The organism is Enhygromyxa salina (genome assembly GCF_000737335.2).
In the GTDB taxonomy this organism is placed as follows: domain Bacteria; phylum Myxococcota_A; class Polyangia; order Nannocystales; family Nannocystaceae; genus Plesiocystis; species Plesiocystis salina_C.
Genome location: NZ_JMCC02000003.1, coordinates 1 through 115343, shown reverse-complemented (window position 1 = coordinate 115343; position 115343 = coordinate 1). Strand labels below are relative to the sequence as shown.

Sequence of the window (115343 nt, the reverse complement as noted above, 5' to 3'; positions counted from 1 at the left end):
GCGCAGATGCTGTGCGTGGCGCTGGAGCTGCTCGAGCGCTCGGGTTCGGGGACCACCTCGGCCGAAGCGCTGCAAAAGCAGCTGTTCGCGCTTGGGACCAGCGTGAGCTTCGCCTGCGGCGCGGAATACAGCAACATTGATATTGAGGGGTTCGACAAGAACCTCGAGCAGAGCGTGCAGCTGGTCGAGGCCTGGATCCGCGATCCCAAATTTGACGATGACACCTTGGCGGGCCTGCGCCGCAACCTGATCAGCGAGCGGGAAGACGAGCTCGACGACTCGGACAACCTGGCCCAGATGCTGTCCGCCTACGCGAGCTACGGTGACCGCAGCGCGTATCTGCGCCAGCCAAGCAACGCCGCGATCAACAAGGTCACGGCCAAGCAGCTGCGCAAGCAGCTGACCAGCTTCCCCGACTACACCCACTCCACGCTCTACTACGGCCCGCGCACGCCAGCCGAGGCCGCGAAGGTCGTGGGCCTGGGCCGCAAGCACAAGCCAGCCGGGCCCCGCGAGCAACGAAGGTTTCGCGACGGCGCGCAGGGCACCACGATCTACTTCTTGCACAAGGACGTGGCCAAGTCCGCGGTCTCGCTGGCGATCCCCCAGGGGCTGTTGCCGCACGACCAGATCCCCGTCTCGGAGTACTTTGCTAACTATATTGGCGGCGGCATGAGCTCGTTGATCTTTCAAGAGATCCGCGAAGCGCGGGGGCTGGCCTATTATGCGTATGCCTACGTCGCGCGCGGCGTCACACCGGAAGACGAGTGCGCGCTGGTGGGCGGGATGGGCACCCAGGCCGACAAGACCGTCGACGCGCTGACACTATATTTGCAGCTGCTGCGCGAGCGCCCGATCGACGCCAACCGACTGGGCCAGACCCGCGAGTCGCTCGATGCCGAGTACCGGGCGAGCCGCATTGATCCGCGCTGGATCGTGCTGTGGGTCGACAGCTGGGATCGCGAGGGCGAGAAGCAGGATCCGCGGCCGTGGGAGTGGGAGCAGATCCAGACCCTGGGGGTCGAGCAGGTCCAGACCTACGCGAGCGGGTACGCGGATCGGCCGACGATCATTAGTATTGTCGGTGATCGGAGTCGGGTGGATCTGCAGGCGCTCGCCAAGCTTGGCACCGTGATCGAGGTCGAGCCCAAACAACTCACTAGCTATTTTTGACCCCCACAGCGGGCTTGGCACTTTGCCATGCTCCCGCCGCTGCGCGGCGTCGGTCGCTGGCGCTCCCTCGATGGGCTGGTGGCCCCCTAACAGGGGGCTATATTTGCCGCCACAGGGGGGGCTGCGAGTCTCGACACGAGCCGCCATGCTTGCTATCCACGGCCATGGTCGAGCTTGGCGCCATCGAGTTGGAGCGCGTGCTAGTCGACGCGCTCGCGTTGTCACCTGATGCGGTGTTGATCGATCGCCCGGACTGGGTGCAGCTCACGACGCCCTCGGTGCCGCACCCCAACCGCAACGGTGTGTTCCTTGCTCGGTTGGAAAAAGACACCGCTGATGCTCGGATCGCCGAGGTCAAGCGCGCGTACCTCGAGCACGGGGCCGGGATGCGGTGGATTGTTGGTCCAGGCAGCACCCCGGACGATCTGTCGGAGCGACTCGAGCGGGCGGGGATCAAGCGGTTGGCGTACGCGCTGGGCTTGAGCATGCGGGTGCCCGCGCGACCGCCCAAGCTGCCCGAGGGGCTGAAGCTGCGTGAGGTCGGGGCCGGGGATGTCGAAGACTACGCCGAAGTCAACGCGCGAGCGTGGGAGCGCGGGCCGGCGTTTCGCCGCGAGTCGGAAGCCTTCATCGTCAGAGCGCTCGCCCGTGACGACGACGACTTGCGCTCGTGGCTGGTCTACTGGCACGACGCGCTGATCGGCACCGCGACCCTGCGCATGCTGCGAGGTCAGGGGCAGGATCTGGGCTACCTGCAGGGCGCCGCGATCCTGCGCGAGCACAGGCGGCAGGGCATCTATCAGGGCTTGCTCGACCATCGGCTGGGCGTGTTGCGAGCCGAAGGGATCGATCACGTGGTGGTCTGGGCCGACGAGTCGACCTCGGCCGGGGTGTGCCAGCGCGCGGGCTTCGTGCCCAAGTGCAGGGCCGCGTTCCACGAGCTGCCGGAGCCACCGCCCCCGTCTACTGCGGATTCGGAATGAACCCGCGGATCGCGATCAAGCGGTTGCCGCCGCCAAAGGTCGTGAACAAGAAGTCGCCGCTGTAGGGATCCAAGAACGCTCCCTCGGCGCCGGTCAGGCCGGTCACGAAGTCGCGGCGGCTGGCGTTGATCGGGTCACCGTTGTCGTCGACATCGTAGGCCGCGAGCTTGCCGGAGGAGTACTCGGACACGAGCAAGTACCACTGCCCGCCGGACCACGAGACCATCTCGAGCTGACCTTCACCCGCGAACCCGGGGGCACGAACAAGCGCGCGCGAAGTGACATCTGCCCACTATATCCGCGACCTCGTCTGGGCGGAGCGACTCCCAGTTCACTGCGGCCATGTGCGCATCCGTGGGCGATCAGCAACCACGCTTGCCCGCCAGGGACGGGCTCCCGTCCACCTGAGCCAATCTGGGGACCAGCTTTGCCCCATCGGCCGCGGTCTGAAACAATCGCCTCAGTGAGCCGGACGAGCAAGACGAACGAGGCCGATCCCACCACCTTGCGCGTGGGTCTGCTCGGTGGCTGGGGCGGTCTGGATCCTTGGGAGGCGCAAGACCTGTCGGGCGTGATCGTCCGCAACCAGTGCTTCGAGACGCTCTACACCCGGACCGATGGAAAGATCGTCCCCGACAGTCGCTACCTCGCCCACGAGCTGCGGCTCGAGACCATCGCGCTCACGGGCATGCCCCGCTACTCGCTGCGGCTGGTCGACGATCTGTCGTTCAGCGACGGCACGGCGGTGCAGCCCGAGGACGTCGCGGCCTCGCTGCAGCACGTCGCGCCGCTGCGCGCGGTGTCCAAGGTCAACGCGGCTGGCGGGCGCCGCGTTCAGTTCAACTGTCTCGAGCGCGACGTCGTGCTCGAGCCCCACCTCGCGCAGATCTGGAGCGTGATCGGCAAGCGCGGGGCCAAGCACTGGATCGGCACGGGCCCGTACGCGATCGTCGAAGAGAACATCGCGTCCGCAGGCAAGGTCCTGACCCTCGAGCGCAATCCGCATTGGTTGGCTGGGTCGCGCGCGCGGCCGTCGATCGAGCGCATCGAGTTTTGGGCCTACCCCCTCGATGAGGACAACAAGCCCGGCAAGCTGCGCGAGGCGCTAGAGAGCGGCGAGATCGACTTCACGATGATGCTCCCGCGCGAGGTCGCCAAGGGTCTGCAGGGGGTCCGCAAGGTCTACCAACCCGGCCAGAGCACCGCGTTCTTGGCGTTTGGCTGTCGGCGGCCGTGGCTGCGCGACCCCGCGGTTCGGCGGGCGCTCTCGGCCGCGATCGATCCATGGGCGATCGCGCGGACCAGCCACGACAACCCCGCTGCCTTCGCCGCGCGTGGCTTGCTGCCGCCCGCGCTCGCGCCCAGTCGGCGCAGCCTGCCCAGCTACGGTGAAGAGATCGCCGCGAAGGCGCTCGCCGAGATCGCCGACAAGCCAACTTCGCTGCGCATGCTCGTGGTCTGGGGACCGCGGCCTTACCTGCCCGATCCAATGGGGGTCGCCAACGTCATCGCCGAGCAATTTGGGGTGCTGGGGATCGGGGTGATCATTCAGCAGGCAGACTCACCCGAGCGCTTCTTCGACGCCGTGCGGCGCGGTGAGCATGACCTGATCTTGTCCGGGTACATCGCCGAGACGCCCGAGCCCGTAGAGTTCCTGAGCGCGCTGTTGTCGTCAAAGCGGATCCCACGGGCGGGCACGCCCATGGCCAGCACGACGAATCTGGGTGGCTACGCAGATCCCGAGATGGACCGGCGGCTCGCGGCGGCGCAGCGCGAGCCCGCGGAGCTCGGGGCCGTGATCGAGCTGTTTGAAGAGCAGTGGCCGTTGGTGCCCTTGATGTATGGGGCGAGCGTGGCGGTGCACAGCTGGCGGGTGCGGGACTTCGAGATGGACCCTCGCGGGATCCCCAGCTTCGCGGACCTGCGCTTGGATTGAGCTCAGCCCTGACCCGCGCTGGGTGCCACGGCTTTCACATGCACATGGCGCCAGGCACCTGCTCGAACACTCCGTTGCACGCCGCGCCCAGGTCTGGCCAGGCCATGTCCTGATCGTCGACATACACCTCGTTGAACGGGTCGAACGCAAACGGACACGGGTCGCAGGCGTCGCCGAGCCCGTCGAAGTCGTGATCCAGCGGCGGCAGCCGGCAGGCGTGGGACCACAGCTCGAGCGGATTCCCGCCGACGTCCGCAAGGGTCAACGCGGACGCTTGCTGCTTGCCCGCGTCGGCCAGCGCCTGCTCGCAGCCGCCCGGTAGCTCGACGACACCCGGGGCGACGAGCACGGGAGCTGGCAGCTGCCGACACAGCCCGCCTTGCTCGTCTTGTGGGCTGCACGTGCGGGTCACGGGCAGACCCGAGGGATCATGCAGCTGACCATCGCCGGGGTAGGTGGTCACGCAGCAGCTACCCTCGACCACGACGTCGTAGAAGCGAATCGGTCGGGCGCCTTTGCGCGTGTTGCAGTCGGCGTGGCTCTCGCACGCGGCGCCGATGAAGTCGCGGTCCTCGTCGTCGATCGCCATGCCAATTTCGGACACCTGCATGGGGTTGCTCGTGTACGCACACGTATCGCAGACATCCCCGACGAGATCCCCATCGGCGTCCGGGTGGTTGCAGACGCCCGCGTCGCCGCACGTCGAGCTTGGCGGGCAGTCGACATCGTCGTTGCATGGGTGTTGGACCACCGGGATTCGCGGACACCCGTCGATTGCGTTGCTCAAGCCATCTTGATCGAAGTCGTCGTTGGGCCCAAAGCCGACCGGGCCGGCGGCGCCGTCGAGCATGATCGGCAGGTTGGTGTTGGGGTCGATGCACGCGTCGCCGATCGCGTCTTGGTTGACGTCGGTCTGGCACAGATCGGGGTCCTCGTTGACCTCGGCCCCGTGCGGCGCGGGGTTGTTTGGGCCGTAGTCGCCACAATTGGGGATTGCCACACAATTGTCGCACACGTCGCCGATCCCATCTCGATCAAAGTCGCCGTTCCACGGGACATTGCGGACCCACAGCCTGGCGTCGCTGATGCTGCCGTCGATCGAATAGTCGGCGATCGGGCGTGGGCAGCGATCGCAGGCGTTGCCGATCCCGTCCTTGTCGCTGTCGCTGGTGTTCATGTTCGAGGCGATCAGCGGGCAGAGATCCGCGACATCGCCGAAGCCGTCTTGGTCTTGGTCGAGCTGATCGGGGTTGAAGTGGAGCGTCGCGTTGTCGCAGCCGATCCCGATCGCGTCGCAGTCCTTGTCGACCGAGGGCGTCTCGAACGGCCCCACGCAGTTGTCAAAGGGGTCGCCATCGCCATCGCCATCGCCGTCGCCGTCGCCGTCGCCGTCGCCGTCGCCGTCGCCATCGCCGTCGCCGTCGCCGTCGCCGTCGACCATGCTGTCGGGTGGATCTCCGATCTGCTTGTCGCCGATCGGGCAGCCGGCCAAGGTCACGAGTGTGAGGAGGGTGGTGGGGATGCGGACGGATCGTTGCATGGGCTCACAACCATCAGTTACCGCTTGGCACCGAACCTGTCCCGAGTTCGTCCCGCGCACATAGGATCGGATAGTCTGGGGGCATGCGCGCCTCTTCACCTAGCCTGTGTGCTCTGTTGCTGACCCTCGCGTGCGCCAAGCCGGGCGCTGACGACGGGCGTGATCCAACCGGCGGCGTCACCACCCAGGGCGAGTCGGGGTCGAGCGGAGATGGCGACGGCGACGGCAGCGGCGATGGAGATGGCGACGGCGACGGCGACGGCGATGGAGACGGCGATCCAACCGGTGACGGCGACGGCGACGGCGATGACGGCCCCAAGTTCGACCTTGGCACCCCCGACGATCTCCCGCCCGTCGAGCTCGTCCCGGTCATGGACCTGCCCAACCTCGAGTCAATCACCTTCTACGAGCGCACCGGCGGCATGGCCCCGACCCCGTTCACGTTCACGGTCAACGGCCCCGAGCTGACCGTGCGACTCGACGATCCGCTCCTGAACAACAACCACGACATCCCGGGCGCCAGCGGCGAGTTCTACGACGTCTACTACTCTGACGAGGACGGCGGCTTTCAGCTCGACGGCAGCTACCTGACGATCTCGGGCACGTTCACGCAGGCCCTCCCGGCCGGCGGTGGGCTCAACCTCGCCGAGATCAGCCTGAACTTCTCGGATCAGACCGTCGAGTACGGCAACTACGTGGCCAGCTTCGTCGCGCTGGGTGACAACGCCGTCCCAGAGAACGTCGAGCGCGCGATCGATGGCGACCTGCAAACGCACACGACCATGGGCAACACGGTCGGGCAGATGGACCGCCTGCGCGTCACCCTCGGGTTCGACAGCACCTCCGGCCCCCCCGGGTAGGGATGTTCGAGGCCGCCTAGTTGGAGTAGCTTGCCGGCCATGCCGGCCACAGACGCGCTGCTGCGGGCGATCAACGAGCCCGAGACGATCCGGGTGGTCGCGGCGATCACCACCCACGCGATCCGCGAAGCTTGCGATCGACAACAGGCGCGGGGCATCGCGGCGGTGGTGCTGGGTCGCGCGCTCACGGCCGGGGCGTTGTTGGCGACACTGGGCAAGGGCGAGCGCGAGCGCGTGCGGATCCAGCTGCAAGGCGGCGGCCCCGTGGGTCAGGTGGTCGTTGACGCCCACGGTGACGGGCGGGTGCGCGCGTGCGTGGCGACGGCGCTCAGCCCGACGCACTTGGCGAACCGCTTGCTCGACGTCGATCCGCGACCGAGCACGACCGGGGCGGTCGGCGCCCGCGGCCACGTGACGGTGACCCGCGACCTCGGGCTGGCCCAGCCCTACCAAGGCAGCGTGGGGCTTCGCAGCGGCGAGATTGACGAGGACCTCGAGCACTACCTCGCGCACAGCGAGCAGCTGCCCTCTGCGCTGCGCACCGCGGTGATCCTGGATCAGGACGGCCAGGTGCTGCGCGCCGCCGGGGTGCTCGCGCAGGGGTTTCCGGGCAGCGATCCCGCCACGGTCACGCAGGTTGGCGAGCGGCTTGGGGGTCTGCGTGGCTTGTTGCTCGCCCACGCGCGCGAGCTCGACGAGCTGGTCGGGTTTGCGCTGGGCGGGACGGAGTTTCGTCGGATGCTCGAGCACCCGATCACCTTTCACTGCCCTTGCGGACCCGAGCGGGCCCTCGAAGTCCTGACCACGCTGGGCCCCGGGGATCTCGAGGCGCTCGCGGACGAGCAGCCCCAGACCGAGGTTCGCTGTAATTTCTGCGGACAGGTCACGTTGGTCGCGGCCACCCAAGTTCGCGATCTCGCCAAGCAGCTGCGCAGCGTGCAGTCATGACCAGTCCAAAACGTTTCCGCGTCGTCCCGCTCGAGCAGGGCATGAGCCTGCGCAACATGCTGGCGCGACGGGTGCGGGGCCTGGATCGTGACCGCGCGGCGGAGCTGATCCGGGCCGGCGGCGTGTACGTCAACCGGCTGCGCGTACGCCTGCCGCAGGTGCTGGTCGCGGCTGGGGAGCGCGTCGTGCTCTACACCGAGGCCCTCGACGCGCAGCCGCTCCCGCCGGAAGACTTGGTGTTCGTCCACCGCGAGCAAGACTTCGTGGTCATCGACAAGCCCGCTGGGGTGCCGGTCTCGCCCGTGCGCGAGACCGCGGTTGGGTGCCTGAGTGAGGCCCTGATCCACCGGCTCGAGGCCGAAGGGATCACGCGCCCCTACGTGGGCGTGGTCCACCGGCTCGATCGCGGGGCCTCGGGGCTGGTCGTGTTCACGATCCGCAGCATCGCCAACAAGTCGTTGCACAAGCAGTTCCGCGACCATCGGATGCGCCGCGGCTACCGGTTGCGGGTCCGGCCGCGGCCGGGGTGCGAACCGGCGGGCGAGCTGAGCTGCGACGCGCCGCTGATCAAGCTGAGCGAAGGGGGCGTGGTGATCGGCAAGCCCGGCGATGGGCGGGCCAAGGCTGCGCTCACCCACTTTCGTCTCGTTGGCGCCGCCTCGGGCTCGGCGAGCGATCCCGAGCTATTGCTGGATGCAGAGCTCGAGACCGGTCGGACCCACCAGATCCGCGCCCACGCGGCCCACTTGGGCTTCCCGATCGTGGGGGACCATCGTTATGGGGGTGATGGGGCCGGTGATCGGGACATTGCGCCAGCGCAGCTCGATCGCCTGTGCCTCCACGCCCAGCGCCTCGACTTCGAGCACCCGGTCTCTGGCGCGGCGCTGGCCTTCGAGGCCAAGCTCCCCGCGTGGGGCAAGCTGCCCTGAGCTCGACCACCGACCCAGCCAGTTTGCTCTTGGATTTGTGGGCTCGTGTGCGCTGAGGTTGTGCGCCGACTCGCGTGCACATGCGACTGCGGTCATGGCAAGCCCTGCATGACCTGGTTACTCTGCCGGCCGTGTTCAGCCTGCCACGTTTCCCTCGTACGGCCGTGCTCGCCTCGACCTTCGCTCTGGCTGGGTCGATCGGGTGCAAGCAAGAGACCGCCGACATCCCGGCCAACGAGTATCCGCAACGGATGGCCGCGGGCTACTGCAACGCAGTGTTCAGCTGTCAGTGCCCGGAGTATCCGTACGCGAATGCCAACGAGTGCTTCGTGGACTTGATCACCGCGTACGACGAGGTCAATGACGAGGCCTACCTCGCCGGCCTCAGCTATGACGGTTCGTGTCCAGCGGCGGAGCTCGAGGGGATCGACTCGCTGGCCTGTCGCGCCTCGCAGCCGCCGCTTCCGGCTGGGGTGTGCGTCGCGCCTTGCTTTCCGTGGCACGGCAACCTGACGGCTGGGTTTCCCTGTGACATCGCCGCGTCTTCGGCCGAGCTGGGGCTCGCGTTCTCCAATTGCGCGCAGGGCTTGGTCTGCAGCGCCAACGTGTGCGTGAACCCTTGCCAGTCCAGCGGCCCGCTGCCCGGGATCGGTCAGCCGTGTCCCGACAACGTGTGCGCGACCGGGGCCATGTGCGACGAGACCATGACCTGCGTGGCCGCGGTTCCGCTGCCGGGCCCAGGTCAGGCCTGCGCGAACGGTGTCTGCGATCCCCGAAACTCCGTGTGCGTGGCCGCTGCCAACACCTGCGCTGCGCTGCCGGGTGTCGGGCAGCTGTGCGTGGAGGGCCAGTGCAACGCCGACGCCTACTGCAGCGGCGACAACGTCTGCCTGGGTCTCCCGGCGCTCGCGTGTTCGCTGCTTGGCGCCCCGGTCGTCCCCCCGGGTGACGGCGACGGCGACCCAACCACCGACACGGGCGACGGAGACGGCGACGGCGACGGCGACGGCGACACCGGCGGGGCGACCTGTGCCACCGTGGAGCTGCCCAACACGCTCCCCGTCTCCTACGGCGGCGACACCACCACCGAGACCGACGAGTACGTGGGCGGGTGCGTCGGCGGCGACAGCCCCGGCGCGCCCGAGGCCAAGCTCTCGTTCACCGCGCCGGTCAGCGGCACCTACAGCATCACCACCGAAGGCTCCAACTTCGAGGCCGTCGTCTACGTGCGCTCGGACTGCGACGGCACGGATCTCGCCTGCGACTACGACTACACTCAGGTCCAACTCGACGCTGGGCAAGAGGTGACGATCTTCGTCGACGGCTACGAGACCGGCGGGCTCTACTTCCTGCAGATCGACCAGCTGTAGGCCATGGCGTAGCATCTTGCGATGCCCAGCCGCGTCAGGGTGTTCATCGCAACGTCGCTCGACGGCTTCATCGCCGGCCCCAACGACGACCTGTCGTGGCTGCCGCAGCCGAGCGGCGATCCCCCGCCCGACTACGGCTACAACGCGTTCATCGCCGAGGTCGGGGCGCTGCTCATGGGTCGCAACACCTATGACGTGGTGGCAGGGTTCGAGGGGGCGTGGCCGTATGGCGAGCTGCCGGTGTTGGTTGCAACGGGGCGCCCGCTGACCGGCGCGCCTGCGTCTGTCAAAGCCGTCGCCGGCGACATCCATTCGCTCGTTGATCAGGCGCGCGCAGCTGCGGGCGAGGCCGACGTGTATCTCGACGGTGGGAACTTGATCCGCCAGGCCCTCGACGCGGAGCTCGTCGATGAGCTGATCATCACGGTGGTGCCGGTGATCCTGGGCGGGGGGGCTTCTTTGTTTGCGGGGGTGGGGCAGCGGCGACGGCTCGCGCTGGAATCTGTCGAGCGACTCGAGCCGCACGAGTGCGAATTGGTGCAGCTGCGCTATCGGGCCCGCTGATGTCCCGGACGCTTTGCCTATTTCGAAGCGGGTGCGTTGTTGCACCGCAAACGCAGTCGCCACAATCAAAAAAATGATCCCATAATTTCACGATTTCATCACCCAGCTCAGACAACGCGATTCGCCACTCGCCGGGTATGTTGCCAGCGCATGACAACGACGCCCCACGACGCACTGTTCAAGGCCGCGTTCGAGCACCCCGAGCATGCGGCCGAATTGCTGCGCAGCCTCCTGCCCGCCTCGATCTGCGCTGCCGTCGATCTGTCCACGCTCACGCACGAGCCGGGCACGTTCATTGACCCAAACCTGTCCCACCAACACAGCGATCTACTGTTCCGCGCTCAGCTGACCAACAGCGCCACGAGCATCTACTTCTACTTCCTGCTCGAGCATCAGAGCACCCTCGACCGCTTCGCCGCCCGTGTGTTGTTCGCCGACTCACTCGAGGCCGTGTTCGCCGACTGAACCGACTGAACCGACTGAACCGACTGAACCGACTGATCCGACTGACCCGACTGATCATGGGCTGCTAAGGCTGCCCGTAGCTCCAGAGCTGCACCACCCCAGACGGATCGAGCGTGGCGATCTCATCTCGACCATCGCCGTCGCTGTCACCCGCCGCAAAGCGCAGGATCGGCGGCGCGGGCAAGGTGCTGCGGCACCACGAGAAGCCCTGGTCAGCCCACACATAGTCGAGCTCGCCCCCGCTCTGCGCGAGCACGGCGTACGGCCGGTTGCCGTAGGTTGTAGGCTGCACCGCCGAGTAGCTCCCGTAGAGCCCAACCGCCCGCGGCGAGCCCACCATGCTCGAGTACATGTTGACGACCGACAGCGTGACGTCAGCCCGGGTCACGACAATGTCCGGCAGCGGATCCCCGTCGACGTCGCCAAGCCCAAGGGCGCAGGTGCCCGGCGGCCCAAGTGCCTCGAACGCGGACAGCTCCCCCGCTTGGTAGCTGATCAGCGGCGCGCAGCCCTGCAGCGCGATGATGTCGGCCAGGCTGTCATCGTCGAAGTCCGCGGTGCCAAGGGCCTCGACGACGCCAAACTCCAGCGCTTCGATCTGCGGCATCAGCTGCGCGACGTCTGACAGCACCACGGCCTCTTGGGCCTGGTTGCGCGCCAGCAGCTCGTGGACGCCACCGCCGGGCCAGTCGATGCCGTGGCCAAGATCGAGCCGCATCAACGGACCGGGGACGCTGTCGAGCAAGGCCCCAAAGCCGTCGTTGTAGAACACCCGGGCGTTTTGCTTGGTGCTCGAGGTTGCGATCACATCGGGCCGGCCGTCCTCGTCGAGGTCGGCGGCGGCGATCCCGTTGACGGCCAGCCCCACGTAGGCGGTCGTCACTGCATGCACAGCTTCGACATGCACGGCCACGATCGCGTCGCTGCGCAGCAGCACGAGCTCCTTCACGTCGTCACCGTCGAGGTCGACGAAGCTCAGCGCCACGACACCCTCGGCCGCCTCGGGCGGGAGCGGGATCGACTGAAACGCGGGCCCTTGGCACTGCGCAGGCAAGTCCACGCCCACGCACAGGCCCTGCTCGTCACAGAACTCGTTGAACTCGCAGTCCATCGAGTACTGACACTGCGAGAGCGGCGAGCAGTAGTTCTCTATGCACTGCGCACCGGGTCCGCAGTCCTCGTCCGTGTAGCACTCGGGGGTCCAGTAGTCGTCGTCGCCGTAGTCGCTGTCCCACGGACCATCGGGGCCGTCGGGGTCGGGGTCGTCGCTGTAGTCGTCGTTCCAATCGCCGTAGTCGTCGTAGTCGCCGTGGTCGCCGTAGTCATCGCTCCAGTCGACGCTGTCTGCGGTTGGGGTCCCGTCGCTGGTCTCGGGGGCGCCATCGTCAACGGGGGTGATCGCATCGTCCCCGCAGGCCCCGAGCGCGAGCGCGGCCCCGAGCGCCGAGCCAGCGCGCACGATGTTCCACTGGCTGGGAGACCACGGACGGCGGCGCGACTTCGGTAGAAACGAAGGCATGTCAGATAGTGCCGCAGGGCTGGTGGTTCGATCGCATTTATCTGCGATCACGCAACAGGGCCACCCGCGCCGACAGATCACCGTTCTGGGCGCGCGCGGGTTGTCAGGGGTCGCGCGGCAGCGCCAGCACGATCCGCGCACCGCCGGCCTCGCCCGGGTCCTCGACCCACGCCCGCCCGCGATGCCGCGTAGCGACGTCGCGGACGATCGCCAACCCAAGCCCGCCCCCCGGCCCGGCCCGGCCAAGCCGGTGAAACGGCTCGAACACGGCCTCCCGGGCCTCGATCGGGATACCGGGTCCGCGATCGACGACCGCGAATTCCCAGCGCCCGTCCACGCCCCGCAGCTCGACGAAGATCTCCGACGCCGCGGGCGAGAACTTGATCGCGTTGTGCAGCAAGTTGTCCAACGCCTGGCGCACGGCCGAAGCCGAGAACTCCGCGGTCGCCTCGGTGGGGTGCTGAACTCGGACGATGCAGCCGCGCTCCTCGGCCAGCGCCCGCGCAGCGTCGACAGCCTCGATCAACACCGAGACCAGATCCCCGCGGCTGCGCTCGACCGGGCTCGAGCGCAGGGCGGCCAGGTCCAGCAGGCTGCTCGATAGCTGGGTCAGCCGGGCGACCTCGATCAAGGTGTGATCGAGCGTCTCACGCAGCTGCGTGGCCGGACGTTCGCGTCGCAGCGCGATCTCGATGCCCGCGCGCATGGCCGCGAGCGGGGTCCGCAGCTCGTGGGCCGCGTCGGCGATCAGCCGGTCCTGGCTCGAGCGGGCGGCCGCGAGCCGCTCGGTGGTCTCGGCGATCGCCCGACGCAGCTCGGCGATCTCGTCGGTCCCAGGATCCGGCGGCGGCGCGGCGTCGAGGTTGCCGGTCCGCAGCCGTCGCATGTGGCCGGTCAGGTTGCCAACCCGCTCGCTCAGCCGGCGCGCGTGGATCACTTGGATCGCGAGCAAGACCACGCCAACCAGCACGAACACCAGCGCGGCGATCCGCCAGTACTCGGCCATCTCGCGATCGTGTCGCTCGAGCGAGGCCGCCAGCCACAGCGCGTGAGGTCGGCCGTGGGGGTCGTCGACGCGAACCCACAGCTGCCGCTCGTGCCCGGCCGCACCGACCACGGTCTCGAGCACGGGCGTCGTGCTGAGCGCGGCCGGATCCATGCGCTTGGGGTTTGGCGCGTCGGCAGGGTAGTTGGCGATCGGCGCCCCATCAGGCCCGTACAGGGCCCCACGCGCGGCAAATTCGCGGATCTGATTGTCGAGCGGCGACTCGCTGATGTGCAGGTGCGGCGCGGTGGCGCGGTCGAACAAGCTCACCGATTCGACCCCGGCCTGGGCGAGCAGGGCCCGGTCGTGCTCGGCCAGCAACACCCGATTGAACACCAACCCCGAGATCACGATCGCGGCCGCGAGCAGCACCAGCGGGACCACGGCACCAAACAACAGCAGGCGAGAGCGAAGCTGCATCGCAGGTCAGTCCGGCCCGGCCAGCAGGCGAAAGCCGACCCCGCGCACGGCCTTGATCTTGACGGCGTCGCCGGCCACCCGGCCCAGCTTGCCGCGCAGGTAGCCAACGTAGACGTCGAGCACGTTGGGGTCGCCGTCGAAATTCGAGCCCCACACCGCGCTGAGCAAGTGCCGGCGCGCGAGCACCTCGCCGACGTGACTGAACAGCTCGCACGCCAGCGCGTACTCGCGCGGGGTCAGGCCCAGCTCGCCCTCGGGCCCAACCAGCACGCGCCGACGTCCATCGACGCTGGCCGGTCCGGCGCGGAACAGCTCGAGCTGGCCGGATCCACGGCGATGCAGGGCCTCGAGCCGGGCCAGCAATTCAGCGAACGCGAACGGCTTGACCAAGTAGTCGTCGGCCCCGGCCTTGAGCCCGGTGACCCGCTCGCCGACGCTGCCGCGCGCGGTCAACATTAGAACGGGCGTGCGCAGCCCGGCGTCGCGCCAGCGCCGGAGCACGCTGACGCCGTCGAGATCCGGCAGCATCCAGTCGAGGATGATCGCGTCGTAGTCGATGTCCCGGGCCTGGGTGAACGCCTGCTCGCCGGCCGTGCACAGATCAACCTGGTGGCCCTCTTCGCGCAGGCCCTGGGTCAGGACCTTGGCCAGGTGGTCTTCGTCTTCGACGAGCAGCAGCTGCATCAGCTTGGATCCCCGGGCGCCTGAGCGCTCACCGGGACATTGTCGCCCTTGTCGCCCCGCCGCGCGAGCCGTGGCCGCGCGAGCCGTGGCCGCGCGAGCCATGGGTAGAGGGCAGGCAGCAGCACCAGCGTCAAGAAGGTGGAGGTCACCAGCCCGCCAACCACCACAGTCGCGAGCGGACGCTGGACCTCGGCGCCGACACCGGTTGCGAGCGCCATCGGCACGAAGCCGAGCGCCGCGACCAGGGCGGTCATCAGCACCGGTCGCATGCGCTCGCGGGCGGACTCGCGGGCGGCGACCCGGGAGCTGTCGCCCGCGGCCTCGCGCGCGACCACGCTCGACATCAAGACCACGCCGTTGAGCACCGCGATGCCCGACAGCGCGATGAACCCGATCGCCGCGGAGATCGAGATCGGCATGGTTCGGGCCCACAGCGCCAGCGCCCCGCCCACGCAGGCGAAGGGCACGTTGAGGAAGATGATCGCGGCTGGCCCAAATCGGCGGAACACCATGATCAGCAGGGCAAACATCAACACGAGCACGATCGGCACGACCACCAACAGCCGGTCCCGCGCCGCCTCCAGCTGCTCGTACTGTCCGCCCCAGACCAGGCGCATCCCCTCGATGCGGCCCAGCTCGGCGTCGACCTTGGCCTGCGCGGCCACAACGACGTCGCCCAGCTCCGCGCCGCGGACGTTGAACCCCACGATGATCCGCCGCTGACCCGCCTGACGGTTGACCATCGCAGGCGTCTCGAGGTGCTGGATCTCCGCCACGCGCGAGAGCGGCACGACCTCGCCGGAGGGGGTCGCAATTGCGATGTCACCCAGGCTGAACGCGTCGCCCTCGTGGTCGAGGCGCAGGCGGATCGGCACCCGCACTGGGCCGTCCCAGGTCTCGCCAACCTCGATCCCCATCCGCAGCGCCGCGATGATGTCGAGGACCTGGGCGGGGCGCATGTCGAGCCGCGAGGTCTCGAGCAAATTTGGACGAACCTCGATCAGCGACACGTCGGGCGGCGCCAAGATCCGAACATCTTCCGCGCCGGGGATCGTGGCCAGCAGCGACTCGATCTGCTCGGCGGTGGTCCGCAGCAGGGCCTGATCTTCGCCGTAGACGCTCAGCGCCACGTCGGTGACCGAGCCACCTAGCAGCTCGTTGAAGCGCATCTGGATCGGCTGGGTGTAGCTGGGGTTGGCGCCCGGTGCCTGTTGATCCAGCGCTTGGTCGAGCTCGGCGATCAGCTGCTCGCGGGTCAGGCCGGGGCGCCACTGATCGCGCGGGACCAGCTCGACGAACACGTCGGCCTGCTCGAGACCCATGATGTCGGTCGCAACCTCGGGGCTGCCGATCCGGCTGGTCACGGCCACGACCTCGGGGACGGTCATCGCCGCGGCCTCGACCCGGGCGGCCTCGGCGATCGCGGTCTCGAGCGAGATGTCGGGCGCCCTCGTGGTCTGGATGACCAGGTCGCCCTCGTCGAGCTGTGGGATGAAGCTGGTCCCGCTGCGCATGAACGCGAACACGCCGGAGCCCAGCAGCGCGACGCTGATCACCGCGATGATCGCCGGCCGCGCGATCGCGGCGTCGAGCACCGGCTGGTAGACCCAGGTTGCGAACCGGACCAGCGCTGGATCTCGCTTGGGCAAGCTCGACGGCCCCAGGTAGCTCGCGGCCGCTGGCGTGAAGGTCAGCGCCAGCACCAGCGACGTCAGCAGCGCGAACACGACCGTCATCGCCATCGGTCGGAACATCGCCCCGTCCACGCCCTGCAGGGTCAGGATCGGCACATACACCAGCACGATGATCAGCACGGACAGCGTCATCGGTCGGGCGATCGCCTGCATCGACCCAACCACCTGCGCGCGGCGATCCCTGGCGCTCGCGGCGTTGTTGCCCTGCGCGAGCACGCGCTGCTCGTGGAACACCCGCTCGACCATCACGACCGCGCCGTCGACCAACAGACCAAAGTCGATCGCCCCAAGGCTCATCAGGTTGCCGGGGACGTCGAAGGACACCATGCCAACGACCGCGCCCAGCATCGACAGCGGGATCACGGCCGCGACCAGCAGCCCGGCGCGGACGCTGCCAAGCATCAAGAGCAGCACGATGACCACAAGGGCAGCCCCCTCGAGCAAGTTGGTGGCCACGGTCCGCAGCGTCGCCTCGACCAACACGCTGCGGTCGTAGACCATGTCGATCGTCACGTCCGCGGGCAGCCCAGCTTCGAGCGAGGGCATGAGCTCGTGCAGCCGGGTGGTCAGCTGCAAGGCGTTGGCCTCGCGCTGCATCTGGATCATCACGTAGACGGTCTCGCCGCGGCCGTCGGCGGTGGCGGCTCCAATTCGCGGTCGCGCACTTTCCACGACCTTGGCGAGCTCGGCGATGCGCAGGGTCTGACCGTGGTCTTCGCCGCTTTGCTCGCGGGTCTCGAGCTCGCCGTGGCGCTGCGACTCGATCGCTACGGCGCCCAGCTCGGACGCCCGCGTGGGCCAGAACACGCCGCGCAGCAGCGCCTGACCGGGCCCCGCCGGGAGCGTGGAGCCAGCCACCGCGCCGGTGCTCTCGCGGAGGGTCGACGCGAGTTGTTCGAGGCTCACGCCGGCCTGCGCGAGCGCGACGGGATCGGCGACGACGTCCAAGGTTCGACGCGCGCCGCCCCAGATGTTGACCTCGACCACGCCTGGGGTCGCGCGCAAGGGTGGGGCGAGCTGAAGGACGATCAGCTCGTAGAGCTCGGCGGGCGTGCGCTCGCTCGAGTGGATCGACAGCTGCACGACCTCGCCGAGGCCGCCCGAGTAGGGGCCAAGCTCGGGCTGCGCGACGCCGAGCGGTAGATCTTCGACGGCCGCGATCCGCTCGGCGACCTGCTGGCGGGCCAGCCAGGGATCGACGCCGTCCTCGAACACGGCGGTCACCGACGAGATGCCGTAGCGAGACAGCGAGCGCTGCTCGATCAGCCCGGGGAGCCCGCCAACCGCGACCTCGACCGGGCGCGTGACCGTTCGCTCGATCTCGCTGGGGGTCAGGCCTGGGGCGCCGGTCAGGATCACGACTTGGTTGCCGGTCACGTCCGGGAGCGCGTCGAGCTCGAGCTCGCGCGCCGAGATCAGGCCGACCACCGCGAACGCGAACACCAGCGCGAGCACCAGCGCCCGCCGCCGAACCGACCAGGCGACGATCGCCGCGAGCACGCCGTGCGTGGGTTGGGCGTGTGGATCACTCAATGCGAGTGCCCTCCGCCGCCGAGCGAGTCGGGATCACGACCGATCATCAAGACGGTGTTCGCGTCTGCGGCGATCTCATCACCGACGGCCAGCGCCTCGCTGTGGATCAACGCCGAGCTGCCGACGCTGCGCAGCACCTTCACCTCGATCATGTCTGGGGGGCCGTCGCCTTGCGGCCGCCGCCCGACCCACGCGCGGCCTTCGTGCAGGCGCAGGGCGGCGCGTGGGACCTCGAGCAGCGAGGCGTCGCCGCTGCGGACTTGCACCCGGCCGCGCACGCCGTCCGGCAGATCGATCGCCGTGGCGGTCTCATACCAAGCCAACACGCGGCCAAGCCCGGGCTCGACCGCGGTCGCGACGGGCGTGGGCGCCAGCAAGATCCGGCTGCCGTCGAGGCCCTCGAACTCGAGCGTCGCGCCGGCGAACTCCGGGCTGGTGTCGGGGTGTCCTGCACCGAACGCGACCTCAATCCGCGCGGGTCCGCGGCCCAGGATCCGCGCGAGCTTCTCGCCCGGCTCGACCACCTCGCCGGGGATCGCGTCGAGCTGCGCCACCACACCTGCGACCGGAGCGGCGAGGATCACCGTGCCACGCAAGAGCACCGCGCCGCGCTCGCTCGCGTCGACGCCGACCGCGGCCAAGGTTGCGAGCGCGAGTCGTCGCTCGGCCGAGAGCCGCCCTAGCCCCGAGTCCACGTCGAACACCTCGGTGGCGCCGACGAGTCCGGCCGCGCGCAGCTCCTCGAGGCGCTCGCGTCGGGCCTTGTGTGAGCCGATCTGTTTGCTGGTGCCCGCGAGCACGGCCGCGGCCTCGAGCACGGCGGGGATCCGTAGCTCGACGATCGGGTCGCCGGCTTCGACCCGATCACCCGTGCGGACCGAGGCGGCGACGACGGTGCCTTGCAGCGGGGCGTCGAGGTGGGCGTGGCTCTCGGGTGAGGCGACGATCCGCGCGGGGAGCTCGAGCAAGCTGGCGTCGCTGGCCTGCTCGACGCGGACCCACGTGGTGGCCTGGGCGTGCTCACCGTGCTCACCAAGTTCGCCGTGCTCGTCGTGCTTTTCATGCGATTCGGCCGGCGCGTTGCAAGCGACCAACCACGCACACGCGAGCACCACCGCCGCGACACGAACCGAGCGCGTCATCGCGACCCCCCATCGCTGCCCTGCTCGGCGACGAACGCCTCGTAGTACAGCCACACCTCCACGCGCGCCCACACCCACTCGGCCTGCGCGGCCACGTACTCGCGGCTGATCGCGCTGTGCTCCGCGCGGGCGCGCAACAGCTCGGCCTGTGTGCCTTCGCCCATCGCCAGCGCTTGCTCGTGGCTGGCGACCAGCGCCGCGTGGGCGGGCAGCGAGTGCTCACCCAGGATCTCGAGCTGGCCTTGGGTGTGGTGAAGCTCATGCATCGCCGTGGTCAGCGTGGCCTGCAGCTCCAGCGCGATGGCTTCGCCCTCTGCCTCGGCCCGCCGCGCCGCCGCCGTTGCCTGGCCATTCGCCCGCGCCCCCGCGCCAACGCTGACGTTGGCCCCGAGCACGCCGAACAAGACGACGTCGGAGGTGGCCTCGCGCTGGACGGAGAACCCCGCGTTCAATGTCGTCGCGTTCGCGGCCTTGGCCTCGGCGGCCCGCGCTCGCTCACTGCGGGCGAGCAGCCGCTGCTTGGCAACGGCCGGCAGCGAGTCGAGCTCGGCGAAGCGTCGGCGCAGCTCGTCCTCGCTGGGCAGCGCGATGTTGGGATAGTCGCCGCGGGTCTCGAGCGGTCGGCTCGCGTCGCTGCCGGTCTCGCGGGCGAGCACCAAGCCCAGATCGTGGACGACGCCCTGCAGATCGTTGACGCGCGCCTCGGTCTGCGCCTCGAGCACCTGGCTGTGGGCAACGTCGGCGCGCGTGACCACGTTGGCCTCGCGGGCGCGGACCATGGTTGCGACCAGCTCCTGCATCGACGCGAGCTCGGACATGGCCAGCTCGAGCTCGAGCTGGGCCGCGTGCAGCTGGATCCACGCGTGCGCGGCCGCGAGCCGCTGCTCGAGCGCCTGCGCCCGGGCCTCGACCTCGAGCACTTCGGTCTCGCTCTTGGCCGCCTCGATCCGCTTGCGGCCATACCCGTCCAGGCTCCAGGCTTGGGTCGCGGTGATCTGGATCTCGAACCCGGTGACCTCGCTCGGGTGCACGCGGGCACCCGGCATGACCTGCAGCTGCGGCCCGGTCGTCACCCGGGGGATCGACTGATCGAGCTCGCGCTTGTGCTGGGCGGCCTCGTCGAGCCCACGCACCCGCGGCGTGTCAGCCGTCGCGCCCACGCTCTCGTCGAAGGTCAGCGCGGGCCCCGTCACCTCGTCGACGCCGTGGTGGTGCTCGTCGGCGGCGGGCGCGGCAGCGGGCGGGGTCAGGAGCAGGGCGAGCACCAACGTCGAGGCGTGCACGGCCCGACTCATGGCACACGCGGGCGGCTGGTGTCTTAGAGCAGGCTGAGAAGATCCTCAGAAATCGTTCGGAGCCGCGTGGGAGCCGCTAGAGAGGCGAACCGGTAAATCGCGCGTGCCAGGCCGGGCACCGGGTTGCGCTAGCTTGGTTGTGCCGACGTGTGGGACGCTTCGGCATGCTCCGGGATACTCGAGTGTTGTTGGTGTTCTCGATGGTGTGGGCGCTTGGCTGCACCGACAGCGCGACGACCGAGGCTGGTGACGGCGACGCCAGCGAGACCAGCGTGGGCGACGGCGATGGCGATCCGGGCGACGGCGACGGCGATCCGGGCGACGGCGACGGCGACGGCGACCCCGGCGATGGCGATGGCGACGGGGACGGCGACGGCGACGGCGACGGCGACGGCGATCCCAGCTGCGGCACCCCGTCGACCTTCGAGGACGGCAAGCGCCCGATCACGCAGATCCACGTCTCCACGATCGGCGCCGACGGCCAAGCTTGCGGCGGGCTCAACAACCCCTGCGCGACGATCGAGTACGCGGCCGGGCTCACGAGTCCGGGCGCCGCGATCGTCGTGCACGCGGGCACCTACGCGGGCGGCGGCTACATCACGAACCTCAGCGGCACCGAGGCCGCGCCGATCTGGATCGGCGGCGCCGAGGGCGAAGCCCGCCCGGTGATCGACGGCGGCAACCAAGCATTTCAGCTCAGCTCAGCCCGCTACGTGATCATCCATGATCTCGAGATCGCCAACGCCACCCAAAACGGCATCAACGTCGATGACGGGGGCAATGTCGATGATCCCGACGCCGCCCGCTTCATCGTGTTCCGCGATCTGTCGTTCCACGACGTTGGCGCTGGCGGCAATCAAGACTGCCTGAAGCTCTCGGGCCTCGACGACTACTGGGTGCTCAACAGCGAGTTTGCCCGCTGCGGCGGCGGTGGCTCGGGCAGCGCGATCGATCACGTTGGCTGTCACCGCGGGCTGATCTACGCCAACACCTTCACGGACCTCAGCGCGGGCGGCAACGCCGTGCAGAACAAGGGCGGCGCCGCGGACATCGAGATCCGCGCCAACACCTTCGATGACGCGGGCCAGCGGGCGATCAACATGGGCGGCTCGACCGGCTTCGAGTTCTTTCGCCCGCCACTGTCCATGGATCAACCCAACGCCGAAGCCCGCGACATTCGGGTGATCGCCAATGTGTTTCGCGGCAGCGTCACGCCCTTCGCGTTTGTTGGTTGTGTTGACTGCCTCGCCGCCAACAACGTGATTCATAGCCCGACCAAGTGGGTGTTTCGGATCCTGCAAGAGACCACGTCCACGCCGGACTACGAGTTCTTGCCGGCCAGCAACGGGCGGTTCATCAACAATATCGTGTACTTTGACGGGCAAGTCGGCGTGACCGTCAACGTTGGTGGCAACACCGATCCGGGCTCGTTCTCGATCGCAACAAACATGTGGTACCGCTACGATGACCCCGCGCAGTCCGACCCACCCGGCGGGCTGCCGGTCGCGGAGCAGGGCGGGATCATTGGACAAGATCCCATGTTCGTTGATCCAAACGCGGATCTTCACCTCGCTCCCGGGAGCCCCGCGATCGCGGCCGGGACCGATCTCGTGGAGCTCGGCGGGGATTTGGAAGATCGCTGCTTCGCCAACCCGCCCAGCCTTGGCGCCCTCGAGGTCGCTCTTTGATCCTTCTAGCGTCAGCGATCGGGCATTGGCTCGCTGAGCAGGGCGGCGTGGAGCCGCATGCGCTCGGCCTGCGCCGGGCTGAAGACCGGGTTGGCGACGAGCGCGGGGTTGGGGGCCATGAGCGTGTCCGCGTCCGTGTCCTCGAGGCGATGATACAGACCCAGGTAGTGTCCCAGCTCGTGGGCGAGGACGCGGGCCTGCGACTCGACGGGCACGGAGATGGGGCCGAGCGAGGCCGCGGTGCACGCTCGACCGCGAAGGAAGATCCCGGCGCCTGGGGCCGCCTGGGCAGGGATCCGCGGGACCAAGCCATCGAGCAGGGTGTGGGTTCCGAGCTCGGGGTGCACGTGCTCGAGACAGCCGGCGAACACCACGTCGACCACGCCGTCCTCGGGCTCGACGTGGGGCTCGAGCGCGCTCGGGTCACCCTCGAACCAGGGGATCGAGTCGGGCAGCGTGTCGTCGGTGGAAGAGCCGTCGAGCACGACCCGAATACCCGTCGGGGCGAGCAAGGCAGCGGCCTCGGCCAGCAGCGCCTCGGACTCGGCATCCGAGGCGCGCGGCGAGAAGCGGCCGTGATGGAAGCGCAGCGGCACCACGAGCTCGCGCGGTAGCGTGGGCAGCTCCCGAACCCACAGTCGTACGCTGCTCGCGGGGGTGTCGGCGCTCGGGCGCGCGCGGGTGAGGGTCTCGCAGTCGATCTTGCCGAGCCGCAGCCGAGCTGGGCCTGCGCGGGGCTCGGGGGGAAGGTGGACCAGCAGCCCGGCCCCCGCGATCACGGAGAAGCGTTCTTCGCACGCGGCACACGAGGGGCCGCTCTCGAGCGCGCTCACCCAGGTGCTCGTGTCGTCCTCGAGCCTCGCGACTTGGGCACACCCGTCGACCTCGGCGAACAGGGCGAAGCCCTGCGCAGCGTCGGCGAGCTCCACCGCGGCGGTGAGCAGCTCGTCGTCTTGTGGGGCGTAGGCGAGCTCCCCGATGTAGGTCCAGGCCGACGCGTCGGTGAGCGCCTCCCCGTCGCTCGTGACGTCGCACCCGGTCAATGCGAGGCTGAGCGCGACGGCGCCCAGCACCCGCATCACTGCGCTCGCCCGCCCCTTCATCACCGGAGCTCCGAGGCGGGCACGTAGCGGCCAATCAGCTGGCGCAGCGCGCTCGATGGCTCGGCGTGGAAGCGCTCGATGAGGATCGCCGAGCCTTCGGCCGTGGGGTCCGCGGCCAGCCACGCGATGAGCTCACCCCGGACCGCCACGGACGGCGCCGCATCGAGCCGCTCGGATGCCCAACCCAGGTCGTCGGGACGCGGTGGGCCGATCTCGCGCAGCGTCCTCATGACCGACTTCGCCGCCCCCGGCTCGACCTCGGTCTCGAGCGCAGCCTGAAGGTGCGGGCGGGCGTCGTCGCCGAGGTGGCGCATCGCCTCGGCGGCCGTGCCCCGGACGCTGGGGTCCTCGTCGTGGAGGCTCAGGGCGAGCTGCGGCATGAATTCGGGGTCGCCGGTGTTGCCCATGGCGGACAGCGCAGCGAGCCTCTCGTCCTGGGTCTGCGCGTCTTCAAAGACGGCGCCGATGCTCTCGCGTGCGAAGCGTTGGGCCGACGCATCGCCGCTCGCCCCGACCACGCCGAGGGCGAGCAGACCCGCCGTGGCGGCGGTGGGCTCCTGGTCCTCGTAGTACATGTCCAGGAGGCGCTGACCGACGTCGAGCGTGGGCGCGGCGCCAGACAGCGCGACGGCAGCCCGGATCCGGTCGTTCGGCAGGGGCGCATCGACGAGGGATGTGAGGTGCGCGCGGGCGTGATCGGTCGCGGCGAGCTCGAGGACCCAGAAGATCGACGAGCGGGCGACCTCGCCGAGCGCGTCGCCCTCGAGGCGCGCCACGAGGTCGTCGGCGAGGCTCGGGTGGGCCGCGATGAGTCCGGCCAGCGAGCGCGCCTGGCTCATGGTGAAGGGGTCGAGGACGGCTGCCAGCTCCGCGTAGAGGGCCCACGCCTCGCCCAGGTCGGTCGGGGCGTGGGGCAGGGCGGCGGCCCCCTCGTCATGGACGACGAAGGGGTCGGCCACCGCGAGCACGGTGGCGGGAGCAGGCGCGCGGTACTTCGAGTCGTCGCGGACGAGCTGCGAGCGCTGGTCGAGGTCCGCGCGGGTCTCACTGCCCACGCGAATCTGAACCCGCTCGCGCACCTCGGAGCGAAGGATGCCGCGGGCGTCGAAGCTCGCGCGGGCCGTGGCGTGGGGGACGAGGATCGTCATGCCGAAGGCCGCGAGGCCGTTGTCGTCGTAGTACAGGACCTTGCGCCGGGTGACGGCATCGCCCGCGCGCGTGTACTTGGCGCGGTAGCGTCCAAGGGTGTCGGTCTGATCGACCTCCCAGGCCAAGTCGGACTGCAGCACGTGCTCGTGGGTTCGCAGCGCGCCAGCCACGAGGCGCTGGGCAGCGTCCGACCAGTCGAGGGGAAACCGGAACTCGACGATTCGACACGAGGGCGCGACGTCGATCTCGAAGGTCTCGCCGAGGGCCTGGTGAACGCGGTCCTCGGGCTGGGCCAGGTTCTGGCGCAGCTCGACTCCGGACAGCGCCAGCTGCAAGGAGGCCCCTCGTTCGCTGGCCGAGACCACGCGCGCGCTGACGACGGCCGAGAACGCGTCGCGCTCGGGGGCAAGCGCGCCGTCTTGGCCCCGCGCCGACACCGACGAGCTCAGGTCGTAGGCCACGCTCGAGCCTGGCTCGAACACGCAGCCAAGGGGGCGGCCCCCCGCCTGAGAAGCGGGGGGCCAAGTGGAGGGAGCGGGAGCCGTCGGCGCCTGCAGGAAGTACGCTGCTGCCGCGCACATGAGGATGGAGGAGCCCAGGGCTCCGGCGATGAGGGGCTTCATAGCGAGAGGACCTCGGCGGCGAGGGTGCTGCGACGGAGCAAGCTCTTCTCGATCGGCTTGACGTTGAACTTCACGATCGAGACGGACTTCGAGCGCTTGAAGGGGCCGAGCTTGAGCTTGCCCACGAGCTTCAGGTCGCCGTCGAGGGGCTGAAAGACGAGGTCGAGATCCGTGCTGGCGAAGGCGACGAACTGAGACAGATCGTTGCGTCCCAAGCTCAGCTTGCCCGTCAGCGGCAGGTCGACCTGGGCGATGACGAGGTCGAGCTGCACGCCCGCGCGTGCGATGCCGATGTCGATGCCACCAAAGGCGCTGGCGGTGAGGTTCATCGTCGGACCCACGCTCGCCTCGAGCGTGACGCACTCCGAGAGGCTCGCCTCGCCAGTGTCGAAGGCGTTGCCGCTGAAGAACTGGCTTCGCACGGCCTGAAGCATGGACCGCAGAAGCTTCTTGATGATGGGGTTCGATTGCTCCGCGATCTTCGACTGGAGGTCGGCGATGACCTGCTCTTGCTCTGCGCGAAGCTCGGTGGCTCCCGCGGTGGCGAGGGGCAGGTGGGGACGGCAGTCCGACTCTCCCTGAAAGAAGTTCGCGCTGCCCTCGGCGAGGATGCCGACCGCCCCGCCCGCGCCGAGGTCGAAGCTGAGCGGGACCGGGCCGAACATGAACTTGGCCTTGACGAGGGTCGTGCTCTTGCTGAAGACCACGTCTTCGCTGACGGTCAGGCCCGTCGCTTGGTCGGTGTAGCGAAACACGTCGTCGTTGAACAGCCTCAGCCCCACGTCGACGGAGCGCTCCCCGCTCAGGGGGGCGTCGAGCGTCGCGTTGGCGCGGACGATATCCAGCGTGAAGCTCTTCCCGATCTTGCCCTTGACGGTCAAGTTGGCCTCGGTGTTGCTGAACACGCCGTCGAGGCCGACCTGGTTGCTGGTTGCGAAGCGAGACTCGAGCTTGATGCGGCTGTTGCCGTGGCTGGATTTCTCCACCCGGTTGAAGCCGAAGGTGCTCACGCCGCTCTCGACGTCGCTCGGCGGCACGAGCAAGACCTCGAGGGTCCGGCACTTGGCCTCGTCCGCGACCCCACGAAACTGGCCAAAGTCCGTGGTGAAGCAGCTGCGGACCACGAAGGCCTCCTCACCCAGCCACTGGTCCGGATCGAGGACGGCGTCGTAGGCTGCGCCCTCGAGGTAGAGATCATGGGCGATGAGGTTGGGCGTTCCGGGCAGCAGCTCCGTGATCACCGCCTCGTCGACGAGCACGTCGCCTTCGCCGATCGCCAAGGGCAGCCAGGTCTCGCCGTCCGCGGCCGCCGTGATCGCGTACTCGAGGTGGAGCGCACCGGGAAGGTCGTCGATCGTGTCGATCTGGTCGGCCGGGCGACCGAAGCGAAGCGCCTCGGCGATGTCGGGATCCGCGGCCAAGAGCTCCGCGGGGATCGTGTCCGGGTTGACCGGTGACTCGTAGGGGTCGCGGCCGTTGAACACGAGCATGTTCTGCGCGACCAGGATGGGCGCTGCTCGCTCCACCTCGCCCTCGGTCGGGAACGCGAGCGACGGGATCACGCCGACCGAGGACTCCGACTCCAGACCCGCGAATTCGATGTCGACCAGGCTGGACTCGGGAACCTCGAGGCGGAACTCCTGCACACAGCCCGGCTCGGGCCCGCGGCATGCGGCGTTTGCAGGCTCGTTGGCCCGGGCCTGGGACAGCACCAGGGGCTCGATCAGCGGCTGCTCGGCGGTCGGGTCAAGCTCGATCTGCAGGGTCACGGTCTTGCCCGTGAGGCCGATGCAGTTGCTGGGGGGCCAGATGAAGCCCTCGTACTCATGCTCCTCGCCGTCGCCGACGATGTCAAAGAGCATCCCGTTCGAGCTGCACCCGACCTCCTCCGGGTCTTGCGGATCCACGAAGGTGACCACGAGGGGCACAGCCTCCGTCGGAACTTCCCCGGCGACGCCGCTGGACGCCGTGATGCCGATGGTGATCGGGATCCGCTCGTTGAGGTAGGCGGGGTCGAGATCACGTCCGAGCTCGACCCGGGTGATCTCTACGGACGCGAAGGGCGATTCGCTCGCCTCGGGCTCCTCGCTGCAAGCGACGAGACCGAGCAGACACGCCAACCCGAGCAGCTTGGTCGAGTGACGATTGGTGACTCCTGGAACTGTATACATGTCCATTGTGGGTACTTCCTGTTTCTCGCTTCGGAACGTTGTCCTTGGCGGCTGAGGGGGAGTATGGGAGGGCCGGTTTTCGAGGCCACTCGACCACACTGTTCTCTCCCATCGCTCGCATCGATACCGGCGGCAGTGCCCCGACCAGGAGGCGTCTGGGCAACATTCGCAAGCAAAGATGAGGGGCGCGGGCTTGCCGGACCCCCCTCGGATCAGAGCTCGACACGCCGAAGGGGGCGTCGCCGTGGTGTGCCGGGCGAAGCGCAGGCGAACCCAACGAAGACTCGACAACGGGCCGTGGCCCTGGCGAAAGCGAGACGAGCTCGCCGCGTTCACGACGCGGCTTCGGTCTTGGCCTCGTCGTGGCTCACCCTGGGATCGGTGCGATCTCGTCGGCGTACGCGAGCAGGGCCTGCTTGGTCCGTCGCCACGCTGCGGTCCGGTGCGCGTCCACGCGAAAGCACAGCATGATGCGATCGGGGATCTGCGGTAACGAGGGGTGCAGCACGACCAGCTCACCCTCGTGGCCGTAGTCGGCGACCCGGCGGGGCAGGATCCCGACGCCGACGTCGGCGAGGACCAGGGCCTTGGTCAGCTCGAGATCGCCGGTGGTCAGCAAGCGCGGGGGGAGCAGATCCAGCCCGCGCAGCGTGTCGACGATCTGCTGGCACTGGTCGACACGATCGGCGTAGACCAGCGGGGCCGAGCGCATGCGCTCCTCGAGCTGCTCGCGGCTGCCCGGGCTCGCCAGCCCGTCACGCCGAGCCACGAGCGCGACGGCGTCGCGGAACGCCTCGACCATCACCAGGTCGTCGTGGGGCAGGGGGTTGACGATCAGGCCGAAGTGAACGCTGCGATCGATCACCGCCTCGCGCACGCCGGTCGAGGTCCCGTTCCACACGCGCAGCTCGATGCCGGTGTTGGCCTTCAAGAACGCGGACATGAACACTGGCAAGAAGTAGGCGCCCAGCGACTCGTGGCAGCCGATCACGAACTCGCCGACGTCCGCGCGCTCGAGCCCGTGGATTCGCTCCTCGAGCTCGTCGACCATTCCAAGGATCTCATGCCCGGAATTCGCCAGCGCCCGACCGGTCGGCGTGAGCGTGACGCCCCGGGGGTTGCGCAGCAGCAGGGTGCTGTCGAGGTGCTTCTCGAGCCGCTTGACCGCGGCCGTGAGCGTGGACTGGGCCACGCCCAGGATCTTGGCGGCTGCGGTGAGGTTGCCGACCTCCGCGATCACGCGAAAGTAGCGAAGATGAACCAGGTCCATGGGCCCGCGATGATGCCTCAGGCCGAGCGGCGATGGGAGCCAAGCGCGAGTCTGGGTACGTCGGTGGGACCCTGCCTGCGACCCCTCAAAACAGCACGGTCAGCGACAGCCTGGCGTTGAGCGCAGGGCCGGGGACGTAGTGCAGCGTGGGCAGCGAGCTCGCGGTCTGGTTGTGGTCGAAGTTGCTGGCGAAGTAGTACTCGCCCTCGCGCAGCTGCAGGCCCAAGACATTCTCGATCGCGAGGTCGACAAACACGCGCTCGAGGTGCCAGCCAGCGGTCGCGTCGAGCCGCGCCAGGCCCGATCCGCGCGCGCCGTAGGGCAGCGGTCGCGGCGCCCAACCAACCAGCGTCAGCCCAGCGCGCGCGCCGATCCGGTGCACGAGCCAGGCCCGCGCGCTGCCGACCAAGGTGGGCGCGAGCGGGATCGGGTTGCGCGAGGAGACGAAGCGGCCGTCAACCCAGGTCACGCTGCCGGCGAGGCCCAACCACGACACGGGCCGCGCCTCGACGCCGAGCTCGGCGCCAAGCCTTCGGGTCGCGGACAGCTGCAAGCTGGTGCGCGAGACGTGGTCGTAGATCGACTCGCGGCCGACGTAGGTAGCGAAGCCCACGACCCGGATCTGCACGCGTGGATCGGGGCGCCAGCGCAGGCCGAGCTCGCCGCTGTCGGACGCGCTGGTGCGGGGACCTTCGTCGACGACATCAGCAGACAGACCGACGCGCTCGGGGTCGTAGGCCGTGAACGCGCGGGCCTCGGGCGGGCGAAACCCCCGGCCGTAGGCAGCGAAGAGGTCGAGCCTGGCCAGCGCGGCCCAGCGCAGGTGCCCGCGGGGGCTCGCCGCCCAGCGCAGTCCGCCGCCACGGATCGAGCCTGCGGTGGCGGCTGGGTCGGCGTCCTCGACGGCGGTTGGGGACCGATCGTGGGCGTCGATCCCAAACGCGTCGACCCGGACCCCCGCGGCGAGCTCGAGCGCGTCGGCGAGTCGCCAGCGCAGCCCTGCTTGGGCCCAGACGTTGGCCTGGGCCGCCGCGAGCTCGCGGGTCGTCTCGAACGGCCGGCGCTCGAGGTCGACGCGGACCTCCGACTGCTCGAACACGTCACCGCGCACGCCGAGCCCCGTTCGAAGCTCGAGCCGCGGGGCGACCTGGGCGTGATGATCGACGCGCGCGCCGAACGGGACGCTGGCGTGGCGCTGAACCCGGCGGTCGCCCTCGACCGGACGCTCGAAGAAGCCGGTGAAATTCTCGAGCAGCTCGAGCCGCCGATAGCCAGACCAAGCCCGCACCTGCAGATGCCAGCGCGCGCGCACGGTGAGCCAGTCGAGCGCCGCGTGGGCCCGTCGCGCGCTGCCGTGGCCGTTGTCGTGGGCGCCCCAAAACCCGATGCGGCCCGCCTCGTAGTCGCGCAGCGAGGTCGTGCCCGGGAGCCCAAACTCGGACGCCTGTGCGATGATCAGCGCGGTGAGCTGGTGGTGGTGGCCACGCCACAGCGGCTGGCGAGCCATGACCACGGCGCGGCGACTGTCGCGGCTCTCGCCGAAGCCCTGATCCGTCATCACATCCGCGGCGATGAAGCGCTCGCCGTCGCCGTCTGCGGGGCTGTAGCTCAGCATCGTGCGGGCGCGCAGCGTGCTGCCAAATTCGAGCTTGGCCCTGAGTCCGCGCGCGTCGAGTGGGACCCCCAACCGAAACCGCGCCGAGCCGGCGAGCGCGAACGGACCCTGATCGAGGGCGAAGGGCCCGGGCAAGACCTCGACGTCGCGGATCATCTCGGGGATCAGCATTCCGAGATCGAGGTAGCCCTGGGCGTGGATGTTGGACCACTCGTTGAGCGGGACCCCGTCGACCTCGATCTCGAAGTCGAGGCCGTGGACGGCGTCGAAGCCCCGCAAGAAGTACTGCTGACCCTTGCCCTCGGCGCCGTGCTGAACCATCACCATGCCAGGCGCGAGCCGCAGCGCGTCCTCGGCGGTGCGGATCGGGGCGGCGTCGATCTGCTCGCGCGTGATCGTGGCTGCCGAAGCCGTGTCGGGCGGCACCTCAACGATGATCTCGCGGGTCTCCCCGGACTCGACCTCATCACGCGGCGACTCGGGCTTGGGCGCCGGCTCCGACTCCTCGAGCGGGTGGGCAAGCGCGACGCGGCTGGACCCAAGCAGGATCAGCGCGAACGTGAGCGTGCGCTTGTCCACAAAGTCCTAGCTGGCGCAGTGACCTTCGCCGTCGACGTGGCCCATGGTCTGGACCTGGGCGGACAAGAACGCCCACAGATCGTCAATCTCGAGGTTGCCGGGGTCGTAGGCGCCAAGGTCTGCGCTCTCGAGCTCAGCCTGGGTCACGACGCCGTCGGCGTTGGTGTCGGCCTCGGCGATCGCGTTGAAGCGCAGATCCGGGTCCTCGGACACGATGCTGTCGTAGAACAGGTGATCTGCGTGCACGGTGATCAGCAGCTGCCCAACCCCATCACGTGGGACCTGCGTGAGGGTCTCGCAGTTGGTGTAGTCGACCGGCGTGGCGAAGCTCCAGGCGAAGGTCTTCTCGACGCCGTCCTTGATGGCGCGCCCTTCGATCTCGAGCTGGGCGATGCTGAAGCGCGCGTCGTCGTGGTCGCCCGCGGGCGCCACGGCCCGCCCAACGAGCTGGCCAACGCCCTCGCTGGGCTGCGCGAGCTCGAGGGGCGCGGGGTCGGCCAGGGTGGCCCCGGCCACGGACACATCGCGCAAGACGACCTCGAAGCGCTCGAAGCTGACCGCCCAGCCGTCGGCGAACTCGGCCGCGGGGATGCCCACCTCGATGAAGTCTTCGCCCCAAGCGCGAACCTCGACCTGGCCCTCGCCGCTGGCGCAGGCGGTGGCCAAGACGGTCGTTGTGAGGCAGACCAACGCGTACTTTAGGGGGTGAATTGAACGGATCATGGTTTTGGCGATCATGGCAGGTGAGGGACGGCGTCGAACAGATCGTGGGTCTGGAATTCCCGACGGATCGCGTAGTAGGCGTCGCTGAGCGCGGCGACCTGCTGCGAGTCGCTCGCGTCGGGATCAACGAGCAACAGCTGGCCGTCCGCCGCACCGTCGGCCTCGTCGAGCGCGGCAAAGTCGACGCCATCGAACAGCCCGTCGCCCTCGAGCAAGTCGTGGGTCAGCAGGCGTAGCCCGATCGTGTAGGCGCTGGCCTCGGTCACGCTGGCCTCGAAGGGGGCGCCAATGATCTCGCGGTCTGGCGGCGAGTCGATCACGATCGTGAACTCGACCGCGACGGTCGCGGCGTCGATCTGCTTGCTCGCGGTCCCGCGCAGCACCGCGGTGTGGCCAAGTAGATCGTCGGTTGCGGACAGGCCGTCGCGCTGGGCTTGGCCCCGACCCAGGCCGAAGTTGAGCGCCGTGTACTCGCCCGCGATCAGCGTGGCGAGCCCGAGCTCACGGCCAGCTTCGTTGGCAAAGTCGATCACGTGGGCACCCGGGAGCTCACCGATCACCTCGCCGCCCTGCTGGTGACCGGGGTGCGCCCAGGCCTTGGCCTCGAGCAGATCGAAGGCTGCTCCGATCAGCACCGCACCCGTGGTGCGGCGTTCGTCGTGGACCTCGCCAGCGGTCGTGAACAAGAGATCGACGATCACGACGCGGGCCTCGTCGAACTCGACGGTCCAGCCGAGGTCGCTGGGCGCCTCGCTGAGCCCAGACCCGTCGACCACGACGGGGAGCTCCACGCGCGGTGCCTCGCTTGGCTGACAGCCCGCAACCACGAGGCCAACGCACCCGAGCATGAGCGCGACCGTCAGCGGCGTTCGGCGAGTCATCGCGGCAGTCTCAGTGCGATGGGCGGGCCCGTCAACACCGTGGACGGCGGGGTTGAACGCCTAATCAGCGCGCCCAATCAGCGCGCCTCAACAGCCCGTTGGTGGGGGAGTCGCAACCCGCGAGTTCGGTGCGTTCGAACACAGTCGGCGAGCGCCAGAGCGTCCGCTGGCGTGAGACATTGGGTAGGCTTCGAGTGAACGACCGAGCCACGCCCTCCCGCGATCGACGTACGTCCGCACCGAGACCTCCCAGCGGCCTCGATCGACTTGGCGCCGCGATCACCTCCCGCGTCGTCGGGGTCGCGCTCGCCGAGCTCGACGCCGTCGTCGCGACCTCGCTGGCCGATCTTGGCGAGGTGCTGGGGCTGCGCTGCGCTGCGCTGTTCGAGTTGCGTCCCGATCTTGGCGGGCTCTGGCGCTGGCAGTCGTGGAGCGTCGAGGCCAACCAGGCTCCCGGGCGCGAGCGCGTCCACCCGAGCTTGGACGCGATCGTCCACCACGTACCCGAAGGCATTTCGCCACGCCTCGGGGTCCGGCTGCGGATCGGCGGCGCAACGGTGGGTGCGCTCGTGCTCGACGGCGGCAACGATCGACCCGCCCAAACACCCCAGCTACACGACGCGCACCCCTGTTGCGCCGCGTTGGCGATCGCGCTGCTTCGCCGTGACCACGCGCGCGCGCAGACCCAGCTGCGAAGCGGTCTCACCAACGATCACACCAAGCCGAGCGAGGTCGCCACGGGGCAGACCGAACTTGGTCCGTTGACCGTCCGCCAGCTCGAGGTCTTGCGGCTGCTCAGTCGCGGGCAGACGATGAAAGAGATCGCCGCCGCGCTGGGGGTCAGCCCACGCACCGTCGCGTTTCACAAGTATCGCATCATGGCGGCGCTGAAGATCCGCACCAACGCCGAGCTGCTCATGCATGCGCTCTCGTGCGGTCTGGGCGAGCGCTGACGGCCGCGAGGTTGCCCCCGCGGCCGTCCGTGTTGTGGCTCGAGCTCGGCTACAGCACGTCGAGGAACACCGCGCTTGGGGCTCCCCAGTTGCCGTTGGCGTCTTGGCCCTCGACCATGAGCAGGTAGCGACCCGCGGTCCACCCGGTGGTGTCGATCGTCGTGGTGGCGCCCTCGGTGGTCGCGTTGAAGGTCCCGTCGGTGGCTGCCATCGCGTGGGTTGTCGCGCCCGACCACGAAGGTTGGTCGATCGTGTAGCGCGCCGCCGCGATGTTCTGCGTGGCCTCGCTACCCCAGCCGTTGCTGTTGTAGCGGGTGTCGTCGATGTCGGCGGTCAGCGTGACGCTGGTCCCCGCGACCACCGATGAGGCCGAGACCGCGACGCTGGTCGCGTCGGGGCCGGCCGGGGTCTGGTAGGGGCGGCGAGCGGCCTTGAACGCCTCGCGCAGCGCCGCGAAGTTGTCGGGCACGATCGTCGACTCGAAGCTCGCGCAGCTCTGGAAGAACGAGGTGCCAACCTCGAAGGTGAACGCCGCGATCCCGAGCGTGCCGTAGGCCCAGTCGTCGGTTGAGCCGCTCGCCGCGTACAGGCACACGGGGGCCTGACAGACAGGGTACCCGTTGTGATAGCCAAACTTGCGCCCAAGCGTGCGCAGCTCGGTGAGGTTCGGGGCCCCGGCCGCGCTCCAGCTCCACGGGAACAGCACCAGCGGGCTATAGGAGTGCAGCGTGATCATCAGGCCGGTGGTGTCGGCCGGCGCCGCGTCGTTGTCGTTGGGGCCGCGCTGATCCGCGAAGATCGAGCTCATGTAGGTCTCTAGCGCCTGGGTCTCGGGCTCCGACGCCGAGGTCCTGCGGTAGGTCAGGTTGCACGCCCTGGTGCTGGTGCCCGCGCCGCCAAATTTGAACGAGTGATTGCGGTTGAGGTCAACGCCGTGCTGGCTGTACGAGGTTGGCGGATACGAGCAGTATCCGCTGCTGGTGTTTCGGTTCTTGCGCTGGGTGTAGCCTTGCTCGGCGATCTTGCGGCCGTCGGGGTTGGCGTGGGGCACCACGTGAAGCTCGAAGTTGTCGAGCAGCCAGGTCGCGTCGGGATCCGTGCCGTAGTTGGTGATCATCTCTTCGGCGAAGCGAATCGCGAGCTCGGCCGTCGCGTACTCACGCGCGTGGATCGAGCCCATCAAGAAGAAGCGCGGCTTGGGGCCAGCGATATTCTCGTTGGTCACGATCATGCCCGCGATGTCGTAGCCGCTCGAGCCGCCTGGCGTGACCTTGTCCCATGAGTCGCCAATATCAATGAGCTCGACCAGATCAGAGTAGTCCGAGGCCAGCGTGCTCATGTCCGTCGCGGTCTCTTCGACGGTGCGGTAGCAGGCGTAGCCGGAGATCGAGCGGAATCCGCTGACCATGCTGGCGAGCTCCTCGGTTGGCTCATGTTGGATCTCGACCGCGAAGCCCTCATCGAGCAGCCGCTCGTAGCTCTCGGGCTCGACGAGCATGGCCACATAGCCCTTCGCCCGGTCGGCGTGCTCGAGCACGTCAAATTCACTCACCAACCAATTGAGCTTCTCCTCGGTCTGGTATTCGACGTGAACCAGCATTGTGGCGCCGACTGGATCCGCGCCGAGTTGGCCTGCGTCCGCGTCTTGCTCGGCCGCGCCGCTTGGCTCGGCTTCCGACGGGCCTTCACTGCCAACACAGCCGCCCAACGACAGCGCGAGGCATGGAATTGCCAACAATTGGGTGGGCCGACGGCGTGAGCGAGGACCAAAATACGATGAAAGAACGGAGTGTGATGTGCGCATGTGTACCTGGAACCGGACGAGAAGCCCCGCCCGAGCTGAGAGATAGTCATGGGCCCCAAAAGAGCCGTCATTGACGGGGCGCACTATCAACAAAGAATGTGGTGTTTACACCTGGCAAAATTGCCAGTCGATGTCGAAAATCGAGCATGGGTGTGGGGGTCTCCCCGACGTCAGTGGGGTTCGCGGGGCGTCACGCAACTGGCGCACCGGACTGGCTGCCGGCAAGCAGCGAAGCGCTGCGAGGCGCAGGACGGCCACGCGGTGGCCACGTGGGTCGCGCATCCACGAGGTCGGTAGCCTGTCTCCATGTCCAAGCCTGCATTCGTCCTGGTCGCGCTGAGTTTGATCGCCTGCACCGACGACGGTGCAGCGAATGTAACGACCGGCAACGTCGATACATCGGCGGATGCCTCGGATACCCAGATGGACACGGATGCTGCGAGCGGCGACGAGACCGGGGGCGGGGGCTCGGAGAGCGGGTCCGAGGACGCCGAGGCCGGCGATGGCGACGGCGACACGGGTGAGGAGCTCCCTCAGTGGGCCAAGCTGATTCGCAGCGATCCCTACCCGCGGCTGGTGATCGAGCTCGACTCCACCCCGGGCTTCGAAGCCCGGGCCGAGGTCGCCGAAGACATCGTGACGCTGTTCTCGGGCATGCTCGACAAGCCCGCTGGCATCGAGATTGTGTGGGACGACGAGATCACCCCCAAGGGCGACGGCGCGTGGACACCCGCCGATCGTTCGCAAGCCGCGAGCGAGCACCGCAACCTCGAGATCCCCGACGACGCCGTCAAGGTCCACGTGATGTTCGTCGACGGCCACGCGGCGGAGGACGAGGAGATGTCCGGGGCGATCTTGGGTTACGCGTGGGGCTCGACGATCATGATGTTCAAGGACACGATCCAATCCAACTGCATGGCCGCGATCCTTGGGCCGCTGCAAGACCAGCTGTGTCGTGAGGCGGAGTACTTGATCTGGGCCCACGAGTTTGGCCACGTGATTGGTCTGGTCGACAACGGGCTGCCCATGGTCGAGGACCACCGTGACCCAAACCCGGACCACGGCGACCACGACGCCAACGCGGACTGCGTCATGTATTGGGCGTACTCGAGCACCGACGCGCTCGACTCGATCCTGGATCGGCTGATCAACATGCAGCCGCCCGTCGAATTCGACGACGCATGCCTCGCCGACATCGACGCCGCCAAGTAGTGACGCGCGCTGTTGCGCCCAAACCCAGAGTCGCTCGCAGCGGTCACGGCATTCATGGCACTCACGGCATTCATGGACTCGCGCGCAGGCGGGTCACCGTGAGGGTGCCAGACACGTCGTCGGCCGCCGAGGCCCAGGTGCCGCTGCCGTCGGCCGCGATCGACCAGGTTCCAGCGATGTTGCGCCCCAGCACTTGGTACTCCAGCTGCGCCGTGCCGTCGTCCGTGACGGCGCCGCTGAACTCGTACTTCCATCGCTCTTTGCCGTCGAGCAGCTTGCGACCGGTCCCGCTGAGGTCGCAGCGATCAACGTCAACGCTGATCTCGTTGAGCGAGCGCCCGCCGATCCAATTGGACTTGGTCGCGGCGGTCGCCACAGTGCGAAGCTCCCAGTCGCCTTGCCACTGCGCAGCCACCCGCGCGCACGCGTTCGCGCGGGGCCGCGCGGGGGCCTGGGCAGCCGCACGGGAGCCCGGCTTGTCGACCACCGCGGCCTCGTCGCTGGATGGGTCGTCTTCGCCGAGCAGCGGACCCACGACCAGCCCCCCGATCACCGCGGTGAGCAGCAAGCCGCCCGCGACCACCGTTGGCATGATCCACGGCGCGGGCCCCTGTGGGCGGGTGGCCTCTGCGACGATTGCTATGGTGTCGAACTTTTTGACTCCTGCCGACTGGTGGCCCCCGGCTGACTGGTGGCCCGGCACAACCCGCGCCGCGCCCGAAGACGAGCTGCTTGGCGCGGGCGAGGACGGCTGAGCAGACCCCGGCGTCGCCCGATGGGTAGCGAGCACCGCGAGCACTTCGTTCGCGTTGCGCGGCCGCGCGGCGGGGTCCTTCTCGAGCAAGCGCACCACCAGCTGCTCGACGTTGGGCGGCAGGCCCCGGCGGGCGTGCTCTGGCAGCCGCGGCGTGGGTGCGGTGCACAGCTGCTCCAAGAACACCCGCGGCGAGTCGGCCTCGAAGGGCGCGCGCCCGGCCAGCAGCTCCCACATGACAAGACCAAGCGAGAACAGATCCGAGCGGCCGTCGACTGACCGCGCGTCGATCTGCTCGGGGCTCATGTAGCGCAGCGTGCCAGCCGGGTTGTTCGTCGTGTTGCCGGCCATGGTCTGGACGATCTTGGCGATCCCAAAGTCCATGACCTTCACGCGGCCATCGGTGAGGCGCATGACGTTCTCGGGTTTGAGGTCGCGGTGGATCACCGCTGGCTGCCGGGAGTGGGCGACCCGCAGCGCCGAGGCGATCTGCCAGGCGTAGTCGGCGACCTCGCGCCAGGGCAGCGCGCCGCGAGCGTTGAGCAGCTCGCGCAAGGTATGACCCTCGAGGTATTCGAGCGCCATCACCAGCTGACCTTCGATCTCCGCGCAGTGCAGACAGCGGACGATGTGCGGATCGTCGAGGCTTGCGAGGATCCCCATCTCGGCCACGAACTGGCGGCGAGCCTGGCCGGTCCCGCTGAGCTCGCTGCGCAGGATCTTCAGGGCCACGCGGCGGCGAGACAGCTGCTCTTCGGCCTCGTAGACCGTCCCCATCCCACCTTGGCCGAGCACGCGAAGGATCAGGTAGTCACCGAACGGCCGCGGGTGTTGGGGGTTGGGCTCGGTGTCGTGCATCCGAATCGGCTCGTGGGCGGTCAGGATACACGAGCCGTGGCTCCAGCGTCGCGCCGATGCTGGGGCCAAGCGCGGCCGAAGCCGGCGGGTCGCGCGGCCCACGGACCGCCTGAACAGCGTGGTCGCCGGACTTCATTGAACCGGAGGACACATACTGTTGCTTGTGAGCTCCGGGCACAGGTGGGATGATCACGACATGACTCGCTTAGGTCTGCCCAATTTCGCGCTCGTGCTGCCATGCGTCTTGCTGATCCCCGTTGCCACCGCAGGGTGCAACGACGACACCAGCGTGACCGACACCGCGACCTTCGAGACCGACACGGGAGACGGCGACGGCGATGGCGACGGAGACGGCGACGGAGACGGAGACGGCGACCCGGGCGACGGCGACGGCGACGGCGACGGCGACGGCGATCCCAGCGAGTGCCTCAATGGTCAAGAGCAGTGCACCGACACCGGACACGACATCTGCGTGGACGGCAGCTGGGAGTCCGACCCATGTCCGGCCGACACCTATTGCAAGGCGGGCACCGGCACCTGTGACCCCTGCGAGTGTGTGCCCGGCGAAGAGGGCCTCTGCGCCGACGAGAACAACATCTCGGTCTGCAACGACGAGTGCTCGGGCTACGACGCCAGCCCGTGCGTGGGTGGGCCCTGTATTGTCGACGCTTGCGCCGAGCTGATCTGCTCCCCCGACGCGTCGTACTGCACGAGCGACGACACCTTCCACATTTGCAACGACACCGGCACAGAGTTTGGCGACGAGCAAGAGTGCCCCGGCAATGAAGTGTGCTTTGGCGGCGAGTGTGTCGACGCCTGCGATAAGGCCGAGCTCACCAAGTCCAGCGTTGGCTGCGAGTTCTGGGCGGTCGACATGGCGAACCAGCCGCCGCGCGACAAATTCACCTACGCGATCTCGGTCGCCAACCCCAGCGAAGACGACATCGCAACCGTCAAGATCTGGGACAAGCGCATCGGCGCCCAGACCGTCATCATCCAAGACACCGTGGGTCCGCGGCAGTCGAAGGTGTTCAACGTCTCGGGCTCGCACGGGGGCTACACCAGCTACTACAACGGCATGGACGCGGGGATCCTGACCAGCGGCATCGCTACGGGCACCGCGTTTCGGGTCGAGACCGACATCCCGGTCGTGGCCACGCAGTTCAACCCGATCGGCGGCGCGTCCAGCATCACCGCGGAGGCCTCGCTGCTGCTGCCCACGCACTCGCTTGGCAACGAGTACCTGCACCTCGCGTGGGCCCTGGGTTACGGCGCCGGGTCGGCCCTCAACGTGATCGCAACCGAGAACGACACCACCGTCACGATCACCCCCCACGTCGACACCCCAGCAGGCACGGGCGGGCTCCCGGCAATGACCGCCGGGGTCCCAACCGACATCGTCCTCGACGCCTACGACTACATTCAGATCGGCATCGTCGATCAAAACATGGAGGACCAGCTGCAGAGCATGTCCGGCTCGCGGATCGAGTCCGACAAGCCCGTCGCCGTGTTCGGCGGTCACTCCTGCGCCAACGTCCCCGACGAGGTCGTCAACGGCTGCGATCACGTCGAAGAGCAGATCTTCCCGCTCGCAACGTGGGGCAACAACTACGTCGCCTCGCGCAACCCTATCCGCGACATGGAGCCGATGCGCTGGCGGATCATCGCCAGCAAGGACGACACCGTCATCGACTTCGAGCCCCCGATCTCGCTGGGGGCCCAGATCATCCTCGACAGCGGCGACATGGTCGAGTTTGACGAGCACCAGGATTTCTATGTGTCGGCCGACGATCCGATCTTGATGGCCGGCTACATGTACGGCTGCTCGTCGGTGACCTCGCCCTGCATCGGCGATCCCTACATGGTGCTCATGGTCCCGGTCGAGCAGTACCGCACCGACTACGTGTTCTTGGTCGATGACTCGTACGTGCAGGACTTCGCCAAGCTGGTCCGTCCCGCTGGCGTCGAGGTCAACGTCGAGTGCCTTGGCGGCCCGGTCCCCGACAATCGCTGGACCGCGATCGGTGCCAGCAACTGGGAGTGGGCAACGATCGACATGAACCCCGGCGAGGCCATGTGCACCCAGGGGACCAACCAAGCCAGCTCGGCGCAGGGCTTTGGCGTGATCGTCAGCGGGCAGTCGAGCTTCGCCAGCTACGCGTACCCGGGCGGCCTCTCGCTCGACGAGATCAACCCGCTGTAATCCAGCAGGGTGTGGAAGTTCCGCGGGCGTCGTCAGATGCGTCGCTGCGCGCCGAGGCCAAGGAGCGAAGCCGAAGTCGTATCGGGCATACTTCGAGGTTTTGCGACGCAGGCATTCGGTGGGCAGAGGCGTATCTGGCGTCGTGGGACGGGCCTACCGGTCGAACGCGGGCGTCTCGGTTGTCCGAGGCGCCCGCGTTCAGACCTAGCGAGTGACCCGGACATCAGTGATACTGGCGGCCATGCGGCTGCGACGTCTTGGTGGGCTTGCGTTTGTCTCTGGCCTGGTTGTTGGATGCGGTGACAGTGGATCGGGTGAGGGCGAGGGGCCAAACACCTTCACGCTGAGCGCAGAGACCAGCGCATCCAGCGGTGACGGAGACGGAGACGGTGACGGCGATCCCGGTGACGGCGACGGCGATCCCGGTGATGGCGATGGTGATGGTGATGGTGATGGCGACGGTGACGACGACCCAGTGAAGTTCGACGTCGAACCAACCATGACCGACGTGCCCGGCAACACCGGGGATCTGTGCAAGGTCCAAGAAGACGGCGACGGCATGGGCCCGTGCGAGGAGGTCGCCCCCGCCAACAGCTTCGAGCCGGTCTTGCAGTGGGCGTTCACGCCCGACGACGGCAACCACCAGACCCTCACGACCCCGCTGGTCGCCAACCTCACCGACGACAACGACGACGGCGAGATCGATCTTTGCGACATCCCCGACGTCGTCTTGCTCGCGTTCCCGACCGCGCCCAACCCCGGCAACCTGTACGTGCTCGACGGTGAGACCGGGGCGCTGCACTTCAAGATCCCCCAGCCGGTCAATTGGCGGACCACGCCTGCGCTCGGCGACATCGACGACGACGGGGTCTCCGAGATCCTGGTGCAGTCCAACCAGAACACGATCTACTGCTTCGAGCACGACGGCACCCTGAAGTGGGAGAGCGCCTCGGTCGCTGCGGCCCCGCACGCCGGCACCGGTCCTGCGATCGCGCTGGCCGACATCGACACCGACGGCGACGTCGAGATCATCTTCGAGAACATCGTGCTCGACCACAACGGGCAGGTGCTGTGGACCAGCAACACCACCAACCAGTGGAGTCCCGCGACCGTGGCCGCGGACCTCGACGGCGACGACTACATGGAGATCATCCATCCAACCGCCGCGTATCGCTACGATGGGTCGCTCTACTACGACAGCGCAGGCGTGGGCTCCGGGTTCACGGCCGTCGCCAACATGGACGACGACGACGACCCCGAGATCGTGATTGCCTCGAACACCGGGATCTCGGTGCTCGAGCACGACGGCACCGTCAAGTTCAGCGGTCTCAAACCAGTCGGTGGCTTCAACTACGCGCGTCCGCCAGCGGTCCACGACATGAACGGTGACGACATCGCGGACTTCTGCGTGGGCGCAGGCAGCCGGTTTGCCGTCTACAACCAGATGGGCGGCGTGATCTGGGACGTCGCCGTTGACGACGGCAGCGGCTCGGCTGGCAGCACCGCGTTTGACTTCCTGGGCGACAACGGGGCCGAGGCCATGTACGGCGACGAGAACTTCATCTGGGCGTTCGGCCAGGGTGGCGCGCCGGTGGTCCAGCAAGCGCGCAGCAGCGCGACGGTCGTCGAGTACCCGATCGTCGTCGACGTTGACAACGACGGCTCAGCGGAGATCGTCGTTGGCTCGAGCCATCCATTTGTGTACAGCGGGGACGCCAATCCGTTTCCGACCGTGCAGGTGTTTCAGGACGCCGAGAATCGGTGGATCCAGGCCCGGCGGATCTGGAATCAGCATACCTATCACGTCACAAACGTGCGCGAGGATGGCACGATTCCGCAGTATGAAGACAAGCATTGGTTGGAGCTGAACACCTTTCGGACCAATGCGCAGATCGAGAATGGTGGGATCTGCGATCCGGTTGGGTGAACGGGCGGGGTGCCGAGTTGGCAGGTGAGGGCCGGCGAGATCGGCACTCGGGGGTCCGGCGCTGATTCTAAGTGCTTGATATTGCTTATAGTTTTGCGTCGGAACGCGTATCGCTAAGCACTACCGCGATGACGATCACAGCGCTTCTACTCGAGTCGTTTCTGTTCGCGCTCCTCGCAAGCCCGCCCGGTGGATCCGGCGGTGACCATCCTCCGCGGCCGCCTCGCGAGGCTGTTGAAGCTTGCGTCGACAAGGCGAGCGGGGACGCGTGTTCGTTCGAAGGTCGCGAGGGCGAGACCGTGGACGGCTCGTGCTTCACACCTGAAGATGACAAGCCGCTCGCGTGCCGGCCCGAGCAACCGCCGCGTTGAGCGAGCGCTATCGCGTCGGCCCGCCGCCTCAAAACGCGACCGTCACCGGGCAGTGGTCCGACACCTGATCATAAAACACCGGGCAGCTCTCCCCCGGCTCGCAGCCAACGCTCTCACACGGCCCACGCGCCACAGCCTCCCCCGCCGGCCGGCTGGTGAACACGTGGTCCAGCGCGCTGCCAAGGCAGGTGTTCTGCGGCCGCCAATAGGCCGTACACCCCAGCTCTTGCGTGGTCCAGTGCAGCCCCGTGTCACCCGCAAACTGCCCGAGGTTCACCCGGTCGACCTCACCCGTCGAGTTGAAGTCACCCATCACGATCACCTGATCACCCCCCCGCGCCGAGCGGCGCACGATCCCCGTCAGCACCTGCAGCTGCGCACGCCGGGTCTCGACCCCATCACCACCCGCTCGCAGGTGCACGACGAACACCCGCAGCGTCGGCCCGCCGTTGCGGTCGAACAGCCGAACCTCGAGCACGGGCCGGCCGCTGCCCTTGGTCTGGGTCCCACGATGCAAGCGCGCATAGTCGAGCTCGTAGTGGTAGCCATTGTAGAGCACCCCCGGAAGCAGCGGCCGCTCCGTTCCAGCGTAGGGCCCAAACTCCGCGCGCCAGCTCTTGCCCAGCTGCCGCTTGGCCGCCGCCGCAAACGCGACCGGATCGTTGATCTCTTGGACCGCGATCACCGGCACCTCGAGCGCCTTGATCGTCTCGAACGCGCCGTCGATCTGCCCCGGGCTCTCGGGGAAGTTGCGAATGTTGAAGGTGGCCACCCGCAGGCCCGGCTCTGGGCACGCGCGCTGGCTGCCCACGAACAACAAGATCGCCAACCCGGCCAGCGGCAGCGCGACGCCGCGGCGAAGCCACACCAAGCGCGCGAGCAGGCCAAGGATCGAGCGAGGTCGAGCGGCATCGGTCACCCGAACAGTAGACCTCCGCGGGCTTCGGTGCGCAATCCCTCCCGGTATACGCGAGAGGGTGGCCTCGGTGAGCCAAGCTCCCCGAGGCCACCGTGCTCGAGCTCAGCTGATGCGCTGCAACTTCCACCAGGCCGCGGCATTCGTCGACCTGACGGGAGGGAAGGGGTTACCTCGCGTCATCGGGATCACGCGCTCGTCCTGCGTGGGCTGGGGGGTTGTGGATGGAGCGTCGGCGTATCGATCGAATACATACGATCCGCTGGTTGGACACGTCGCGCCGGTTTTGAATTGGTCGCCAATGTTGGTCATCTGTACGCGACCGTGAAGCTGAAGCCCGGGTGGATCGAATGGGCTGTACGCGCGATCTCACATCGCGTCGCCCATCACGAACTCGGTGATCGGCGATCCGCGGCGAAATTGGCCGCCGTACACACCCCAACCGTGCGCAGGTCGGCGGGCAGACGACCCACAAAACAATTCGTGACCACCGCCACCGAGAGCTCGCGCTCTGGATCCGCCCACGCCCCCGAGCCACCCAACCCAAAGTGCCCAAATGCATCTGCGCTGGCGATCCCAAGATCCCGGTCGCGGCCAAACATGGACACCCGCACGCCCAGCGACACTGGCCGGTGGTAGCCCATCTTCACCCGCAGCGGGAATGGGATCACGCGCCCAAGCCCAACGCTCTGATCTGCGCGGGCCCGATCGATCGCGGCGCGCGACAACAGACGCACCCCACCAAGCTCGCCGCCGTTGGCCAGCGCCGCGTAGATGCGCGACAGCGAGATCGCGTCGAACACCCCGTTGACCGAGGGGATCACGGCCCGCAAGAACGCGGGCGCGTTCAGGTTGAGCTGTGAGAGCCCCGGGGGGGCCATCGCTCGCATCGCCTGGGCGGGATCAAAGCGCAGACCGAGCGCGCGGGTGACTTTGCTGCCCAACCCAATACCCATGCCGATCCCCGCCTGGGCCAGCGCGGGCGCCTGCGAGACCAGCGAGCGGGCTGCTCCCGAGCGTGGCGGCTCTCCAGTCTGGACTTGGATGATCTTGGCGACGCGATGGTGCTCTGAGTCCGGCAGCCCAATGTAGCAACCAGTCAGCGCCAGCGGCTTGGCGATGCACTCGCGCAGCAAGTCGGAGAACAAGGCCCCGGTCGCGCGCTGCAACAGCTCGCCGACCAGCCAGCCAAAGGTCCACGCGTGGTAGCCAAGATCCCGCCCAGGCGCGTGCGCAGGCTTGGCCCGCGCGAGGGCGCCGACCATGCGCTCCCAATCATAGATATCCTCGATGCGCTCGATCGTGTCGGGCAACATGTAGAGCCCCGCGCGGTGCGAGACGAGCTCGTGGACGGTGATGTCCCGCTTGCCAGCTTGGGCGAACTCCGGCCAGTAGCGCGCGACCGGTGCGGCGAGATCAATGATCCCGCGATCGGCGATGATGTGCAGCAGCGTCGCCGTCACGCCCTTGACCGTTGAGAGACCCATCACCAGGGTCTCGGGCTGCATCAGCGCGCCGTCCCGATCCCGGGTTCCAACCGCGAGGTTGGCGACGAGCTGACCGCGGTGATGCACGCTGAGCACGGCGCCACCGGGGCCGCGGGCGGGCACGTAGAGCTCGAGGGCGCGGACCAGCGGCGCGAACTCGGGGGTGACGAACCCTCGCGGCTTGGCTGCGCTCACCGGTGGTCTTCAGCCGTTTGGACTGCCCACGCTGCTCAGCGCGAACCCAGTCATGTCGGAGTAGGTGTACGCGCCAACGAGGCCGTTGTAGGTCTGAAACTGCCCGGTCTCGGGGTCGATCTTGCTGACGTTCGACCCGTTGGCGACCGCCCACACGTAGCCCTCGAAGTCGATGCTGATCCCGTACGCGCCCCCGGCTGGCCAGGATTTTTCGACCTGCAGGGTGTCGCGGTTGACCCCGATCACGCCTTGGTTGCCGCTCGAGGCCTGCCACAGCAAGCCGTCTTCGCCGACGTCCGCCATGCAGCCGGTGTAGCCGCCAGTCGAGGCCGTGGTCCACGTCTCGAGCACCGGGTCGAAGCGGGCCACATAGTTGCGACACAGCCAGACCATGCCGTCTTCGTCGACGGTCATGCCGTACCACGAGGCGTCGTTGGGGGTGTTGTAGACGGTATAGGTCATGTCCTCGCGGTTGACCTTGAGCAGCTTGCCCGAGCTGCCCAGCTGCGAGCCCCAGAAGTTGCCGTCGCCATCCACGGCGCCGCCGTAGATCCCGTAGAAGTCCGCAGCCATTCCGTTGCCGCCAGTGGGGACGTTGATCATTTCTTTGATCGAGCCGTCGTCGCCGTCGAGCACCATCACGTCGATGCCCTGGCCGTTCGAGCCGGCCGTCCACAGCTCTTCGTCTTCCCACTGGCAGGTGCCCTGGTTGAACTCACCGGGCCCCCACGCGACCGGGCGCTGGGTCTGGTAGTTGAACGGCGTGTGCCAAGCAACGCACTCTTCTTCGCCCCAGGGCAAGAACGCGGCGCTGTTGGAGGTCTGGATGCCGGGCATCCCGTTGGACTCTTCGCAGAAGCTCTCGTCGGCGTAGATCTTGGTGACGCCACCCACGCGACTGGCGACCGCGACGTGGCCCGAGAGGCTGACCGAGGTCCGCGAGGGGCTGCCCCCGCCGTTGGGGCGGACCTGATAGCGGCCGACCTCTGTGACGGTCTTGGTGTCGATCTTGGAGATCGTGCCTTGCGAGCTGTTGGCCGCCCACAGATACGACCACTCGGGCTCGTTGGCGTTGCCGCCCCCGCCGCCGCAGTTCATGGATCCGTCGGGGACCGAGAGCGTGTCCCACTTGTGGTTGCCACCGTCAGCGGAGCCGCCATCGCCGTCACCATCGCCGTCGCCGGGATCACCGTCGCCGTCGCCGGGACCCGAGTCGCCATCACCATCGCCGCCTTGATCGTTGCCGTTGGTCTCGCTGCTGTTGCCGTTGTCGTTGCCGTTGTCCAGGGTGCCGATCGGCGCCGGTCCATCTGCAATGAATCCGTCAGCCGAGTCATCACCGCAGCCGCTCAACAACAACACGCCCACGCTCATCAAGTTCAGTACGGGTAGCTTCTTCACGTCCGCCAACTTAGCAAAAGATCGCGGTGACCGGACAAAACAAATCGACCACGGCGAGACGCCGTGGTCGATTGGCTTGGCTCCGTTGCCAGCCCGGTACGAGACTAGCCGGCCGGCGGGCAGCCGTAGGTGCCGTCGAACACGGCGCCACCGGTCTTGAAGTCGTCACAGTAGGTGCCGCAGAAGGTCACGATCACGCCTTCTTCCAGCCAGGTCCAACCGTCCTCGTTGGCGCAGTCCTCGACCTTGGGGATCTTCATACCGTCGGAGGTGAACTCCACGTAGGGGATCTGGATTGGATCCGGCGGGCCCTGCTCGGTGCTGTTGAGGTCGATGATGCACTCGGTGATGTCTTGGAAGATATCGCCAAGCGCCATCAGCAGCTCGTCTTGGTTGGTGGAGTTGAAGAACTTCTCGGCATCGTTGCCACCGTTCTTCGGCGCGCCACCGGCGAGCGCGACCTCGTTGAGGCCGACGAAGGGGTTGGCCTCTGGCGAGCCGTCGACGCCAGCGCCAACGTACTCATCGACGATGTCGATGCCGATCACGAAGGTCGTGATGTTGCTGTCCATGTACGCCGCCTCGACGGTCGGCGCGAGGGTATCGTCGTAGACCTCGATCAGGTCGAAGGTCGTCTGCCCGCCGGGCGTGCAGTTGGCCGCGCCGTCGGTGATCAGCAGGACATACCTGGCCAGATCAGGCGACTGCGCCTCGAGGTGTGCGACGGCCGAGTTCATTCCGCGGGTCGCTGGGGTCCCACCAACGATCTCCAGGCTGTTCGCGTTGGCGCCGGGGATCGCCGAGATGATCGCCGCGCCGTTGTCGAGCGCGACGCCGACCTCGGGCATGCCGTTGGTGATGCACGAGTCGGCGTTGTAGCAGTTGGAGCTCTGCTGGGTCGCGTTGGGGCACGCGTCCTCGGATGGAAACCGCTGAATCCCGGCGTTCATGGCCGGGCCGAACTGGTCCATGACCGTGACGACGACGCCGTGCAGCGAGTTCCAGCGGGTCACGTCGGGGGTCTGGTCGTCGAGGTCGTGGTCCCAAGAGTTGATGACCATGCTGCCCGAGGCATCGACCACGAGCACGACGTTCGGGGGCACGTACTCCGGGGCGATCGAGACCTCGCCACAGTTCATGCCGTCATCACCGTCGCCGTCGCCACTCGTGGCGGGGTCGCCATCGCCATCACCCGCGTCGCCGTCGCCATCGCCGGTGTCACCGTCACCGTCGCCGCTCATGGTGATGTTGATCGAGGTCGAGTCGTCGGCGTCCGTCTCGGGTGGGTCACTGGGACACGCTGCCAGAGCGAGCGCGAGCGGAAGGGTGAGGCAAGTTGTAATGGTGCGGTTCATTGGTTTTGAAGCTCCTCGAGCGTGACGGGATCGCGGGGGGGGTCGGAGGTTCGACACCAGCAACGCTGGTCTTTCTCGCCGAATTTTTTGGGTGTCCGCTGGGGGACCACGGTCGCCGTCACCTCGGTTCGGGAGGATGGAATCTTAACATCGAACGAAGCCGGGTGGGGGCCCGTCCGCGAGGGCGCTTGTTCGCGTCGTTCGATGATAGCCATGAACGGCGTTCAATTGGGAATTTTGTCGGGACGCTCGTAGCCGCTTTGGTCGAGCGTCGTCACCCGTCTATCGCGCAGGTGGATCAGCGCAGCGTCGCCAGCGTCCTGCGCCTGCGGTCGGCGTCGAGCCCAAGCTCGACGAGCCGGGTGATCAGCTCTGAATACCCGATCCCGGCCGCCCCCATCATCTTGGGATACATGCTGATCGAGGTGAAGCCGGGCATCGTGTTGACTTCGTTGAGCCACGGCGTCAGCGAGCCCCGCTCGACCAGAAAGTCCACGCGCGCGAGCCCAGCACAGCGGGTGGCCCGAACCGCCCGCAGCGCGAGATCGCGGAGCAGGGCGGTGGTGTCACGCGGGAGCTCGACCGGGATCGCGTAGGTCGCGACATCGTCGATATATTTGCTTTCGTAGGTGTACCACTGACCGGTGGGCAAGATGATCTCGCCCGGCATGCTGACGATCGTGTCGGGTCCGCCGTCGCCCAACACGGCCAGCTCGATCTCGCGCGCGTCGAGACCCTGCTCGACGATGATCCTGGTGTCGTAGCGCAAGGCCAGCGCGAGCGCGGCGTCGAGCTCGGCGCGGTCGCTTGCGCGGCTCACACCAACGGAGGAGCCCTGGTTGGCGGGCTTGACGAAGATCGGGTAGCCGAGCTCGGCGGCCGCCCCGTGGGCCCGGGCGAGCGCGTGCTCGTGGCCCTCGAGCACGACGTCGAGGCTCAACCCCGGTGTGACGGGGATCTCGTAGGGGGCCGCCGCGACGTGGTGCTTGAACGCGGCCTTGTCCATGCACAGCGACGAGGCCAGCACCCCCGACCCGACGTAGGGCACACCCAACACCTCGAACAGCCCTTGAAAGGTGCCGTCCTCGCCGTGGGGACCGTGCAGCAGCGGGAACACGCAGGCGCACGAGCGCAGCAGCGGGGCGATCTCGGCGACGTCCTCGCCGTCTTGCACGAGCTCGGCGAGCGGGCGCGCGGGCGACCCGGTCTTGAACTGGCCCTCGCGCGTGACCGCGATCGGCACCGGCTCGAACCGGGTGCGGTCGATCGCGGCGAGGACCTCTGTCGCGCTGCGGATCGAGACTTCGTGCTCCGAGGAGCGACCTCCATAGATCAGTGCCAGGCGCTGGGTGCTCATGATTTGGGTCGGTCCGGTCGGCGGAATCTATCAGACTCGTACAGGCGCTCACGGGCACGCCCCAAGAAAGCCAAAACGTCCGCTCACGACTCAGAAGCTGCGGAGGATGGCTGCGACCACCAGATCCTGAGCCGCGCGGCTGCTGTCGAGCTCGCCGCCGTTGACCAGCACCGAGAACCCAAGGCTGCGATCACCCGTGGGTGAGCGGACGATCCCCGAGAGGCTGCTCGCTCCGCCGTAGGTGCCTGTCTTGGCCAGCACCCGGGCGCCAGCGTGAGGGACGCGAGCGTGGAGGGTGCCCTCGCCGCCGGCCTTGGCGAAGCTCGCCAGCAGCGCATGCGCAGCCGAACCAGGACGCTGCGCCAAGCTCAACACGTCAACGACGAAGCTCGGGCTCAGGCGGCCGTCGTGGGACAGGCCGGATCCGTTGACGAAGCGCTGGTTGTCGGCGCGGGTCGGGCTAACGCGATCGGCGAAGCGCTGAAGCTGCGCGACGCCAGCGGCCCAGGTGCCGGGCTCACCGGTCGCCCGCCACGCCAGCGTGCGAAGAACTTGCTCGGCCGTGAAGTTGTTGGAGTAGCGCAGCGCCGAGGTCAGCACCGTGATCAGCGAGGCGGACTCGTGGGTGGCGATCAGCTCGGCGTTGGCCGAGGCGCGACCCCGCGTGACCGGCAGCGGCGGGCCACCGGTGTGCGCGGCCAGCAGCTGCGCGAAGTTGTGGCCGGCGACCAAGCCTGGGTCGGCGACCCGGCGGCGCACGCTGATCGGCGCGTGTCCGCCTGGGATCGCGCCAGCGACCTCGACGATCGTCCGGCCGTCGGCGCCCGGGCGGGTCGTGACCTCGAGCGAGCCGGCGTCCGTGCGGGTGTCGGCGATCAGCTCGATCGCGGCGCCAGACGGCTCGATGTGGATCTGGGCGGGGCGCAGGTAGGCGCCGGGCGAGGTGATGACCTCGACGGTCCCGTAGTCGAGCGCCAGGGCCCCGCTGGGGGCGATGTAGCTCTCGCCGGGCCCGTCGCTGCGAAACCCCGGGCCGAGCGTGCGCGCGTCGAACACGAAGTCGTCGATGATCACCCGGCGAACACCGGCAAGATCGATCTCGCTGGCGACGCGAGCGGCGAGCCGGTGGAGGTCACGGACGTGAAGATCTGGATCGCCCTCGCCGCGCAGGATCAGGGCGTCGCCCTCGCGCAGCACCTTGGTCTCGAACCGGTAGTCGGCCCCAAGCAGCTCGACCGCCGCGATCGCGGTGATCAGCTTTTGGTTGCTCGCCGGGTTGAGCGCCCGGTCGGCGTCCCGCGACAGCACCACCTCACCGCGGTCGAGGTCGCGGATCTCCACGGCCACACGCCCATCCAACCCCGACAGCGCCGCGTCGATGCGCGCCCGCAAGCTGCGCTCCGTCGCCTCGCCTGGCTGTCGGTCGACGGCGACCAGGGCCTGCAGGCGCCCGTCGATCCGCGCGGGCCAGCTGGCGGGGACGCGGCGCTCGGCTTGGACCGTGGCCGCGAGCAGCGTCGACACGCTGTGTGGCACCAGCGCGAGCGGGGGCGCCTGGTTGTCGGGCGGGGCGTCCTCGGACTTGGCCGCGCCCGCGAACCCGGCCCGGGTCAGCAGCCCGGAGAGCAGGAACACGGCGAACAGCGGGGAGTAGCGACGCAGCACGAGGACTCACAGAGGTTGGCTCCTGCTATCCCACGGTCCCCCGCGCACGCCAAAAAACCGTCGCGCAGGGCCACCGCAGCGCGCCCCACTTGACACCTTTGCGGTGCTGGGCTTTGACGGCTTCCCATGCTCGACATCAAGCTGCTGCGGGACGAACCCGAGCGCATCGCTCAGAACCTGCGAGATCGTGGCACCCGCGTGTTCACCGACATCGCGGACACGCCCGCGTCCGACTGGGCCGCGCAGACGGTCGCCCGGCTCGTCAGCCTCGACGGGACCTACCGCGACTTGTTGAGCGCCGCCGAAGATCTGCGTCGCGAGCAAAACGAGAACTCCGCCGCGACCAAGGCCGTCTCCAAGCTTCCCAAGGATCAGCAAGCCGCGGCCCGGACCCCGCTGATCGAAGCCGGCCGCGCCCTGCGAGACAAAGAAAAGCAGCTGCGCGAGGACACCGACGCGGCCCAGCGCGCGCGCGATGAAGCCTGGGCGCTGGTCCCCAACCTGACCCATCCCGACACCCCCCGTGGCCACCGTGACGCCGACCACGCCGAGCTGCATCAGTGGGGGCAGCGGCGCGACTTCGCGGCCGAGGGCTTCGTCCCCAAGGACCACCTCGAGCTGGCCGAGGCCCTCGACCTGGTCGACTTCGCGTCGGGGGCCAAGGTCGTCGGGCAAAAATTTTACTACTTGGTCAACGAGGCCGTGCTGCTGGACATGGCCCTGCAGCGGCACGCGCTAGAGATCGCCCGCAAGCACGGCTTCAAGCTGCACACCACCCCCGACCTCGCGCGGGTCGAGATCCTCGATGGTCTTGGCTTCAACCCCCGCGGCGAGTCGACGCAGGTCTACAGCATCGCCAACTCGGATCTGTGCTTGGTCGGCACCGCCGAGATCACCCTGGGCGGCATGCTGGCCGACGAGATCTTGGAAGCCGAGCGGCTGCCCTTGCTCGTCGCGGGGCTCTCGCACTGCTTTCGGACCGAGGCCGGCTCACACGGGCAAGAGTCGCGGGGCCTGTATCGCGTGCACCAGTTCACCAAGGTCGAGCTGTTTGCGTTCACGGCCGGCGATCTCGAGATCAGCGAGGCCATGCACGCGCGCTTGCGTGACATCGAAGAAGAGATCTTTCAGAGCCTTGGGCTGCCCTACCGGGTCATCGACATCGCCAGCGGCGACCTTGGCGGGCCGGCCTACCGCAAGTTCGACCTCGAGGCGTGGATGCCAGGTCGCGGCGACTGGGGCGAGATCACCAGCACCAGCAACTGCACCGACTATCAGGCCCGGCGGCTCAAGATCCGCTATCGGCCCGAGCCAGTCGACGGCAAGAAGCAAAAGCCGCGGATGGTCCACATGCTCAACGGGACCGCGGTCGCGACCAGCCGGGCGTTGGTCGCGGTGCTCGAGAACTATCAGCAGGCCGACGGCAGCGTCGTGATCCCCGAGGTCTTGCGGCCGCTGTGTGGGTTTGAGCGGATCGGGCCGCGCGCGTAGCCGGCTCGAGGGGGGGGCGCGCGGTCTTGCTGACGGCACGACCCGCGCCCTGATCACGCGCAGGTCACCTTCCCGTCCTGCTTCATCCAGTTGCCTTCGCAGTACAGCACGTTGCTGCACGAATTGATGTTCTCTTTGGCGATGGCGACGCAGCCCTCGCCAGTGAAATTGCTGACGGTGTTGCAGCACCAGGTGCTGATCCTCTTGGATCTCTTCGGGGGGCTCGCGCTCGTCCGGGTCGGTGCTTGGGTTGGAGGTGACGCCGCACGCGGCGAGGATCGTGAACACGAAGGTCTTGGCGTACATGACCGCAGGGTGACGACCGTCGCGGACTTGTCGATTGCCATCGCCGCGCACTCCATGCGGGTGAGGGTTGGTCATCGAGCGCCACGCGGACGTGACAGTGAAAATTTCTCGGACAGAAACGCCCGGGTCCGGTAACCCTCATGTTCGAGTGCCCGTCCGCGAACATGCTGCGCTCGAGCGCGAGTTCGAGGCGCTCTACGATGAGCAGTTCGCGTTCGTCTGGCGATCGCTCCGGTCGTTTGGGGTCCCGCCTTCGTGCCTCGAGGACGCGACCCAGGAGCCGAGTCACCCGCAGCGAACACCAGCACACCTGCGGCGAAGCGATCAGTCACCGTCCAGCTCGGCGTCGATGATCGAGCACCAACCCCGCCCCGTAGTTTCGGCGTCGGGTTGCGGCTGCACGGCGGCGGCGGCTATGGCCCCACCAACTCGAGCTTCGGCGCGGTCGGGGCTGGCGTTGCACTGTTCGGCCACCGCTGGCGATGGTCCGTCGACGCCGGCTGGTGGCTGCCCCGCACGATCCTCCGCGAGCAGGCAGGCGGTCGGTTTCAAGCCTGGTGGATCGGTACCCGCGGCTGCGTGGTCCCGCAGCGCGGCGAGCTCGAGTTTCCGCTGTGCGCCGGGATGGAGGCCGGGCAGGTGTTCGCGCGAGGGCTCGCCCCGGCGATCAACACGCGTGACGCCACTTCGCCATGGATCGCCGCGACGTTGACCCCGGCAGTTGCGTGGGTCGTGACCGCTCGCGTTGCGATTGTCGCCGAGGCCGGGCTGTTGCTGCCGCTCGGTCGCGGTAGCTTCGACGTTGGCGAGCAGAGCCTCGCGTCGCTCTCGCCTGTGGGCATCCGCGCGCTGCTGGCCGTAGAGCTGCGGCTATGATCGATGGGCAGCCGGCTCAGTTCATCCACTGGATCGCCCACGAGGTCTCGGGGGTGAGCTCGCAGACAACCCCCGATTGCGCCTGGACACCCCAGAACTGCCACGGTTGTTGAGCGATCGTCGTGAGGTCGTCCTCTCCCGGGTACACCGTCACGTTGTTTCCGAGCAGGAACTTCTTGGCGGTGACCGTGTGGTTGGGGCAGCAGTCCATGTCGAGCTCGGCGCAGGCGCACTGATCCGCTTCAAGCTGGTCCGCGAGCTGCGGTTGCCAGTTGCCGATCTTGCCGACCGCCGACATGGTCAAGCCATTGCTCTCACGGTTGGCGTTGAAGAGCAGCTGGCTGCCGGGGCCCTCGTCCGAGTGAATCGACAGCGAGCCGTAGATGCACGCGTCGTTCTCCGGGTACAGGAGCGGGGCCGCCTGCACGAAGTAGCACCCGATCCACGGCTGATTGGAATTGAGCTCCTGCGGGGGGATCAGCGTGGCGAGGTCCAGAGACTTCGCGCTCACGATCAACTCTTGACCGTCGTTACAGTTGGCGCAGAGTTCTTCGCAGGTGTTGACGACCCAGTCGCCGTTGTCCTGGGCAATGAGCTTCACATACTTGTTCACGCTGCCGGCACACTGTTGATTGTCGAACTGCGCTGGCGCGCCAAACCGGGGCCACAGACCCTCGGTGGTTGGAACGTCGCACCCATCGGCCATCATGTCGAGCTTGGGGCCGTCGTCGGGAGCCTCCATCCCGGTGTCGGGCGGTCCGTCGTCGGATGTTGCCGTGTCGCCGTCGCCGGTCGTGGTGCTGGTGCTCGCGCTTGTTGACGCGCTCGTGTTGCCTGCGGTTGTGTCTGATGTGTCACTGGTTCCGGTTGTGTCGCCGTCGCCGTTGAACGCTGGGTTGGGGAGCTGACAGCCAAGCCCAAGCACGAAGGGGGTGAGGATGGTGCAAGCAAGTAAGGGCCGCGTCATGGCGACAGGGTAGCACCCCGGGATATGCTCGCGGTGAGTGCTTGGCTGCACCTACATCGGTGGTTCGCAGTATGGCCTGCTGGATGCCGGTTGCATGGCCATGATCACCCTGACGAACGGGGGCTGCGGCGAGGTCATTGACCTCAGCGACACGCCCGAAGGGCGGACCTTCATGGTCGAGGGCAACCTCGACCGGAGCTTGTGGACGCGCCGAATGCGTCGCTCGATCAACGCCCTCGAACATCACTACATCGTTTGCGGCGCCGGTCGGACTGGGTGGCACATGATCCGCGAACTGCTCGAGACCCAGCGGGCCCTCGTGCTGATCGACCTCGACGAACCCAAGGCGCGCGCACTGCTCGAAGAGCTGCAGGCCGACTTTTCGATCGTGATCGGCGACGCGATTGACGACGAGATCTTGCGCAAGGCCGGCATCGATCGCGCCAAGGGGTTGTGCGTCGCGACCCCGCAGGACAAAGAGAACCTGTTGATCACGGTGACCGCTCGCATGATCCGAGGGGATCTGCGGATCGTCGCTCGCTGTACGGATGAAAAGGTCTACCAGAAGCTGCAGCAAGCCGGCGCCGACGCGGTGGTCTCGCCCAATACGATTGGCTTGTCGCGGATCCTCGCCCCCGTCGACAGAGCCCAGAGGTCCCAGGCGAACCCCCGTCTGCGTCTAGTTTGTTACAACTCGATCCTTCAGGTCGGCCACGATGGCGCTAACCAACTCGTCGATTGGGATGCGTGCGTCGAGACTCAGATCGGCGACGGTGCTGAGCGCGGGAACCTCGACCTCAGTCGAGTGCTCCTCCGCCGCTGCGTCTCCAGGGCGAGCGCGATCATGGGCACGCCTCCAACGGGTGTCAGCATCGGCATCCAGAAAGACGAGAATGAGAGGACATGGCGCGAGCGCGCGGCGCGTCGCCTCTACTGCTTGGAGATGACGGAGACCGTCGATAACAATACCTTCGCGGTCCCAAGTCGCGCTGTGGAGAACGGCGTTGCAGAACCGTTCCATGCCGAGGTCGGCGATCAGTTGCTCTCCGAGTGCCTGTAGTGCGGCCCGGGATTCATCGGCTCCTCGCTTGGAGGCCTCGGCGCGGACGAAGTCACCAAACGAGACTCGGGGGCATCCCGTACGATCCGCGATACGGCGCGAGACTTCGGTCTTTCCTGCTCCGATACCCCCAGACACCGCCACTGCCCACTTCATGGCACACCGTCCCCCGGAGTGTGTACGACAACCCAGCCGCGGCGATCTCGCTTGGAGATCTCGACCGGTGTCGAGAGAGACCGCACGCTCGACAGCTCGAACAGGCTCACGAACCGGGCGTCTGCGCGCGACTCCCAGAATCCCGGAACGTCGTCTCGAAGGCGACCGCCGAACTCACGGCGGATCCCGGAAAGAGTCGTTTCCGCAGGAACCTCGAAGAACCAGGCTCGCCGGACTCGGCACGCGGCAACGATTGGGCCGGAGGACCGTTTCAGCAGGATATAGTCTCCGCGATGTACCGCTCCGTAGGGCGCGACACGCCGCTTCGAGAACCGCGATTCGACTTCCTTTGAGCCGTCTAGAACGTACGACAGCCACGGCTCCCTGAAGACCGCCAAGTGGACCGCAGCGAGCGCCTGCGAGCCGGACCGTCCGATCCTACGAAGTTGATCCCAAACGACTGCTCCTTCCCCGTTGGGGCCGAGGACTTGCTTGATGGTTTCGGTCTCCGTGAGTTCGCTCAGGGGCACGCTTGGCTAGTACCCCAACGATTCGGAGAACACAAATGGTCGTCACCGGATGGTCACCCGATCAATCGGTGTGGCGCGGGCTTCGCCATCGAACCGCGCCTCGAGTTCCCGCATCCAAGCCGCGATCGCTCGGACCTGGACTTCTTCGGTCGCGCGTTCCGCATCATCCCTGATCCGAACCAGCGGACCCCGCAACCGTTCTCCAACTACGCCAAAGGTAACGACGCGAAGTGGTGCTGTCCGAAGCGGAAGATTCGGGTGAACAGACTGCAGGCGATCGACGAACCGCGCCACCCTGTCATCGATGTTGTGCACCGATGGCCCTGTGAGGGTAACGTACGCGTATAGATCAACGCCTGTCGCCAGAAGCCGTGCAAAAAGGTCAAACTGTTGATCGAACAGCTTTGGAGCTGCCCCCGTGTTAAAGGCGAACGACTCGTTGTCGAAGCCCTTAAAGCATGCGACGCGTCCGTACCCCTTGAAGGTAGCGACTAGTATCCGCTGCTCCTCGGTCAAGTATGTCCAGAAATAGTCCGTGCTCAAGTTGTCGTCTGACCACAGGTAGACCTTGCCCTCCAAGTTGCGAGCACGCAGCGCCTCCATGGTCCAGGGAACCCACTCCGGGCACAAGTCCGGTTGACCACCGCTGAGAACGATCATCGCCGGCCGTGTCGCATCTGGCTCCGCGATGTACCGATCTACGAGTTCGCCCGCATTTACCCACTCTCCGTGAGCTTCGCGTCCATCCAGAAGCTCAAATGGGACGAAACAGTACCAGCAGCGCCAGTTGCATCCCGCATTCTGAAACACCTCCGCGGTTAGCGAATCACTTTGTTCTCGACCGAGGCTGGAGAGAGCTGGCACAATCGGCAGCGGGGTGGCTGGCCACCCTTCGCCGCCACTGCCCTTGTAGAAATGGCGAATGCGTCCCAGACCACCGCAGTTAGGCGGTAAGGTCATGTCCTTCTCCTGTACGGATCCTGCAATCCTAGAAATTAGCAACTGCCTCTGCGCTGGCCGGACGATGCGTTGACGCATCTTCGCTGAGTATTTTTCAGTCTTGATGTAGCCCGTCATCGCTTCTTCCTACTAGTCGCCTTCCTGGCCCACTGATTCGGGATCCGGGGTACCTTCTGAGGGTTCGGGTTTAGGTCGGGCAGGCGTTGGTCGACGTAGAGGAGCACTAATTGAGTGAGATACTTGATCTCCTCCTCCGACAAGTCTCGGTCCGGCGGGACGCCATGCCAATACTCGATGCATTTCCGACAGCAGGCGGCCACAGCGTGCTGGGCGTAGTGAAGTACGTTTTTGTCGTACGGAGTTTGGCGCCCTTGCCTCGGGTGTTTGGCGCTACCAACTGAGCTTCTGATGCGGGCCTCAGCGGCTGCGTCAAAACCCAACCGGCCCTTCCGCTTGGCGTGATTGATGGCGTGTTGATCAAAGCGCCGGTGGAAAAATGCGTGTCGGATTAGCTCATGCTTGAGGGCGTCGAACGTGTACTGGACATCCCTAATGTCCCGGCGCCTCACACGGTCCCATGAAACGAGGCCAGCACCGCAGTCGCGGCAGTGTCCAGTCGGCCTCGGTTGTTTCGGGAGCTTCTTCTGCAAGAAGCAGTGCAGCCCGTTCTCACAGTCGGTGTCCGTGCAACGGATCGCAAGCGGCTTCAGAACATCGTCATCGTCATCCATGTCAAGCTCCCATGTCCAGGAGCGCCAGCCTCAGCAAGTGGCGTTCGGACGATTCGAGCATTGCGGTCTGCACATGTCCCAGCAGAAATTCCCGCGCATCTTCCCAGGGTGAACCCGGTGGTTGGAGGTTGTTCGCGGCACCCCACCAGTTCTCGCCTTGGAGAGCCAATCGGTACGCCATGTAGTTCGCCAGCACATCAACGCGAACCGAGTTTCGTTTTGCCACGGCTGGAACCGAACGCTTGAGCCATTGGAGCCTACCGCTGCAGTCGCGCACACTTTCCTCTGCCAGTTCTTCCGCCCTGTTTCCCAGCAGGACGTTTCCGGCGAACTTCGTGGCCCGCTGCTCCTCCTTCTGGTCCACAGCGCCGTGCATGCCCGTCTCTCCTTCTAGCATCTCGTAGTCGCGCTCCTCAGTGTGACAAGCTACGTGGTACATCTCGTGCAGGAGGTCGTGCATCCACCGTGCCTCAGAAGCCGTCTTCTGCTTGAGAACGATCGCGCTGCGCCCGTTGATCCTCCAGAAAGCTCCATGAAAACCTCCGCTCTCGGCAAGCGGCACTACTGGAACGCCGCGGGACCACAGGTAGTCGAGAAGCGTCGAGAGCCTTATCGAATCTGGGGAACCTAGTTCCCGAAGCAGACCCGATGCCGATGTGGGAATCGGGTCGCCAGACGTCTCTGGTGTTCCCTTCACTGCGATCTCCGCGACGAACCTCGCGTAGGCAGTCAGCACGTCCGTGCGTGTGGCCTGGGCCGTCGCAGGCAGCTTGTATCGGGGGGCGCCGGCGAATGTAGCGACCTTCAGGGGGCTGCTACCCGCGAAGATGTCTACCGAGGACCAGCCGAAGATACGCGAAACCACGTCTCCAGCCCGGAGTGCTGTCTGGGCATCATTCTCCTCGTCCGCACTCTCGTTAAAGAGTCGGCGAGTGAAGAAGGTCGGATCCACACCGGCCTTCTTCAGCCTCCCTCGTAGTGCGGACATTGAAACGTCCACGCCCGGAAGGAAAACCTCTTCCCTGACTGCTACCCCTAGCACTCGTGCAATTTGCTGGATCCTCGCAAGGCTCGCGGTTGCGTAGTCGTTCGCCTCGTATCGTTGAACTTGCTGCGGCGCTAGGGCCAACCTCTCGGCCAATTCCTTCTGGGTAAGACCTGCCGCGATCCGAGCTCGAATCAGCGCGGTCGGCAGCTCATCGAACGAGGAGACTCGGAGAACAGACACGCGACCCTCACGTAGGGCGGTGTAGTCAGCGAGTTCGTCGATCAGGTCGTCGAGTTGGCTCTGCATTGCGCGACGCTGCAGCGAGACGATCGGGTCGTCGGCAGCGGACTTCGCTCCGAGCTGCTGGAGCGCACCCTCGAAGGACTCCGCTTGGCTGCGCGTGATCCGGTACTCCCGTTCGTTCTTGATCATGACTTCCACCTCGTCAGATTCAGCCCGACGATGCCTTTCCGGGCCCCGGTCGCCTTGTTGGTTTGGAAGAACTCCAAGTAGATCTCCGACGGGGATGCTGCCACATGCGCGGGGAACAGCTCCCCACCGTACTTGGCCTTCTGCGTTGCCCGACCAGGGTCAAACGTTGTCAGTACCGGGTCGAGCAGGTTAGTGGCGACTCCGGTGATGTCCCAGCACGCGTCAAAGTCGTTAGGATGGACCTTCGATGTCACGAAGCTCCCATCGACGTAGACGCATCCACACCCCGCGGTTGCGAGGGCGATGAGCGCCTGCTCCAGGCCCAGAAGGAGGGACTCCCTGTGAGGCGTGCCGCCGAACCGAGCGGTGAATTCCTCCCAACTCGCCCAGAAAATTCCGGGCGGGAGACAACCCGTGATCGGATCGAAGTCGGGCACGGGCACGGACACAACAATAATGTTGTGTCCCTGGTTCGTCAAGTAGGCTGGAATTGCGGCGGGCACCCAGGGCTGAGGTACACCACGCGCATCGCACGCGCACTCGGAGGAGCCGGCGCGTACGCAGTCGTGAAGCTTGGCACCGCGGGTCTCCCGTTTCAGCACCTCGGCAGGAACTAGACACAGAATCGGACGCGTAGGGTGCACCTCAGGCGCACTTGAGGTGACCAGCACCCGGCACGGGATCCACGCTCGGGGCCAAGTTGTCGATGACGAGCAGGAACCGCTTGGTGTGAGCCCCTGGCCCAACGGGTTGGACCGCCTGAACCGGGGTGGGGCCGCGGTCCTCAGCCCAGCGAAGCGCAACTAACGCGACCGAGTTCGGCGACCGAAGTGCCCACCATCGAGCCACGCCGCTCGATCGGGAATTGCGCGGCGAACCACGCGCCAGCGGGCCCGCTGGACGCTCACACAATGCGCACGACTGCTGAACTCGAACCCACGACGAGCACCAGCCTCATCGGTACGAGATGCGGGTTCAACCATCCATGGTTTCCTCACGGTAGGGTTGATCACGCCGCGGAGTCGAGTGGCAGCCATGGCCGCACCGCGGGAGCCGGCATCCTCGATGCGCGTAACAAGGCAACCGTCTCCGACAGTAGATCTCACCCACTGGGTCAAGTAGACTGCTATGTACTGCCAATCATGCCAAAGCAAAGTCTCTCGCAGCAGATCGGTAGCCGTGGTCACCGCTGGGTGATGTCACAAATCTCCGAGCATGGTAGTTGGATTGCCCGCGATCTGACAGAAGACTTCGGTGTCGATGCGGAAGCGGAGTTGGCGGAGCCTTGTGACTCGAGGGGAAACCGAGAACTCAAGGGCGACATTCTCAAACTCCAGTTCAAGGTCGAGCACAAGGACGGGTATGTCAAGGTCAAGGTCGAGAGCAAGCATCTAAGGTATGCCAAATCATGCCGCTGTCCTGTGGTTCTGGTATGCGTCGATCTCGTCATGATGCAGGCATGGTATTTGTGGCTGCAGCGATGGGGCCTCCATTTTAGGCATTCACGAACTCAGGATTCATCGGTCGTCTGGCTCGCTCATGATCAGACCCTCTCTAGTGGGCTTCGGGGCGAACTCCGCAATATCGCAGTTGGTCGCAACGAAACTCAACTCGTTCTCAGTTTACTAGACGCGATGCGGTCTGCGTCGGCCCTGAATCTGGAATGCGCCGCCGCTGATATAGTGACAGTTCTTGCACAACGCATCCCTACGATATCAGATCGCGGCCTTGTCAACCTCGTTGTTCAGGCTGCCGCGGATCTCGGCTGCAAACTACGCGGAACGATCCGGGGAGATGCTGTTGCCAAGCAGATGTTCTTGGCTCTCCTAGAGTTTTTGTGGGTCGCGGGAGACCCCACTTCGGCCGCCAAGGGCACGGAGACAGCCGCAGGCGGTGATCTGAGCAGAAAAGAAGCGCGCACGGCGTACAGGGGCGACAATGAGGGTGTTCTAAGCACTCAACACCGCTCCCGCAGCCATGCGCGCCACCAGTCTACTCCGAACCATTATCGCTCTCCAAGACACGATCGTCACCGCCGTCGAATTTGACGAGCAAGGGGTGATCGCCGACGTCCAGCCCACCTGGGAGATCGCCCGTTGCAGCGTCTGCCACGGCAAGTGCCCCGGGGTACGACGGGCGCCAGCGGACCTAGCGACACCTCGACCTCGGCGGCATGGTTTGTCGGATTCGCTACTCCATCCGACGGGTCTCGTGCTTCGACTGTGGTGTCAAGGTCGAGGCCGTGCCTTGGGCACAGAGCGGCTCCCGATTTACGCGGACGTTCGAGATGCACACGACCTACCTCGCGCAACAGAACGACAAGACCACGGTCACCAAGCTCATGCGCATCGGCTGGACCACCGTCGGCAAAATCATCCACCGCGTGGTCGCTGACCAACTAGGCGACATCGACCGCCTCGACAACCTGCGGCTCATCGGCATCGACGAGATCAGCTACCGACGTCACCACGAGTACATCACCGTCGTCGTCGACCACGAGCGCGGCGTCGTCGTCTGGGCGGCCAAGGGCAAGAGCGCGGCCACGCTCAAACAGTTCTTTGACGCTCTGGGCCCACAGCGGCTCGCCAAACTCTCGAGTCCGTGACGATCGACATGAGCGCGGCGTACATCAAGGCGGTCGCTGAGGCCGCCCCAAACGCGACGATCATCTTCGATCGCTTTCACGTCCAGAAACTCGCCAACGAGGCCACCGACGAGGTCCGGCGAGACGAGGTCCGCGAGGCCGAACCCGAGGACAAGAAGGCGCTCAAAAACACTCGGTGGCAGCTACTCAAGAGCCCATGGAACCTGACTGACCTCGAGGACAAGAAGCTGGCCGACCTGCCAAAGACCAACGAACGAATCTACCGGGGGTACCTCCTCAAGGAGACCCTGGTCGCCATCTTGGAGTGCAGCTCGATCGTCATCGCTGAGTGGAAGCTCGACGAATGGGACGCGTGGGCCAGCCGCTCTCGGCTCACGCCCTTCGTGAAGCTGGCCAAGACGATCCGCAGGCATCGCTTCCTCGCCAAGAACTTCGGCGATCAGTTTGACCGTGATACAGTCGACAGGATTGTTCGCCGAGGCACCGATGGTTGGTCGATCACGGGCATGGCCGTTTTGGGGCTCCTCTACGACCAACACTTCACTCAGGTCGCCTCGCTGACTCTGCCTGAGCACTTTCTGACCACCGGATGCTCTCATGTTGCTTTTTATTGTGCATTGCGAGAACACTGTCCCCAGCGCAGCACCTATTCGTTCATCGGCGGGCCTGGTGATTTCCGATTTGGGGGACTACGTTTTGATTTCCCTGACGATTGGTCTGGCTTTGCGAACAAGATGGCAAACCAAGGGCCTTCGGCAATCATTCAGTGGCTTGTTAAGGACGACGCTTAGAGAGCAAGGAGACCCACCAGCGGCCCAAGTCGGCGAGCACCTGCGCGACGTCGTCGGGCCTATTCGGCACCACCACGCCCGATCTGATCAAGGGGATCGCCCACTAAGAATAGCGCCCGAAGCGCGGGCTAAGGCCTCTTAGGTAGTCTATCAGCACATCGGCGCCATCGAAGAAGACTCACGATCCCGGCCCAGCGCTTCGACGCAGACGGCGGTGGTGATCGCTGACCGCTCGGCTTGGACGTGCTGTGACTCTGTTGCTGCAGCCTCTCCGCCCTGGAACCCACCGGACCACACTGCGCGAGAACCCAACAATCACGGCGGGACGCGGGGCAAGGCCGCGCCATCGTTGCGGAAATCCGCATCCCGCCGTACGGGCTACTCCCCTACACCGCCGCAATAATCCCATTAAAGCTAGCACTAGGCCGCATGGCCTTCGTCGCCAGCTCTTCGTTGGGCTGATAATACCCCCCAAGATCCACAGCCCCCCCCTGAGCCGCGTTGAGCTCCGCAACGATCGTCGCCTCGCTCCCGCTCAACGCCTCAGCAACCTTAGCAAACCGCCCCGCAAGCTCGCCATCCTCCTCCTGCGCCGCCAAAGCCTGCGCCCAATACATAGCCAAATAAAACTGGCTACCCCGGTTATCCAGCTCATTCACCTTCCGCGAAGGCGACTTGTTCTGCAGCAGATACTGCGTAGTCGCAGCGTCCAGCGCAGCCCCCAGCACGTTCGCCCGCGGCAGCTCATACCGCTCCCCAAGGTGCTCGAGCGACACCGCCAGCGCCAAAAACTCCCCAAGCGAGTCCCAGCGCAGATGCCCCTCAGCCTCGAACTGCTGCACATGCTTGGGCGCTGACCCGCCAGCGCCCGTCTCAAACAGACCGCCCCCCGCCATCAGCGGGACGATCGACAGCATCTTCGCGCTGGTCCCCAACTCCAGGATCGGGAACAGGTCCGTCAGATAATCCCGCAGCACGTTCCCGGTGACCGAGATCGTGTCCTTGCCCGCCTTGATCCGCTCCAGCGAGAACTGCGTGGCCTCCATGGGCGACATGATCGGCAGCTCGAGACCCTCGGTGTCGAGCTCCGCGAGGCAGGCTTTGACCTTGGCGATGATCTGCGCGTCGTGGGCCCGCTCCGCGTCCAGCCAGAACACGGCGGGCACACCCGTCGCGCGGGCGCGGCGGACGGCGAGCTGGACCCAGTCGCGGACCGGGGCGTCCTTGGCTTGGCACCCGCGCCAGATGTCGCCGGGCTCGACGGTGTGCTCGAGCAGGGTGGCCCCAGCGGCGTCAACGACCCGCACGGTGCCGGCCGCTGCGATCTCGAAGGTCTTGTCGTGCGAGCCGTACTCCTCGGCCTTCTGGGCCATCAGACCGACGTTGGACACGCTGCCCATGGTCCGCGGATCAAACGCGCCGTGCTGCCGACAAAAGTCCACGACGACCTGATAGACACCGGCGTAGCTGCTGTCGGGCAGCACGGCGATCGTGTCTTGCAGCTTGCCGGCGGCGTTCCACATCTTGCCCGAGCTGCGGATCATTGCTGGCATCGAGGCGTCAACGATCACGTCGCTGGGCACGTGCAAGTTGGTGATGCCCTTGTCGGAGTCGACCATCGCGAGGGCGGGGCCAGCCTCGAGCGCGGCCTTGATGTCTGCTTGGATCTCTGCGCGCTTGTCCGCGGGCAGCTGGCCAAGCTTGGACTCGAGGTCGCCGAAGCCGTTGTTCACGTCAACGCCAAGCTCTTCAAACGTGGCGCCGTGCTTCTCGAACAGGCCAGCGAAGAACACCCGAACCGCGTGGCCGAAGATGATCGGGTCCGAGACCTTCATCATCGTGGCCTTCATGTGCAGCGAGAACAGCAGGCCCTCGCGCTTGGCGGCGGCGACTTGCTCGGCCAGGAAGGTGAGCAGGGCGGCCTTGCTGAGCACCGTGGCGTCGATGATCTCGCCCGGGAGCAGGCCCAGATCATCCTTGAGCACAGTGGTGGTGCCGTCGGCGGCGACGTGCTCGATGCGGACGCTGGTTGCGGCGGGGACCGTCAGCGACTTCTCGTTGCTGCGGAAGTCGCCGCTGTCCATGGTCGCGACGCGGGTCTTGGAGTCGCCCGACCACGCGCCCATCGAGTGCGGGTTGTTGCGGGCGTAGGCCTTGACGGCTGCGGGGGCGCGGCGATCGGAGTTGCCCTCGCGCAGGACCGGGTTGACGGCGCTGCCCTTGATCTTGTCGTAGCGGGCCTGGGCTTCGCGCTCGTCGGCGGTGGCGGGCTCTTCGGGGTAGTTGGGGAGCGCGTAGCCGTGGGCTTGCAGCTCCTTGATCGCGGCCTTGAGCTGCGGGACGGAGGCGCTGATGTTTGGCAGCTTGATGATGTTCGCGGCCGGGGTCTTGGCCAGCTCACCGAGCTCGGCGAGCGCGTCGTGACACTTGCTGCGTTGCGCATCCGTGAGCTTGTCCGAGAACGCCGCCAGGATCCGGGCCGCCAGCGAGATGTCGCGGCTCTCGACCACGACACCCGCGGAGCCAGCGAAGGCCTGGATGATCGGCAAGAAGGAATAGGTCGCCAGCGCCGGCGCCTCGTCGGTCTTGGTGTAGATGATGGTTGGGGTCTCGGACATCTTTGCGCTCTTGTTCTTCTTCTACGCCCGGTGGGGCGTGGGGAGCCGAATATCACCGATCCAGGCCGCGCTGAACAGGGGCGGCGCCGTTCAGTCGCGGGCTTGCTCCCACAGCTGCAAGAAGCGCTCGGCGGAGCGCTGCATGGGCTCGAGATCCATGCCGTCGCGGCGCAGTCGCTCCCAGTGCTGCGGCAACATGCCGGGGTGGGCGAGGCCGCGCGTGTCGATGTCCAGCGCGGGCAGCCCGTCTGGCAGATCCGCGCGCCGACGACACCGACCCGCGCCGTAGACCGGCTTGGAGTGCGACAGCCAGCCGTTCCAATCCGACGACCAGCCCACGGCCAGGCGTGCGCGCTGGGCTGGCGTCAGCGGGCCCGTGGTGCCGAACAGCTCCTCGGTGTGTGCGCCAAGCAGCGCGACGACGGCCTCGTGATGCGCGCGGAACATCTCGAGGGTTCCGCGGCAGACATCGGCTGGGATCGCGCGGCTGGGATCGGCGGGATGGATCGGGTCGAGCTTGGCGCCCGCGAGCCCCAGCGAGAACATGCCGCCCTGCCGATAGAGCTCGATCACCTGGTCGTCGCGCTGGGCCAGCTCGGTGTCGCGGATCGCCGCGAGCTTGCCGTGGGTGATCACCGGCGCGATGCCGTTGGCACCGGTAACCTCTAGCGCGTCGTCGATCGAGGTCTGGGTCATGTGGCTCAGATCGACGAGGATCCCGGCTGCGTCGAGCTCGACGATCGCCTGCTTGCCGCGAAAGGTGAGGCCGCGGCGCTCCCCGTAGCGACGGCGCTTGGCGCCACGGCGGTTGACGATCGGTCCGATCGCGCCCGGCAGGATCCCGGCGCTGCCCAATTCATCGTCGCGCAGGTGGATGAGCGTCATGAGCACAACCCCCTGCTCGGCCCAGAACGCGGCGTCCTCGGGGTTGTTCAGCAGCAGGTGGCCGCCCTCGATCGAGTGCAGAATCACGATCTTGTCGGTGTCGCGCAGCAGCGCGCGGACTTGCTCCGGGCTGCGTCCGATCGCGTAGCGATCGCTGTGCGCGGCCACGAACGCCTCTACATAGGCGAACTGGCGCAGGATCAGCTTGCGCGCGTGCGCGGGGCTGCGCGCGCGCTCGGCCGCCATCGCCGCGGCGAGGAACAAGCGCACCCCCGACTGCTCGAGATAGGGGGCAAACACAGTCTGACGAAACTGGTGACGATAGGATCGCCGCGGCGCGCGGTCGCGCAGGCCCTTGCCAAAGATCCGCCACGGAATGTGCATCGCGGGATGCGCTTGCCAATCGATCATCGGCTCGGGTGAGCTCGCTTGCTCGCTTTCGGGGGCCTTTGGAGATTGTGGCGCTGGCCGGCAGCCAAGTCCGGCCACGATGACGATCGTGATGAAGAGCTTCTCGAGCATGGTCCCGCGGGTTCAGATAGTAACACGCGACAAGGACGCCTTGCACCACGGGCTGCGAGAAACGTGGCGCATTTACTTCTGACCTTCGGGGGCCCCTGCTCACCAAAACCGCACAATAATTGAAGCTGAAAATGACCATTCTTCACGCTCGAAGGGGACAAAGTCATGGACGGAAACCGAAACAACAAGAACACGCTCTCGTGCATCATGTACGCCGGCTTGGCGCTGGCTATCGCTGGATGCGGCACCGAGGCAGACATCAACACGGTCGACTCCGTCGACAACGTCATCGCCGCCGTCCCCGGTGACGAGGTCCACGACACGGACATGTTCCGGGGCTGGATCGGCTACACATCCGAGGAATATCCCTCGTTGATGTGTCCAAATCACTACGCGGTTCGCGGGTTCGACTGCGATGGTTCCTACTGTGACAATGTCAGCCCCTATTGTGAAGAAGTGGGCGGCACCCAGATCGGCTCGAGCTACTGGACCGACTACTTCTCCGAGGAAGGGTCTGGGTACGAGAACGAGGGCCACTGTTGGGGATCCAACGAATGGATGACGGGGGTCGACTGTACGGGCAGCTACTGCGACAACCTGAGCTTGCGCTGCACGGCCTTCCCGGGCTCGAAGACGGGCAATTGTTACTGGTCGGGCTGGTACTCCGAAGAGCAGTCCGCGTTCATGGCGGGCAACGGCTACTACATCAAGGGAATGGAGTGCAACGGCAGCTACTGCGACAATAAGCGCTATCGCTACTGCCGGTTCTACTGAGCGCTCTTTCAGCTCGGGCGAGTTTTCTCGCCCGCTGGCGCGCGGCGGTGTTAGGCTGCGGCCGCGGTCGAGGCCGCGCAGTCCCCATGAAGCGCGCAACCTTCCACGAAGCCCTCGCCGCCACCGCTCGAATCTCTTGCTGCGCGGCGTTGCTGGCGAGCCCCGGTTGTCGGGCCGAGCAGAGCACGGCCCCCGACTCGGGCTCGGGTGAGGGGTCTGCTGACGGCGCCGCGCCAGCGGTGATCGCCGAGCCAGATCCGTCGGTCACAGACGCGCAGCGCGAGGCCGCGCTCTCGCCCGAGCTCGAGCAGCGCGGTGAGCTGGCGGCCTGTGAGTCGCGGCTTGCGACCAACGAGAACGCCGAGCTCGACGCTACGGAAGCCAACCAACGCTGCTGCAACATGCTGCTGACCGCGATCAGTGCGCCGTTCCCCGAGGACGCGGACGAGCAGACCAAGGCCGCCAGCAATCAGACCTACGACGTCTGGATGCACAATCAAACCGCGTGCTGTGCCCTGCTCGATTGGCCCGGGGGCGCGTGCACGCCGTGGGGCCCGCCCACGCCGCCGTCGGCCCAACGCTCGCTGGCCCAGCTCAGCCCGGCGTCGAAGCCGGGGATCTTGGATCTGCGCGACGAGGCGCGGGAGCTCGGGCTGTCGCTGGCCACGCAGCCTGCGACCGCGCAGCTGCAGCGGGCCGCGGTCGTCACGTGGACCGGGCGCATGGTCAACGAGCATGGTTCCGCCCGCGTGTTCGAGGGCCTGAGCGCCCAGCTCGAGCAGCTCACGGGCGCGGCCAAGCTGAGCGCTAGCGAGCGCACCCGGCTGCGCGGCTTCGCGGACGAGGAGCGCCTGCATGGGGTGATGTGTGGGGCGGTCGTCGAGGCCCTTGGTGGTTCAGCGCGGGCGCCCGCGTTGCCGGCGACCGCGTTTCCCAGCCACGACGACGCACGCTCGCCGCTCGAGGCCGCGCTGCGCAACCTCTTGAGCGTGTGCTGCCTGAGCGAGACGGTCGCGGTCGCGCTGATCGGCGCCGAGCGGATCGAGATGCCCGAGGGCCCGCTGCGCGAGCTGCTGAGCCAGATCTACGCAGACGAGTGTGGCCACGCAAACTTTGGCTGGCGGCTGCTGCCGCGCTTGCTCGCGGGCGCCAACCCGGCGCTGCTCGACCGGCTTGGTGACTATCTCGAGGTCGCGTTCGCCGAGCTCGAGCGCCACGAGCTCGCCCATCTGCCGGCCGCGTTCGTGGTTCCAGCGGGCGGTGAAGCGTTTGGGCTGTGCGAGGGGGCGGCGGCGCGCGAGCTGTTCCACGCGTGCGTCGAGGCGGTGATCATTCCGGGCCTCGAAGCCCACGGCTTGCCAGCTCGGCGGGCCTGGGCGCGGCGGGGCGTCACCGCTCCAACGAAGGCACGCTCGGATCACGCCGTCCACGCGCACGCTTACGCTCAGCCAGCTTGCTGAAGCTCCCGCGCGCCGCCAGAGCTCAGTCGACCACGCAGTAACTCGACTCGTCGTCGAGCTTGGTCGCCCGCTTGCGCGTGCCCTCCAGCAGGTCACCCATGGCCAGCGCAACGTCATACTGGTGCAGCCCTGAGGCGGTGGTCTCCTGACCAACCCACTCGCCAGGTTCGTGGGTGGGTCGTCGCTCGGCCCGTCACCCTGCAGATAGCTATTGAACGCGATGTAGCACCCGGTCTGACTGGGCTTCTCGCACGCCGTCACGGACCCGAACGAGCCGCGTCCCGAGCAAGTGCTCGGGACGCGGCGTAGTCGAGCCCGTGGGGCTATTGCGGGACGATGATCCAGGTCTCCGTGACGTCGGCGCAATTGTACAGGTTGGCGTTGGCCCCGTTGTTCATCGTGTTGTTGCCGACGATGTTGAGGCACATGTTCGGGTTCCACTCCGCGTGGATCTTGTTGTCGTTGGGGTCGAACACCCAAGACTCGGACACCGAGTCGCAGTCGTACATGTTGACGTCCACCCCGTTGGTCGACGAGTTGTTGCCGACCGCGTTGAGGCACATGCCATCGTTCCAGGTCGCGCGGATCTGGCCGTCGCGCGGGAAGTAGATGTCAAAGCTCTCCGCCACGGAGTTGCAGTTGTAGAGGTTGACCGACTGGCCGTTGGACGAGCTGTTGTTGCCGATGACGTTGAGGCAAAGGTTGTTGTTCCACGCGGCCTTGATCTTCGCGTTGGTGGTTGTGGGGCCGGTCCAGTCGGTCCCGCCGAACTGACCGTTGGCGTCGGCGTAGTCGAGGTACTTGGTGTCGCTCACTTTGTTGTAGCAGTACAGATCGTCGCGCCCGTCGCCGTCGTAGTCGTCGGTGTAGAGCACGGCGTTGCTGCCGGTGCACCAGGTCGACGCCGCCGACCAGTCGGTTCCCCAGAACTCACCGTTGGCGTCGGCGTAGTCAATCCACTTGGTCGACGAGCCGTGGCAGAGCATGTCGTCGCGGCCGTCACCGTTGAAGTCGCCAACCAGGAGCTCGCCGGAGCTGTCCAGGCACCAATTCGCGCTCCGGACCCAATCGGTGCCCCCGAAGGCGCCGCCGCTCTGGAAGTCAATCCACTTCTTGCCGTTGTCCGTGCCGTGGCACAGGTAGTCGGTCGCGCTGTCACCGTTGAAGTCGCCAGCGAACAGCTCCTGGGTCGAGCCGGTGCACCAGGTCCCGCTGGGCTTGTCGTCGCCAACGTTGACGATCTGGGTCAGGTCGAAGAAGTCGATGGTCGTGCTGTAGCCGTTCCAGCTGGCGATGGTGTGGGTGTGGTCGCCGCTGCAGTTCGCCCAGCAGATTGGCCACGGGATGGTGTAGTTGATGCTAAATGTGATGTCGCCGGACAGCGTGGTCAGGAACGCCGAGGCGTACTCGTTGAACACCAAGCGAACGGCCGAGAGCGGCGAGTAGTCGATGACCTCGACCCCGACCGTGAATGGGACGTCGAGCTCGAGCAGGTTGAGCGTGGCGATGATCCCACCGCTGACGTATTCGCTGTAGTTGACGGTGGTCCCGGCCTTGGCGGCGATGTCCATGAACGGGGTGATCGTGCCTTCAACCTCGACGCCTTGCCGGGTCGTGCTCGCGGTGATCGTGGTCTGCTCGGTGTCGATGCCAACGGTGCCCTCGAGCCACAGTCCCGCGCTGACCGAGCCGCAGCCATCATCAAAGTTGACGCCGACCAGGCTCACGCTCTTGGTCAAGGTTGGATCGATGTCGAGGCTGGCCGCGTCGAAGATGTCCTGAAGCGACACCGGGTCGCCGTCGCTGAGCTGGATCTCGAACTCCGGGATGAACTCGTAGGTGAAGATCGACGCGCCCATCGCCACGCCGCCGCCACCAAAGTCGTAGCCAATGAAGGTCGCGTAGATGTCGAGGACGTCGACGGAGTTGTCGAACACCGTGCCCTCGGAGTACACGCCCGCCTCGAACCAAGAGCCCGCGCTGTGGATCTCGATGCCCTTGTAGGTCGTGGCCGCGCCGTCCGAGCCGTTGACGTCTAGCCAGGTCTCGAAGCTCAGGCCCGAGTAGCCAAACCCGTAGCTGCTGTTCGCGCCCCAGCTGTCGCCCCACACTTCGGCGCTGCGGGCCGAGGCGGCGCCGGGTTGGGACACGGGGAGGCCGTCTTCACCGACCACTTGGCGCACGATCACGACCGGGACCGCCGCGCAGTCGTTGGCCCGCGGCTCGAGCTCGCCAGGGTAGACGGCTTGATCAAACTGGGTCTCGAGGCAGGTGACCAGCTCGAACTCTTCGATGTTCGACCAGGCCCCATTTACGATCGCCTCGCGGGCGGCGTCCTCGAGGTACAGCGCGCTCGAGACGGTCAGGTCGCCGTTGCTCGGGACCTCGACGTTGGCGAGGGTGCTCGGCTCGTCATTCTTGCGTTGGATCAGCGGGAGCCCGGCGTCGGTCGAGCCGAGCGGGCGGATGTGGTGGGCAATGTGGACCTGTCCTTCGTCGAGCGCCTTGCCGTCGGCGAGCCCGGTGATCCGCGAGCGCGAGGTCACGCTGAAGTCGGGGCGATTGACGAGTGCCGGCGCCTCGCCATCAGGGGCGGCGACCGGGACCACGGCGACCACCGACGAGAGGTTGAGCTCGCGCAGCTGCGCATCGAGACCGGGGTTGTCGTGCAGCGAGTACTGGGTCTCGCAGGTCTCACAGCCTTCGAGGCTGACCGCCGCCGCGGCGACGACCGAGTAGATGTCGTAGCCCGTGGGGTTGGACGCGTCGATCACCCGATCACCAATCCGGTTCCACGGGTCGAACGACGCAAACAGCTCGACGTCGTCGCGCCCAGCGAGCTCGTAGCACTCGCGGTCGACCATGAACTCAGCCTCGTTTGCGTACGCGGTGGGCGAGTCGACGCCCTCGAGCTGCTCGGGATCGCTGGTGTGCTCGACGGGCATCGCCCCGAGCACGCACCCGGCCGCGCCGTCGCTGGTTCGCATGCCGATCAGGAGATCGGTCGCGTAGGCCTCGCCGCTCAGCTCCGCGTTAATCGCAACCCGCAGCGGATGCAACAGCTGCGGATCATCGGCGCTGGTGATCTCGAGCTTGGTCACCGTGATGTGATCGTTGGCGACGGCCGCTTCGTCGCCGTCGGAGTTGGTCGTGTCACCACAACCGGTGGCGAGAACGAGGGGAACTGCGAAGGTGCAGAGGGTGCGAGTGATGACTTGTTTGGACATTGGCTTTGACTCGATCTGTCGTTGGGCAAGGGGGCGCCGTTCGCCGGTCCCACCGGGCCGGACGTTGGGCGGACGTTGGAGGGGGACTGAGCTAGTTCGCGGCCTTCCAGTGGCCGGACATGCTGCGGCCGAGCGCCGCGAGGCGCTCGGGGTTGCGATCGTCGCTAGTGAGCTGCGCGTGCAGGTGCTCGCGCAGCAACGAGTCGGCTTGGGCGTCGCCGTGCTTGGCAGCCTCGCCGAGCAGCGCGACGGCGGCTCGTTGTTCGGCCTGCGCAGCGCTGGCGAGGCTGTCCGCGGCGAGGCTGATCAGGCCCTCGCTTGGCTGTTGATCATGGCGGCGGGCGACCGACGTCGCGGTCTCGAGCGCGCTGGTTCGGACCACCCGATCTTCATCGCCAAGCGCCTGCTCGAGGTGCGGATAGGCCTGCTCGGGCGACATCTGCCGCATCGCGTGCGCGGCCTGCTTGCGGACCGTTGGGCTCTCGTGGTCGACGTAGGTGCCAATCACGTCAGCGAGCTCGTCGTGCCCAGCGTTGCCCGCCGCAGCCAGGGCGTGACCCAGCTGCGCCTCGTCGGCGGGCGCGGCCAGCCAGTCATGAATCTGTCCGCGGGCCTGGGCGGCGAGCTCGGGGTCTTGGGCGGCGGCGGTGTTGGCCACGGTCCCGAGCGCCAGCGCCATCGAGCCACGCTCGATCGACGCGAGGCCCTCGTTGTTCGCCGCAGCCGCGACGAGCTCGATCATCTCGGGCGTGGGCTGCTGAACCATCGACAGCGCATGCGCGGCGGCGATCTGGTGGCTCACGTCGGGCCAGGCGCCAAGGATGTCGACCAGCGCGCCCTTGGCCTGCTCGGTGTTGGCCGAGCCCAGCGCGTAGAACAGGCCCGAACGAGCGATACGCTCTTGGTCGAACTCGCCGGACCGCAGCCGCGCCAACAGCTCGCCGGTCTGCTCGGGGTTGGCCCGCAGCCAGTCGCGCAGCATGTTGCCGTAGTCGCTGACCGAACCCGACGCGACCAGCTCGCGGTAGTTGGCGAGCGCGTCGTCGAGCGGCACTTCACGCAGCGCCTCATCAAAGTCGGTGCTTGGGTCGCGCGGCTTGGACCCGAGCCGTCCAAAGCTCCAGCCGCCGTCGGCGAGGTTGACCTGCGGCGAGAAGCCGTTGGGCGCGACGCGGCGAGCCTGGGTCGAGCGGAAGTGCGTGCCGAAGGGTCGGTCGCCAAGGCTGAACTCGAGGTCGCGCTCGTTGGTCAGCGTCTCGAACCAGGCGTCGGCGGCGAGCTCGACCTCGATCGTCGACGCGAGGATCTCGACTGCGATCGGCGCGACGCGACCGGTCTCGCTGCCGATCGCGTAGGACACAGCGGCGCCGTTGATCCGCCCGTCTTCGTAGTTGAAGCGCGCGGCGTAGCGACCGGTCGCGTCGAAGCTGGTCCCGCCGTAGCTGCCGGCCTCGCTGGTCTTGCTTGGCGCGATGAACCCAAGCCCCGCGGCCATCAGCTGCTGCTCGCGGGCGGCGTCGAGGTCACCCTCGCTGCGCCAGCCAAACTCGCGGATGCCACAGCGGGGATCCACGCGGATCAAGAAGGTGTCGGACAGCCCAGCCGAGGCCGTGGGGGCCCCGTTGCTGGCCGTGATGCCGCCGTCGTCGATGCGCGCCGCGAGGACGCTCGAGCCGTCGTCGTCGCGCGCGACCGCCACGAGCTCGACGTGCCAGCTGCGGTCGATCTGCTGGGCTTGGTCCTGCGTCGCGTGGACCTGCGCCTGGCCGCCAGCGTCGACCTCGTCCGCGAGCCGGCTCATGTCGATCTCGACGCTGGTCTGGCTGACGACCTCATAGGCCATCGCGGTGCCGGGCTCGAAGCTGCACAGGCGCCCTTGCGAGCTCGCGGCGCTGAGTCGAGCGTGGTGGACGAGGCTGGCGCGCTGCTGTTGTTCGCCCTCGCGGACCTCGCTGACCGCGGCCGACTCCTCGGAGGAGCCAAGCGCGAACCAGGCCAATCCGAAGACAAGTGGCGCGGCGATCGCAATGACGGCTGGCCGGCGATTCTTGGACGCGAGTGGTGAAGGCGACTGGCTTTGATCCGGCATCGCTCGTCCGATGAGCAATCAGCGTGCCAGTGACCGTGGATCGGAAATTCGCTGTGACGCCCGCAGTTCGGCCGTTTAGCGCCCAACTCGAGACTGTTCGAGACGGTCTCGAGACTGCCGCGACCGACCGTCGCCGACGCCTGCGACGGTTGCGAAGCCCGTCCAGGCGAGTACGCTCCGGCGCCAGAGCGCCACCACCATGTCATCGCAACGAGTCTCCGCCTGTCTCATCGCCGCGCTCGCGCTTGCTTGCGCAGCGCCGGCACCAAGCTCCACCCCGTCCGCCGAGCCTCCCGTGCCCGCGCCCGTGCAAGTCGAGGAGGAGCCGGCCCAGGCCAGCAGCGCGATCACGCTTGGCGACCTCCAGACAGAGATCACCGCCCCGGTTGGCGCCGAGCTGTACTACGCGTACCCGGATCACGCCTCGGTTGGCTACGGCGCGGTGTTCGAGGTCGAAGATCCACAGATCATCCAACACCTCCGGACCGACGTGGCGTTCGAGCAATCCAAGGCGGACCGCGCGGGCAAGACGGGGGCCGACAAGGCCACGGGCACCTTCGTGTTCAAGGCCGTCGCGCCCGGGACAACTGGCTTGCGCATCACCAGGAAGTTCCGCGGCGAGACGGAGTACGAGGCCGCCTTCACGATCACCGTTGTCGAGCCCTGAACCCGAAGCGCAGGCGCTGCCCGCCGCTGGGGTAGCTTGGCGTGGGGATGCGCTCGCATGCAGGTCGCGTGGAGTGGATCACGGGCCCCCATTGCCCGCGCAGGTCCAGTACACTCGCGCGCATGTCCGACGCCGCGTCCGACGCCCCGCTCCGGTCTGCCAGCCCCATCACGATCGAGCCGCTGCCCGGCGGGTACGATCGGCCCGGCGCGCGTCGGTTGCTGAGCGACAGCAAGCTGCCGTCCGCGATCCACAAGGTCGTCAAGGCGCCCTTCGGTCACACGGTCTTGAGCCTGCAGACCCTGGACGCGGTGGTTGAGGCGTTTGATGTCGCGCAGCAGGCCGGTCAGGCGATCCAGGGCGCGCTGATGGAGGACATCGCCCAGTCCGGCTCGCTGGCGATCCCCGAGCCAACCCGAGATCAGCGGCTGTTCGTTGGTGCGTTCACGACCACGGTGCTGCTCGACAAGCTGCGGCTTGGGCTGGTCCCGCTGGCCCCAAGCCCGAAGATCGAGAGCGACCTCGAGGCCGACGGGCTCGAGGATCTGCTCGAGGTCACGGTGGGTGATCTGCTGCCGCGCCTGGCCAAGATGGCGACCAACTACCTGCAGACCCAGGCCCAGCAAAAGCCCGAGGCCGCAGATCCCAAGCTCGAGGCCCGCGAGGGTTGGATCGTGACCACGCTGTTGGCCTTCGCCGCCCAGCTGCACGGGGCGGTTCAGCGCCTGACCCACCTTGGCCGCCTGCGCCCGTTTGGGATCGCGCTTGCCAAGCGCCGGGTCACCGTTGGCGAGCTGCGCTACGAGGGCTTTCACTCCCGCGCGGCCATGGATCCGGTCACGGATCTCAGCCCGGTTCGCGTCGAGGACATCGTTGGCAACGAAGAGTACGTCCAGGCCGGGCTCAAGCTCGCCCGTGACGTCGCCGCGTTCGACCTCGAGGCGGGGACCAGCCCCAAGCGCATCAACCCGGTGTTGTTTGGGCTTGGCCGGCCGGGCTGCGGCAAGACCATCACCGCCCACGCGATCGGCAATTACTTCCTGGACTATTGCCGCGAGCGCGACATCCCGGCCCGGTTCAAGGTCATCCGCCGCACGGACTGGGCCAGCGCGTATCAAAACGCCAGCGCCAACCAGCTGGTCAAGATCTTCAAAGAAGAGATCTACGGGTTCGACGGGGTCGTGGGCGTGTATTGGCCCGACATCGACACCGCGTTCGCCAGCCGCGGCAGCGGTGATCTGCGCATGGAAGAGAAGAACAACCTTGGCGCGGTGTTTGGCATCTTCGACGGCACGCTGATCCCCAAGGACGGCAAGTGGTTCATGATCTGCGACGCCAACTATATGCAGATGGACGAGGCCACGCGCTCGCGCATCGCCCAAAACCCCTTCACGGTCCCGGGCCCCGTCAGCGCGCAGGACTTCGTCAAGCTCATGCGCGACATCTTGCTGCGCGACGTTCGGCGCTTCGTCAACCCCGATGACCCGCGCTGGCTCGAGGCTGGGCAGGCTTGCGTTGACAGTAAATTGTCGGGGCGCAACGTAGAGAGCATCACAAACAACATTCGCGCGCACGTGCAGGACTTCGAGTACCCAAACGACTACTTCAAGGCCACGCTCGAGCGGCGGCGCGAGATCATTGATCAGTACAGCAAGCGCGTGACCGTGGACGACGTGATCGAGCGGGTCCAGCAGTTCGCAGAGTTCCAGGTCGAGGCCGAGGACAAGGCCGCCCGGGATCGGTTCGAGAACGAGGTCTCGGACATGGTCCGCCAGCTCAACGCGGGCCGGGCCGCGAGCGAGCGGGCCGCCGAGGCGTTTCAGGCCGAGATCGAGAAGAAGGCCGGGGCCGCGCCTTCGACCACGTAGGCATCTGGACGCTCGCGCGTCATGTTCAGCGGGTCACGGGCCCGCTGCGTCAGCCACCCGAAACGCCCGCTCCATCTCGGTTTGCTGCCGCCGCGAGATCCCGCGCGCTGTCGCCACTTCGCGCCAACCTCGAACCACCCCGGTCACCAGATCGATGATCGCGTTCGCCCGATCCTTGCGAACCCTGAACATCTCCGCGACCTCGCGCACGAGTCGCAGATCCTGAGCGTTGTCCTTGTCCGAGATGTTCAGGCTCAGCCCCTCGCCCCACGCGACGGGGTTGATGTCGTATGCCGGGGACAGCCGCCAACCATTTTGGGTCAACATGAACCCATGATTGCGCAGGTGATCATCGACATTGGAGATGCACACGAACAGGACAATGCGCCGCCACAGCTGCTCGAGATCCTTGCTGGGTTCTGCGCCCGACTGGATCAGGGCTTCGGCCAACTCCAGGTAGCTCACGTCATCGGATGCTTCGCCATCGGTGCGTTGCAGCAGCGTCATCGCCGACGCAAAGTGCAGGCGTTGGCCCTGGGGTGTCCGATCAAACCGCTGCGAGATGAAGGTGTGATGCTTGCTGGCGAATCGAGCGCAGGTCGAGGTTGGCACGTCCACGCCCGCGCGGCTGGCGAGTTCGTGCGCCACGCCCTCCCACGCGCCAACGTCAATATCGTCATCGGTGCTCGGGAATTTGGCGATATGTAGCCACCCGTTGTGATCGACGACGCTGGCCTTGGGGCGCGCGCCGCCGAGCGAGCGGCCGGGCGCCAGCATCATCGTGAGCCACCGCGAGTAGTTGGGGTGCTCCTCGGACCCCTCTTGCTCGAGCTGCCGACTGGCATTTTCTAGCTCGCGCAGGGCGGTCCATGGGGGGGAGGCGAGCTCGACATTGTCGTCGAGGAAGGGGCCCTCTGGCGCCAAGCGAAATCGCAGCGCCCCCATTCGGTGACCGTCGAAGACGCCAAGCAAGTAGTCGGACTCCATCAATTGCCGCCGCGCCCGCCCTTGCTCGCGCGTGAGTTGGGCCTCCCGGCGCTCGAGCAACACGCGACCCCACCGATCCGGGCTCGAGTCCAAGAACACGCCAAAGTTCGCTTGATCAGCCGCAGGGTAGTGGGGCCCCGGATACAGGCTCAACGAAGGATCGAGCGCGAACGCGTGCTCGCTGGTGAGCCACGCCTGGTCGTACTCGAACGAGAAGACCTCGCGCCCGCGCACCCGCACAGCCGACAACACACCCACGCGGGACAGCGGCGCACCCGACCAGTCGGCCCACACCTGGATCGCGCGCTCATGATTGGCGATCATCATCGTCCTTTCGGGCCCGACGCCGAGGGCGGCCGCGCGTGGGCAGCCCGGCATCTTGCAGCTTGCGCCCAAGTTCGTCGTCGCGCGCGAGCAGAGCGAGGTCTCCGTGCAGACCGAGCACGTGCAGGACATTTGCGTAGCTCCCCAGCGTGGCGCTTGGCTCGCCCCGCTCGATCGCGGCGAGGGTCGTGCGAGACATCCCAGCGCGCTCGGCCACCAAGCTTGCAGACAGGCGCCGCCGCAGCCGCGCGAGCCGGATGTTCTCGCCGAGCCCGACCAGGAGGCGGCGGACAGCGGGGAGCGGCGGGTTGCTCTTCCTGGCCATGATGTTCAATATGTTTAGCAATAGATGGTAGATTTGTCCAGAATAATGAACAATTAGGGTGCGCGTAGGGCGCGGCGTGCATGGCCGCTTGGTCAGCGCTCGTTCAACCACCGCCGTCGTCGGCGCGCTCGTCCCAGGCCAGGTCGATCAGCTCGTCGAGGACCACCCGCAGCTGGGCCTGGTCCTGCCCCTCGAGCGGCACGGTGCTCAGGTACGCGTTGAAGCGCGGCAGCACCCGCTCGACGATCCCGCCAGGCTGTTGCTCGAGCGCTTCGATGCAGGCCGCGGCCGCCGGCCGATAGTGTGCGAACTTGCGAATGAACACCTGAATGGCGACGGACTGGGTCGAGAACGCCCGCTCGGTCAGCGAGTAGTCGCCATCGATCACGGTGAGCTCGGCGATCCACCACAGTCGCGAGAAGGTATTGCAGTCATGGCGCAGCCCGGCGCGCCAGAAGCGATCGCGCATCGTCGCCCAAGACTGAAACTCGTAGCGGTGGCGCACGAACGCGGGCTGATGCACGACCGCGAGGAATCGAAACACCCCAGGGTCGGCGGCGACGCGCCTCGAGATCGGCAGCGCGCGGTGGATCGCGACAGCAGCGCGCGCGTCGATCTGGCTCGAGTGCTGGGGGACCACGCTCATGATCTGCGCGAGGCCGAGGTCGAGCTGCTCGAGCTCAATCGCGTGGCTGAGCGGCTGGACGTGGTCGCGCCAGGCGGTCGCGGCGTGGCGCTGCAGCTGGCCCGTGACCAGCTCTTGGGTCACGAGTCGGCGGCCCGTGGGGGCCAGGCTCTGCAACAGGGCGCTCATGAGATCTCATCCGCGAGCTTGGCTGCGAGCTGTGCGAGCTCGCCCGAGACCTGGATCACCGCGTCGAGCTGCACGAGCAAGCTTGGCAGCTGGCGATGGTCGTGGCACAGGCGCTCGCGCCGGGCCGCGTCGTCGACTTCGTCGGGGTACAGGCGGACCAGCCACTGATCGAGGACCGATCGCTCCCATGCGTAGGCGTGGTCGCCGTCTTCGACAAAGCGGGTGCTGGCGGACAGGAACAGCTGCGTCCACACGCCGGCTTGGATGCGCTCGAACAGCAGCTCGCGGGCGCGGGCGCGGGGCCCCGTCGTGCCCTTGGCGTCGAGCACGGCGCGGACATGCTCGTGATCCGCGTTGAGGTACAAGATCGGATCTTCGCGGGCGAGGTCGAGCCGGTACAGGCTTGCTCGCTGAGGCGGTGGGATCGACGGCTCTTGGGCGAATGAGCGGTATTGAATGTCGAGGTAATTTCCAGCGCGCTCAATGGGCTTGTCGATCAGCAGCTGCCACGAGCGCGCGCTGGCGAGGCGAGCGCCCGCGAGCGAAGCCACGCCGGGCGTGTCGTGGGTGGCGGCGCGCGAGCGGATCACGAACGCGTCGATCTCTGCGACGTCCGCGAATTCGTCGCGGCGCAGCTCGAGCGTGAGCTCGAACCGGCCGCCGCTGCCCTGGTTCCAGTTCAGCAGCCCCACCTGCCGACGCACGCGGGTGCGATCGCAGCGGAGCGCGACCAGGATCGCCAGCGGTGGGTCGTCGCGCTCGTGGGCCCCCACGACTTGGGTGACAACCCGTGACGGCACGCTGAGCTGAAGATCCAGCGTGGCCCGCTGCCACGCCGCGCTGAGATCCACGGTGTGGCCGCGCGGGTCGAGGCGATCGATGACGCTGACGCTCGTGTCCGCGTCGAGCTGGCCGCCAAGGACCGCGAGCTTCAGCGCGTGCGCTTCGTGGACCCACGGAAAAAATCGCTGCTCCGACGCCGCCGTCTGCTTCATGGCGGCGGCTCCTGCAGCTCACCGAACACGCGCAGGCCAAGCTCGGCGCCCAGCAGCTCGGTGCGGGTTGGTTCGGCGCTGCCCGTGACCGCCAGGCTCAGCACGCCAAGCGGGACTTCGACCTCCGCGTTGCCACCGTGCAGATCCACGGGGAGCTCGGGCTCGGTGTGCAGCGTGGCAATTGCCAGCTCGCCAACGGGCGCGCCGTCCTCACCCACGTGGTGCAGGCACAGCGTCGCGCGCCAGGGCCGGGCGCCCAGGTCCGGCTCGATCGTCCCGGCGAAGCGCCAGATATCGCCGTCGAGCTGGGCTTGGAATTCTCGAAAGTGAAACGCGCTGGGGCCCTTGCTCGCGGATCGACCGGTGCGACCGAGCGCGAAGCGCTTGCGCAGGCGCTCCGGTCCCTGCACGCCAGCGGCGGCGACGGGGGCCAGCAGCTCGCGCAGCGCAGCGCCCACGCCGTCCCACAGGCGCGAGAACACCTGCCCGTAGCCGCGGGTCCACATGTCCTTGACCGCGGGCGTGGCGTGCCAGCTGTCGTGACCGGGCGGCTCGGCGTCTCGCAAGAAGCGCTCGATCGCGAGATCTTCGTGGGTCGGGTCGCTGGGATCGCGGCCACGCCCACACGCCAAGATCGCGTGGAACGGTCGCAGCCCGGACATTCCGGCGAGATCGCGGTAGGCCACCACCATCCCGGCGCCGCGAAAGCAGGCGAGCGTGCGCGCGTGGGGTTCGTCGTCGTCGGCGAGCCGCACGATCAGATCCACGGTGCCGCGGATTCTCTTGCCACCCACGCGGGGCCGCGGGAGCTCGATCGCAACGGGGACCCGCGCGACGTCACCCGCTCGCTCGAGCGTGGGCTTGGCGTGGTCGCGGCGGCGCCAACAATCGACGAAGGGTGCGAGCTCGGGGAGGTCCGCGGCGTCGACGGGCGCGCCGCCAACCTGGATCTCGAGCCCGCGCTGGTCGGGCTGCATGGCTGGCCAAAACCACTGGGCGGCGTGCTCGCGCAGCTTGGCGGTGAGCTCGGCTGGCTGCAGCTGTTGCTCGGCCGCGGGCTCGCGGAACCCAAGCACCAGCACGGACGTGCCCGCCGCCTCGCTGCGCTCGAGGGCGAGCCGCTGGGCGAGCCGCTGCGCTTGCTTGGACCACACAGACTCCGCGCGACGTCGGTCGCCGTCGAGCTCGACCGCGCGTCCGAACCACCCCGGCCCCGTGAAGCCCTCGCCGTTGACTTCGTGGTAGGGCAGCTCGGCGCGACCGATGAGCCGCGGCGAGCGACGACCCTTGGGATCCTCGGACAGCTGCGAGCTGAACAGCACCGTCGAGAGGCCCGAGAAGCTCCACAGCACCGACTTACCAAGCCCGTAGCTGCCGCCCGCGCTGTCGCTCTGCTTGACGCTAAACAGGGTGTCTTTGCACAGCGCACGAAAGTGCGAGCCCTCGCCGTCCTCGTCGCCGGTCAGTCCAACGGTGCCGCGATCTTCGATCCGCAGGGCGAGCAGGCGATCGCTGGTCTCGAGCTCGGACAGGAACTCGGCCAGCCGCCGGCCGCTTGGGGTTGGGGTCTGGCCCGCGCCCGCGAGGTGGTCGCGCAGCGCTGGCCAGTGCACCGCTTCGAAGAAGGCCGCGAGTGACTCACCCTCGAGCTCGACCAGCTCAAAGGCGATCTGCGCGGCACCCAGCGCTTGATCGTTGGCGTTCTGGCACACCTCGCGCACGAACGAGCCAAGCTGATGCCCAAACGCGTGCTCCGCAGCCTGGCCGCCGCGCCGCGCCCCAGACGGGGGGAGCTCGTCGAAGATCCAGCGGATCGGGGCAGGGGCCACGGGGCGGACGATAGCGAGGACTGAACGGCAGCGCGAGGGCTGCCGCATTTTGGTTGCTCTGCGTGCGGCCAGGCGCTTGCCGGGCCCCTTCACTCGGGTGCCCGGTCTGCTAGACTCTGGGCGGCCCAAGACCTCCGCGGGGGTCTTGGTCTGCGCGAAGTCTCTAGTCGACCCATGTCGAGGTTGTGATGGCAAAGCAAGATGAACTCCCGACGTTGGCCTTTCCGGCCATGAAACAATGGCTGGCGTGGCTGGGCGTGAACCACAAAGTCTCGGATGGGCTGTGGGTCAAGCTTGCGAAGAAGGCCAGCGGGATCGCGTCAATCGACTACGTGGAGGCCCGCGAAGGCGCGTTGATCCACGGCTGGATTGACGGTCAAAAGCGCAGCATTGACGCGCAGTACTACGCGATTCGGTTCACGCCCCGTCGCAAGCGCAGCAAGTGGTCGAAGATCAACCGCGAGATCGTCGAGGGCTTGATCGAAGAGGGCAAGCTGAAGCCCGCCGGCCTCGCGCAAGTTCAGGCTGCGCGCGCAGATGGTCGGTGGGACGCGGCCTACGCTGGCGCGGCGACAATCGAGGTCCACCCGGAGCTGCAGGCGGCGCTTGATCGCAACGCCAAGGCCAAGCGGGCGTTCGCCAAGGTCAGCGCCGCGAATCGCTACTCGATCCTCTACAATGTCAACGACGCAAAAAAGCCCGAAACGCGCGCGCGTCGGATCTCCAAGTACATTGCAATGTTGGTTGATGGCGAGGCCGGTTAGTGGGCCCGAATCGAGCGACTCGCGCCGCGTTCGCATCTGACACGCCGTGACGGTGTTCATTGAGCAATCATGACGATCAACGTGAATTGGGTCAGGGACCCACCTGGCGATCGGCGCGCGCTGACGGCCCGCGCGAGCGACTCACGCACGGGATCGTCGCTCGATGGTCGCCGCGAGCAGCCTCAGCACTGCTTGCAACGACGACACGAGCGTCACCGACGCGACCACCACGGAGACCGGCGACGGGGACGGGGACGGCGACGGAGACGGCGACCTGTGTGGCAATGAAGTGGTCGAAGACGGCGAAGAGTGCGATCTAGGCCTCGCCAACGCGGATGACGCTGCGTGTACGAGCACATGCATGGTGGCCGCGTGCGGCGACAGCCTGGTCTACGCTGGCGTGGAAGAGTGCGACGACGCGGGGGAGAGCGCCGAGTGCAATGATGATTGCACCGTGGCGGCTTGTGGCGACGCGAAGCTGAACGTGCTCGCGGGCGAAGTCTGCGACGATGGCAACGATGACGACACCGACGACTGCGTTGGGGGTTGCATCGCGGCCACCTGCGGCGACGGCTTTGTCTGGGCCGGAAACGAGACCTGCGACGACGGCAACGACATCAACGGCGACGGATGTAGCGCCATGTGCCAAGGCGAGTCGCTGGGCAAGATCTACCTCACCAGCTCAAACGGCAGCGCGGGCTTCTACGGCTACGACATCGCCAACAACAGCTGGGACACGCTGACCAACCCGCCAACGACGACGCGCAGCCAGATCACCAACGATGGCACCACCGTCTATTTGATGGGCAGCAACAACATTGTCTACAGCTACGACATCAACGACGACTCGTGGTCGAACGTGATGCCGGGCCCTGGCAACCAGGTCAGCAGCCCAATTGGCCTGTTTCACTGGTTTGACGAGGGCTTCTACTACCTCGAGGACGGGACCTCGGCCTTGTACGTGTATCGCAACAACGCTTGGAGCAACTTCGACATCGGCGGGAGCGGATCCTCCGCTGGCACCTGGGACAGCCAAAACGACGAGCTCTACATTCGGACCTGGAATCAGCTCGGGTTTCGCGTGATTGATACGACCAACGACACGGTCGCGCGGACGATCGTCGACGCCACCGCCGTGGGCGAGAACAGTCGGACCGGGTCGTACTTTGACGGCAACTTCTACTCGCGCACCAGCACCGGGGCCATTCAGCGCTTCGATTCTCAGGACGGGATGAAGACCGACACTGGCATGACGCCGACGTCCCAGCACACCGCAACGGACACCGACTTCACCAGCGGGCTCATCTACATCTCTGGCTACAGCCCCGGCACCGCGTTTCAGGTGTTTGACACCTCGGACGACAGCCTCACGACGCTGGCGAACCAGCCCAACGTCACGAATCACTCGACGATCACCGTGATGCGCGTGCCCCAGTAGGGCGTACAGTAGCGGGTGAGGGTCCGGCAGCTCGCCGGACCCTGCATGCGTTCACACTACTCCGCCAGCCCCAGCCCCGCCCTGAGCCCCCGCAGCAGCGCCACGGCGTTGCGGCCCAGGTGCTCGGTGTAATAGCCACCCTCTTGGATCGCCGCGACCGGAATCCCCATACACCCGATCCGCTCGCCCAGCGCAAAAAAATCTTCGGTGGTCAATTTGAAGTCACCGATTGGATCGCGCTCATAGGCATCCAGCCCCGCCGCGAGCACCAGATAGTCGGGCTCGAACGCCTCGATCGCCGGTATCGCGTGGGCCTCGAGCGCCTTGATGTAGTGGGCCCCGTCGATCTTGGGCTCGAGCACGAGGTTCATGTTGTACCCGCGCCCGCGGGCCTCGCCGACCTCGGACGCGAACCCACAAAAGAACGGAAAGTACTCGCGCGGGTCCCCGTGCAGGGAGATCGTCAACACCTTCTCATCGCGCAAGAACAGGCTCTGGGTGCCGTTGCCGTGGTGGAAGTCGATGTCCAAGACAACGACCCGGCCGGCCCGACGCAAGACCTTGGCCGCGACCCCAGAGTTGTTGAAGTAGCAGTAGCCACCAAACAGATCGCGCTGGGCGTGGTGGCCAGGGGGCCGCGAGAGCGCGTAGGCAAGCTTGGCCCCCTTGCGCAGGGTGTCGGCGGCCGAGCGGGCACACGCGGCGCTCCAGGTCGCGGCGCTGAGGGTCTTGGCGTTGAGCGGCGTGCCCGAGTCAAAGCAAAACGCGCCGGCTTGGCGGATGTTGTTGGGGTCGCCCTCGCCGCGCTTGAGCTTGGGAAACACGGTTGGGTAGAAGTCCGTGTCTTCGGGGATCTGCTCGGCGGTCGCGTAGAGGTTGAGCAGCTGCAGGCTATGCAAGCCACGCAGGGCGCTGGCGGGGATCGGCTTGGGCTCGCGAACCTCGAAGTCCTCGCGGGCGTTGCCAACGGCGGTCAAGATTGACTCCGCGCGGGCGGTGGTCTCGGGGTGGGCGATCTTCTCGCCAAACGCCCACTCGTAGCGCGGCTTGAACTCGAGCTGCAGTGGGTTGAAGAACACAGGGGTGCGCTCGCGTGTGCTCACGGCGACCCCTAGCCCGGGTGGGTGTCCAGGCGCCGCGACATGATGTTCATGTCTTCGATGCCGGAGCCGATCCGACACGACTGGCGCATGGTCCCGTTGAACGAGAACCCCAGCCGCGCGAACGCCAAGTTGACCCCTGGAATCCGGGCCCGCGCGAGCGTGAACGCGGTTGGGTACTCGAGCGCGCGCAGGTCGTCCATGAGATCCAGCAGCACGTTCTGCATGAGCCCGCGACCGCGGTGGCTGGGTCGGGTCGCGCAGTCGGTGAGCTCGGCCGTGCGCGCGTCGAGGATTAGATCTGCGCTCGCGCAGGCGACGACGCGGCCGTCGTCCTCGACCAGGCGAAACGGCGTGCCGTCGGCGATCGCGGCGGCGACGTACTCGGGGTCACCCGAGGGCGTGGGGTAGGCAGAGAAGGTCTCGTCGAGCAAGGCCGCGATCGCGGGCGCGTCTTCGACGGTCGCGCGGTGGGTCTCGATGCGCGGTCGCGCGGGCGCTGGTGGCTCCGCCGCAGCCGTGACCTTGGCTTCGTGCGCGGCGAGCAGCGCCTTGACCTCCGCGACTTCGCGCGGGTGGGCCAGATCGCCGCGGTTGGCGTCGGGGTACGCACCCATGACGGCGCAGGCGACCTCGCCCGCGTAGAAGCCCGGGATCAGGCCTTCACGCTCGAACCCGACCTGCTTGAGGCCGTCTTCGACCTGGGGCCGCACAAACGCGACGACGCGGCCGCGATCGAGCTGCTCGGCGGCGGCGAGCAGTGACCGACCAAGCGAGGCGCCGCGCGGACTGCCAGGGTGATCGCAGCGGATCCGATCGGAGTAGACGTCGTCGCGCGCGTGGACCGAGGACGCGCCAGCGACCTTCAGGATCAGCTCGTGGGGATCATCTTGCTCGACTTGCTCACCGGGCCCGCCATGGATCGCGGGCGCAGCCGAAGGAGCGAAGGTTGGGTTCGCTGCTAAGAAATTCTCAATCATCATCCGTCCCTACGGATAACACGATATAGCCAATGCGCCAATGCGAGCAAAACGGCTCTGCGTGCCGTTCTGCTATGTTTGCGAGGGGATTGTGATTGCGCACATTGGAATTTGTGCTCAGTACCGGCGAGGGTTTCCCGCTTGCGGATGGCGCACGTGGACTGACTCACGGTGGCCCGCGCGAGAGCTCAGTCTGCGATTTTCCCGGTGACAGAGAACTCGAAGTGATCGACCGCCTCTGCGGTTGCGAAGTTGTTCGAGTAGCGGGCCGAGCCGCCCGGTGTGAGCACTTCGCCGTCGGCGAAGGTGCTGCCCACACCAACCAACTTGCCGTCCTTGTCGAGCGCCTGGATCTCGATCTCGACGAACTTGGCGCCGAGCGTACCCTCGTTGAACACCTTGCCCTCGAGCTCCCAGCGATTGTCGCCGTACTTGGCCGGCCGCGGCGTGCCGGGCTCGACGCGCAGGCCCTCGACGAGCTTGGGGATGTAGCTGGCCTTGCGCGGCACGACCTCGTAGCGGACCGAGGCGTGGGCGGGTGGATCTTGCACCAAGATCTTGATGGGCGAGCTCTCGTCTGGCCCAAGCACGTCGCGCTCGGCGTAGCCAAAGTCGGTGGTGAGCTCGGTGCCCGCTTCGTCGAGCAGGACCGCGATGACCTTGGGCTTGTCGATTGGAAAGGGCGAGGTGTTGGTGACCACGCCCAGCGCGTAGAACGAGGTCTGGTAGCCGGTCTGGATCCGGTGAAAATCGAAGCTAGCGGTAGCGAGGATCTCGGGCTCGGGCGTGGCGGCGACCGGCGCGGGCGCGACGACCGAGCTGCGGGGGGCGACCTCGGCCGGGTCCTCGCTGCTCGCCGGTACGGCCACCGCCACCGGCTTGGACCTGGCGCCTGGCGCGGACGCGGACGCGGACGCAGAGTTGGACGCGGACGGCTTGGCCCTCCAGCCCATGAGAAACACCCCCCCAGCGAGGCCAACCCCGAGGAGCACCGTGACCAGTCCAAGCACGAGCGCGGTGGCGGGCTTTTGCTGGGTCGGCCCGTTGACGTTGACGTTGACGACGGCTGGGCCCGCCGCGGGTGTCGGCGTACGGCGGAACTGGGTCTCGCAGTAGCGGCAGAAGTACTCGTCGTTGGCGTTTGGGCCCGAGGCTCCGGGCGCACGGCATGAAGGGCAGACCAGGGCTTCGGTCGACACGGCGGGACCATAACCCAATGGCAGGGCGAACAGAATTGATCCCGTGCTCGGGCGCCGACTGATAGACTATTGGCATGGCTGATTTGGATCACGACCAGGTGGATGCGCGGGCGTTGGTAGCGGCCCGGCGGCTACGCTGGAGCATCATCAAGCAGCTTGGCCTGGTGTCTCCGCTACTGGTGCCGCTGGGCTGCTCGGGCAGCACGCCCAACGATGGCGACGACGGCGGGGTGACCACCAATCCCAGCAGCAGCGACGCCGATACGCTCGACACCGCCGACACGCTCGACACCGCTGACACGCTCGACACCGCTGACACGCTCGACACCAACGAGTCCGGCGAGTCCACCGACGGCGCGGCCGAGACCGGCAGTACGGACGAGGGCTCGAGCGACGTCACCGACGACGGCGGCGTCAAGCTCGATCTACCACCGCAGCCCGAGTGCACGCAGCGGTGGCTCGGTCCCGAGCAGGTCGCCGAGGAGTTTCCAAGCTGCGAGTTTGGACCCTTCGATCCCAACCTCTACGTCGAGTACGTCGAGCTCTGCGTCGAGCTCGGCGATGGCACCACCTGCGACGACATCTGCACCGAGAGCTGGTGTGAGGGCATGGAGGTCTGTTTTTGGGGGGAGCCGCTCGAGTCGTGCGGTGTGTTCGAGCAGCCTGGGGCCTGCTGCTTCGTGTTCACGAGCGAGCCGCTGCCGCCGATCGGTCGTCCCTTCGTGGTCGCAGGTCAGGCCAGGCTCGCGCAGCTCGAAGGCGCCGGGCCAGACTCGCGGGTGGCTGCGCACTGGCTCGAGATGGCCCGCGGGGAGCATGCGTCCGTCGCCGCGTTTGCGCGGTTTGTCGGGTTGTTGCAGCGTCATGCTGCGCCCGCGCGATTGGTCGCCGAAGCGATCGCGGCAGCCGGCGACGAGGCCCGCCACGCTCGTCACGCGCTGCAGCTGGCGTCGCGCTTTGCTGGGCGGCCGCTCGCGCTTGGTGGGCTCTCGGTCAGCGGTGCGGCGAGCGAAGACTTGCCCGCCGCGCTGCGGGCCGCGGTGGTCGAGGGCTGCATCGGCGAGACCTTGGCGGCGCACGAGGCGGCGTGCCTGGCCGCGCACGCCAGCGACGAGCAGGTGGTCGAGGTCCTGCGCGAGATCGCCAGCGATGAGGCGCGTCATGCCGCGCTGGCCTGGCGGTTTGTGGCGTGGGCGCTCGCGGCCCACCCGGAGCTCCGGCCGATCGTCGAGGTCGCCTTCGCGCAGGCCGATCTGGCGCCAGATCGCGGGGAGTCCGTCACGTCCGAGGATAGTGATCGCGTACGCGATCTGCTCGCGCTCGGTTGTCCGTCGCCCTCCCAGCGCGCGCAGTGGCGCCGCGTCGCCCAAGCGCAGCTCATTGGTCCGTGCGCAGAGCAATTGCTTGGGCTCGGGCCGGCCGCGGCCGTGGTCTGAGGGCAGTAGCGAGCGCAGGATCGCGGTCGCGCTGATGTGGACGGCGCGGATCCTGATGAAGCTGGGCTACAAGGGCGTCGCGCTGTGACACCCGCGCAAGCCCGCGACGACTAGATCCTCGCTGGCAGCCTCGCCGTTCGGGTCAGCGCGCACGAGCTTGGTGCCGTGCGACGCCGACAGCTGCTCGAGCCGCTGACGGACCTGCCGACCGCGCTGGCCTTGGGCGGGCTCGGGGTGCCAGCCGGGCTGCCGAACGATATACGCCGGATGAAACCGGGCCTCGTCCAAGCAGGGTCGCGCGCTGGCGGGCATGTCCCGATAGCGCACGCGCAGCACCCCCGTCATGCCCGGTCGGTGGTCGTTGCGAGGAAACAAGAAGTTGCCGAGCGAGTAGGCGATGAGCCCGTCGTGGTCGTCCCCGCTCGAGTGGCGCTCGATCGCTTGCAGCACGTGGGGGTGGTGTCCAATCACCAAGTCCACGCCGTTGTCGAGCAAGGTCCGGGCCGCGATCTTGTTCGAGTTGCCGACGTCGTTGGCGTACTCGCTGCCCCAGTGTACGACGACGATCAGCAGATCATGATCGGCCCGCGCGCTGGCGATGATCGGCAGCAGCCGCTCGCGGACCTGCCCAAGCGAAGTGAAGGGCAGCTGCGGGCCATCGCGCACGCCAACATGGTTGCGCAAGGTCGCAAACGCGACGAAGCCGATCCGCCAGCCTTGAACCTCGAGGGTCTCGACCCGCAGCAGCGGGTCTTCGGTGCGCGAGCTGCCGATCGCAAATAACCCAGCATCGGCCAGCACCTGCGGCCCCTCGAGCTGACCTTCGACGCCCAGATCGAAGTAGTGATTGTTGGCGAGCGACATCACCGTGAAGCCCCCGCGCAGCAGCTGATCCATGTGCGCGGCCGAGGTCCCAAACCGCCACTTGTTGCTGCTTGGCGACAGCGGTGGAACCTCGAACATCGCGGGGCTCTCGAGGTTGCCCACGACCACATCCGCGGCCAGCTGCGAAGCGACCCTTGCGAACGGGTCGTCCGCGGGCGGGTGCATCTGGGCAAAGAACTCCTCGCCCCGATGCACGAGGTAGCGACCCAGCACGACATCGCCAACAAAGGTCAGCTCGAGAGTCTCGGCGCGCGCGGGTGGGACCGGCTCGGCCTCGACGGGCGCCACCACCAAGTGCGGTTCGGGTCCAGACGCCGGAGCTTCCGGGTTGGCACGGCCGACATGCGTGGGCGGCCGTTGCTCGATACAGCCAACCAACATCAAGCTCACGAGCCCAAAGCCCCTCGTGCCCGTCCTCAAAGCACGCTCGCGAAGCCAGCGACCGCAAACCGCGAAGGCGCCCGTGGGGTCATAATTGAACACGTAAATGGAGAGGCACCCAACAGCAGCAGGTGGTCAGACGAGAGCCCCCTGCTAGGGGGCCACACATACCCCTGCGAACAAACGGCCCGTTGGGAGCGAGCGAAGCGAGTGACCGCGAAGTGCGAAGGCGGCTGTGGGGTAACAATCACTTGTCTTCGCAGCGAGTTTCATTGGGGGCGCAGTTGAAGCGCACGTGAATGTGCGCAGTGTGCCCAGACTGATTGCGGACGATCCCATTGTTGTGTCCGCTCTTCTCGGGGTACTGCAGCACGTGCTCGATCGTGGCTTGGTCCGCGCCTGCCCGCTTGGCGGCGGCCAGCAGGTGCTTTTGACGATCCGTGGTCAGATAGATCGTCTGGACTTCGCCCGTGTCGACGAGCGCCATGACCAGGCCCCACAGCGCGTCCCAGTCGACGTCGCTGATCTGCTCGGCCGAGCCGCCGCGGGCGACCACGGGCAGGCGAATGTCGACGTCGCGACCGCTGCGGTGCGAGGAGTGGGGCTTGAGCTTGCCGCCGCCTTGCTTGCTGATCGCCCCGATCTTGAGCGCGCCCGTGAAGCCCGAGTCGCGCCGCCAGCGGGCGATGGCGAGCTGCAGGTTGTCCAGGGTGTGGCTGCTGCCGTAGGCCTCGTCGGGCCGGCGCAGGGTGTAGAGCTGCTTGTTCTCTGGCAGCTGCAGCGCGTTGATGAGCTTGCCGTTGCTGGGGGTGCCAACCGAGATCGAGCCCGTGCGGATCTTGACCAGCGGCAGCGGAGCCAACGCGGCGTCGTTGGCAGCGGTCTCACCCGCAGGGCCTGCTGGCTTGGGTTGCTTGACCGCCGGCTCGACCCAGATCACCAGCTTCTGCCCAGCCTTGAACGCCTTGGGCACCTTGGGGTTCCAGCGCAGGCGCAGCAGGTCGGGATCTACGTTGTGGGCCTTGGCGATCCGGTTCCAGGTGTCGCCCGACTTGACGATGTACTCGAGCTTTTGCTGCGGCGGCGGGGCGTGCTTGGTCAGCACGCGGAGCGAGCGGCCGGCGAAGATCTTGGGATCCTTGGGGTCGAGCTTGTTCCAGCGGATCAGCGAGTCGGTGCTGACCTTGTAGCGGGTGGCGATGTCGCCAAGCCGCTCACCGGGGATGATCCGGTGCTTGATCCACGTGGCCTTGGCTTCGCTGGCTTCCCCGGCTTCCCTGGCGTCTTTGGTGCTCGCTGGGAGTGGCTCGGACGCGGACGCGGGCGCGCTCACGGTCAGCGGCAGCCACACGCCAGCGAACACGAGCGCGAACAGGCTGCGGCGACCCGAGTGGTGTCGGGCGAATGCGGGACGGCGTGTCAAAAGCGGCGCACAGGATACCCAAGGCTGAGCGAGCTTCAAGCTTGGATTTCGTGACCCGCCCGCGCTGAAAATTGCTGGGCCTGGGTCGTATACGCGCCCGATTCGTAGCGCGTTCGGAGCTTGCTGTCGGTCTCCAGCAGCTCAGCGCAGCGACGCAGGGCGATCGCGTGTGCGTACGAGACGCCTCCGTAGATGACCAACGTGGCCGCGACCGGGAGCAAATCCGTGCCGCCTGCGAGCGGCAGGATCATCGCGAGCGTGACGCCGACGGCGTTCAGAACCAGGGCGTAGGTGCACAGCTGCCGTGCCTTGGCCGCGGCGCCCGGGTCCCTTCGCAGCAGCGCGTAGCCGACTCGCCAGATCCGAACCGCGAGGATCAGGCCGGGGATCGAGACCAACCCGATGCCCGCCACGAACAGCCCCACCAACCCAAGCAGCCCGCCGGGCACCGCCATTTGGCCCATGTAGATCGACCACAGGGCAGTCCGGCGGATCAGCTTGGGCGCGCGGTTTTGGACTACCACGTCGCGGGTGGGCACTGAGCCGGCCGATTGGCGAAAGGGGCCAACGTGTGACGCGATCTCGCGTCGCTCGAAGCGGACCCACCGCGCTCGATGTCGGCGCTCGCAGGCCGTGTAGGTAAACAGTCCACCGAAGACAAACAGGGCGACGACGATGACGGGTTCCATGCTGGTTTCTCGCGGCCGAGCAGACGCCGGGGGTGGCGTCGTTGTTCATATACTTTCAGAAAGTTCTGAAAGTTCAAGATGAAACGACATGGACCCGTCAGCCGACTCGTCCAGCCTACTTGAGCCACTTCAGGATCGCCGGGATCACCTTGCTCTGCTCGGACGCCGAGATCCGCTCGAGCACAGAATTGGCAGTCTGGACGAACTGCGCGAGCTCGGTCAGCTGCTTGTGGAAGGCCTTGGCCTTGGCGCTGCGCAGACCCTTGGTGCCGGCGAGGCAGGACTCGAGCAGGGCCAGGGCCGGCTCGATCTCGCGGCGCTTTCGTTCGCGGGCGATCGTACAGAAGATCGTCCATACGTCTTTTTCAGCCTCGAAGTACTCGCGGCGCTCGCCCTCGACGATCACCCGCCGGACCAGCCCCCAGCCAACGAGCTCGCGCAGGTTGGTGTTGGCGTTGCCCCGGCTGGCGCCGAGCTCGGCCATGACCTCGTCGGTTGACAGCGGGACGTCGCTGACCAGCAGCAATGCGTGGATCATTGCCATTGTGCGGCTGACCCCCCAGCTGGTCCCCAGCGCGCCCCAGCTGCGAACGAAGGTCTGCCGGGCGTCCTCGAGGGGATCGCCGCTCGCGTCGTCGCTCATGACTTTCGATACTTTCCGAAACCGCTGAACACAAGGGGGGAGCAGGGGGCGTTGGGCCGCAGCTCGAAAAGTCCGCACGCGCGCAGCAAACCACGCGAGACTCGCGCTAGGCAATGGAACGGTCTGGGCAAACTGAACGGTCGCACTCGCCCGAGAGCGTCATCGATCTCGCTGGCGCGGAGCTGGTGCAGTCGGTCTTTCGCACCACCAACGCGCTGCTCGCCAGCCCCAGCGACGCGGAAGAGGTCGCGCTAGATGCCCTGGTCAAGCTCCACAAGAAGCTGACCGAGCTGGCCAGTGGCAACGCCGCCGAGGCGGCCTCGGAGGTGCTCACGGCCTGGCTGCAAGGCCTGCCTGCGTGGCTGGATCAGGTCGCGGTGAGCAAGTCCAAGGGCCGGGCGCCCAAGCGCAAGCGGCACTCTCGCAAGCTCGACGAGCTCGCGCACTTGCACGAGCAGGCCAGCGACCGGAGCAACCCCAAGCAAGTCGCGGCCATGTTGGTCAAGGAGCTGCTCACCTATCTGCCAGGGCGGCATCGCTTCGTGTATGTGCTCGTCGCGGGGCTGGGTCACACCCAGGCCCGGGTCGCCGAGCTTCTGCATCTCGAGCTGGCCCAAGTCACCCGCACGCTGACGGTGGTCGAGACCAAGCTTGGCGAGTTTGGGGCCCACGCGCCGGTCGCCAAGGCGATGGCGGCGGGGTTGGCTGGCGACGGCGGGTCGCCGCTGCACGACTACATGCAGGTGTTTGGTGGGCCAGACGCGGCAACGGAGGCCCGGATCAGGCGGCGCTTCGAGTCGCACCTGCGCGAGGGGGCGGGCCACCTGGATCTCTCGGGCGACTCGTTTCACGCGGGGCAATTTTCAGGCTCGCACTTTCGGCTCGAGGCGATCCGGCCCGAGACGCTTGGGCGATCGGCCGAGTTGGAGTCGGGGATCCACGAACCAGACCCGACGTCGCCCGAACCTGGCTTGGCGCAGCCCGAGCTGGACGCGTCTGGCCTGGCGCCGGGTCGGGGCCGCCAGGGTCTCGCGTGGGGGATCGCGGCGATCGCTTGCGTGGCGGTGGTCGTGCTCGCGGTCTCGCAGCTGCGAATGAGCGAGCGGCTCGCCGCGCTCGACGAGAAGACCCACGAGCTCGTCGAGGTTGGCGCAGCGCAGCCCGCTGACGAAGGGCCGCCGCTGCTCGAGCCAGGCAGCTTCGCCGAGCTCGAGCACGGCAGCCGCGTCGAGCCCTCAAAAGACGCCGTCGCCAAGCTGGTGCGCAGCGACAGCAAGGGGGCAGAGATCGCGCTGTCGGCCGGCTCGGTCAGCCTTCACGTCAAGCGCTACGACGGCGCGACCTGGGTGGTTCACGCGGGTCGCTACAACATCGTTGCGACGGCGGCACGGTTTCGCGTGAGCTTCACGGACGCGGTGCCCGAGGTCGAGGTGTTTCAGGGCAAGGTCCGGGTCAGCGGCGGCTTGCTTGGCCCAGAGGGGGTCGAGGTCAGCTCTGCAGTGCACACATTGGCCGCGATGATGGCGACCAGCGAGCAGGCGCTGCCGCCACCCGAGATGCTTGGCGCGCCGGTCGACCCGGTCGCGGGCGCCGACGCAGCGGAGCCCACGGGCTACGTGGATCCGCTCGCCCATGACGAGATGTTTGGTCGCGCGCTCGCGCTGCGCGGCACCAAGCCCGACGAGGCCGAGGCGTTGTTTCGTCGGCTCGTGGATCTTGGCCGCGACGACTGGGTGACCGAGCGCGCGTTCGAGCAGCTGCGCACCATGGTCGCGCCTGATCAGCGCGAGGCGCTGCGGCAGGCGTACGCCGAGCGGTTTACCGACGGGATGTTCGCCGAGCCGTTCGCCGCGCTGGGCTGTCAGGCGCTCGAAGATGACGCGGCGGACAGCTGCTGGACCGACTTCGCAGAGAAATTTCCGAACTCGCTCTACGGGCCGTGAGCCCCGCTCAGACCCGAATGACGGGCAGCTTGCCCGGGGGCAGCTTGATCTCGCACTCGGACTTCTCGCGGATCTCTTCCACGGTGACGCCCGGCGCAATCTCCACGAGCGTGCACCCCTGTGGCCCAAGCTTGAAGTAGCCGAGATCCGTGACCAGCTCGTGAACCACGCGCTTACCCGTGAGCGGCAGCTTGCACTGCTTGAGCAGCTTGTGATCGCCGGACTTGTTGACGTGATCCATGGTCACGATCACCCGCTTGGCGCCGGCGACGAGATCCATTGCGCCGCCCATGCCCTTGACCTTCTTGCCGGGGATCATCCAGTTGGCGAGGTCGCCGTGCTCGCTGACCTCCATGGCCCCGAGCACGCACAGATCCAGGTGGCCGCCGCGGATCATTGCGAAGCTGTCGTGGCTGCCAAAGAAGCTGGCGCCCGCGATCGCGGTGACGGTTTGCTTGCCGGCGTTGATGAGATCGGCGTCGACCTCTGCCTCGGTTGGAAACGGGCCGATGCCGAGCAGGCCGTTCTCACTGTGCAGCACCACCTGCATGCCCTTGGGGACATGGTTGGCGACCAGCGTGGGCATGCCGATGCCAAGGTTGACGTAGTAGCCGTCGCGCAGCTCTTTGGCCACGCGCATGACGATTTGTTCGCGAGTCATCGCCATGGTCAGGCCTCCCTCGTGGTGCGAAATTCGATCTGCTTGTCGTAGGACGGGCCAACGATGATCCGATTGACGAAGATCCCAGGCGTGTGGACGGTGTTGGGATCGAGCTCGCCGGGCTCGACGAGCTCTTCAACCTCGGCGACGGTGATTGTCGCCGCGGTGGCCATGGCCTGGTTGAAGTTGTTGGCGGTGTGCCGGTAGATCAGGTTGCCGTGGCGGTCGCCCTTCCAGGCCTTGACCAGCGCGAAGTCGGCCTTGAGCGGGGCCTCGAACACGTACCAGCGGCCGTCGATCTCGCGGACTTCTTTGCCCTCGGCGACGGGGGTGCCGTAGCCGGTTGGCGTGTAGAACCCACCGATCCCCGCGCCGCCGGCCCGGATCCGCTCCGCCAGGGTGCCCTGGGGGACCAGCGTGACCTTCAGCTGGCCGGACAAGAACAGCCGCTCGAAGGTCTTGTTCTCGCCCACGTACGAGCCGGTCATGCTGCGCACCTGGCCAGCGTCTAGCAGCACGCCCAAGCCGACGCCGTCGATGCCACAGTTGTTGGAGATGATGTCGAGATCTTTGTGGCCGGCGGCGTGCACGGCTTTGATCAGGTTCTCTGGGTTGCCGCACAACCCAAAGCCACCGGACATCAGGGTGATACCGTCGCGCATGCCCTCGATGGCGGCGCTGGCGGAGGGGTAGGTCTTGTCCATGGAGCGCGCAGTGTCGCGCGCGGTCCGGTCGCGAGGCAAGGCTTCTTTTTGCGCGCTGGTTGGGCCTTGACGCGTGTAAGAGCGTAGAAGTCTGGACGTGTCTTGGCGAAGGAAGATCAACATGCAACGAACCAATTCTAAACTTGGGTCGAAACTTGGGTCGAAACTTGGGTCGATACTCGGGTCGATACTCGGGCTGCTTGGCTGTGTGGCGGTGGGGCTGTGCGGGTGCCAACCGGGTGAGGCCGATGATGGCGACGGCCCAACCGAGACGAGCTCCGACACCGAGACGAGCTCCGACACCGAGACGGACACCGGGGGCAGTCCCACGGACGCGGAGGGGCGCAGGCCGTGGGTCGATGACTGGGAGATCGTCGGCGCGGGTCCGGCCGAGGGCCTCGAGCTGTTGTCGATCGGTGATCGCGTGTCGAGTGACAACTTCGCCAACCGCGGCGACATCGAGGTCAACTACGTCGAGGGCGCGACGGAGATCACGATCGAGATGCAGCGCTTCTCACTCAGCAAGATGAGCTGGGCCCAGAACGCGTTCGACCGCATGCTGCCGTGGCTCTACGATCTCCCCGCCCCGGCGCCGCCCGACACGCTCAGCCAGAACGACGCGTGCTGGGCACCGGGGACCACTGCGTGTTATGTGAGGGTGTTCTACGACGGTCTAATTCAGCCACTGCGCGACGGGGCCAACTTTCGCGTCACGATCCCCGCCGGCTGGGATGGCGCGCTGCTGCTGGTGACCTCGGACAATCTGCATGAGGGCATTGAGGACTACCCGGATCGCAGCGACGTCACCGTGGATGGGCTGGCGGGCTCGGTAGACGTGGACCTGGACTCGGGAAATGTAGCGATCCGTCTCGACCCCAACACAAACCATTATGCGGGGTGTCCAGACAATGACGCTTGCGTGATGTCGGGCTACGCGCCAGGCTGCGGCTGCTTCGAGCCGACCACCGTGAGCGTGGCAAACAGCGCAGGGCAGGCGTCAAACGTGACCGTCGATGTTGGCGATGCCGACCATTGGTACACGGTGATCCTCGAGAATCGGGCGATCCTCGGGCCTGGGGAGTCGGGTTGTAACGCGACCATCGATTGCGCGGCGTTCGCTGATTGTCAGCTCGACCCGGAGTTTGCCGATGTCAACGGAAAGCAGCGGGGCGAGGTCAACTATCCGGGTGATCCCGCGATCCCAGGCGCCGGGATTCGCATCGCGCTCATCAGCGAGAGCTGCGACGACGTGGCCTATGTCAACGGGCCAGAAGACTACGAAAACCCCGAGATGCCGGTTGGAGAGCGCGGTCACCTCGAGGTTTGTGTTGGCTGCCTGTAGGCTACGGGCGCTGATAGACAATGGTCACGGGCACATCGTCGAGGGTCAGGACCATCGCGGGCTGCACGGTCCCAAACCGATCCCAGATCTCGATCTCGTCGCTGAGCATGTGCTTTTCGGGGAACAGCAACGCCGCGTCGGCGCGGCCAAGGCCGTTGGGTTGCCAGCCAGGCCAGCGACCTTCTCGGCGGTACTGTTCAACTGCGAGTTGGTGGACGTCGTGCAAATACACGCGCTCGGCTGGCAGCACGCCTTGCTCGAGCAGGGGCACGACCGCGTGGCCCCAATAGCCACGGTTGAGCCCGGTCGCGGCCGCGCCTCGGGCACCGCCAGCGAGGGGTGCGTACTGCGAGAGGTTGAACGGGTGCCCGTGAATTGTCGCCCACGCGCCGGGGGCCAGCACGGCGATCAGCACCACCGGCGGCGCCCGGCGCAGCAGCTTGGGCCAATCACGCAAGAGCGTGCGGGCCCGCCACCACAGCCGGCCCCAGGCCATCGCGGCGAGCAAGGCCATGAACGGGTAGGCGGTCAGCCAGTGCTTGGTGCCGCCGAAGATCGGGATCCAAGGTAGGGCGATCAGCAGCAGCGGAAACGCGGCCAGGCCAACGTACAAGAGCGGCTCTTCGCGGCCCTCGAAGCTTGGCAGCGGCGCGACCCAGCGGGGCTGCGGGTCGTCGCTGCGTGGCCGTCGTCGCCTGCGCCCGCGGTTGTCGCCAAACCGACCCAGGTGACGCAGCGCGCGGGGCGTACGAATGGTCCGCATCGTCAGCAAGAAGCCGACACACGACAACAACAAGAGCGCGCTCGGGACCGTCGCCCAGGTCATCACGAACGGGTAGGTGATCGGCAGCGGCGGGCGGTTGTAGTTGTGCCCGAGAAACTCCATGTTGTAGTAGCTGTGCTCGCTGTGGAACGCGAAGTATTCGCCCAATCGCGCGAAGGTGTCGTCCCACATCCACGGCCACAACAACAGGGCGACCAGCGGGCCAAGCACGGCCATGCTGATCAGCGGCAGCGGCACAATCTGGGTGAGCCGCGGGCGTTGGCCCTCTTGCCGCCAGCGCAGCGCCAAGCACACCCACAGGTGCAGGGCCAGGAGCGGGCCCATGAACAGCGCGTTGTGCTTGACGGCGATCGCCACCCCCAGCAGCGGCCCGATCGCCAGACCCCACCGCCAGTCGCTGAGCGCCCGCAGCCAGACCAGCGCGAGCAGCAGGGTCATTGTGGCGATCGGGACATCGAAGGCGTGCAAGCTGGCGTGAAAGGCCACGCGCGGGAGCAAGATGAAGTAGCCAGCCGCGAGCAGGCCGCCAAGGTAGCCGCCGCCAAGTCGGTGGCCGGTTGCGCACAGCAGCGTGACCGCCAGTCCAGCGAGGAGGATCGCGGGTAAGCGCATCGCCGCGCCCTCTCGCATCCAGTGCCACCTGCCGCCCTCGACCACCGCGAGCTCGCTTCGCCAGGCGCGCTTGCGTGGGTTGCTGATCGCGTTGATCTCGGCCACGACCTCGGGCGCGGGGGGCTCGGCGAAGGTCCGCGCGGACATGCCCGCCGCGAGCTTCATCAGCGCGGGGTGCTCGTGGTTGATGCCAAAGTAGCGATCACGGATCTCGGGGGTGTTGGCCTCGCTGCCCTGTTCGAGCCAGCGGGCGACCCAAGCCGCGTAGTGCCGCGATGACTCGAGGTACACGCCCTCGTCGCGTACGTAGCCGATCTGCGCTTCACCGCGCAGCAGCACCAGCACCGTCAGCACGCCGAGCAGCGCCGCGAGCAGGCGTGGGGATTTCAGCGCTTGGAGCACGCGCACGCGCAGCGTGGGTGGGGACAGCTCGCTCACGGGGTCGCGCTCCCTTCTTCAAAACCACGCAGCTCCACGCACAACGAGTCGGTGGGGGTGTCGCGGTGGCCATCGCGCTGCCAGGTGCCCGCGACCGTGGACGTGACGCGCAGCTCGAGCTCGTGCTTGCCAGCGGGGGTTGCGAGCGCGAACGCGGCCCAGCCTTGATCGTCGGTGAACACCCAGCGCGCGGCGGCGGCTCCATCGAGCCACAGCTCCAGGCGCGCGGTCGGGTCGGCGCGCAGGCGTGAGTTGAAGTCGGCGAAGCCCACGTGGCCCCGGATGTGGTCGCCAAGCTCGAGCTCGCCCAGGTTGATGGCTGCGGTCACGCCGTCGCCAAGCTCGAGCACCAAGCAGCGTCGGGGGCGATAGTCGATCTCGACGGTGCGCAGCGAGACGCGGCCCTCTTTGCAGTCCCAGGTCCCCGTGCCGCCGCGACACCGACCCTGCGCAGTGGTGATCGTGTGGACCGACTCGAGCAGCGAGAAGCGCTCGGTGCCGATGTCTTGTTCGTACTCTTGCAGCGACAGCTCGCCGACGTCGTGAACGCTGATCAGCTTGGGCCGCGGCAGGCCCTCGAGCTCGGCGCGCAGGGGGCCTCGCCAGGGGCGCTCGCGCTTGTGGGTGAGCAGCCAGAACCGGGGGAAGCTGCGCAGATCCGGGTAGGCCAGCGCGTCCCAGCTGCGGGTCTGCGGCAGACGCATGCGCGCGCTTGGGCCAAGCCACTCGCTGGCAACGATCACGGGCTCGGTCGCTTCGCTGGATTGGTTGGCGAGCACCGTGGCGACTTCGTCCCAGTCGGCCTCGCCGATCCGCTCGCGGTACTCGAGGAACGCGGAGATCGACTCGATGGCCGCGAGCGCGCAGAGCAGGCCGAGCAGGATGACTGCGCCGTTGGGGCGGATCAGCCGAACGGCGGCGTGGTGCCTGGGCGCGGGAGGAGGGGGAGGGCGCTTCGGGGGTGGCGTCGGTGGTTCCGGGTCGGGTGGAGTGTCGGGCGCGAGGTCGGCCGCGACCTCGACGGGTGTGTCGACCGCGGGGGCCAGCGCGTCGGCGGTGAGCGCCGACGGTGGTTCCGCGAGCGCGTCGGCATCGAGCGCCGACGCAGGCTTGGGCGACGCGTCGGCATCGAGCGCAGGGGTCGGCTCGGTCGTCGCGTCGGTTGGGTGGTCCGCGGCGTCGCCCGCCGCGACCTCGCCGGGACCCTCGTGCGGGTCGGGCACATCGGGATGCTACTCCACGACCCCGGCCGCGTCTGGGGGGGGGGTCGTATTTGGGTGCGAACGGTCGGGGACCGGCGGTGCGCGGCTGTCACCCGTCCGCTCCTGGCGCTCTTGCGCCGCGGTTGCTCGTCTACAGCGGTGGCCGCCCTGCGTCGCAGATCTTGCAGATTGCCGCAGTCCAGAGTGCCTCTAGGTTTTTCCCATGTTGCCCACCACGGTCATGGCACTGGTGCTCTCTGCTTCGCCAACGTACCCACCCCCGCAGGTCGTCGCTGACGAGTACACCACTTCGGAAGGTCGCCGCACGCGGTGGGCGTCGGTGACGTACACGCTGCCGGACGGTCGAAGTGCCGAGGTCGTCCTGGTTGCCGACGACGCGGCTCGGGGCGATGGCTATCTGTTCGTAGAAGGTGAGGTGATCGTTCATGCAACCTACGACGACACCATCGGACTCGACAGCTGGACGACATCAACTCCGGGAGGCGACGCGTTGGCTGCTGCGGCCCTATTTGGACTCTCGGGCGCGCCGGGCCATGCGCTCCTGGACGCATTCACCGAAGGACCCCAGGCGTTCCCTTGCAGTGAGTTTGGGAAGGGCGTGCTCAAAGCGGCGCGTTACATGTGGACGGGGATGGTCGCAGCATCCGGGGCTGCGTGCTGCGGTGCCACGGCGGGCTCCGGTTGTATTTTGTGCGCTGGCGCGGCGGCGATCGCCAATGAAGTCGGAAAAGATGCCCTCAACAACTATTGCGATTGACGTACCGTGTCGAAACATCTGCAGCGGCTCGAAGCTCCCACCAAGCCCCAACGCGGGATCTTGCCCTCCATGTCGTGGTGGAACCGCGCCGAAAACTGGCGGATGATCGCCGTGCCCTTCGCCCTCGCCATGGGCATCATGCTGCTCGTGGTGTCTGCGCTGAACCTGACGTGGTGGGCAGCGGGCGCGTTGGCGGCGTCCATTGCCTACTTATCGCTCGGAGTCGTGGAGCGCTGCATCCGCCACGTGGTCGGTCGCAAACCCACGCGAGAGCCAGAGCAGCCCAGGCGTAACTCGTAAGGACGCGCCGAGCTACCTCGCTACGGCTCGCACCGCAGCGCGCACGCCGGCGGCCATTGGTTCACTGATTGTCGGCGGTCACCGTCGCCCCACGCAACCGCCATTGTTTTACCCGCGCCTTCAGGATCTCGTCCACCGTCGTCGCGCCGCCGCTCAACACGAGGCGTCGCTGCGCATCCAACAGGAACTCCTCGATCTCACTAAACGAGTGGCCCGCGAGCACCGAACGAACGCTCTTCTTCACTGGGCCGCCAACTGTGACGCCCTGCTGTTGCTCGAAGGCGTCGAGGAACCGGTTGATGTCGCGGCCAACGGGCGGAGGGAGGTTGAGCCGAAGTTGAAAGCGGCGCCAGACGGCACGGTCGAGCAACTCTGGGTGGTTGGTCGCCGTGATCACGACAGCGTGAGACGGGAGCGCGTCGATGTTGAGCAAGAGCGAGCTGACGATACGCTTGACCTCACGCGTTTCGTGCTCGTCGCCCCGCTCTTTGCCCAGCGTGTCGAACTCGTCGAAGAAGAGCACGCAGCGGCGCGTTCGGACGTAGTCGAACATCCTCGCTAGCCGGGCGGCGGTCTCGCCCAGAAAACTACCGATCACCGCGTCGTAACGAACAACCAGCATTGGCACTGCCAGCTCACCCGCGAGCGCCGCGGCGAGCGAGGTCTTGCCGTTGCCTGGTGGCCCGGAGAGCAACACTCGGTGCCGAGGCTCGAGGGCATGGGCCCGCAGTACGTCCACGCGCCGCTGCTCCTCCAGCAGCTCGGTGCAGGCGCCGAGTACGGCGGTCGGGAGCGTGAGGTCGGCGAGTAGACGACGTGGGTGGACCTCATGGACCAGCGATCCGACGTCGGGGGGAACGGTGGTCTCGACGCCGCGCGCGTTGGTATGAAGGAACTCCTGCAGTCGATCCGCGACGACGTGATGTTGTCGCTCGCGTTCCTCAGCGACGATGGCCTCCACCGTCCGGCGGAAGCCGATTTGGTCGCCCTGCGCGCCTGCGCGGACGAGCGAGATCGATCAGAAGGTCGGCGCGAGCCATCGTTCTGCGAAGATCTTCGCCCAAAACCGGCCGTCATGCCACTCAGCCTTCGCAGAATGCCTTGACAGCGTCGAGATCCGCTTCGACCGGGCTACCCCGCGACGCCTCGCACCGCAGCGCGCACGTCGACGACCAGCGTGGTGATGTTGTCCCGCGAGCCGGCCTCGAACGCGGCGGCTGTCAGCGCTTCGGCGGCTTCCTCGACCTCACCCACGCCAAGCAGGCCCGCGATCGCCTCGGGCTCCAGCGCGCCGCTGAGGCCGTCGGTGCACAGCAAGAACCGATCCCCCGCGACGAGCTCGAGCCGGGCCAGCTCGGGTCGCTCGTCGTCGACCGGCCCAAGCGCCCGCGCCACCCCAGTGCACGAGGGCGGTGCCGGTCCAGGGTCGAGCATGCGACTCACCCCCGCCACCGCGCGACCTCCACGGCCTGCCGACATCCCGGGCACCGACGCGCCTCGACGCGCACGCGCGCCCCACATCCGTCGCAGGCCCGCCGCCACACGCGATCCTCCAGCGCGCGCTTGGCCACGATCACGCCAACGCCCGCCAAGCTGGCGACGACCACGAACCCAAGCGCCAAGATCGGCGCGAGCACGATCGCCACCATCAACCCCAGCACCCCGCCAAGCTCCAGCCACGCCAGCCAGGTTCGCGGGCTCAACACGCCCTCGCCAGCGCCCACCAGCTGTTGATGCAGCTGCGCCCGCAAGTGGTGAGTGCCGACCGCGAGCCCAGCCCCGACCATCGCCGCGCCCCACTGCGGAATTTCTAGCCCGGCTCCGCTCGCCGAAGCCTGGATCGTTCCGGCCGCCAGCGCCCCCGCGCCCCCGCGCAGCGCGTACGCGACCATGTCGAACAGCGCTTGCAGATCCTCATCTTGCTCGGCCAGCTCTTCGACGATCACCAGCGCCAACAAGACCCCCAGCCCAACGTTGCTGGTCATCCACGGGTGCGGCGCAGCCAGCAGCTCGAACCGCCCCGCGAGCCCCAGGCACAGCAAGGTCAGGCTTGCGCGGGTGCCCGCCAACGCGCTGGTCGAGACCAGCCGTGCCACGAGCTCGGCGATCATGACAAGCCCCCCAGCTCACAACACATGACACGTGAGTGGAGGGGTCCCCGGTGGTTGCGGGTGGTCAGACGAGAGCCCCCTTCTAGGGGGCCAGTGATGCCCCCCACAAACAACCTGCCCTTTGGGAGCGAGCGAAGCGAGTGACCGCGAAGTGCGAAGGCGGCTGTGGGGGTCATGATAGGAATCCCAGCAAAGTGTCGAACGCCGAGGCCAACGCCGCGAACGCGAGCGCCAGCGCGATCACAGAGGCGATCAACGCCGCAAAGCACAGCACCAGCACGACCCACTCCCAGCTGGCGATCGGTCGGGGCATGGCTTCACGGCGCAGCTGCCAGTGCACGTAGGTGGTCACAGCCCACGCCGCGATCGCGACCTCGCCCGCGCTGATCACCGCCTTGACGGGCAGCCCGAGCACGGGGATCAGGCTCAGCGCCTCGGTCACGATCACGGTCAGCGCCAGCGCGACCGCCATGACCAGGCGGGCCGTCCAGCGGGTCAGGACCCGACGTCGGGGCGAGAGCATCGCGGTGGTTGGTTGCAGGATCCCAGCGCGGATCCACGCCGCCGCGATCAGCAACACCAACGCGCCGATCAAGGGCACCCACCCCAACAACAGGTGGGCGGCCCCAACCGCGATCGCGATCCCGATCAGCTGCCGGCGACCACGCCCGCGCACCTCGTCTGCCAGCGAGACCCCTGCTAGCCGCGGATCCACGGGGGACTCACACCACGAGCACGGCGCGGACCCAAACAGTGAGCGGGGTCCAAGCAGCTCGGCGCACGCTGGGCAGCGGGCATCCAAGAGCAATGCCCTGGCATGGGCAGTCTGATCCCCGGCTGGCACCACCGAAGTCTAACAGAGCGACGCACTCGACAACGCAGGACCGAGCCCTGAAACTTCGCCGATGTCTTGCCTTCGTCCCGCGCTAACTCGACTCGTGCTCGTGCTCCCCTGCTTCGCGCTTGCTTGCAACGCCACGATCATAGAGGGCAACACCAGCAGCGTCGGAGATCCCGACAGCGAGAGCACCGGAGATGGCGATGGAGATGGCGATGGCGACGGCGACGGCGATGGTGACGAGGGCGACGGCGACGGAGATCCCGGAGACGGCGATGGCGATGGCGACGGAGACGGAGATGGTGACGAGGGCGACGGAGATGGCGACGGCGATGGCGACGGCGACGGAGATGGTGACGAGGGCGACGGCGACGGGGATCCCGTCGACCCAAATTGCCAGGGCATCCCAAATTGCCAGGACGTGACCGCGCAGTGGCAGATCAAGGGCAGCTCGCTCGATCCGCTGTCCACGAACCCGAGCCTCGCGACCTGGAACAACATCGGCGGCAACCAGATCACGCTCACCGACGGCAATGATGTTGCGTTCGGTACTGTGGGCGCCGACACGATCAGCTGCCTCAACGGCACCGACGCCGTCGAGGGCCTGTCGGGCGACGACGACATCGACGCTGGCTCGGGCCTCGACACGATCCACGGCGACGACGGCAACGACAAGATCCAGGGCAAGGGCGACGCCGACATGCTGTATGGCGACGCCGGCGACGACTTGATCTACGGCGACGAGGGCAGCGACAGGCTCTACGGCGGCGATGGCAACGACGTGTTGTTTGGCGGCAACGAAAACGACGAGCTGTGGGGCAACGCAGGCGACGACTGGCTGTTGGGCGACAACGGCAACGACACCCTGACTGGCGGTGATGGCAACGACTACCTGCGCGGGGGCACCGGCAACGACGACCTGCTCGGTCAGGCCGGATTGGACATCCTCGAGGGTGAAGGCGGGGCCGACACGCTTGGCGGGGGGCTCGACGACGACATCTACATCTGGCGCTTTGGCCACGGCGACGACACGATCAGCGGTGAGACCGGCGGCGCCGATATCGTCTGGCTTGGCGACTACGCCCCCGAAGACGTGATCCTGCTGAGGGTCGACGACGACCTGCGAATCGTCGTGCCGAGCGGGATGGTGACGGTCGTCGGCTTCTACGCCAACCAAAACGTGATCGAAGAGATTCAGACGGAGTATTAGTGACCCCAACATAGACCCCTCTCTAGAAGCCCTAGAAGAAGGCTCTGAACCCGCTTCCTGTGTCCATGGGGCGCACGCTGTGCGGAAGAATTGGCGCGCTGGAGTAGAGCGCGCGCATGGCGGAGTCTCGTGCCGCACACCCTAAGTTCGATCCGGGTCATGCACGGCACTGAGGCCCAATGGCAGTGTCGCAGCTCCTAGCAGTACGCCCGGTACAGCGTCGTCGCCGCTCCTCGCCCTTGGGCCTCAGCTCCGCACCTAACCCGGAACGAACTTAGGGTGTGCGGCACTAGTGAGCAGATCTGCTCGCATCTCGACAAATGCCGCTCGCTCGTCCACTGTCACCCAATGATATCGGTTCGGACCATCCCCTTGTCCGCGGTGATGCTCGCGCTCGCCTGCAGCGCAGGTGCCGGTGAGGAGTCCATGAGCTACTCGTCGTCGTTTGGCAGCGGCAATCAGAGCTCGACCTCCGACACCGCGATGGAAGGCACCGACGCGGGCAGCGATGACAGCAGCGATCCCTGTAACGGAGTCCCCTGCGAAGACGCGACCGATGACATCCCGATCACCGGCGGCATCTCGAGCGCGATCGTCCCCGACATGAACGTGGATCTCACGCCGTGGGCGGCGGTCGGCGTGGGCGGCATGGCGCTGGTCGGTACCGAGGGCAGCGAGAACCTCGAGGGCGCGGAGCTCTCGGACATGCTGGATGCCCTGGGCGGCAACGACCAGCTCCTGGGTCTGCTCGGCGACGATCTGCTGCTCGGGGGCGGCGGCAACGACTCGCTCGACGGCGCCGACGGCAACGATCGACTCGAGGGTGGGCCCGGCATCGACATCTGTGAGGGCTTCAACGGCCTCGATCTCATCTACGGTGGCCCCGGTGACGACAAGCTCTACGGCGGCAACGAGGCCGACGTGCTGTACGGTGAGGCGCAGGTCGACGAGCTGTATGGCGAGGTCGGCGACGATCGGCTGTTTGGCGGCGACGACCCTGACCTGCTCGACGGGGCGATGGGCAACGACATCCTGTGGGGCGAGGCCGGAGACGACACCTTGATGGGCGGCGAGGGCTCCGACACCTTGCTAGGTGGTGAGGGCGCGGACCTGCTCGCTGGCGGCCCCGGCGACGACGTGTACATCTGGCGCAGCGGTGACGGCGACGACGTGATCGATGGCGACGACGACGGCAGCGACGTGCTGTGGCTTGGCGGCGTCAGCCCCAGCGATCTGATGCCGCTGCGGGCCGGCAACGACTACGTCGTGGTCACGCCCTCGGGCACGATCCGGGTGGTCGACTTCTACATTGGCCTCAATCAGATTGAGGCGATTCAGACCGAGCAGCCATAGGTTGTTATCAGCTCGGGCGAGGGCTTCTCGCCCGCTTGCGGACGCCATTCGTCGACCGGTTCAGCAAGGGCAGCGGGCTGTTATCAGCTCGGGCGAGGGCACCGACCCACTCAGGTCTTGACGACCTTGGCGCGCAGGGCTGCCTTGCCGTCTTTGACGTAGACGCTGAACTGCACGTCGGTGACGTCGGCGCGGCTCAGCAAGGTGTCGCTCTGCTTGCGCAGCTTCTTGGCGAACTTCTCGTAGGTGAAGCCTTCGGTCGGCTCTCCGCACGCGCCCTTGGTCTCGACGAACTCGTCGTAGATGCGGCGGTAGTAGCTCTCGCGGTCGTCTTCGCCGCCGCCGTCGACCTCGAGGCCAGCGTCGAGGCCAGCGAAGCTGACCGAGTCGCCGTCTAGCGCGAGCGCTGGGGGGTCGACTTCATCGCTGAAGGCGGGCGCGGGCGCGGGCGGCTTGGTTGACGGAGCCGGAGGCGGGGCGAGCGGAGGGGCGCTCGCACCGGGGAGGTCGATCGCGTCGGGCTCGTGGTGGACGGCGCGCGACGGGGCCTGGCTGGCGCTGCGATCGTTGGTGTCGAGCGGGAGCGACTCGTCAGCGTCGACCTGCGAGCTGCTGAGGCTCTCGTGGGATTGGCTGCGAGCGCGGCGAGGCGCCGCCCGCAGGCTGCGAGTGCTGCGGGTCCGACGAGGCGCGCCACCATCCGACAGCTGCGCGTCCGAGTCGAGCAGCTCGTTCTCCCACGAGACCCGCAGCGCCTCCATGGCGGTCGCCGCGGAGCGGGCGACGAGGCCCAGCTCACCACCGTAGGTGTCGTGGTAGAGCTCGTGCTGCCGGCCCTCGGTGATGCCGTTGAACTCCTTGGCGAGCCGACGAAGCGGCGTGTTGTACTCGATGTGGGGCAGGTACATCGTCAGGCCAAGGCTGATCACCAGCAGCCCACCAACCAAGATCCAGTTGAGCTGCTTGAGGCCGCCCGCGTCCAGCGCGACCTGCAGCGCGGTCGCCATGTCCTGCTGGGTCGAGCCCAGGGTGTTGCTGGACAGGACCACGAACAAGGTCCCGCTCTTGCCCTTGCCAGCCGGGCCGGGAACCCGCGCAGCCGAGCCAAGCCGGCCGTCGCTGCTGCCGTCGTTGACCATGAACACGCCGCTCGCACCTTCGGGCGGGATGCTGTCCATGTGCTGGGTGGCGAACGCGATCAGCTCTTCATGCTTGGCGCCACCGATTGCGTCGCCCAACACCTCACCGTCGCGGACCAGGCCCGCGGGGTTGCGGGTGCCGACGACGCCACGGAAAAAGGATCCACCACCAAGCTCGACGGCCCGGATCGTGACGAGCCGGCGCTGGGCCGCGTCGGTCAGCGGGCGCGAGAGCTTGACCGCGTGGAGCTTGCCCGCCAGCGTTGACGAGAGCAGCGCCGGCTCTTCGCTGTCGAGCGCCGACTCCATCGCCGCCATCTTCACGAGCTCGTCGAACAGCTCTGGCGCCAGACCCGTCCGGGCCAGGATGTTGCCGCTCTTGTCGACGATCGCCATGCTCATGCGCGGGTACTCGTTGAGCAGGCCCTCGTTGGCGACCTGCACGAACACCTGCTGCAGCGAGGGGCCCTCGAGCCCATCTTCGTCGGGGACCGGCACCGCGGGTCCGTCGAGGGCTTCGCGGAGGCGCGTGTCGGCGAGCAACCCGGGCCCAAGCGAGACCGTGGACGAGTTGATGTCCGACGCGAGCGCCGCCATCCCCGCCTCGGTCACCGCACGCACCGCGGTCTCATCGGCATCCGTGAAACCGCCGGCCGAGCCGGTTGAGAGCAGATACATGCCGGCAAGGCACGCAGTGGCCAAGATAGCGAGAACGGCTGTCCAGATCTTCGTGAAAAGCACGACCGTTGCCGAGTGTAGGGTTTCCCGGACCGAAGTGGAACAAGTGCTCGCACCTCACGCTGGTTTGCACGCTAGAGCCAGTTTGCTGGCGTTCTAGCGTTTCGCTGGCTGGGCCGGGCGTCCGGGACCGCGGGCTTGGGTCCAATGTCTTCAGCTCGGGCGAGGATGTTTTCAGCTCGGGCGAGGCTCCTCGCCCGCTCGACGGACCGAGGCGCGGCGGGCAGCCGGCTGCAAACCGAGCCGCGCCGGGCCGATAGGTCGGACATGCGAAGCATATTGGTAGCGCTGGGTTGTATCGGCGCCGTCGCGGCCGGCTGGCTGTGTACGCATCTGAACAGCGCGCTCGTGGTGCCGCTGGTGCTCGCGGGGGTGCTCGCGGGGGTGCTGTGGGCCTGCGTCCGAAAGGTCGGTCAGCGCGATGAGGTCTCGCGGATCATCTTCGTGGGGCTGATCCTCTGTGCGGGGGTGCTGCGCGGCGCGAGCGTGGGGGCGCAGGCAGCTGAGCGCGTGGTCGAGCGGGGGTGGTCGGACGCGATGCGCAGCTTCGAGGTGGTCGGGGCCAGTGAGCCTGGCCCGCGCTGCCGGATCCAGCTGCGGGGTCCGGGGTCCGGATCATGGGGGTGGGGGTCGGGGTCGGCGCGGAAGATCGTCGTCGCGGCGCCGCCCGAAGCGTGCCCGCGGGCGAGCGGGGATCAGGTCGCGATCTTGGCCCCCGCGCTGCAGCGAACGTGGCGAAGCGCGCTCGATCGTGGCGTTCGCGCGGGCGAGCCAGCGTTCAATCTGGGTCGGGGTCCCGTGATCTGGGCTCGTCCTTCGATCTCGCGCCCACGCTGGCGTCGGCCGCTGGATCGCTACTGGCGGTGGGTCGCGCAGCTGCGTCAGCGCGCGTGGTCGTCCACGCGCGGCGACGCGGCGGCGAGCTTGGTCGTCGCCGCCGGGCTCGGGCTGCGCTCGGCCCTCGCTCCCGAGCTGCGCGACGATCTTCGGGCCGCCGGGCTGGGTCACTTGATCGCGGTCAGCGGGTTGCACATCGCCGTCGCTGCGCTGTGGCTGCAGGTCCTGGCGCGGCGGGTGGCGGTGCTGCTGGGCCTGTCGCCCGCCCACGCGTGCGTGCTGGCGTGGGTGCCTCTGTGGGCGTACGTCGGCCTCACGGGCGGCGCGGCTTCGGCCGTCCGCGCGGCGGCGATGTTGACCGCGATCGAGCTCGGGGTCGTCGTGGGTCGACCCACGCACGGTCCAACCGCGCTCGCGTGCGTGGCCGCGGCGATGTTGCTGTGGCAGCCCAGCTGGCTGGTGGATCCCGGCTTCGCGCTGTCGCTGGCTGCGATGACCGCGATCGTCTCGGCCCCGCGCGAGCTCGGCGTGCTGGGAATGAGCTGGCGGATCACCTGGGCGACGGCGCCGCTGAGCGTGCTGTACTTCGATGTCGCGCCCTTGCATGGGTTGCTCGGCAACGCGGTCGCGCTGCCATTGTTCGGGCTCATGATGCCGGCGGCGTTGGTCGCGAGCGTGGGCCCTGGCTTGCTCGGTGAGCTCGCGCTGGCGTTCGCGCGCTTGTTTGCGAACCCGATCCTGGATGTGTGCGCGCTGTTGTCTCGGCTGCCAGCGGCGGGTCCGGCCGCGCTGTGCTGTGCGGCTGTGCTGGCGCTCGCGCTGCGCCGCGCGCTGCCAACCCGGGCACCCGAGCAGCCGTCGCGCGCTTGGTTGCCGCCCCGAAATGCGTGCTTGCTGGCGGTGGCGATCTCGGCGGGGCTGCTGCTCGACGGCGCCACGGATCGGCGACACGTTGGGCCGCCCCGCTTTGACTGGGTTGCGATCGGCACGCCGCGATCACTCTCGCTGATGGTCGCTGATCCCAGCAGCCCGGCGAGCGCGTGCCTGTACCGACCGACCGACTCGGCCACGACCTGGACGCAGCTGTTCGAGCTGTTGCAAGTCCGCCAGCTCAGCCGGCTCGACGCCCGATTCCCCGCGCCGTCCGATCAGCCCGCGCGCGCCCGGGTCGGCCCCACCGACGACCCACGCACGCGCGCGCTCGCGGACCAGCTCGCGCGCGCGGGGATCGGCCTCAACGCGCTCGAGCTCGCCGCACCAGAAGATCATTGTCAGCCGCCCGAGCGCGCCCGCGTCCGCGCGGCGCTTCGTGCATGTCGCGCTCGCCAGGGCGGACACGGGCGCGCGCTGGCACGCAGCGCGGCTGGCCGGATCAGCTGCCGGATCGAAGATCGCTGGGTGCCGGCCCCAGAGCTCGACCACATCTGACCAGAATTCACGGATCCGGCGGCGCTTCGCTACACTGCGCGCGTGTCCGAGTTCGTCGCGCGGCTGATCGAGGTGAGCGAGGATCAGCGCGGCCGGGTCCACGAGCTCTCTCTTGGCGCTCACGTGCTGGGACGGGGTGCGGGCGCCGATGTGGTCCTCGATCACAGTGACGTGTCGCGGCGCCATGCCGAGCTGACGATCACCCCCGAGGGCGCGACGATCCGCGACCTCGGCAGCAAGAACGGCTTCATGGTCGACGGACACAAGGTCTCGCAGGTCAGCCTCACGCACGGCTCGCGGGTGGCGTTTGGTGAGCTGCTGCTGACCTTCGAGCACCGCGGCGCCCGGGTCGATCGTCTGCTCGCGCGCAGCGGCGAGCTCACGGTCCGCCGTCCCAAGCCGGCGTCGCTCGGCGCAACGAGCGTGGCCTCGGTCCAATCGGCGCCCTCGTTGCTCGTGCCGCTGGTCGCAACCGTGACCTTCACGCTGCTGTTGACCGCGCTGTTGGTGCTCGGATGACCCAAGCTCTGCGCGCGCAGCATCTGCGCAAGCTCCCCGGCGTCGATCGGCTGCTCGAGCATCCGCGGCTGACCGACCTTGGCCTGCGTCACGCGTTGGTCCGGCGCGTGGTCGTTGACGCGATCGCGGCCGAGCGCGCGCGGGTCCTGGCAGCGATCGACGCCGCCCGCGACCCCAACCCGCCGGTCGCCGAGCTGGATCAGCTCGCCGCCATCGCGCGGGCGCGGCTCGATCATTGGCTACGCGTGCATCCGCGAGCGGTGCTCAACGGGACCGGCGTGCTGCTGCACACCAACCTCGGCCGCGCGCCGCTCTCGGCCGCGGCGCGCCTCGCTGTCAACGACGCCGCGGGCACCTGTGACCTCGAGCTCGATCTCGGCGATGGCAAGCGCGGCAGTCGTCTGGCGGTGCTCTCGCCGCTGTTGGCCGCGCTGTTCGAGGCCGAGGACGTGCTCGTCGTCAACAACGGCGCGGCGGCGCTGCTGCTCGCGTGCACGGCCCTCGCCGGCGGTGGCCCCACGGGCGGCGTCGCGCTGTCCCGCGGACAGCACGTGGAGATCGGCGACAGCTTTCGGGTCGCAGAGATGGCCGCGGCGGGCGGGGTCCCGGTGCTCGCGATTGGCAGCACCAACCGCACCCACTTGCGCGACTACGCAGCGGCGCTGCAGGGCCGGCCCGAAGCGGCGCTGTTGTGGGTTCACCAGAGCAACTTCGTCCAGGCTGGCTTCGTCCACCAACCAGAGCTCGCGCAGCTCGCTGGGCTCGCAGGCTCGCATGGCGTGCCACTGATCGCCGACCTCGGGAGCGGGTCGATGGGCGTCGTGTCCTCGTCCGGCGAAGGGGTTGGCGTGCTCGCCGAGGAGCCAACCGTGAGCGCCTACCTCGAGCAGGGCGCGACAGTCGTCACCTTCTCTGGCGACAAATTACTGGGCGGTCCCCAAGCCGGAATTTTGGCCGGCTCGGCCCGCGCGATCGCCCGGTGTCGCCGGCACCCGCTGGCCCGTGCGCTGCGGTGCGGAAAGCTGGCGCTCGCGGCCCTCCACGCCACCGCAATTGCCCACGCCAGCGCCAACTCGCCCGATCTGCCGTTTCACGGGATGCTCGCGGTCGGGCAAGCGCAACTTCGCGCTCGGGGCCAGCGGCTGTGCCACGCGCTGGGCTGGTCGCCGGATCACGTGCAGGACTGCGAGGCGACGATCGGCGGCGGTTCACTGCCCGGTCAGACGCTCGCTAGCGTGGCCTTGGTCGCGCCCGGCAACGCCCAGCGGGCGGCCGCGTGTCTGCGTCGCGGTGATCCGCCGTTGGTCGGGCGCACCCGTGACAAGCAGCTGTGGATCGATCTGCGCACGCTCACGGACATCGATGACGAGCTGCTACTGAAGAGTTTGCGCCAGCTCGACTGACGCAGCTTCTGCAGCGCGATCTTGACCCTTGGTCGGCGCGCGGTTCGATAAGACACTGTGCCGATGCCCGCGTCCTACGAGTTGTTCGTCGACAGAGAACTGTTCGTCGTCCGCTGGCGCAACCCGACCGAGGAAGGCGCGCACGCGCTGGCGCTGGAGGTCGAGAAGCAACATCGGGAGATCGGTGTCCCGCTGGTGTTCGTGTTCGTGGTCGGATCCGACTGCCCGCCGCCGAGCAAGCAGACCGCCGAGGTCATGCTGCGCCGCCACGAGCGGGTGTACGACATCACCCAGACCGTCCGCGCCGTGGTGCTTGGCGGTTCGCTTCGGCAGACGGTGATGCGCAGCGTGATGACGGCGATGACCCTCGCCGCCGGCTTGCGAGGCCAGCCCTTCGCCGTTGACAAGACCATGGAAGAGCTCGCCCGCGTGGTTCAACACATGCTCGGACGCGACGCGGATCAGCTGCTGCGAGCCATGGTCGCCAACGGGATCATCAACACCGACGAGGCCGGCCTCACCGTCCAAGACGCCGCCGAGTCAGCCTGAGTCCCGCACAGCCGCCCCGAACACTCGCAACTCTTCCGGGAACCCCCGGGCCGCCCCTCGAACATGAGTCGGGACAAGCCATCATCCCCCCGAGGACCCCCTACGACATGAACCAGCTATGTTTCGGGGTACCCCCCCCTACCCCAAAACTATCCCAACTGATCTCCGGGGGCCCCACCGTGGCCCTCCAAGCTAAACCAACACACCTCCAACGACCCCCGACCCCCCGCCAACGTCAAACCAGACATCCCCAAACCCCACTGACCTACCCAACACACGTCGGCGCCCCCCGGTCCAACCCAGCAGTTCGTGCCGCTCCTTCGCCAGCTGACTGTCCGAACGGACACTCTTGCTGCCTTGGCCTGTCGAGTTGCGGTGGAATTCCGAACCTGCGGCGCAGCCGCTACAGTAACGAAGTGGCGGCGGGCGACGACGACGACAAACTCCCCGATCCCGCCGATCTTCCAAACATCGCGGATCTTCCAAGTCTCGATGACTTCGAAGATCTCGATGACTTCGAACATCTCGACCTCGGTGACTACCGCGATGACTCATGGTCGAGCGAAGCACTCGGCCCTGTCAGGTCCAGCTTGCCGCCGCGATGGAGCGAGCTGATTCGGGTTGTCTCCCGCGCCCGCGCGGTCAACCTGGCCAACCCCAACCATCCATTGGTCGAGATCGGCCGGTTCGGGGCGATCGTCCCGCGCGGCCGCGGGGGCTGTGGGTTGGTGTTCGAGGTCCACGATCCACAGCTCGACCGCCGCGTCGCGCTCAAGCTGTGTCTGCGCAGCGGGCCCGCGGCCGAGGCCGCGATCATGCACGAGGCCCGGGTGCTGGCGAAGCTCTCGCACCCCAACATCATCGCGGTGCACGAGACCGGCCGCCACGGCGACGACGTGTTCTTCGTGATGGACCTGGTCGAGGGCAGGCGGAACTCGGGCTACGACCTGATCAACAAGCAGCCGCGCTGGCAGGACGCCGTCAACATCTATGTCGCCGCCGGCTCGGGGCTCGCGGCCGCCCACGACGCAAACATCATTCACGGCGACTTCAAGCCCGGGAACGTGCTGATCGACCAGCTGTGCGAGCGGCCTCGGGTCGCGGACTTTGGGTTCGCGCGGATCTTGCTCGAGCACACGCCCGCCAGCGAGCGCGAGCAGGTCAAGTTCAAGATCGGCACGCTGCCCTACATGGCACCCGAGGTGCTGCGTGGGCAGCCTGGCGATCAACTGTCCGATCAGTGGTCGTTTTGCGTGTCGCTGTGGGAGACCCTGGAGGGCCGGCGACCGTATCGGGGCTACTCCGCGGGGCTGCTGCTCGAGTCGATCGCGCTCGGCGAGCCGTGGGCGATCCAGCCCGAGGACAAGGTGCCCACGGCCTTGCGCGCGGTGCTTCGGGTTGGGTTGTCGCTCGATCCGCGCAACCGCCACGCAGACATGCACACGCTCGTGCGGAGGCTTCGCGAGCTGACGCAGCCGGCGCAGGTGCTGGTGGTGCCCCCCACCCCGCCGCCGCGACGGCGACGACGGTTGCTCGCCGGACCAGACGATGTGCCGCGACCTGGGATCTTCTTTCTGGCGATGTTCTTGGCGTTCACGGTGCTGCTCGGGTCGATCACGTCAGCGATGTTCTGGGCGCGCCAGGACTCGGCGCGCGCACGAGCCGAGGCGACCGCGGTGCAGCCGGCTCCGGCTCCGACTCCGGCTCCCCTCGCCCCGGCGCCGGATCTCGAGGGCGAGCGCGCGCTGGGGCGCGTCTTGGGGCTGATCGAGGCGGGTGACTACGTCGCGGCCGATGCCAAGTGGGAAGCAGAGGTCAGGAGGCGGGACAGTCTGCATCGCTCGAGCGTCGACGGAAGCATGCTCGTCGCGCTCGCGTT

Annotated in this window: 95 protein-coding genes and 1 pseudogene (1 of these 96 running past the window's edge); 41 read left to right on the top strand and 55 right to left on the bottom strand. The window is 67.3% G+C overall.

Annotated elements, in window-relative coordinates:
* A protein-coding gene (locus DB30_RS01990; RefSeq protein WP_052546239.1) for a M16 family metallopeptidase crosses the window boundary here: on the top strand, positions 1-1173 show its 3' end. The gene continues 1806 nt to the left of window position 1, outside the view; 1173 of the gene's 2979 nt are visible here — the last part of the coding sequence; its start codon lies off the left edge, out of view; the stop codon is at positions 1171-1173.
* A 164-nt stretch (positions 1174-1337) separates the two neighbouring features.
* A complete protein-coding gene (locus tag DB30_RS01985) occupies positions 1338-2156 on the top strand; it encodes a GNAT family N-acetyltransferase (RefSeq protein ID WP_052546238.1) in 819 nt (272 codons plus the stop codon).
* Here the strand turns inward: DB30_RS01985 and DB30_RS01980 are convergent.
* Complete coding sequence (locus DB30_RS01980) at positions 2137-2382, bottom strand: hypothetical protein (protein WP_052546237.1); 246 nt, start codon at positions 2380-2382, stop codon at positions 2137-2139. The two genes, DB30_RS01985 and DB30_RS01980, sit on opposite strands and share 20 nt — an antisense overlap.
* Positions 2383-2619: 237 nt before the next feature.
* Between DB30_RS01980 and DB30_RS01975 the strand changes: the two genes are divergently transcribed.
* Positions 2620-4092, top strand: a complete 1473-nt coding sequence (locus DB30_RS01975) for an ABC transporter substrate-binding protein (RefSeq protein WP_052546236.1) — start codon at positions 2620-2622, stop codon at positions 4090-4092.
* A 34-nt stretch (positions 4093-4126) separates the two neighbouring features.
* On the opposite strand, the gene DB30_RS01970 is transcribed toward DB30_RS01975, so the two are convergent.
* Positions 4127-5632, bottom strand: coding sequence for a thrombospondin type 3 repeat-containing protein (locus DB30_RS01970; RefSeq protein ID WP_205632887.1), 1506 nt, complete (start codon positions 5630-5632; stop codon positions 4127-4129).
* Positions 5633-5715: 83 nt separating this feature from the next.
* Between DB30_RS01970 and DB30_RS01960 the strand changes: the two genes are divergently transcribed.
* From DB30_RS01960 to DB30_RS01935, 6 genes are all read left to right on the top strand, one after another.
* Positions 5716-6492 (top strand): hypothetical protein, encoded by a 777-nt coding sequence (locus tag DB30_RS01960; protein WP_146657849.1) that lies wholly within the window; start codon positions 5716-5718, stop codon positions 6490-6492.
* Positions 6493-6531: 39 nt separating this feature from the next.
* Positions 6532-7440, top strand: a complete 909-nt coding sequence (locus DB30_RS01955) for an Hsp33 family molecular chaperone HslO (RefSeq protein ID WP_052546233.1) — start codon at positions 6532-6534, stop codon at positions 7438-7440.
* Positions 7437-8369, top strand: coding sequence for an RluA family pseudouridine synthase (locus DB30_RS01950; protein ID WP_052546232.1), 933 nt, complete (start codon positions 7437-7439; stop codon positions 8367-8369). Before DB30_RS01955 ends, DB30_RS01950 begins: the two co-directional genes overlap by 4 nt.
* Positions 8370-8500: 131 nt before the next feature.
* Positions 8501-9739 (top strand): hypothetical protein, encoded by a 1239-nt coding sequence (locus DB30_RS01945; protein ID WP_146657848.1) that lies wholly within the window; start codon positions 8501-8503, stop codon positions 9737-9739.
* Between the two features lie 21 nt (positions 9740-9760).
* Positions 9761-10303 (top strand): dihydrofolate reductase family protein, encoded by a 543-nt coding sequence (locus tag DB30_RS01940; protein WP_052546230.1) that lies wholly within the window; start codon positions 9761-9763, stop codon positions 10301-10303.
* Between the two features lie 150 nt (positions 10304-10453).
* Positions 10454-10768, top strand: a complete 315-nt coding sequence (locus DB30_RS01935) for an Rpn family recombination-promoting nuclease/putative transposase (protein ID WP_052546229.1) — start codon at positions 10454-10456, stop codon at positions 10766-10768.
* A 64-nt stretch (positions 10769-10832) separates the two neighbouring features.
* Here DB30_RS01935 and DB30_RS01930 read toward each other — a convergent pair whose 3' ends face one another.
* The 6 genes from DB30_RS01930 to DB30_RS01905 form a co-directional block, all read right to left on the bottom strand.
* The gene (locus tag DB30_RS01930) at positions 10833-12287 is read right to left on the bottom strand and encodes a hypothetical protein (protein ID WP_146657847.1); all 1455 of its coding nucleotides are present in this window, start codon (positions 12285-12287) and stop codon (positions 10833-10835) included.
* 103 nt (positions 12288-12390) lie between these two features.
* A complete protein-coding gene (locus DB30_RS01925) occupies positions 12391-13752 on the bottom strand; it encodes a HAMP domain-containing sensor histidine kinase (RefSeq protein ID WP_052546227.1) in 1362 nt (453 codons plus the stop codon).
* A gap of 6 nt (positions 13753-13758) precedes the next feature.
* The gene (locus DB30_RS01920; RefSeq protein WP_052546226.1) at positions 13759-14436 is read right to left on the bottom strand and encodes a response regulator transcription factor; all 678 of its coding nucleotides are present in this window, start codon (positions 14434-14436) and stop codon (positions 13759-13761) included.
* A complete protein-coding gene (locus DB30_RS01915; protein WP_240480141.1) occupies positions 14436-17663 on the bottom strand; it encodes an efflux RND transporter permease subunit in 3228 nt (1075 codons plus the stop codon). Before DB30_RS01915 ends, DB30_RS01920 begins: the two co-directional genes overlap by 1 nt.
* A complete protein-coding gene (locus DB30_RS01910) occupies positions 17660-18805 on the bottom strand; it encodes an efflux RND transporter periplasmic adaptor subunit (RefSeq protein WP_052546225.1) in 1146 nt (381 codons plus the stop codon). Before DB30_RS01910 ends, DB30_RS01915 begins: the two co-directional genes overlap by 4 nt.
* A complete protein-coding gene (locus tag DB30_RS01905) occupies positions 18802-20088 on the bottom strand; it encodes a TolC family protein (RefSeq protein WP_052546224.1) in 1287 nt (428 codons plus the stop codon). The genes DB30_RS01910 and DB30_RS01905 overlap by 4 nt, the downstream gene beginning before the upstream one ends.
* Positions 20089-20264: 176 nt before the next feature.
* Here DB30_RS01905 and DB30_RS01900 point away from each other — a divergent pair, with 176 nt between their 5' ends.
* Positions 20265-21788 carry a right-handed parallel beta-helix repeat-containing protein gene (locus tag DB30_RS01900; RefSeq protein ID WP_146657845.1) on the top strand — a complete coding sequence of 508 codons (1524 nt, stop codon included), beginning with the start codon at positions 20265-20267 and terminating at the stop codon, positions 21786-21788.
* Positions 21789-21799: 11 nt separating this feature from the next.
* On the opposite strand, the gene DB30_RS01895 is transcribed toward DB30_RS01900, so the two are convergent.
* From DB30_RS01895 to DB30_RS01865, 7 genes are all read right to left on the bottom strand, one after another.
* On the bottom strand, positions 21800-22891 hold the full coding sequence (locus DB30_RS01895) for a zinc metalloprotease (RefSeq protein WP_146657844.1): 1092 nt from the start codon (positions 22889-22891) through the stop codon (positions 21800-21802).
* Complete coding sequence (locus DB30_RS01890; protein WP_165703592.1) at positions 22891-24522, bottom strand: HEAT repeat domain-containing protein; 1632 nt, start codon at positions 24520-24522, stop codon at positions 22891-22893. Before DB30_RS01890 ends, DB30_RS01895 begins: the two co-directional genes overlap by 1 nt.
* A 137-nt stretch (positions 24523-24659) precedes the next feature.
* On the bottom strand, positions 24660-26834 hold the full coding sequence (locus tag DB30_RS01885; RefSeq protein ID WP_146657843.1) for a general secretion pathway protein GspK: 2175 nt from the start codon (positions 26832-26834) through the stop codon (positions 24660-24662).
* Positions 26835-27201: 367 nt separating this feature from the next.
* Positions 27202-28104, bottom strand: coding sequence for a LysR family transcriptional regulator (locus DB30_RS01880; RefSeq protein ID WP_052546219.1), 903 nt, complete (start codon positions 28102-28104; stop codon positions 27202-27204).
* Between the two features lie 85 nt (positions 28105-28189).
* The gene (locus DB30_RS01875) at positions 28190-30298 is read right to left on the bottom strand and encodes a TonB-dependent receptor (RefSeq protein ID WP_052546218.1); all 2109 of its coding nucleotides are present in this window, start codon (positions 30296-30298) and stop codon (positions 28190-28192) included.
* 6 nt (positions 30299-30304) lie between these two features.
* The gene (locus DB30_RS01870; RefSeq protein ID WP_146657842.1) at positions 30305-31021 is read right to left on the bottom strand and encodes a hypothetical protein; all 717 of its coding nucleotides are present in this window, start codon (positions 31019-31021) and stop codon (positions 30305-30307) included.
* 11 nt (positions 31022-31032) lie between these two features.
* Positions 31033-31902, bottom strand: coding sequence for a hypothetical protein (locus tag DB30_RS01865; RefSeq protein ID WP_052546216.1), 870 nt, complete (start codon positions 31900-31902; stop codon positions 31033-31035).
* A gap of 194 nt (positions 31903-32096) precedes the next feature.
* On the opposite strand from DB30_RS01865, the gene DB30_RS42680 reads away from it, so the two are divergent.
* On the top strand, positions 32097-32855 hold the full coding sequence (locus DB30_RS42680) for a helix-turn-helix transcriptional regulator (protein ID WP_052546215.1): 759 nt from the start codon (positions 32097-32099) through the stop codon (positions 32853-32855).
* 49 nt (positions 32856-32904) lie between these two features.
* Here DB30_RS42680 and DB30_RS01855 read toward each other — a convergent pair whose 3' ends face one another.
* Complete coding sequence (locus DB30_RS01855) at positions 32905-34590, bottom strand: M14 family zinc carboxypeptidase (RefSeq protein ID WP_240480140.1); 1686 nt, start codon at positions 34588-34590, stop codon at positions 32905-32907.
* Between the two features lie 375 nt (positions 34591-34965).
* Here DB30_RS01855 and DB30_RS01850 point away from each other — a divergent pair, with 375 nt between their 5' ends.
* Positions 34966-35871, top strand: coding sequence for a hypothetical protein (locus DB30_RS01850; protein ID WP_146657840.1), 906 nt, complete (start codon positions 34966-34968; stop codon positions 35869-35871).
* A gap of 70 nt (positions 35872-35941) precedes the next feature.
* On the opposite strand, the gene DB30_RS01845 is transcribed toward DB30_RS01850, so the two are convergent.
* Positions 35942-37483, bottom strand: a complete 1542-nt coding sequence (locus tag DB30_RS01845; protein ID WP_052546212.1) for a serine/threonine-protein kinase — start codon at positions 37481-37483, stop codon at positions 35942-35944.
* 196 nt (positions 37484-37679) lie between these two features.
* On the opposite strand from DB30_RS01845, the gene DB30_RS01835 reads away from it, so the two are divergent.
* From DB30_RS01835 to DB30_RS01820, 3 genes are all read left to right on the top strand, one after another.
* Complete coding sequence (locus DB30_RS01835) at positions 37680-39686, top strand: IgGFc-binding protein (protein WP_205632886.1); 2007 nt, start codon at positions 37680-37682, stop codon at positions 39684-39686.
* 241 nt (positions 39687-39927) lie between these two features.
* Positions 39928-41613 carry an FG-GAP repeat domain-containing protein gene (locus DB30_RS01825; RefSeq protein WP_052546210.1) on the top strand — a complete coding sequence of 562 codons (1686 nt, stop codon included), beginning with the start codon at positions 39928-39930 and terminating at the stop codon, positions 41611-41613.
* A gap of 128 nt (positions 41614-41741) precedes the next feature.
* Positions 41742-41984: a hypothetical protein gene (locus tag DB30_RS01820; protein ID WP_052546209.1), complete on the top strand. Its 243-nt coding sequence runs from the start codon at positions 41742-41744 to the stop codon at positions 41982-41984.
* A 28-nt stretch (positions 41985-42012) separates the two neighbouring features.
* Here the strand turns inward: DB30_RS01820 and DB30_RS01815 are convergent, their stop codons facing one another.
* The 7 genes from DB30_RS01815 to dacB all read right to left on the bottom strand — a co-directional run bounded on the left by DB30_RS01815 (position 42013) and on the right by dacB (position 50360).
* A complete protein-coding gene (locus tag DB30_RS01815; RefSeq protein ID WP_052546208.1) occupies positions 42013-42903 on the bottom strand; it encodes an endonuclease/exonuclease/phosphatase family protein in 891 nt (296 codons plus the stop codon).
* Positions 42904-43005: 102 nt separating this feature from the next.
* Positions 43006-43212, bottom strand: a complete 207-nt coding sequence (locus tag DB30_RS43005) for a YjzC family protein (protein ID WP_146657836.1) — start codon at positions 43210-43212, stop codon at positions 43006-43008.
* A 74-nt stretch (positions 43213-43286) separates the two neighbouring features.
* Positions 43287-44582: a serine hydrolase domain-containing protein gene (locus tag DB30_RS01805; RefSeq protein ID WP_052546207.1), complete on the bottom strand. Its 1296-nt coding sequence runs from the start codon at positions 44580-44582 to the stop codon at positions 43287-43289.
* Positions 44583-44591: 9 nt separating this feature from the next.
* Complete coding sequence (locus tag DB30_RS01800; RefSeq protein WP_165703584.1) at positions 44592-45983, bottom strand: Vgb family protein; 1392 nt, start codon at positions 45981-45983, stop codon at positions 44592-44594.
* Positions 45984-46087: 104 nt separating this feature from the next.
* Complete coding sequence (locus tag DB30_RS01795; protein WP_052546205.1) at positions 46088-47338, bottom strand: vWA domain-containing protein; 1251 nt, start codon at positions 47336-47338, stop codon at positions 46088-46090.
* Positions 47339-47636: 298 nt separating this feature from the next.
* Entirely contained in the window at positions 47637-48695 is a 1059-nt protein-coding gene (locus DB30_RS01790) for a D-alanine--D-alanine ligase family protein (protein WP_052546204.1), read from the bottom strand.
* Positions 48696-48785: 90 nt separating this feature from the next.
* Positions 48786-50360, bottom strand: coding sequence for a D-alanyl-D-alanine carboxypeptidase/D-alanyl-D-alanine endopeptidase (gene dacB / locus DB30_RS01785; RefSeq protein ID WP_052546203.1), 1575 nt, complete (start codon positions 50358-50360; stop codon positions 48786-48788).
* A gap of 126 nt (positions 50361-50486) precedes the next feature.
* On the opposite strand from dacB, the gene serS reads away from it, so the two are divergent.
* The 3 genes from serS to DB30_RS01770 all read left to right on the top strand — a co-directional run bounded on the left by serS (position 50487) and on the right by DB30_RS01770 (position 53033).
* Positions 50487-51851 carry a serine--tRNA ligase gene (gene serS, locus DB30_RS01780; RefSeq protein ID WP_052546202.1) on the top strand — a complete coding sequence of 455 codons (1365 nt, stop codon included), beginning with the start codon at positions 50487-50489 and terminating at the stop codon, positions 51849-51851.
* Positions 51852-51962: 111 nt separating this feature from the next.
* Positions 51963-52292, top strand: coding sequence for a hypothetical protein (locus tag DB30_RS01775; protein ID WP_146657832.1), 330 nt, complete (start codon positions 51963-51965; stop codon positions 52290-52292).
* Between the two features lie 255 nt (positions 52293-52547).
* On the top strand, positions 52548-53033 hold the full coding sequence (locus DB30_RS01770) for a hypothetical protein (protein ID WP_052546200.1): 486 nt from the start codon (positions 52548-52550) through the stop codon (positions 53031-53033).
* Positions 53034-53049: 16 nt separating this feature from the next.
* Here DB30_RS01770 and DB30_RS01765 read toward each other — a convergent pair whose 3' ends face one another.
* Entirely contained in the window at positions 53050-54000 is a 951-nt protein-coding gene (locus DB30_RS01765) for a hypothetical protein (protein ID WP_146657831.1), read from the bottom strand.
* A 94-nt stretch (positions 54001-54094) separates the two neighbouring features.
* On the opposite strand from DB30_RS01765, the pseudogene DB30_RS43000 reads away from it, so the two are divergent.
* A pseudogene (locus DB30_RS43000) lies at positions 54095-54592 on the top strand (potassium channel family protein); the annotation flags it as partial.
* Between the two features lie 87 nt (positions 54593-54679).
* Here the strand turns inward: DB30_RS43000 and DB30_RS42995 are convergent.
* The 5 genes from DB30_RS42995 to DB30_RS01740 form a co-directional block, all read right to left on the bottom strand.
* Positions 54680-55216: an ATP-binding protein gene (locus DB30_RS42995; RefSeq protein WP_146657860.1), complete on the bottom strand. Its 537-nt coding sequence runs from the start codon at positions 55214-55216 to the stop codon at positions 54680-54682.
* A gap of 572 nt (positions 55217-55788) precedes the next feature.
* On the bottom strand, positions 55789-56823 hold the full coding sequence (locus tag DB30_RS01755) for a hypothetical protein (RefSeq protein ID WP_146657830.1): 1035 nt from the start codon (positions 56821-56823) through the stop codon (positions 55789-55791).
* Positions 56820-57437, bottom strand: a complete 618-nt coding sequence (locus DB30_RS01750) for a DUF4186 family protein (RefSeq protein ID WP_052546195.1) — start codon at positions 57435-57437, stop codon at positions 56820-56822. Before DB30_RS01750 ends, DB30_RS01755 begins: the two co-directional genes overlap by 4 nt.
* Before the next feature lies 1 nt (position 57438).
* Positions 57439-58857 carry a helix-turn-helix transcriptional regulator gene (locus DB30_RS01745; RefSeq protein ID WP_052546194.1) on the bottom strand — a complete coding sequence of 473 codons (1419 nt, stop codon included), beginning with the start codon at positions 58855-58857 and terminating at the stop codon, positions 57439-57441.
* Entirely contained in the window at positions 58854-59300 is a 447-nt protein-coding gene (locus DB30_RS01740) for a DUF6932 family protein (protein WP_146657829.1), read from the bottom strand. The genes DB30_RS01745 and DB30_RS01740 overlap by 4 nt, the downstream gene beginning before the upstream one ends.
* Before the next feature lie 699 nt (positions 59301-59999).
* Between DB30_RS01740 and DB30_RS01735 the strand changes: the two genes are divergently transcribed.
* The 3 genes from DB30_RS01735 (at position 60000) to DB30_RS01725 (ending at position 62253) form a co-directional block, all read left to right on the top strand.
* Positions 60000-60905, top strand: coding sequence for a DUF4365 domain-containing protein (locus DB30_RS01735; RefSeq protein ID WP_165703590.1), 906 nt, complete (start codon positions 60000-60002; stop codon positions 60903-60905).
* Between the two features lie 125 nt (positions 60906-61030).
* Positions 61031-61462, top strand: a complete 432-nt coding sequence (locus DB30_RS01730) for a helix-turn-helix domain-containing protein (RefSeq protein ID WP_052546191.1) — start codon at positions 61031-61033, stop codon at positions 61460-61462.
* Positions 61459-62253 (top strand): transposase, encoded by a 795-nt coding sequence (locus tag DB30_RS01725; RefSeq protein ID WP_052546190.1) that lies wholly within the window; start codon positions 61459-61461, stop codon positions 62251-62253. The genes DB30_RS01730 and DB30_RS01725 overlap by 4 nt, the downstream gene beginning before the upstream one ends.
* 386 nt (positions 62254-62639) lie before the next feature.
* Here DB30_RS01725 and DB30_RS01720 read toward each other — a convergent pair whose 3' ends face one another.
* Both DB30_RS01720 and DB30_RS01715 read right to left on the bottom strand, forming a co-directional pair.
* Positions 62640-64871, bottom strand: coding sequence for an NADP-dependent isocitrate dehydrogenase (locus tag DB30_RS01720; RefSeq protein WP_052546189.1), 2232 nt, complete (start codon positions 64869-64871; stop codon positions 62640-62642).
* A gap of 90 nt (positions 64872-64961) precedes the next feature.
* Complete coding sequence (locus tag DB30_RS01715) at positions 64962-66278, bottom strand: membrane dipeptidase (protein ID WP_052546188.1); 1317 nt, start codon at positions 66276-66278, stop codon at positions 64962-64964.
* A gap of 165 nt (positions 66279-66443) precedes the next feature.
* On the opposite strand from DB30_RS01715, the gene DB30_RS01710 reads away from it, so the two are divergent.
* Both DB30_RS01710 and DB30_RS41175 read left to right on the top strand, forming a co-directional pair.
* A complete protein-coding gene (locus DB30_RS01710; RefSeq protein ID WP_052546187.1) occupies positions 66444-67052 on the top strand; it encodes a hypothetical protein in 609 nt (202 codons plus the stop codon).
* 86 nt (positions 67053-67138) lie between these two features.
* Complete coding sequence (locus DB30_RS41175; RefSeq protein ID WP_205632885.1) at positions 67139-68512, top strand: hypothetical protein; 1374 nt, start codon at positions 67139-67141, stop codon at positions 68510-68512.
* A gap of 323 nt (positions 68513-68835) precedes the next feature.
* On the opposite strand, the gene DB30_RS01700 is transcribed toward DB30_RS41175, so the two are convergent.
* Positions 68836-71739, bottom strand: coding sequence for a ricin-type beta-trefoil lectin domain protein (locus tag DB30_RS01700; RefSeq protein WP_052546186.1), 2904 nt, complete (start codon positions 71737-71739; stop codon positions 68836-68838).
* 91 nt (positions 71740-71830) lie between these two features.
* A complete protein-coding gene (locus DB30_RS01695; RefSeq protein WP_205632884.1) occupies positions 71831-73828 on the bottom strand; it encodes a HEAT repeat domain-containing protein in 1998 nt (665 codons plus the stop codon).
* Between the two features lie 295 nt (positions 73829-74123).
* Between DB30_RS01695 and DB30_RS01690 the strand changes: the two genes are divergently transcribed.
* Both DB30_RS01690 and DB30_RS01685 read left to right on the top strand, forming a co-directional pair.
* Entirely contained in the window at positions 74124-74495 is a 372-nt protein-coding gene (locus DB30_RS01690; protein WP_052546184.1) for a hypothetical protein, read from the top strand.
* 122 nt (positions 74496-74617) lie between these two features.
* Complete coding sequence (locus DB30_RS01685) at positions 74618-76363, top strand: AAA family ATPase (protein ID WP_052546183.1); 1746 nt, start codon at positions 74618-74620, stop codon at positions 76361-76363.
* 33 nt (positions 76364-76396) lie between these two features.
* On the opposite strand, the gene DB30_RS01680 is transcribed toward DB30_RS01685, so the two are convergent.
* From DB30_RS01680 to DB30_RS01660, 5 genes are all read right to left on the bottom strand, one after another.
* Positions 76397-77674 (bottom strand): type II toxin-antitoxin system HipA family toxin, encoded by a 1278-nt coding sequence (locus tag DB30_RS01680; RefSeq protein ID WP_205632883.1) that lies wholly within the window; start codon positions 77672-77674, stop codon positions 76397-76399.
* Positions 77658-77999, bottom strand: coding sequence for a helix-turn-helix domain-containing protein (locus DB30_RS01675; RefSeq protein ID WP_052546265.1), 342 nt, complete (start codon positions 77997-77999; stop codon positions 77658-77660). Before DB30_RS01675 ends, DB30_RS01680 begins: the two co-directional genes overlap by 17 nt.
* 103 nt (positions 78000-78102) lie before the next feature.
* A complete protein-coding gene (locus DB30_RS01670) occupies positions 78103-78813 on the bottom strand; it encodes a DUF6339 family protein (protein ID WP_052546181.1) in 711 nt (236 codons plus the stop codon).
* Positions 78810-79808 carry a hypothetical protein gene (locus tag DB30_RS01665; RefSeq protein WP_052546180.1) on the bottom strand — a complete coding sequence of 333 codons (999 nt, stop codon included), beginning with the start codon at positions 79806-79808 and terminating at the stop codon, positions 78810-78812. Before DB30_RS01665 ends, DB30_RS01670 begins: the two co-directional genes overlap by 4 nt.
* On the bottom strand, positions 79805-81637 hold the full coding sequence (locus tag DB30_RS01660) for a hypothetical protein (protein WP_052546179.1): 1833 nt from the start codon (positions 81635-81637) through the stop codon (positions 79805-79807). Before DB30_RS01660 ends, DB30_RS01665 begins: the two co-directional genes overlap by 4 nt.
* A 230-nt stretch (positions 81638-81867) precedes the next feature.
* Here DB30_RS01660 and DB30_RS01655 point away from each other — a divergent pair, with 230 nt between their 5' ends.
* Positions 81868-82401 carry a YdeI/OmpD-associated family protein gene (locus DB30_RS01655; protein ID WP_240480138.1) on the top strand — a complete coding sequence of 178 codons (534 nt, stop codon included), beginning with the start codon at positions 81868-81870 and terminating at the stop codon, positions 82399-82401.
* Positions 82402-82564: 163 nt separating this feature from the next.
* On the top strand, positions 82565-83839 hold the full coding sequence (locus DB30_RS01650) for a DUF4215 domain-containing protein (RefSeq protein WP_052546177.1): 1275 nt from the start codon (positions 82565-82567) through the stop codon (positions 83837-83839).
* Positions 83840-83895: 56 nt separating this feature from the next.
* On the opposite strand, the gene DB30_RS01645 is transcribed toward DB30_RS01650, so the two are convergent.
* The 3 genes from DB30_RS01645 to DB30_RS01635 form a co-directional block, all read right to left on the bottom strand.
* Positions 83896-84942: a histone deacetylase family protein gene (locus tag DB30_RS01645; RefSeq protein ID WP_052546176.1), complete on the bottom strand. Its 1047-nt coding sequence runs from the start codon at positions 84940-84942 to the stop codon at positions 83896-83898.
* An 8-nt stretch (positions 84943-84950) separates the two neighbouring features.
* Positions 84951-85919 carry a GNAT family N-acetyltransferase gene (locus tag DB30_RS01640; RefSeq protein WP_165703588.1) on the bottom strand — a complete coding sequence of 323 codons (969 nt, stop codon included), beginning with the start codon at positions 85917-85919 and terminating at the stop codon, positions 84951-84953.
* A gap of 188 nt (positions 85920-86107) precedes the next feature.
* Positions 86108-87118: an FxLYD domain-containing protein gene (locus tag DB30_RS01635; protein WP_052546174.1), complete on the bottom strand. Its 1011-nt coding sequence runs from the start codon at positions 87116-87118 to the stop codon at positions 86108-86110.
* Between the two features lie 74 nt (positions 87119-87192).
* Here DB30_RS01635 and DB30_RS01630 point away from each other — a divergent pair, with 74 nt between their 5' ends.
* On the top strand, positions 87193-88554 hold the full coding sequence (locus DB30_RS01630) for a ferritin-like domain-containing protein (protein WP_052546173.1): 1362 nt from the start codon (positions 87193-87195) through the stop codon (positions 88552-88554).
* 66 nt (positions 88555-88620) lie between these two features.
* Here DB30_RS01630 and DB30_RS01625 read toward each other — a convergent pair whose 3' ends face one another.
* The 4 genes from DB30_RS01625 to DB30_RS01610 form a co-directional block, all read right to left on the bottom strand.
* Entirely contained in the window at positions 88621-89820 is a 1200-nt protein-coding gene (locus DB30_RS01625; RefSeq protein ID WP_240480142.1) for a CapA family protein, read from the bottom strand.
* A 247-nt stretch (positions 89821-90067) separates the two neighbouring features.
* Positions 90068-91243: a penicillin-insensitive murein endopeptidase gene (locus DB30_RS01620; protein WP_052546171.1), complete on the bottom strand. Its 1176-nt coding sequence runs from the start codon at positions 91241-91243 to the stop codon at positions 90068-90070.
* Positions 91244-91278: 35 nt separating this feature from the next.
* A complete protein-coding gene (locus DB30_RS01615) occupies positions 91279-91932 on the bottom strand; it encodes a hypothetical protein (RefSeq protein WP_052546170.1) in 654 nt (217 codons plus the stop codon).
* 115 nt (positions 91933-92047) lie between these two features.
* On the bottom strand, positions 92048-92575 hold the full coding sequence (locus tag DB30_RS01610; RefSeq protein ID WP_052546169.1) for a GbsR/MarR family transcriptional regulator: 528 nt from the start codon (positions 92573-92575) through the stop codon (positions 92048-92050).
* Between the two features lie 113 nt (positions 92576-92688).
* Here DB30_RS01610 and DB30_RS01605 point away from each other — a divergent pair, with 113 nt between their 5' ends.
* Positions 92689-94518 (top strand): FecR domain-containing protein, encoded by a 1830-nt coding sequence (locus DB30_RS01605; protein WP_052546168.1) that lies wholly within the window; start codon positions 92689-92691, stop codon positions 94516-94518.
* Positions 94519-94525: 7 nt separating this feature from the next.
* On the opposite strand, the gene DB30_RS01600 is transcribed toward DB30_RS01605, so the two are convergent.
* Positions 94526-95185: a CoA transferase subunit B gene (locus DB30_RS01600; protein ID WP_052546167.1), complete on the bottom strand. Its 660-nt coding sequence runs from the start codon at positions 95183-95185 to the stop codon at positions 94526-94528.
* A gap of 2 nt (positions 95186-95187) precedes the next feature.
* The gene (locus tag DB30_RS01595; protein WP_052546166.1) at positions 95188-95883 is read right to left on the bottom strand and encodes a CoA transferase subunit A; all 696 of its coding nucleotides are present in this window, start codon (positions 95881-95883) and stop codon (positions 95188-95190) included.
* 208 nt (positions 95884-96091) lie between these two features.
* Here DB30_RS01595 and DB30_RS01590 point away from each other — a divergent pair, with 208 nt between their 5' ends.
* The gene (locus DB30_RS01590; RefSeq protein ID WP_052546165.1) at positions 96092-97225 is read left to right on the top strand and encodes a hypothetical protein; all 1134 of its coding nucleotides are present in this window, start codon (positions 96092-96094) and stop codon (positions 97223-97225) included.
* 1 nt (position 97226) lies between these two features.
* Here the strand turns inward: DB30_RS01590 and DB30_RS01585 are convergent, their stop codons facing one another.
* The gene (locus tag DB30_RS01585; protein WP_052546164.1) at positions 97227-99059 is read right to left on the bottom strand and encodes a phospholipid carrier-dependent glycosyltransferase; all 1833 of its coding nucleotides are present in this window, start codon (positions 99057-99059) and stop codon (positions 97227-97229) included.
* On the bottom strand, positions 99056-100282 hold the full coding sequence (locus DB30_RS01580) for a hypothetical protein (RefSeq protein WP_052546163.1): 1227 nt from the start codon (positions 100280-100282) through the stop codon (positions 99056-99058). Before DB30_RS01580 ends, DB30_RS01585 begins: the two co-directional genes overlap by 4 nt.
* Positions 100283-100484: 202 nt before the next feature.
* On the opposite strand from DB30_RS01580, the gene DB30_RS01575 reads away from it, so the two are divergent.
* Positions 100485-101039, top strand: coding sequence for a hypothetical protein (locus tag DB30_RS01575; protein WP_052546162.1), 555 nt, complete (start codon positions 100485-100487; stop codon positions 101037-101039).
* A 69-nt stretch (positions 101040-101108) separates the two neighbouring features.
* The gene (locus DB30_RS01570; RefSeq protein WP_146657825.1) at positions 101109-101339 is read left to right on the top strand and encodes a hypothetical protein; all 231 of its coding nucleotides are present in this window, start codon (positions 101109-101111) and stop codon (positions 101337-101339) included.
* 61 nt (positions 101340-101400) lie between these two features.
* Here the strand turns inward: DB30_RS01570 and DB30_RS41170 are convergent, their stop codons facing one another.
* On the bottom strand, positions 101401-102036 hold the full coding sequence (locus tag DB30_RS41170; RefSeq protein WP_205632882.1) for an AAA family ATPase: 636 nt from the start codon (positions 102034-102036) through the stop codon (positions 101401-101403).
* 123 nt (positions 102037-102159) lie between these two features.
* Between DB30_RS41170 and DB30_RS41165 the strand changes: the two genes are divergently transcribed.
* The gene (locus tag DB30_RS41165; RefSeq protein ID WP_205632881.1) at positions 102160-102444 is read left to right on the top strand and encodes a hypothetical protein; all 285 of its coding nucleotides are present in this window, start codon (positions 102160-102162) and stop codon (positions 102442-102444) included.
* 26 nt (positions 102445-102470) lie between these two features.
* Here DB30_RS41165 and DB30_RS01560 read toward each other — a convergent pair whose 3' ends face one another.
* The 3 genes from DB30_RS01560 to DB30_RS01550 form a co-directional block, all read right to left on the bottom strand.
* Positions 102471-102773, bottom strand: a complete 303-nt coding sequence (locus tag DB30_RS01560) for a hypothetical protein (protein WP_146657824.1) — start codon at positions 102771-102773, stop codon at positions 102471-102473.
* A 5-nt stretch (positions 102774-102778) separates the two neighbouring features.
* A complete protein-coding gene (locus DB30_RS01555) occupies positions 102779-103450 on the bottom strand; it encodes a DUF4126 family protein (protein WP_052546159.1) in 672 nt (223 codons plus the stop codon).
* A gap of 172 nt (positions 103451-103622) precedes the next feature.
* Positions 103623-104165, bottom strand: a complete 543-nt coding sequence (locus tag DB30_RS01550) for a hypothetical protein (RefSeq protein ID WP_052546158.1) — start codon at positions 104163-104165, stop codon at positions 103623-103625.
* Positions 104166-104388: 223 nt separating this feature from the next.
* Between DB30_RS01550 and DB30_RS41160 the strand changes: the two genes are divergently transcribed.
* The gene (locus DB30_RS41160; protein WP_052546157.1) at positions 104389-105498 is read left to right on the top strand and encodes a calcium-binding protein; all 1110 of its coding nucleotides are present in this window, start codon (positions 104389-104391) and stop codon (positions 105496-105498) included.
* 384 nt (positions 105499-105882) lie between these two features.
* Positions 105883-106851, top strand: coding sequence for a calcium-binding protein (locus tag DB30_RS01540; RefSeq protein WP_205632880.1), 969 nt, complete (start codon positions 105883-105885; stop codon positions 106849-106851).
* 110 nt (positions 106852-106961) lie between these two features.
* Here DB30_RS01540 and DB30_RS01535 read toward each other — a convergent pair whose 3' ends face one another.
* Positions 106962-108731: an MXAN_5187 family protein gene (locus tag DB30_RS01535; protein ID WP_338082178.1), complete on the bottom strand. Its 1770-nt coding sequence runs from the start codon at positions 108729-108731 to the stop codon at positions 106962-106964.
* A gap of 264 nt (positions 108732-108995) precedes the next feature.
* On the opposite strand from DB30_RS01535, the gene DB30_RS01530 reads away from it, so the two are divergent.
* From DB30_RS01530 to DB30_RS01510, 5 genes are all read left to right on the top strand, one after another.
* A complete protein-coding gene (locus DB30_RS01530) occupies positions 108996-110993 on the top strand; it encodes a ComEC/Rec2 family competence protein (RefSeq protein WP_165703586.1) in 1998 nt (665 codons plus the stop codon).
* A 42-nt stretch (positions 110994-111035) separates the two neighbouring features.
* On the top strand, positions 111036-111512 hold the full coding sequence (locus tag DB30_RS01525) for an FHA domain-containing protein (RefSeq protein WP_052546153.1): 477 nt from the start codon (positions 111036-111038) through the stop codon (positions 111510-111512).
* Positions 111509-112915, top strand: a complete 1407-nt coding sequence (gene selA, locus DB30_RS01520) for an L-seryl-tRNA(Sec) selenium transferase (RefSeq protein WP_052546152.1) — start codon at positions 111509-111511, stop codon at positions 112913-112915. The genes DB30_RS01525 and selA overlap by 4 nt, the downstream gene beginning before the upstream one ends.
* Positions 112916-112978: 63 nt before the next feature.
* Complete coding sequence (locus tag DB30_RS01515; RefSeq protein WP_052546151.1) at positions 112979-113464, top strand: hypothetical protein; 486 nt, start codon at positions 112979-112981, stop codon at positions 113462-113464.
* Positions 113465-113880: 416 nt separating this feature from the next.
* Positions 113881-115343: serine/threonine-protein kinase (locus DB30_RS01510; protein ID WP_165703585.1), on the top strand; the 1463-nt coding region annotated here is incomplete at its 3' end.

Coding starts and splice junctions, on each gene's coding strand:
- DB30_RS01820 (WP_052546209.1), top strand. CDS start 41,742: ATGACGATCACAGCGCTTCTACTCGAGTCGTTTCTGTTCGCGCTCCTC.
- DB30_RS01765 (WP_146657831.1), bottom strand. CDS start 54,000: ATGACGCGGCCCTTACTTGCTTGCACCATCCTCACCCCCTTCGTGCTT.
- DB30_RS01640 (WP_165703588.1), bottom strand. CDS start 85,919: ATGATTGAGAATTTCTTAGCAGCGAACCCAACCTTCGCTCCTTCGGCT.
- DB30_RS01880 (WP_052546219.1), bottom strand. CDS start 28,104: ATGGACCTGGTTCATCTTCGCTACTTTCGCGTGATCGCGGAGGTCGGC.
- DB30_RS01515 (WP_052546151.1), top strand. CDS start 112,979: ATGCCCGCGTCCTACGAGTTGTTCGTCGACAGAGAACTGTTCGTCGTC.
- DB30_RS01610 (WP_052546169.1), bottom strand. CDS start 92,575: ATGAGCGACGACGCGAGCGGCGATCCCCTCGAGGACGCCCGGCAGACC.
- DB30_RS01980 (WP_052546237.1), bottom strand. CDS start 2,382: ATGGTCTCGTGGTCCGGCGGGCAGTGGTACTTGCTCGTGTCCGAGTAC.
- DB30_RS01695 (WP_205632884.1), bottom strand. CDS start 73,828: ATGCCGGATCAAAGCCAGTCGCCTTCACCACTCGCGTCCAAGAATCGC.
- DB30_RS01955 (WP_052546233.1), top strand. CDS start 6,532: ATGCCGGCCACAGACGCGCTGCTGCGGGCGATCAACGAGCCCGAGACG.
- DB30_RS01835 (WP_205632886.1), top strand. CDS start 37,680: ATGACTCGCTTAGGTCTGCCCAATTTCGCGCTCGTGCTGCCATGCGTC.
- DB30_RS01885 (WP_146657843.1), bottom strand. CDS start 26,834: ATGTATACAGTTCCAGGAGTCACCAATCGTCACTCGACCAAGCTGCTC.
- DB30_RS01630 (WP_052546173.1), top strand. CDS start 87,193: ATGGCTGATTTGGATCACGACCAGGTGGATGCGCGGGCGTTGGTAGCG.
- DB30_RS01795 (WP_052546205.1), bottom strand. CDS start 47,338: ATGAACCGCACCATTACAACTTGCCTCACCCTTCCGCTCGCGCTCGCT.
- DB30_RS01685 (WP_052546183.1), top strand. CDS start 74,618: ATGTCCGACGCCGCGTCCGACGCCCCGCTCCGGTCTGCCAGCCCCATC.
- DB30_RS01670 (WP_052546181.1), bottom strand. CDS start 78,813: ATGAGCGCCCTGTTGCAGAGCCTGGCCCCCACGGGCCGCCGACTCGTG.
- DB30_RS01870 (WP_146657842.1), bottom strand. CDS start 31,021: ATGATCCGTTCAATTCACCCCCTAAAGTACGCGTTGGTCTGCCTCACA.
- DB30_RS01970 (WP_205632887.1), bottom strand. CDS start 5,632: ATGCAACGATCCGTCCGCATCCCCACCACCCTCCTCACACTCGTGACC.
- DB30_RS01960 (WP_146657849.1), top strand. CDS start 5,716: ATGCGCGCCTCTTCACCTAGCCTGTGTGCTCTGTTGCTGACCCTCGCG.
- DB30_RS01595 (WP_052546166.1), bottom strand. CDS start 95,883: ATGGACAAGACCTACCCCTCCGCCAGCGCCGCCATCGAGGGCATGCGC.
- DB30_RS01755 (WP_146657830.1), bottom strand. CDS start 56,823: ATGACGGGCTACATCAAGACTGAAAAATACTCAGCGAAGATGCGTCAA.
- DB30_RS01865 (WP_052546216.1), bottom strand. CDS start 31,902: ATGACTCGCCGAACGCCGCTGACGGTCGCGCTCATGCTCGGGTGCGTT.
- DB30_RS01940 (WP_052546230.1), top strand. CDS start 9,761: ATGCCCAGCCGCGTCAGGGTGTTCATCGCAACGTCGCTCGACGGCTTC.
- DB30_RS41175 (WP_205632885.1), top strand. CDS start 67,139: ATGAAGCGCGCAACCTTCCACGAAGCCCTCGCCGCCACCGCTCGAATC.
- DB30_RS01675 (WP_052546265.1), bottom strand. CDS start 77,999: ATGGCCAGGAAGAGCAACCCGCCGCTCCCCGCTGTCCGCCGCCTCCTG.
- DB30_RS01570 (WP_146657825.1), top strand. CDS start 101,109: ATGTCGTGGTGGAACCGCGCCGAAAACTGGCGGATGATCGCCGTGCCC.
- serS (WP_052546202.1), top strand. CDS start 50,487: ATGCTCGACATCAAGCTGCTGCGGGACGAACCCGAGCGCATCGCTCAG.
- DB30_RS01950 (WP_052546232.1), top strand. CDS start 7,437: ATGACCAGTCCAAAACGTTTCCGCGTCGTCCCGCTCGAGCAGGGCATG.
- DB30_RS01735 (WP_165703590.1), top strand. CDS start 60,000: ATGCCAAAGCAAAGTCTCTCGCAGCAGATCGGTAGCCGTGGTCACCGC.
- DB30_RS01930 (WP_146657847.1), bottom strand. CDS start 12,287: ATGCCTTCGTTTCTACCGAAGTCGCGCCGCCGTCCGTGGTCTCCCAGC.
- DB30_RS01600 (WP_052546167.1), bottom strand. CDS start 95,185: ATGGCGATGACTCGCGAACAAATCGTCATGCGCGTGGCCAAAGAGCTG.
- selA (WP_052546152.1), top strand. CDS start 111,509: ATGACCCAAGCTCTGCGCGCGCAGCATCTGCGCAAGCTCCCCGGCGTC.
- DB30_RS01825 (WP_052546210.1), top strand. CDS start 39,928: ATGCGGCTGCGACGTCTTGGTGGGCTTGCGTTTGTCTCTGGCCTGGTT.
- DB30_RS01530 (WP_165703586.1), top strand. CDS start 108,996: ATGCGAAGCATATTGGTAGCGCTGGGTTGTATCGGCGCCGTCGCGGCC.
- DB30_RS01715 (WP_052546188.1), bottom strand. CDS start 66,278: ATGCTCGAGAAGCTCTTCATCACGATCGTCATCGTGGCCGGACTTGGC.
- DB30_RS01575 (WP_052546162.1), top strand. CDS start 100,485: ATGTTGCCCACCACGGTCATGGCACTGGTGCTCTCTGCTTCGCCAACG.
- DB30_RS01745 (WP_052546194.1), bottom strand. CDS start 58,857: ATGATCAAGAACGAACGGGAGTACCGGATCACGCGCAGCCAAGCGGAG.
- DB30_RS01615 (WP_052546170.1), bottom strand. CDS start 91,932: ATGGAACCCGTCATCGTCGTCGCCCTGTTTGTCTTCGGTGGACTGTTT.
- DB30_RS01605 (WP_052546168.1), top strand. CDS start 92,689: ATGGAACGGTCTGGGCAAACTGAACGGTCGCACTCGCCCGAGAGCGTC.
- DB30_RS01625 (WP_240480142.1), bottom strand. CDS start 89,820: ATGTTGGTTGGCTGTATCGAGCAACGGCCGCCCACGCATGTCGGCCGT.
- DB30_RS01710 (WP_052546187.1), top strand. CDS start 66,444: ATGGACGGAAACCGAAACAACAAGAACACGCTCTCGTGCATCATGTAC.
- DB30_RS01920 (WP_052546226.1), bottom strand. CDS start 14,436: ATGCAGCTGCTGCTCGTCGAAGACGAAGACCACCTGGCCAAGGTCCTG.
- DB30_RS01925 (WP_052546227.1), bottom strand. CDS start 13,752: ATGCAGCTTCGCTCTCGCCTGCTGTTGTTTGGTGCCGTGGTCCCGCTG.
- DB30_RS01555 (WP_052546159.1), bottom strand. CDS start 103,450: ATGATCGCCGAGCTCGTGGCACGGCTGGTCTCGACCAGCGCGTTGGCG.
- DB30_RS01985 (WP_052546238.1), top strand. CDS start 1,338: ATGGTCGAGCTTGGCGCCATCGAGTTGGAGCGCGTGCTAGTCGACGCG.
- DB30_RS01540 (WP_205632880.1), top strand. CDS start 105,883: ATGCTCGCGCTCGCCTGCAGCGCAGGTGCCGGTGAGGAGTCCATGAGC.
- DB30_RS01790 (WP_052546204.1), bottom strand. CDS start 48,695: ATGAGCACCCAGCGCCTGGCACTGATCTATGGAGGTCGCTCCTCGGAG.
- DB30_RS01750 (WP_052546195.1), bottom strand. CDS start 57,437: ATGGATGACGATGACGATGTTCTGAAGCCGCTTGCGATCCGTTGCACG.
- DB30_RS43005 (WP_146657836.1), bottom strand. CDS start 43,212: ATGACCAACATTGGCGACCAATTCAAAACCGGCGCGACGTGTCCAACC.
- DB30_RS01730 (WP_052546191.1), top strand. CDS start 61,031: ATGGTTTGTCGGATTCGCTACTCCATCCGACGGGTCTCGTGCTTCGAC.
- DB30_RS01665 (WP_052546180.1), bottom strand. CDS start 79,808: ATGAAGCAGACGGCGGCGTCGGAGCAGCGATTTTTTCCGTGGGTCCAC.
- DB30_RS01935 (WP_052546229.1), top strand. CDS start 10,454: ATGACAACGACGCCCCACGACGCACTGTTCAAGGCCGCGTTCGAGCAC.
- DB30_RS01700 (WP_052546186.1), bottom strand. CDS start 71,739: ATGTCCAAACAAGTCATCACTCGCACCCTCTGCACCTTCGCAGTTCCC.
- DB30_RS01650 (WP_052546177.1), top strand. CDS start 82,565: ATGGTCGCCGCGAGCAGCCTCAGCACTGCTTGCAACGACGACACGAGC.
- DB30_RS01910 (WP_052546225.1), bottom strand. CDS start 18,805: ATGACGCGCTCGGTTCGTGTCGCGGCGGTGGTGCTCGCGTGTGCGTGG.
- DB30_RS01720 (WP_052546189.1), bottom strand. CDS start 64,871: ATGTCCGAGACCCCAACCATCATCTACACCAAGACCGACGAGGCGCCG.
- DB30_RS01560 (WP_146657824.1), bottom strand. CDS start 102,773: ATGCTCGACCCTGGACCGGCACCGCCCTCGTGCACTGGGGTGGCGCGG.
- DB30_RS01900 (WP_146657845.1), top strand. CDS start 20,265: ATGCTCCGGGATACTCGAGTGTTGTTGGTGTTCTCGATGGTGTGGGCG.
- DB30_RS01680 (WP_205632883.1), bottom strand. CDS start 77,674: ATGATCGCCAATCATGAGCGCGCGATCCAGGTGTGGGCCGACTGGTCG.
- DB30_RS42995 (WP_146657860.1), bottom strand. CDS start 55,216: ATGAAGTGGGCAGTGGCGGTGTCTGGGGGTATCGGAGCAGGAAAGACC.
- DB30_RS01655 (WP_240480138.1), top strand. CDS start 81,868: ATGAAACAATGGCTGGCGTGGCTGGGCGTGAACCACAAAGTCTCGGAT.
- DB30_RS01845 (WP_052546212.1), bottom strand. CDS start 37,483: ATGCACGACACCGAGCCCAACCCCCAACACCCGCGGCCGTTCGGTGAC.
- DB30_RS01895 (WP_146657844.1), bottom strand. CDS start 22,891: ATGAAGGGGCGGGCGAGCGCAGTGATGCGGGTGCTGGGCGCCGTCGCG.
- DB30_RS01850 (WP_146657840.1), top strand. CDS start 34,966: ATGTCCAAGCCTGCATTCGTCCTGGTCGCGCTGAGTTTGATCGCCTGC.